The organism is Niastella sp. OAS944 (assembly GCA_024809215.1).
Classification (GTDB): Bacteria; Bacteroidota; Bacteroidia; order Chitinophagales; family Chitinophagaceae; genus Niastella.
Genome location: JANUBW010000007.1, coordinates 230,686 through 346,028, shown reverse-complemented (window position 1 = coordinate 346,028; position 115,343 = coordinate 230,686). Strand labels below are relative to the sequence as shown.

Sequence of the window (115,343 nt, the reverse complement as noted above, 5' to 3'; positions counted from 1 at the left end):
GCTTGTGTTTTTGATTGCCAATACGATCATGCTTTACCCTGTTCACCAGCACCTGTTATCAAAAATTCCGGAGTATTCTTTAACTGGCAGTCAGTTGTTTCTGGTGCATACGGTTATGGTAGCCATCAATTGCATACTGGCTTTGTTCCTGCCTAAACAAACAGCCATTGATTACCTGGGGCAGGTAAATATGCTCACCTTAGTAACCAATTTATTACTGCTGCCTTTGTTAATTACAGGTGCTTATTTAAATCTGCACAATTGGGTAAACTACCTGTACCTGGGGCTACTCACCATTGTGATCTTTAATGAGTATTTCAGGCGTATGGATTATGCCGGCATCCTTAACCGGCATAAAATGATCATGGCCATTAACCTGGTTTGCGTAATTGGTTTGTTCGTTTGCCTGTTTGTTCGTTTTCAATAAAACCTAATTTATATGAAACACAAAAAAATTGTCATTGCAGGCGGTACAGGTTTTATAGCCCAGGCAATGGCCCGGTATTTCGGAAAAGATAATCATGTGATCTTACTTACCCGTAAAGCCGTAAGCACTCAAAATAATAATTACAATCACAAGCTTATAAAAGCAGCGGATGGTTATAACATCACCTATTGGCGTTGGGATTGCGAGCATGTAGAAAAGCACTGGTTACAGGAGGTAGATGGAGCCGATATTGTAATAAACCTGGCCGGCAAAACGGTGAACTGCCGTTATACCGAAAAGAACAAACGGGAGATCATTAACAGCCGTACCCAGGCTACCAAAACCATTGGCGAGGCCATCAGGCAATGTGTTGTTCCGCCCAAACTATGGATCAACGCTTCGTCGGCTACCATTTATAAACATACTACCAATAAACCCAACGATGAATTTACCGGGTTAATAAGCGATGCTAAAAATGATAATATGCCCTACTCTCTTCTCGACCGTTTGCGTTACCGTTACAAGAAAGCCGTAATACAATTACGTGAAGGAAAGAACAATTATAAATATAATGACCTCGATACCGATTTTTCGGTAAAGGTTTGCAAAAGCTGGGAGCATGCCTTGTTTGAACAGCGCACACCCTTTACCCGTAAAATTGCGTTGCGTACTGCCATTACATTAGGGCATGGCGGTGTTATGGTACCTTATTATAACCTGCTAAAAATGGGTTTAGGCGGTTGCCAGGGCGATGGCCGTCAAATGTATAGCTGGATACACATTGAGGACCTTTGCCGGATTGTTGAATGGAGTTTTGAGCACAACGATATGGAAGGCATATATAACTGCAGCGCACCTAATGCGGTTACGAACGAAGTTTTTATGAAAACCCTTCGCCTTGCAACAGGCCATGTGCTGGGTTTGCGGGCGCCAGCCTGGTTGCTTGAATGTGGTGCAAAACTGTTGGGCACCGAAACTGAACTGATTCTGAAAAGCCGTTGGGTATATCCGGCCAAACTTCTGCAATCGGGTTTTGTATTCAGGTATAACGTATTGGAACACGCGCTTACCAATATCATACGCAATACACCCGTACAGAAGTACCACCTGTTTCAAAAGCAGTTGGTCCATTGTTAGCGAAATGTTATAGTTTTGAGATACAACCATTTGAGTAAGCGGCTTGTTATATAACTATGGAAAAAGATAATAAAAAAACACTGGTATTGGGTGCATCGGAAAACCCTTCGCGTTATAGTTTTTTGGCTATTAACAGCTTACGTAAGCATCAGCATGCAGTGGCAGCCATTGGCCGAAAGAACGGCCGGGTACTAGATGTTGATATAACCACTGAGAAAAAACCACTTGAAACGGTTGATACAGTTACCCTGTACCTAAACCCAACCCACCAGAAAGAATACTACGATTATATACTATCGCTGCGTCCCAAACGCATTATATTTAATCCCGGTACAGAAAACGCTGAGCTGTACGACCTTGCTAAAAGTAATGGCATACAACCATTGGAAGCCTGCACTTTAGTGATGCTAAGCACGGGGCAGTACTAGTAGACCTTAGTAAATCCACTTAGTAATTACTTTAACTTTCACTATATATTTCGATTATTCATTCCCAGTAAAATATCCGCATAGCATTTTCGTTCTACATTCGTATTGGAATTAAGCGACAGACGATCCAATACACCCTAAGGCCCATACCAACGTAATCCGAGATCCGAACACTAAAACCCGTACATTATGAAAAACCTAAATGCTGCTGGGCTCTTAGTGGCATGCATCTTTGCATTCCAATCGCTATCTGCCCAACAGGAAACCGTTAACCCTAAGCTAACCCTATTGAAGGCAAAAACACTTGCACAGTTACCTTCAAAGCTGGAATGCAATACGCCAGCATTACAAAGTCTTTCACAGCTTAGAAAATCTGATAAAGTAGCTCTCAACCTTGGCAATTTCGAATTTGCCGGTGAGTTGGTAGAAAGCATACGTCCATCGGCAGGTGTGCAAAGTATGAACATACGTTCAACCAGTATGCCTGGCGCCATGTGCACCGTATCGGTAATTACCCAGAACGATAATACACAGAAACTGGTTGGCAGGATCATTAATCCGCAATCGGATGAAGTGATGGTACTAACGGAAGAAAACAACCGATACTATTGGGTAAAGAAACCGAAAGCGCATTTCTTAGTTAATTAACCTTGATCCATTAATTAACCTTACCTATGATCCGCTACCTCTGAAACCGCAGGAACACTATTTAACTTAACATCCAAATCATCCTTTGATCCATGAAAACCATCTTTTCCGTACTGTTTGCACTATGTATTGCAGCAGGGGCAAATGCTCAGGTGCCTTTGTTAAACAGTTACCCAACGGCCAGGGCCACTATTTTCCTGGACTTTGACGGACAATATGTAACCGGAACCGCCTGGAACTGGAATGGTGCCATCAATGCACAGCCTTCGGGTTTTAATACCGATGGCATGATAGAAATATTCAACCGGGTTTCAGAAGACTATCGCATTTTCAATATCAACATCACTACCGATTCAACCGTATATGCAGCGGCCCCCATTAAACAACGTACGCGGGTTATTATTACCCCTACTTATCAATGGTATGGCGGCGGCGTAGGCGGTGTAGCCTTTGTAGGCTCATTTAGCTGGGGCGATAATCACCCTTGCTTTGTATTCAGCAACCTGCTGGGCACCAATCCTAAATACGTAGCTGAAGCCGCTTCACACGAAGCAGGCCATACGTTAGGATTACAACACCAAAGCGCCTATACTACGGCCTGTATGAAAACCGAATACAACCCCGGCGATGGCAACGGAGAAACAAGCTGGGCGCCTATTATGGGTGTAGGTTATTACAGAAACCTCACTACCTGGCATTACGGCCCCAATACATATGCCTGTGATTATTATCAGGATGACCTGGCCATTATTTCGGGCGCTACCAATGGTTTTGGATACCGCACCGACGATATTGGTAATACACTCATTTCAGCTACTTCAGTAGGCTTTGCCTCTACTGGCTTTAGCACTACCGGCTTAATTAATTCGGGGACAGATAAAGATGTTTTCAAATTCACATTACCTGCCGCAACCTATGTTCACTTAAATGCCATACCCCAAAGCGTAGGTACAAAAGGCTTTACAAATGCAGGTGCCAACCTCGATATAAAACTCAGCCTTCTCAATAATAAAGGCGATACCATAGGACAATACAATCCAATAGGCGCAGTGAATGCCGGTCTTGATAGCAATTTGAACAGTGGTACTTACTATGTGGTGGTGGAAGGAACAGCAAACGATCACCTGGCTAAAAATGAAAGCCTTGGCTATTATGCTATAGAAGCTTCGCCTTTGACCATATTACCAGTACACCGGTTAACATTGAATGGTAAAGCCAATGAAGGTACACATGAGCTAAGCTGGACGTACGAAGCCGATGAAGCCGTTCAACACATTGAGATCCAGAATTCGAAAGACGGTGTGCAATTTGAAACCTTGGCCCAGGTAAGCGCAGGGACCAAAACATTCACCTGGAAACCGTTAGCTGATAATACGCCTTTCTATCGCGTACGTGTGATCACATCGGCCGATGAAAAATCATTCTATTCAAATATCATCAACTTACGTGAGAAGGCCGCCAACAATGCCTCGGTAAGAATAATGAGCACTGTGGTTGTTAATTCAATTTCAGTAACCAGCGACAAAGACGCCAACTACCAGGTTCTGGATGGTACAGGCCGGCTTTTACAACGCGGCAAACTGGTTACCGGAACAAATAACATCGATATAACAAATGCACAAAAAGGCCTGATCCTCCTTCGTATACAAGGCGAAAACGCCACAAATACCTGGAAGTTAATAAAACAATAATAGTCATCTGATTTGGTGAACAACGGGTTTTTCGGTAAATTACGAAAACCCGTTTCACTATGATGTTATGGAGAAAATTTAATGGCGACCCGATTGACCTGCCAATCATCGATGCCGTTGAAAATGCTATCAAACGCGAAACCGAAAAGGGATATAACCTTAAGGTTTGCATTGGCACCGATAGTCAGGTAAAGGGGGCAGAAACAGAATTTGCTACAGTGATTGTTTTCCTGCGCGAAGGCCATGGTGGCTTTATGTTCATTCACAACGAAAAAACCAGGAAGCAATACAGTATCAAAGAACGGATGCTGGTTGAAGTGGCCAAAAGCATTGAAATTGCTTACGACCTTTGCCACCTGTTCACCTCGTATAATGTAGACATGGAAGTGCACGCGGATATAAACACTAATCCGCATTTCAAAAGTAACGATGCACTGAAAGAAGCCATGGGCTACATACTGGGGATGGGGTTTGCATTTAAAGCCAAACCCGAAGCTTTTGCCAGTAGCAGCTGCGCCAACAAAGTAGTTAACTGATAAACCCTCACGCTGTAAACGGAGGGTTTTTTAATGTTTAGTTGTGAAGCATTCACAACTCAGGGGCATTGTCGCCCTAAAAAGTTCCCAGCTCCCCAGGACATGGTAGTGATACAATACTTTAATCGTTGTTCTCTGATTGTGCCACTTCCTTGTTACAGTCTTCAATAAACTGAAGCATTTTATCGCGGCCCATTTTCTTTTCGGCGCTGGTCACAAAATTACGGGGCAAAAACTGCCAGGTCTCTCGCATAGCATCCAAAAAGTCTTTTACATTTTTAGCTACCACACGCTGGGTTTCTTTATCGGCTTTGGTAAATGCCAGGCAAAAAGGAACTTCCCATTTGCCTAACTGATTTACAAAGTCAAGATCTAACTTTTGAGGACTATGGCGGCTGTCAATCAGCACAAATACATTCACCAGGTTTTCGCGCTTGCGCAGGTAATTTTCTATCATTTGCTCCCAATTTCTGCGTTGGCTTTGCGATACTTTGGCAAATCCGTAACCGGGCAAATCAACCAGGTACCAGGCATCTGGTTTACCTGCAGTAGTAGTACCACTGAAGCTTTTAATATCAAAATGATTTATTAGCTGGGTTTTACCGGGTGAGCCCGATGTTTTTGCCAGCTTATGGTTATCGCACAGCATGTTTATCAACGACGACTTGCCCACGTTACTTCTTCCAATAAAGGCATACTCGGGCCGGTCGGCCTTTGGGCATTTTGTATACTCCGGACTACTTATTAAGTAGGTGGCTGATTGAATGATCATGCTGCAAGATAATCAAAAGGCAATGGGCAATTTACAATTGGCAAATGTTGCCCATTCCCGGGCTGCCGAAAATTCGCGAATTTTCGATTTGCCAATTGCTTATTGCTTATTGTCTATTGTTAACCGCTTTGTGAAATCCTTATTGACCTGAAAACTGCAAACTGTTTATATTTGCCGCCCATGGCAAAGTATTCACACGATAAAATAGTGCCGTTCAGCGACTCTGAGCAAACGAAAAAAGAGCAGGTAGCGGCCATGTTCGATAAAATAGCCTTTCGTTACGATTTTTTGAACCGGTTCCTTTCAGGTGGTATCGATGTTTGGTGGCGTAAACGCGCAATTGCCGAGTTAAAAGAAATAAAACCCCGCCTGGTGCTCGATGTGGCTACCGGAACGGCCGACTTAGCCATTATGACCAGTAAGTATTTGCAACCTGAAAAAATAACTGGCATAGATATTTCGGAAGGAATGCTCAATTTGGGGCGCCAGAAGATTGATAAATTATTGTTATCTAAGCAAATAGAATTGTTAAAGGGCGATAGCGAGGCAATAAACTTCCCCGATGCAACGTTTGATGCCATTACCGTTGCCTTTGGTGTGCGGAACTTCGAAAACCTTGCAAAAGGGCTTTCCGAAATGTTCAGGGTACTAAAGCCTGGCGGTAAAGTAGTTATACTTGAATTTTCGAAACCCCGTAAAACGGGATTCAAGAGTTTATACAATTTGTACATGAACGTTATTGCGCCGCGCGCGGGGCAATGGCTGGGCAAGAACAAAGACGCGTATCAATATTTAAATCAATCAATTAAAGCATTTCCCGAAGGCGAAACATTTTTACATATTTTACAACAAGTTGGGTTTACAAATACAACACTAAAACGGCTGAGTTTAGGAATATGTACTATTTATTGCGGCAGAAAAGCCAGTTAAAAAGATGGGCAGCAGGGATATTGCTATTGATCGGTTGTCAACAGGTAAACGCTCAATTACGCGATGCGTTAAATCTCCCCGATCACGATGATAAAAAGTATTATCTGGGTATTGGCCTTATTTACAATAATGCCAGGTTCCAGGTAAGCCAGCACCCCCAGTTTTTATCGAATGACAGCGTTATGGTGGTTGAACCGGAAAACGTAGGCGGTTTTGGTTTGGCGGGTATACATACCCTTCGCCTATCGCCACGGTTTGAGGTACGCGCTATTTTTCCTCAGTTGTTATTCGCTTATAAGAATCTCACCTACCACATAAAATATCCCGACGCCAGTAAGAACGAATCGGCTATAATGACCAAAAAGGTTGAAAGTATTTTGTTAGGCGTACCGGTGCATATTAAATTCCGCAGCGACCGCATTAACAACTTTAGGGTATACATGTTTGGGGGTGGTAAGTTCGAATATGACCTGGCCTCCAATAGTACAGCCCGCAAGGCAGAAGACCTGGTAAAGCTGAAAAAATATGATTTTGGGGTAGAAGCAGGTATCGGGTTCAACTTTTACTTCCCGGTATTTATTCTGTCGCCTGAGATCAAGGTAAGCAACGGCATCTCAAACATTCACTCACGTGACGTAAATCTTAAGTATTCGAGCTCTATTGACAAGCTGAACTCACGCATGATCGTGTTTTCGCTTATTTTTGAAGGTTAAAGCGAACGCACAACCTTCACATATAAAAAAGCCTCTGCTTGTTATCAGCTTGCTGGTAGCAATTATATATGCCTGTAACCATGGCGACAGAACAATACACAAACTGCTCAGCCCAGGCGCCCTAAAAGCCTAACGGCTCACATTTTACGTACTTCTACTAAAATATACTAACGCTTTTCTACTACATTTGCCCTAAACCCTTTCTGCCTGATTAGAAACCAATCATACCTGACTTTTGTTGGCCTGCTCTTGTATTGTAGTATAACAACTGCCTATGGGCAAAACCGGCAGATAAAGCAGGATAGCCTAAGAAAACGGCTGGCAGCCCAACCCAATGATACGATAAGGGTGAAGCTGCTCAATAGCCTTGCCTCCACATATTTTCAAACCAGTGCCGACTCCCTCAATCATTATTCTTTACAGGCCCTTCAACTGGCGAAAAAAATAGCTTACCGCCGCGGTGAGGCCGACGCGGAGGCAAACCAGGCATCCTGGTACAGGCTAAAAGGCGATTATACAACTGCCATAAATAAATTACAACACGCAATAAAAATATACGAGGAACAACACAATCTCATATCAGCAGGTGACAATTACCTCGAAATTGCCCAGGTATATAAAGACATGGGGGGCGACTCAAAAACGCTGGAGTACATTAACAAAGGCATTTACTATAGCAAACATGCCTACAACCTGTTCAAGGACATTCACGATACCATAGGTTTGGTTGAAAGCCTGAACGAGTGTGGCATTTTGTACCGGGATATTGCCAAATCAAACGGCCGTAAAGATTATTACGATTCTGCGTTTACTGTATATACACAGGCAGTTGACCTTATCCAGCGATCGGGTAAAGCCAGAAAAAGCATCAGCAAACTGTACAATAACATAAGCCAGGTTTACAACGAGTACTACAAAGATTATAAAAAGGCGCTTGACTATTTATTCAGGGCCGAAGCAGAGAATAAGGCAAACAACAACCTCAACAGCCTTTCTTTTAACTACGGCAATATTTCACTTGCCTATACCAAATTGAACCAGCCCGGCAAATCGCTTTTATACGCTCGTAAAATGCTCGAAACCTCGCGCCAGCTCAATCGGCCCGAAAGAATGCGGAATGCCTATAATTCCATGTATAATGCATTTGCAGCCGCCAATCGTTTCGATTCCGCCTTACATTACTTCAAGCTGGCCGATGCGCTCGACGACTCATTGAACAATGTTGCTAAGACAAATGAAGTAATTGGTCTGCAAACAAAATATGAGACCGGGAAAAAAGAATTAGAGATCACCCGCCTGCACACCGAAAGCCTTGCCAAAAACAAACAGATCGTAATGTTGGTGGCTACCCTGGTAATATTCGCTTTGCTTATGGCATTTATGGGCTGGCTATACCATCGCAACAGAAAACAACAACTGCAAATCACCGCACAGTCAAGGAAGCTGGAGATAATGATGAAAGAGCTTCACCACCGTGTAAAGAACAACCTGCAAATAGTAAGCAGCCTGTTAAGTTTGCAAACCTATAAAGTGCAGGATGAAGAAGCCGTACTGGTATTGAAGGAAAGCCAGCAACGCGTACAGGCCATGAGCTTTATTCATCAGCGGCTATACAAAACCGAGTCGCTTACTGAGGTGAATATGAAAGAATACCTTACCGACCTGGCAGAATCGCTGGTATCATCGTACGGTTATAACCGCAACGAGTTTGACCTGCATATTTCAGTTGAAAAAGAAATGCTCGATATTGATAAAGCACTGCCCATTGGGCTTATTATAAATGAACTGGTGACCAACTCACTAAAGTATGCATATAGCACTATTTACCGTCCTTCGCTGAACATTACACTCAAACAGGAAGAAGCGAAACTTATTTGCACCATCAAAGACAACGGCATTGGCATTGATGAACAGCAATGGAAACAAAAAAAGAATTCGTTTGGCAAACAACTCATCACCGCTTTATGCAAACAGCTCAGGGCACAGCAAACACTACTGGTAAATGAAGGAACTGAGTTTACAATAACAATACCCCAAATAGCAGCCTAACCAATTATGCCGGCCGAAAAAATAAACATACTAATTGTAGAAGATGAAAGCATTGTAGCCCTCGACCTGGCCAATGGCCTTGAACACGATGGTTATAATATAGCCGGCATTGCCGATAATGCCGAAGAAGCACAACAGTTGTTTGCCGATAATGAGGTAGACATTATTTTAATGGATGTAAATATCATTGGCGAAAAGGACGGCATAGATACTGCCGTTGAAATATTGAAACAAAAGGCCGTACCCATTATTTACCTCACTGCCTTTACCGATGCGGCCACCATCGATCGCATAAAGAAAACACACCCCGCGGCATTCTTATCAAAACCCTATAGCCTTACCAATGTACGTATTGCCATTGACCTGGCCGTGAACAATTTTGCCGTTGCAAATGAACAACAATCAACCGGTAAGATCATTCCACTCGATAAAGACAGCAATCGAAACACCTCCTCTCCCGAACGGGAAATGATCCTTCGAATGAACGATCATATTTTTGTAAAGAACAATTATGCGTTTGTAAAATTAAAGCTCAACGATCTGTTGTATGTTGAGGCCGACAATAATTACATCTCCATCGTTACTTCAGAAAAAAAGTTCCTGCTGCGGCTATCGCTGAACCAATTGCTCGATAAGATCAATTATAAAGCCCTGGTACGCATTCATCGTTCTTACGCGGTAAACATCAATACCATACAGTCGTTCAACGAACAGGAAGTTGAAATAAACCAACATCATTTGCCAATAGGGAGAAATTATAAGGAAGAATTTATGAAACATTTCGATTTCAGATAACCCGCCCCACCACACCAAACATTCACATACAAATTCACGTCATTTACATACAAATGGCCGCGCCGCACCCTTTTGCACGTTAGCTTAGCAGCCATTAAACCAACACCCACAAAAAGGAAAAGGCAACATAAACAGGGTTTATAACTTATTCGTACCAGGCGTTCTGATATTTTAACAGGTGTACTTAAAAGTAGTGGTTCCAATGGTGATACCCTATAAACCCTTCTCGGTGTATCACCGATGAAAAAGAAGTCCCGCTAAAAGCGGGACTATTTTATTATAAGTATGTATGTGATTGGAGTTCTAATAATCGTACTCTCTTCTAAACATATTCATTCTAATACCTGCCGAAATAACAGCAGTCTTTCTCTCGGGCACTTCAGCAATGCTTGTCTTTAAATTCCTTATTAAAGCAGAAGCTTCGAGGAACAGGTTTTCTTTTACCTCATACGATACCAGCACCTGGGCGTTTATACCTGTTGACCGCGGACCTGTCGGCAACTTATATCCATAATCGCCTGAACGGGTTGTATACGCTTTAAAAATGTCAGTACCAAAATTACTGCCGGCGGTATCTGTACCCTGCTTCCAAACAATAAGCCGGGCCGAAGTTGTCCATTTAGGATGTGGCTGATATTTTACTATCCCAATTGCCTCTACAAAATTAGCACCCAGCGGGTGCGCCATAGGCTGATTGTAATGTGTGTAGTTTGCAAGGCTGTCGAAATGAGAATAAGTGAACGGCCGTACCATGTTTATTTCCCCCTGCAGATCGAGATTTTTAACCCCCAGGGCGTTAATGTATTTGGCGCCTGCCTGTATACCAAACTTATTAGCCCACCAGCCTTTGCCCGATTTTAATTCACCCACTTTAAGTTCATCGAGTAGTAACTGTCCGTATAGCTGAACACGTTTAGCTATATTCGCCTTTAGATCAAAACCAACAAAAGCGTTATCAGAACTTCCTTCCTGCTGCTCGGCCAAACGCAAAAAGATAACCGGATTCAGGTAACTGAATTCAAAATGATTTCTACGACCAAACACTACCCCTTCAAAAATGCCAATATTCAACCATTTGGCAACGTCCATACTTAAATGGTGCATGGATACATATTTTTTATCGAGCGTTTTATTACCTGCGTTAATGCCAATAGTTTGCGGCACCAGCTCGGTAAACAGGTTCATATAATTGAACTTCCAAATACGGGTATTGATCTTTAAGAACAAATAGCTGTTACCAAAATCGCTCAGGAACAAACTGCGATAGCCATTACCAATAAAATTCTTATCATATCCAAACTGAAAATCGAGGTACTTGGCGGCGGTGAAGTTGATAGAACCACGGGCATCAATGTAATCAGTAGCCGTTTTTTTAAATACTTTATAAAACCCGTTACCCGGCACTGCGTTGAAAGCAATTATTCTATCCTGTACAAAAAGCGGGGCTCGCTCCTGGTTATCGGTCATATAAGCAGAAAAACCGATCTTTTTAGCGATCAGGCCACGAACAGCAAGCCCTTTTGTATTTACAAATAGCTGGTCATCTGAATGCTCTTCGTTCTCAACTGAAAGCTGTTGCTGAAACACGGGGTTAACGGTAAAGAAAAAGTCCTTTACATTTACCTCCAGCAGGTTTGCCTTGGTTTTATAAAAAGTATTCCACAAACTTTTTTTGCTATAAAAATCGCTGGTATCGGTACCGGTCACCCACTCTGAATTATTCATAAGTAAGCTGCGCAAATTATATTCATCAACCTTCGACAAAAGGTTACCGTTCGCTTTTTGAATCGAATCAGCAGATTCTGCTATACGTACAGCTATTTTCCGGCTAAAGGGTTTTACAGTGTTCAGGTTCAGATCGTCATTGGTTTGAAGTAAAATTTCCAGGCGGTTTAACAGGGTTTGGTGCTTGTTGCCCTGTGGCAAATACGTTGATTGAGCAACCACCCCAAACGGAATTAATAAAAACAATAAGGGGACAATGGTTTTTATAATATATTGCATGGCCAGTATTTAAAAATATTATTTTTTCAAGATATGCAAAATTACCTGATAAAAAATATAATGGTCGTGAATGAAGGTGTTAAGGCCGTGAAGGATGTGTTGATAAAAGACGGTCGCATTGAAAAGATTGATCGTAGCATTCAACCAGATATTTTAGTTACAGAAATTAACGGCGAGGGATTGCATTTATTACCCGGCGCCATTGATGATCAGGTTCACTTTCGCGAACCCGGCCTCACGCACAAAGCTACCATTTATACTGAATCAAAAGCAGCCGTAGCCGGTGGCGTTACTTCCTTTATGGAAATGCCTAATACCATGCCTCCGGTATTTACACAGGAGTTGCTCGAAAACAAGTATACTATTGCCTCAAACAGCGCACTCGCCAATTACTCGTTCTATATGGGTACCTCAAATGAGAATGCTGAGGAAGCCCTGAAAACAAATAAGCGTAAAAATGAAATTGCCGGCATCAAAATCTTTATGGGTTCGTCAACCGGCGGCTTACTTGTTGATAATTATCTAACGCTCGATAAGATCTTTCAGGAAAGCGAAGTGCTTATTGCCACCCACTGTGAGGATGAGAAGATCATCAAAACCAACTTTGAAAGATTAAAGAAAGAAAAAGAGGTGCTGGAACCATCTGACCATCCTGTAATACGTGATGAGAACGGTTGTTTTGAAAGCTCGCTGGCAGCTATACAATTTGCCCAGAAATACAATACCCGGCTCCATATCTTACACATCAGTACCGAAAAAGAACTTGCGCTGTTCTCGAACATGAAGCCCCTGGGTCAAAAGAATATTACAGCCGAAGTATGCGTTCATCACCTGCATTTTACCAGTAACGATTATAGCCGATTGGGCAACCTGGTAAAATGTAACCCGGCTATTAAAGCGCCTAATAACCGTGAGGCCCTTTGGCAGGCCCTGCTCGACGACCGGTTAGATGTTATAGCAACCGACCATGCACCCCATACCCTTGAAGAAAAAGGTGTAACACGCAATGAAGCAGGACAACTTGTGATTCCACCCAACACACCCGGTTCGTACGAGAAATCGCATGCCGGATTACCGCTGGTGCAACATAGCCTTTTGCTGATGCTGCATTATGTAAAAGAAGGACGTATTACGCTGGAAAAAGTAGTTGAAAAAATGAGCCATGCCGTGGCCACCTGTTACCAAATTGCCGACCGTGGGTATATAAGAGAAGGCTATAAAGCCGACCTGGTGATTGTAGATATGAACGCAACTACCACAGCCACAAAAGAAAACATATTGTATAAATGCGGCTGGAGCCCCCTGGAGCAGTTTACCTTCCCCGCGGCCATTACACACACTTTTGTCAATGGTAATTTAGTTTATGGAAACGGACAGTGGAATGAATCTAATAAGGGAGAACGATTATTATTTAATCGGTAACTTACGAAAACAATAGCAGCAATATCCATGGAACTTGACAATACCACGTATAACGACCTGTCTGTATTTCAACATGAGGAAGAATTTTCAATTTTTCACCGGCTTTGCTTTGCCCGTACCTCGCAGGGCCGCGATTGGCTGTTAAAATATTTCAGTAACCCGTTCAGCGACCTTCGGCCTATTCTCGATACCCAGCAGGTACTTAAGTCAATAATTTCTGTTATTGACCAATGGCCCAACGAGATCAGCAACGGGACCCTGATGGTTATTGAAAAGTTTTATGATAGTAATGTAGACGCCATTCCCAATGCCAACGGTGTAAATGCGCTTACCTATAAATTATTCAACCCGGCCGACTTTGCATTGGTTCGCTATTCCATTTCACACTTTAGCGACATTTTAAAAGGCATGCATCAGCTGGTTCAGCTACTCGATACAGATGATGCGCCATTGATGATACGTACTTTTCTTCGCCGGGCAGCCGACCTCATAAATAAACCCACGCTGATAGAACTTAGGCAACATGAGCGGGGCAAACAATTCACCTGGACAGAAACAATATACTTTGGCCGCTATATAAGGAACGAGTTCAGGCAACAGGCCTTTGAACTTATTGCTATTTATGGCCGTATAGACGCCTGGTATTCCATGGCGGTAGCCATGGAAAAAATGAAGCTCGTTTTCCCCGAGTTTATCGATCAACCACAACCATATATAGACGCAAGCAAACTATTTCATATCCTGTTGCCAACACCTACCCCATACGATGTAAAGTTGAGCCATGATAATAATTTCCTGTTCCTTACAGGCGCCAACATGGCCGGCAAAAGCACATTTATAAAAGCGGTGGGCAGCACGGTTTTCCTGGCTCATTTGGGTATGGGGGTACCGGCAGCATCAATGCGGTTAACCCGGTTCGATGGTCTTTTAAGCAACATAAACGTAGTAGATAACATCATAAAAGGAGAAAGCTATTTCTTCAATGAAGTGCAGCGGATAAAAAATACCATTACAAAGATCAATGATGGCCGTAAATGGCTGGTGCTTATTGACGAGCTGTTCAAGGGCACCAATGTACAGGATGCCATGAAATGCTCTTCGGCAGTAATAAAAGGTTTGATAAAAATAAAAAGCTCGCTGTTTATTTTATCAACGCATCTGTATGAAATAGGCGAAGAACTAAAACAATACCCCAATATTACGTTCCGCTTTTTTGAAACAACCGTAAAAGACGATCAGTTAGAATTTAGTTATCAGTTACGGGAAGGTATTAGCAACGACCGGTTAGGATATTTGATATTGAAAAGGGAAAAGGTTGTAGACCTGCTGGAGAAACTGTAAGATATAATATGAAAAAGATACTGCCGCTTTTTATTGCCACCTGTATTGTTTCAACCGTAAATGCCCAGCAACCCGGCGCCAGCATAGATGTTCAACACTATGGGTTTTCAATAGCACTTACCGATACAAGCGACCTGATAAAAGGCAAGGCGGCAATTGATGTGCTGTGTATAAAAGATACTAAAACCATTTCCCTTGATCTTATTTCAAAAAACAATAGCCGTAAGGGAATGACCGTATTACAGGTAGCTGAGAACGGAAAGACTCTTACCTATACCCATATCAACAACCTGCTCAACATACAATTTGAAACGCCTGTTACAGCTGGTGAGCATAAAAACATAGAGATCACTTATGAGGGCGTTCCCGATAACGGACTTATCATCACCAAAAACAAATATGGCCACCGCGTTTTCTTTGCCGACAACTGGCCTAACCGTGCCCGGCACTGGTTACCCTGTGTTGACCACCCAGCCGATAAAGCTGCGCTTGATTTTACGGTTACGGCTCCTGATCATTACCAGGTAATATCAAATGGTATTAAAACCAGCGATACTGTCATAAGCAATCAACTGCGTCGCACACACTATACCGAAACCACGCCCCTTTCAACTAAAATAATGGTAATAGGCGTAGCCAATTTTGCCATTCAGGAGTCGGGCACCGTAAATAACATTCCTGTTTCAAGCTGGGTATACCCCGAAGAAAAAGACAAAGGGTTTTACGATTACGCCCTGGCCGTTGACATACTTCCTTATTTCATAAACAATGTGGGCCCCTATGCCTTTAAAAAACTGGCCAATGTAGAATCAACTACCATGTTTGGGGGTATGGAAAATGCCAGCGCTATCTTTTATTCCGATGAAGCGTCCATTACCGGCGAACGCAAAAGTGAATCACTACTCGCGCATGAAATAGCCCATCAATGGTTTGGCGATATGGCCACCGAAGCCGATTGGAGCCACTTGTGGTTAAGCGAAGGCTTTGCCACTTATATGACCATCCTGTATTTTGAGCATAAATATGGTTATGATACGGCCAGACACATGTTAACAAAGAACCGGCAGCAGGTAGTTGATTTCGCCCGAAAAAAAACACGGCCTGTAGTTGATTCATCGGTTACCAATTATATGGAGTTATTGAATGCGAACTCCTATCAAAAAGGCGGCTGGGTACTACATATGTTACGCCGCCAATTGGGCGATGCCATTTTTTGGAAAGGCATACAAACCTATTACAACCACTATGCAGGTAAAAATGCTGTAACCGGCGATCTCTGTAAGGTAATGGAAGAAGTATCGGGCAAAAACCTGAAAGCATTTTTTACTCAATGGTTGTTTACCACAGGCCACCCCCGGCTTGAAGTAACATGGAAATACAATACAGTTAAAAAAGCAGTAGATATCACTGTTATACAGCAGCAGGATGTATTGTTTCAATTCCCGCTTGAAATACAGGTTGAAAGTTCCTTGTTAAAGAACACATACATCACCAACCGCGAAACACGATTTTCTATTCCCTTTGCAAAGAAACCAGCAACGGTTGTTTTAGACCCACAGGTTAATTTGTTGTTCGAGGGCCACATAGCACCCTAACTACACAATACTTACCGCACATCAAATAATAATTATTCATTATCTTTCCATCCCGCATATGCGCGGAATAACCATAAACTTTATTCATGCTTGTCAAAACGTATGGAAGCGCCGTATATGGAGTGGAAGCCATTACCATAACGGTAGAGGTAAATGTAATGCCGGGCAATATTCATTATTATATTGTAGGCTTGCCCGATAATGCAGTAAAAGAAAGTTTACAACGTGTAGAAAGTGCCATAAAGACCATCGGCTACCAGATGCCCCGCACCAAACTGGTTATTAATTTAGCCCCCGCCGATATTAAGAAAAGCGGCTCCTCTTTCGACCTCGCCATTGCCATTGGCATTCTTGCAGCCAATAATCAATTGACCGATCCGGAGAAATTAAAAAACTATATGATAATGGGTGAGCTTAACCTCGATGGAACTGTTCATCCCATACGAGGGGCATTGCCCATTGCCATTACTGCCCGTAAGGAAGGCTTTAAAGGATTGATAGTTCCCAAACAAAATTGTCGCGAAGCTGGCATGGTAAACTCGCTACCCGTATACGGCGTTGGGAACCTCACTGATCTTATTAACTTTATGAATGATGAGACAAGTATACAACCAATAGTGGTAAATACCCGTGATGAGTTCTTTCAGTCTCAGGAAGAGTTTGAGTTTGATTTCAGCGAAGTAAAAGGGCAGGAAAATATAAAACGGGCACTGGAAATTGCTGCTGCCGGTGGCCACAACGCCATACTCATTGGGCCACCAGGCGCCGGTAAAACCATGCTCGCGAAACGACTGCCAACCATTTTACCCCCGCTCACATTAAAAGAAGCGCTTGAAACAACCAAGATACATTCTGTAGCAGGCAGGCTGCCAGCCAATGCTACCTTAATTTCCCGAAGGCCATTCCGTTCGCCACATCATACAACCAGCGATGTGGCGCTTGTTGGCGGCGGTGGCATACCACAGCCAGGTGAAATTTCGCTGGCCCATAATGGTGTGCTTTTTCTCGATGAATTACCAGAGTTTAAACGTAGCGTGTTGGAGGTTATGCGCCAACCTATGGAAGAACGGCGGGTAACTATAAGCCGGGCCAAAGTAGCCATCGACTTCCCCGCCAGTTTTATGCTGATCTCTTCTATGAATCCCTGCCCCTGCGGCTTCTATAATCATCCTGAAAAAGAATGTACCTGCGCACCGGGCGCTGTTCATAAATACCTCAACAAAATTTCCGGGCCATTGTTAGACCGTATTGACCTGCATGTTGAGGTAACACCAGTACCATTCAACGAATTGAGTTTGCAAAAGAATGCTGAACCATCTGAAGCTATCCGTACAAGGGTTATTAATGCACGTGATATACAAACGCAGCGCTTTAAAGACCATACAGGCATTTATTGCAATGCACAAATGAACAGTAAATTACTAAAGGAAGTATGTGTATTAAATACAGCGGCACAAACCTTATTAAAAACAGCTATGAGCAAACTCAATTTATCGGCAAGGGCTTATGACCGTATTATAAAAGTAAGTCGCACGATAGCCGATCTGGCTACAAATGACACTATTTTGCCGGAGCATGTGGCGGAAGCTATAACCTATAGGAATCTTGATAGAGAAGGTTGGGGAGCGTAAAGGCAAGAACTGTGAGAAGTGGTAAAGAAAAATGGCAAGCAATCGTATGTGAACTATTCGATTAGTTCTGTATCGTTTTATAAGAAGGTGTGTTCCACCCGTCTGCAGGCGTATTCGTTTCGCTTTTCCCTTTAAAGATCCTGGCGAAAACTTCTCCAATGATCTGGGCACCGGTTTTACGCACAATGCGTACATCCAACCAGAAGTTAGCGTTGCGAACATAAAAAGCATCGAACTGGTAACGGTGGAAAATGCTTTCAAAATCTTTGGTAGGACCACGGTAACCTTTGATTTGAGCCAAACCGGTGATACCAGGTTTTACCAGATTTCTGAACTTATAACCATTAACTGCATTGGCGAATTTGTTACAGTCGGCATACATATGTGGGCGTGGGCCTACAATACTCATTTGTCCCATCAACACATTGAAGAACTGAGGAAACTCATCCAAACCGGTAACCCGTAAAAATCTTCCTATACGGGTAATTCGGGGGTCGTTATCGGTTGCCTGGCGTACATCAGCATCTCTATTCATATACATAGTACGGAGCTTATAACACCAAAATACACGACCCAGAAAACCAACGCGCTTTTGCTTAAAAAACACGGGGCCTTTTGAATCAAGTTTGATCAAAACCATTAAAATGGGAAGCAGCCAGGATAATAAGGTTACAATAACTATTAATGACGTCATTATGTCAAAAACCCGTTTTGCAACGAAATATCCTCTCTTACGCTCTAAATAAAGTCTGAGCGACGGTGGGTGCTCAGTAAAAAACTTTATCCTTTTGTATACTAAATTTTCTTGTTGCTCTACCATAGCACAGGTATTTTGGTTCTTCCAGGATTTTGTTAACGAAATTAATGCCTTATTAGTGCCTCTTCTTAGCTTTAACTACACATTTAACATCTAAAACACCTAATTCACCTAAACCCCTAACAATTAAATGTTAAAACAAAAGATTCTAAACTATAAAACCCAAGCATTGACAACGCAAAGCTAAGAAAGGTTGCACCAAAAAAGGTTTAAAATAATTTTGTCTTTTTATTGAAACTGAGCCTTTTCACGATTTTTGGCTAAATCAACACACTTATGCGCTAAAACAGCACAGTTATTGCCCATTTAACACACTTTACTCATACTTATGTCTTTTTTGAAGCAACGATTTAAGGCATTTTAGCAGTCCATTAGTACATAAATGTTTAAAAATGCTTTTACATTTGCGTTATTTATTAAAAAATCACAGTCGTTTGAAGGTTAGATTTCGCATAACCATTAATTAGAGATGAAATCTTATCCCACAAAAATTGATTTTTACCTGTTAATACCCTTTTACAATAACCTACCAGGACTGCTTCAGTCGCTCCAAAGCGTACAATATGATGCAGATAAGTATACAGTAGTAATTGTTGATGATGGTAGCAGAACGCCTATTACCCTTACTGATATTTACAAAGAAATTTCAAACAAGGTTTCCATTGAAATAGTACAATTACCTTGTAATAAAGGAATTACAATAGCCTTAAACGCTGGTTTGCAATGGATAAAAAAGCAAAATGATGCCCGGTTCATTGCCCGTCTCGATTGTGGCGATACCTGTTCGGCCGACCGGTTTTATAAACAGGTTGAATTTTTAGATAAAAATCCCAAGATCAATTTGGTGGGCAGTTGGTGCATATTTAAAGACCACGTTTCTAATATAGCCTACCGATATATTACCCCCACAGCACATAAAAAGATAAAAAGGGGTATGCATTTTCGAAATATTTTCATCCATCCCACTGTAATGTGGAGGTGCGATGCGATGACTAATAATGAGCTGTATCCCGATAATTATCCTGATGCCGAAGACTATGGCTTTTTTTACAGGTTTCTGCAACAGGGTGAAACTGCCATAATTCCAGAATTTCTGGTTACCTGCGAAATAAATCACAAAGGCATTTCGCTGAGTTCCAGAAAAAAGCAGCTAAATAGCCGTATAAAGGTGGTGAATGAATACGGAAGAAATAGGGTTTTACGTTATTTAGGAGTTTTTAAATTAAGATTGTTACTAATCATACCATACAAAATAATTTTTTCGATTAAAAAGTCATTGTACGGTGTATAGCTGTTAAGTAATTAGTGCCATATGACCAATATTAGGGATTTATAACAGATAAGTTCCATAAAGTATTGCAAATTTGCGGTTTACCATTAAATCCATTTTATTATGAAAATTGTACATGTGGCGGAGGCGTTTGCGGGAGGGATTGTAGTTTTGGTAAAATCCTTGGTTGAGAATCTACCTGATGATGAGCACATTATTGTACATGGAGAAAGAGCACATGTAACAAAATTTTCTGATATAAGAAAACAGTTCGCCAGAACCAATGCTCGTTTTGTACGCTGGCATTCAGCCCAACGAAGCATTTCTCTCGGTAAAGACTGGGCTGCATTTTGGGAACTTTACCGTGTTTTAAAAAGGCTGAAAAGGCAACACCAGATAGATGCGGTTCACCTGCATTCATCAAAAAGTGGCTTTATAGGCCGCTTTGTTTGCAAATTACTGAAAATCAATAATGTAATTTATACTCCTAATGGTGCTCCATTCTTAGTGGGCACTAGCAGGTTCTCTAATTTTTTGTATAAACAACTCGAACGCCTTGGCTATGGTTTTGGGGGTCAGGTAGTTACCTGCTCACCTTCAGAACAGGTAGAATATGAAAAAATAGGCATTAGGTCAATAACCATCAATAATGGCATCCCTTTCGACCGCACTAGTGGTTACGATTTGGAACCTGATAACAAAAAGTTTTGCATTGTTACCAGCGGACGCATTATTAACCAAAAGAATCCTGCCCTCTTCAACAGCATTGCGCAATATTTTGAAGAGCTTAAACAATTCCAGTTTGTTTGGATAGGCGACGGCCCGGAAAAAGCTTTATTAACTTCTTCCAATATAAAAGTTACCGGTTGGTTACCTGGCGAGGAAGTAGCCCGCTTGATTTCCTCAGCTAACGTATATTTGTCTACAGCCAACTTTGAGGGCTTACCCTATGCGGTTCTGGAAGCCCTGGCGTTAAAAAAGCCGGTACTTCTCACAGACAGCGTAGGGAACCGTGATCTGGTAAAATCATGTTTGAACGGAGACTTGTTTAAACATCACGCTGAGGCAATAGTTAAATTGTTGCAATACTTTAACAATGCCAGCATGCTCAACATTATGGGAGAATATTCTGCCCTCCACGGTAAAGAATCATTTAATGTAAATCATACCTTTACCCGGTATAAGGATTTATACAAGGGCAATCATATTGAAAATGATAAATATTTGAAGCCAGCCCTGGTAAATGCTTAATTTTAATAGTATACACCATGGAGAAGCAATTGAATGGGATTGTAAGTCCTGATATTATCAAGCAGAACTTGGAATATATCAGAAGCTTTATTGAAGTAGAACTGGCCGAGAAAAAAGAAACCATTAAAGAGCAGGCGGCAGAAATTGAGGCGTTAAAACAACTATTGCAAAAGAAAGATATTGCCATTAGTATGTTTGAGGCAAATACCCGCGAATTTCAGGAAACAGCTGAAGGTAACAGGCAACTGATAAATAAACTATTAGGTGATATTAGCCGGTTGCAGAATGATATTGACTGGTATAAACGGACTTACGAAAAACGGAGCTTCCTGGGCCTTCTTAGAGAAAAGTTTTTTCAAAGAAAGAGGTAATCATACATATCAACTATTTTATATATCAAATAATAGCACTGCTAAAAAACTAAAACTGTTAACCACAAAAGAACCTAATTAAATGGAAAAACTGCTGCCATTCATTCCTGCCCTGGCACATAAAATTCAATAAGCTCGCAATACTAAAAAGCAACTATTGCATTTGGGCATAATACCCATATGCAATAGTTGTAACTTGCTGCCTATTTTAACCGTTACCAAGTTAAACCCAGATATGAGCGTAGGGGCCATTTAAACCTCGATTTTTTAATGAAAACAGATAGAGTAAATAATAATTTAGTCGACTATAATTCATTTTTTTGGACGCCGGAATATGTAGAACCATCTGCTTGGATAGAGCATATACCATTTGCTTTTTGGCTTATTGAAGCATTACAACCAAAATCTTTTGTAGAACTTGGAGTGCATACCGGCACTTCTTATTTTGCTTTTTGCCAGGCCATAAAAACAATGAACATCAATACCGTTTGTTATGGCGTTGACACATGGAAAGGTGATGAGCATGCAGGCTATTATAACGAAGAGATGTTCGAAAAAGTGGACACGTATAATGCCCAGTATTATGCAGGTTTTTCAACGTTGATCAGGTCAACCTTTGACGAGGCTAGAGAATACTTTACAGACGGATATATTGATCTGCTACACATAGACGGGCTACACTTTTATGAAGCAGTAAAACACGATTTTGAAGCATGGCTACCCAGACTTTCCAAAAATGCTATTGTAATTTTTCACGATATCAATGTACGGGAAAGAAAATTTGGCGTATTTAAGTTATGGGAGGAATTAAAACAACAATACAGGAGTTTCCAGTTTGAATTTGGTTATGGGCTGGGCGTTCTTGCTATTGGAGAAGTGGCCCAGGATGAATTAAATAACCTATTTAATAGCAATAACACCGGATCATATTATACATTTTTTAAGAACCTGCTTTTTGAAAGGGCGAGTACGATCAAAGACAAATTAATTAACTCATCATTAATAGCCGGGGAAAAAAACGAATTAGAGGCACTGAATGCAAAGTATTCGCAGGTAACAGAAAATTATAATGCACTTGTAGCAAGTAACAACAAACTGAAAGAAAACTATAAAACCCTTGAATTAAAAAATAAGGAGTTAAGCGAAAAATGCAAGTATCTTTCTATAAAAAATGAAGCTGTTGAATCAAAATACAAGGCTAATCTGGATAAACTTCAAGTCACACTTAAAGAACTAAATAGCCAACAGCAGATTATTCAGTGGTATAAATCCACTTATGAAGATAGAAGCATTTTAGGTACACTAAAAGAAAAGCTTCGGTCTGCATTTAAAAAGAAATCTTCAAACCCGAGTAGGTTAGACATAAGGCAACCAATTGTTTTGCCTAATAATACTTTAAACAACAAAACTAAAAAGAACAGGTATCATCTAATACCAGGAAATGAACTTGTATTCTACTCTGATACCTGGGAGTTTTTGACAGAAGGCGCTGACCCCTTCTTTATTGTTCACTTGAAAAACAAAGGATTAAAAGCAGGTTGGTACTGGCTTTCTATTGAAATCATAGAAATAAAAAATAATATATCATCACCAAAGCTATATTACAATTGTGGACGTGGATTCAATGAGGAGGATGTATGGAGTTTGCCTGAGATTAAGAATAGTAAAATAGAAAGCCTGGTATATTTTCCATCTGATGTTACCGACCTACGATTCGACCCAACCACAACCAGATGTACTTTTTCAATTAGAGAGTTTCACTTAAGGCGATTAGGCAAAACCAAAGCACTCCTGATTGCAGTTTCGGATTATAAAAAAAATCGCTTTCCGCACAGCAGCTATTTATCGTTTTTCGGCAAGGTGATGGCGGATTCTTTGCAATCAAAAAAATTTGATTTTCGCCAAAAACTTAGCGACTATATTTATAACAAAGACAACTCAATTGATCCAGATGCCTACAAAAAGTGGTGTGCCTTATACGATACTATTTCGGAGAACGATGTTGAAATTATAAAAGCACTGGCAAACGATCTTGGTTACAAACCGCTTATTTCGATTATAATGCCCGTTTACAATGCCCCGATACCTTTTTTAAAAAAAGCCATAGAATCAGTAAAAAACCAGGCTTATCAAAACTGGGAACTATGTATTGCTGATGACAAATCAACCGACCCGGCGGTAAAACGCTTACTAAGCAAATACCAGGCAAAAGATCAACGGATAAAAGTGATTTACAGAGAAACGAATGGGCATATCAGTAATGCATCGAACAGTGCATTGGAATTGGCTACCGGAGAGTATATCGCTTTGCTTGACCAGGATGATGAATTACGACCTCATAGCTTATATATGGTTGCCAGGGCCATCAATGAAAACAAAAATCTAAAACTGATTTATAGTGATGAGGATAAAATAGATGAAAACGGCAACAGGCATGATCCGTACTTCAAACCCGACTGGAACATAGATTATGAGTATTCCTTCCATTACACAAACCACCTCTCAGTATACCGAAAAACGGTATTAGATGAAATTGGAGGATTCCAAAAGAAATATGATGGCAGCCAGGACTATGATCTTGCTTTGCGGGTAACTGAAAAGATCAATGAAAAAGATATTCATCACATCCCGCATGTTTTATATCATTGGCGGGCAATACCGGGATCTATGGCAATGGATGCAGGATCTAAAAATTTTGCATTCACAGCAGGCCTCAATGCGTTGAATGATCACCTGAAGCGTACAAATCAACATGCGGTTGCCATGAGGAATGTATTAACAACGCATCGCGTGTTTAGAATGATTGAAGGTGATTTACCAAAGGTTGCTATTATAATTCCTACAAAAGACAAATTAGATATCCTTACAGTCTGTATCACCTCAATAATTACAAAGACCAAGTATAGTAATTATGAAATTATAGTGGTTGATAACAATAGTGAGGAACGACGAACAAAAGAATTTTTTGAAGAAAACAAAGATGTGTTTACCGTATTACGATACGAGAAAGAATTTAACTTTTCGGCTATTAATAATTATGCAGTTGAGCAGGTTGATGCAGAATATATTTGCTTCCTTAACAATGATACAGAGGTACTAAACAGCGACTGGCTGTATGAAATGGTAGCCCATGCGCAACGAAAGGATGTTGGCGCAGTTGGAGCCAAGCTTTATTACCCTAATGATTTAATACAGCATGCCGGCGTTACCCTGCACGACCAAATACCTGGGCGCCATGTATTTGGACTGCAGCATAAAGCCACCACCGGTTATAATTTCAGGCTGGTAGCTACCCAAAGTTACCTGGCGGTAACCGGGGCCTGCCTGGTGGTAAAAAAAGAAAAGTTCCTCGAAGCCGGAAAATTCGATGAAGTATATCTGAAAGTAGCCTATAACGACGTTGATCTGTGTTTGAAGTTATATGAACTTGGATATAAAAATATCTGGACACCTTTTGCCGAATTAAGACATTACGAATCACTTTCAAGAGGAAGTGATCAGGAAGGTGAGAACTTCAAAAGATATACGAAAGAAAAGGACCATATGATCAAAAAGTGGCCAAAATATCTGCTTCATGATCCTTACTTCAATCATAACCTATCACACCATACCGTGCATATAAGTTATAATGGAGAAGTGGCAAACAGTCTTCCCTGGAAAAAATTAAACCCCGCTAAAAATGCATAGAATTTTATTTATTAGTCATAACGCGACCCTTACCGGCGCACCAATGGTATTATTGAATTTGCTTAAATGGCTAAAGCAAAATACCGATACTGAAACTATTCTATTAGTAAATGAGGCGGGGTATGACGGCGGAGCGCTTTTGGGTAAATTTTCCGAGGTAGCAGAAACGTACGTTGTTGAAAGAATGACGGACCATGAATTATATAATTTTATAGCCAATAAGAAAATTGACCTGATATTTTCCAATACTATAGTAAATATTCATTTACTAAATAAGCTATTTAACGTATTGCAGGTCCCACATGTATGTTTTGTACACGAATTGGAAACTGTGATAAAAGAATGTAAAGGTCTAAAAGAAAACATGGAGTGGATCGATGAAAATACCGACATGTTCTTGGCCTGCTCTAAAGCTGTTAAAGAAAATCTGGTTGTCAATAACGGAATTGAGGCTGAAAAAATTAATGTTATCCAGGAGTTCATAGAAATAAAAAAACATGATCCGCAAGTTATCAATTCCCAAACCGCACAAATAAGAAGTAAACTCAACATTCCCAATGATACATTAGTGCTGGGTGTGGTTGGTGCAACACAATACCGCAAAGGATTCGATCTTCTTGTACCCATTGCCAACTCATTAAAAAGTAAAAACCTTTCCTTTAAGATCCTTGTAGTTGGTGCAGATGCTACAACTGATGCTGTTATGTATGACAGAGTAAGCACCGATATTAAAAAAGCAGGCCTGAAGGAACATGTTTATTTAATACCTCCGGACCTGGATATTGATAAATATTATAATCTTTTCGACATATTTCTAATGCTTTCACGGGAAGATCCTTTCCCTCTGGTAAATCTGCATGCTGCGTCTTTTGGAAGCCCCATCATTTGTTTCAATAAATCGGGAGGGTCTCCTGATTTTGTTGAAAATGATTGTGGCTTTGTTGTAGATTATCTGAACATTGAACAATTGGCTGAGAAGGTTTGCCTGCTGGCATCGGACCCGCAATTAAGAAAACAACTTGGGCAAACAGCAAAAACAAAAGTAGAAAGCAGGAATGATATGCAAGTACTGAGCCCTGTTGTTAATAAGTTACTTATTGAAACAATTCAAAAAAGTATCGCTATTGACTTCAACGAAAGAAAGCTGGAATTCAAGAATGAGATCGCCGATAAAGGTGGAAAATCACTAAAAAACTATCTGAAGAAAATAATTAAATCCATTTAAGGTTTTATATAATAACTCAAACGAAGAAAAACATAGCAATCCGTTGAAATCGTTAACGTGAATTACGATAAAACTAAAAAAAACATATATCATCTTAAACCAGGTGTTGATCCTTTCTTTATTGTTCAACTGGAAAACAAAGGATTAAAAGCAGGCTGGTATTGGCTTTCTATTGAAATAACAGAAACAAAAGATAATATCTTCGCACCAAAGCTGTTTTTTAATGGTGGCCGTGGATTTAATGAGCAGGATGTTTGGAATTTACCAAAGATCAGTAACAATAAAATAGAGGGGTTGCTATTCTTTTCATCTGATGTTACAGAGCTACGGTTTGACCCAGGTACAACCAGATGCTCTTTTACAATTAATGAGTTTCGTTTAAGGCCACTAAGCAAAGCAAAAGCATTCGCAATTGCAGTTTCGGATTATAAAAAAAGATACTTTCCCAATAGCAGCTATTTATCGTTTTTCGGCAAGTTGATGGCCGGTTCTTTGCAATCAAAAAAATTTGATTTCCGCCAAAAACTCAGCGACTTTATTTACAACAAAGAAAGCTCAACAGAACCGAATGCCTATAAAAAGTGGTGTACTTTATATGATACCATTTCGCAGCACGATGTTGAAATTATAAAATCACTGGCAAACGATTTGGGCTACAAACCGCTTTTTTCGATCATAATGCCCGTTTATAATGCCCCGATTCCTTTTTTGAAAAAAGCCATAGATTCTGTCATAAACCAAGCTTATCCAAACTGGGAGCTATGTATTGCTGATGATAAATCAACCAACCCGGCGGTAAAACACTTACTGGAAAAGTACCAGACAAAGGATCAACGGATAAAAGTTATTTACAGAGAAACGAATGGGCACATCAGCCATGCATCGAACAGTGCATTGGAACTGGCTACCGGAGAATATATCGCTTTGCTAGATCAGGATGATGAATTACGCCCCCATAGCTTATATATGGTTGCCAGGGCCATCAATGAAAACAAAGATCTAAAACTGATTTATAGTGATGAGGATAAAATAGATGAAAGCGGAAACAGGTTTGATCCCTATTTTAAGACTGATTGGAATAAAGACCTTTTTTATGGGCAAAACATGGTGAACCATCTTGCTGTTTATAACCTTTCGCTGGTAAATAAAATTGGAGGCTTCAGGCCAGGATACGAAGGCAGCCAGGATTACGACCTTGCTTTAAGGTGTGTGGAACAAATACAAGCCGGGCAAATTCATCATATTCCACATGTACTTTACCACTGGCGGGCCACAGAAGGATCTACGGCGAGAATAACATCAAATAAGAACTACGCATACGAAGCGGCACTAAATGCCTTAAATGATCATTTAAAAAGAACAAAGCAAAACGCCACAGCCATATCAAATATAAATAGCTCCTATAGGGTTAAATGGGCTCAGCCTGAGCCAAAGCCAAAGGTTTCTATCATAATTCCAACAAAAGACAATTTAGTTGTATTGTCTACCTGCCTGGAAAGCATACTTCAAAAAACAAATTATGATAATTACGAAGTGCTGATCATCGACAATGATAGCATAGAACAACCTACATACGAGTATTTAAAAATAATTCAAAACAATAATAAAAGGGTTAATGTACTTACTTATAAAAATGAGTTTAACTTTTCTGCCATAGTTAATTATGGTGTGCAGCAATCGAACGGGCAAATTGTTGTTCTTCTTAATAACGACACAGAAGTAATAAATGATGATTGGCTAAGTGAACTAGTGAGCCAATGTGTAAGGCAGGAAATCGGAGCAGTGGGGGCAAAATTATTCTATCCAAACGGACAGATACAGCATGCCGGAATTTTCTTATGTGAAGATCCAGGCAACCATATATATATGAAAAGAGATAAAAATGATCCGGGATATTATAATAAACTAAACCTCGTACAAAATTATAGTGCAGTAACCGCAGCATGCCTTGCCGTAAGAAAAGAATTGTTTATTAAAGTGGGAGGGTTTGATGAAAAGAACTTAAAGATTGCTTACAATGATGTTGATTTTTGTTTAAAGGTAAGGGAACTGGGTTATAGAAACCTTTTTACGCCATTTGCGCAATTGATTCATCATGAATCTTTGACAAGAGGAAGCGACTTAAGCGAAGTAAATTTTCAGCGATGGAGGGAAGAATATAGGTTTATGGCCACCAAATGGAAAAGCATTATATCGAATGATCCTTTTTACAATCCCAATTTAAGTGTTACAACCCTTACAACCCAATTTGCGTTTCCTCCCAAAATAAAATATGACTGGCAATAATTAATACAAATTAAAACTGATGACTAAACAAGTACCTGAGAAAATAGAGCTTGAAAGGCAGAATGACACTGACGTTTCTTACGGACATCAATCTCAACTTGAATTGATTCGATTCGATAAGAAAGCAAAAATGTATATAGGCATATGCTCTTTTTTTTTCTTATTGTTTGTTGTTTTTAAATTACATAATTCATCCATTGCGTTGTGGAATTCAGTTATACCTGATGGGGGAGATGAGTACAGGGGAGTAATAATGGGAACTCCCTTGGGAATCAGGTCTGATGAGTGGGTAGTTACTACGCCATTCATTGTATCGCAGAAAAAAAAAGGATTTCCTGTTTCAAATATAGCCCTTGGATATGGAAAAACTCCGTTGACAATGGGGCTACCTACCAACCATATTATAAGTAAACTTAAACCAGCCTTTTGGGGATTTTATTTTCTCGATATAGAAAGGGGCTATTCCTGGTTTTGGAATATCAAAATTTTTCCCTTTTTAATTGTAGCCTTTTTATTCCTCATGCTTTTTACAAAGAATAACTTTATAATTAGTTTGTTTGGAAGTATTTGGCTTTTTTTATCTTCTCCAATCCAATGGTGGTCCATTAACACTGAAATCTTTACCTACGGGCTACTTGCGCTTATTTCATTAATATACATACTATATTCAAATAAAACCCGGCTAATTGTAATAAACGGCTTCATATTTATACTGGCAGCCCACTCTTATGCGATGATCCTGTATCCTGCATACCAGGTTCCGCTGGCCTACTTTTTACTGGCCTTACTGCTGGCATTTATAATAAGCAGAAAGAATTATAAATTGTTGTGGGAAAACAAGTGGGTTAAACTTTCAGTATTAGCTGGCAGCGTTATTTCTTTGCTATCCCTTATTATTTTATTCTATACCGAAACCAAAGAAACCATACAGGTTATTACAAATACAATTTATCCGGGCAAAAGAAATGAACCAGGTGGTAACTTACAGTTTTTACAATTGTTTAGAGATAACTTTTCCTGGTTTGTTAAAGAACACACGTTCCCGTCCCAATGGTTAAATAATAGTGAGGTATCTGCCTTCCTGATGTTATCCCCCATTGCCAGCATTCTTATTGTTTACTCCTGGGTAAAAACAAAGAAAATCAATGTGCTTTTTATTCCATTGCTCATTTTTCAGGTATTAATATATAATTGGTTCTTTTTGGGGCTCCCTGAGTTTTTAGCCAAACTCACCATGTTTAACGTATGTCCTACCTGGAGAACATTCTATATTTTTGGATTTTCAAACGTTGTTTTTACGCTATTATATTTAGGCCAATTCAGGAAAACGGCAGAGCAAACGACATTAAGACCCAAGATGGCCATTATTTTTTCAATTATTTTCGTAATTGCATTGGCGATTACTTATTCACTAAACAAACAAACCGATAGATTTTTCACAAAAGCACAGGTGATTAATGGAACGATTTTATTTGCCGTTCTGAACTGGCTTATAATATACTTTTCCCAAAGCAAAATATTTCAATACCTGTTTTATGCAAGCTGTACGTTGTATGTTGCAGCGAATATATTCGTTAACCCTTTATGCGTAGGGCTATCGCCTTTCTTTGAAAATAAGGTATACAAAACTGTATCGGAAATAAGAGATAAAGATCCCGATGCCCAGTGGATAACATTTGGGAACTCTATATTTGCTGGCGATTTTCTAAAAGCTGCAGGAGCTAATTGTTTAACTGGGGTTCAATTTGCGCCGCCGCTTGACAAACTGCATATATTGGACCCTTCTTTGAAGAATGAAGATATTTATAACAGATATGCTCATATTGTTGTTACCCCGCTTACTGATGCAAAAGACTCGGTAGAGTTTATTTCCCAGCAGGTTGATCTTTACACCATCAAAATGGACCCCAGCTCCCCCCGCTTGAAGCAAATGGGTATTAAATATGCTTTTTTCACTTATAAACCGTCTGAAGCTGAAGTCAGAGAACTGGTGCCGGTGAAGGACATTTCTGGATTTTATATTTATAAACGTAAAGACTTATGATTATTTCGGTAATAATACCATGTTATAATGTTGCCCGGCATATTGAAGATGTGATCAATAATTTACCTGACCAGGTAGATTATATTATTACTGTGAACGACAGATCACCCGACAATACCGAATCGATAATTCTTCAACTTCAGCAAAAGAATAAAAAAATAATTTACCTGAAGCACGAAGTAAACCAGGGTGTGGGTGGCGCTATGCTCTCCGGTTTTAAAAAATCACTGGAACTGAACTGTGACATAACTTTAAAAATGGATGGCGACAATCAAATGGACCCATCCTATATTCCGGTTTTAATTGAACCATTAATTAACAACAAAGCAGATTTTACAAAAGGCAACCGGTTCAGGGATTTTACTGCGCTCAAAAAAATGCCTATCGGCAGAAGGATTGGCAATCTGGGCCTCAGTTTTTTGATCAAAGCAGCTTCTGGGTATTGGAATATATTTGATCCTACCAATGGGTATTTCGCAATTAAAAATGAGACCTTACAATCAATGAATTTTAAAAAAATCCATAATAGATACTTCTTTGAATCATCTATGCTTATAGAGTTGTACCATGTTAATGGCGTAATTCAGGATGTACCCATGAAAGCCAGGTATGGAGATGAAATTTCAGGCCTGTCAAAAACAAAAACTTTGTTCGAATTTCCACCAAAACTTTTTGCAGCCTTTTTAAGGCGAATTGCCTTAAAGTATTTTTTATACGAATTTAACGTTGCTTCTTTATTTGTACTTTTCGGGTTACCGCTTTTTATTTTTGGAAGTGTTTATGGCATAGTAAACTTTATAAAATATGCAAGTGAAAAAATTCCGGCTCCAACCGGCACAGTAGTTATTCCTACGCTATTGATAACACTCGGCTTTCAGTTATTGTTAGCTGCCGCTAACTATGACATTAATAATTATCCTAAAAGAGATTAGTATACTATTATACTTCCTTTTTATGCAGAAAGTATAACAGTATAAATTAACGCTTATAATTTACGGTGCGTGTATGTCAGAAACAAATGAAGAACATATTGAAGAGGTAAATAAGCCATCCACGCCAAAAGTGGCTGTCCTATATCACATTTTTTATGAAGATTCGGTTACTCATATCGTAGACGAGCTAAAAGGACTTGGTTGTTTCCAAACGTCTTTTTTCTTCAATATATGCTCAGATACACCAAATCAACATAAAATAAGGGAAGCTCTATTGATGTATTTTCCAGGGGCATTCATTTGTACCAGTAGTAATAAAGGAAAAGATATAGGAGGAAAATTATTACTAATTAAGGTTTGTTTGCAATTGCAATATAAACCTGATTGGATAATATTTCTGCACGACAAAAAAAGCCTGCAGGCTTTGAATGCAAAAACATGGAAAAATGATCTGCTTAAAATTATACAGGAAGATCAGCTCCAAAAAATCAATGAGATAATTTCAAATAATTCCAAATTGGGAATTATTGCGGCGAAAAACTATGTTCGGAAAGAAACAAAGGAGGACGGGAAATTTACAGGCAACAATGGCCCCATACTTGATGAATTAATACAGAAATACAACATTACCAGTAAAAATCATGAGTATGTGGCAGGAACCATGTTTTGGGCAAAAGCATCCGTTTTAATAGATTTTTTTAAAAAATTTGACCCCCTAAAAATCCGCCAAACGTTAGAAGAAGGCAACGTTATTGACAACTTTAACGGAACCAATACTCACGCATGGGAAAGAATATTATCCTGGATAATAACTAATGGGGGATTAAATTTTAAAACTATATAGCATTGAATTGTCCGGTAGTATTTATCTCAATTCCTTATTCAGCTATAAAAAACGAAATTATAACTGAATATGACATGGAAACAGGAATTAATATCCTCGTTGATTCCAACGATATCGACATGCCCTTCATTTTAGATTTTGTAAGAAGGTTAAACTTTCATTTCATCTTTAGTTTGCCAGATAAAATATTAAATAATGAAATAAACAGCCTGCTTCCCTCTCTATATACGTTATACACCTTATCAAGTTGTTTTGCTAAATGCAACAATTCCATTCCTGTTTTTTTAAGCGAACCCAATAATCAGGTATACCTGCAAAATATAAAAGACTACTTCATGCTGCACGGTGAAAAAAATATAGAATTCACCATATTTGATTCAGCTGATCTTCAAATAAAAAACACTACGCTGCTTATTACCACCATTCAGCTAAAAGCATTAGACGAAATTCAATTACAGCAGTATACAAGCCTGAAAATAAACCAAATTATTTTATCATTTGGCAACCATATCCAACTGAACAAAGAACTGGCATTAATAAAAATCTTCAAAAAGGAAAACAAATACGTTGATATCTTTCTGGAGACAACTACTATAAATAATATTGCCAGTTGGAGTTTGTATGAATCTGAATTATGGCAAAACAGGGCAAAATTGTATCTGTCGTTTATTGCGCTGGGAAAGGAAGTAGGACAAAAGGAATATTACGACATACAACAATGGTATCACCAGGAGTATGAAATACTTCCTCTTTGGTTTAAACGGTTAGGACATGTTGTAAAGGTTTTAATGGGAAAAAGGACTTTTAGATCGCTGTTTAGCGACAATGCGAAAAAAACGAAATAGCTGCCGAATGATTATATAGACAAGTGCGCAAGGTTGAAAATTATCGTGGATGGGATGTTAGACAAAGTTGTAAAATGAGACCGACCCTGCCAATAAAAAGATCATTTTAAACTAGCTAAAAAGTAATCCATTCTAAGTTGCAGTAATCCAAAAAATATCATGGCAAATCCCATGTACTGTAGTATGGGAACTGCTCCATCGAAGTCTTTACCATAAAGACTTTGAATCAGGAATTGAGGAATAAAGAAAAATGCAATAGCCATACCCGACGTAGCGATCAAAACCAAAAAGGTTGATTTGTAAAAGATCTTCTTTTTAAGGATGGCATTCTTTTCTTTTGAAATTTGGGGAAACATCACAAGCGAAATACCTGTTACTAGAAACAAGGATAATCGTGCTAAATTAAGAGCAGCCACCCAGTTACCTGTTATTTCGCTTGAATAGAAATGCTTAATTAACAAAGAGGGAATATTCAGAACGGATTGCAATATCATATTTGCTGTCAAAACCTGGAAAATAAACTTATAAATTGGCTTGATGTCTATTTTCCTGGTTGCAGTAGTTACATCCTTAGTCTCTTTGATATATGGAAAGATCCAAAGGAAGGCAATAAAATAAGCAAGTCCGTATGCCAGAATTGCTCCATTTACACCCATCCCTAAAAATAAAAATGAGACTAAAAGAATTAGCCTTATAAATGCTTCAATAACGGTATTCCAGCTATAATGTAAGAATTTCTGCAAGCCTTGCAGAATACCCCTGTTAACCGGCAAAAGCAAAGAAAATGCCAGGGTAATGCCAATAATTATAACAGGGGTATTGGAGTGTATTTTAAGAAAGCTGGCAATAAAATTTGCAAACACTACGATTAATAAAAGAATAATACCTGAAAACACGAGAACATCATTCTGAATTTTCTTTCTTAACACCCCTATCATTCCAAGCTCACTCTCAAAATTAAATCTGGCTGTAAATTTGGTGATGGCAAAACTTAGTGCTCCGGCGGGTAATGCTACCAGTAAAAATAGTGACATTAACGCACCGAAAACCCCATAATCCTGCGGGCCTAACAGTCTTCCGGCAACAAAATGAAATCCATAAGCCAGCAAATTAGAAACGAAAACCCCGGCCACTACAATGGTGCTGTTTTTTAATAAACTCATCTACTATTGATAATTGTCTGAATGGTTGTTTTTTTATTTTTGGAATATAAAAGTTACCCTGTTCTTCACCAAAAAAGGGTGAAAATTAAATAATCTACCATAAATGCCGCAAATAAAACCTGGCTTTTGAATTTCAAATAAGATAAATAATATATAAGGTGCATTATAATGTAAAATCTGGCAGGTCAAAACGTTATAACCAAACGTGGCTGGCTGAACTAAAGCAGCCAGCAGATAACCTTTTTTCGGCCTCTTCGAAGATATTATGTACGATATATTTTCCTGCATCAAAAGCAACGAACAACAATTAAAATCAATCCTATCTTAATAAATTTAATACCATTGAGTGTTGTACTTATTAACGGTTCAGCCGGTTTAATAGGCATCGAAGCTGTAGCATTTTTTTCATGCCTTTTGAACAGATTTGTAAACAACCTTATAAGCTGGAGCCTTGGCCTTAGGTACAATGATCTTACCAACGCTTTCAAACTATATAAAAAAGAAACAATAAACGGGCTAAAGCCCTCTTTGTCGCCACATTTTAACTTAACCCTGGAGCTACCATTAAAATCGATTGTCAGGTATTTCAGTTATGTTTCGATCCCCAACTCGTGGCGGAACAGGAAAACAGGAGAATCAAAACTGAAGATCAGGGAAATGGGAAGCCGGCACTTTTTCATTTACCTGTACTGCCTGATCGAAAAATTCTTTGAAAGAGGTGATTTTAAAAAATGGAAAGCCGCCGAATGCGATAAACACGCAAATAACAATTCATTTAAAGATTATTATAGAACTTGCGTCCCGGATTCGGATTGCCTGGCACTTCGGATGAACCCGTACTATATTACATATTTCATTACATTGCGCCTAATCAAAAAATAAGCGTGAACTACTGGCTTTTAACGACAGAATATCCTCCCTTTCACGGTGGCGGCATCAGCACCTACTGTTACCACACAGCATGTATGCTGGTTGCAGAAAATATTACCATTACCACTTTTGTACCCGACGACAGTATTTCAGATTATTATATATCAAATACACCCGAAGGCAACCGTATAATTCGTTTTAATACCAACCGTAGCAACAGCGCGGCCTGGTTGGGGTATGCTGCCCGGCTTAGTTACGAATTTGCAGCACTTGTACAACATATTATAAAAATTGAAGGTAAGCCCGATATAATTGAAGCACAGGATTATATGGGAATTGGCTGGTACCTGCTGCAATACAAACACCTGTTGTATGAAGAGGTAAGGGATATTCCGGTAATAATCACCCTTCACTCTCCGGCCTTCCTGTACCTGGAATATAACCGGGTGCCCACCTACAGGTTTCCAGATTTCCATACCTGCGAAATGGAAAAAGAGGCCATTATAATGGCAGATTACCTGATGGCGCCAACACAATTTATTTTGGATGCCATTCAACCCTACGTTGATATCACAACCAAAAACAAGATAGTGGTCCGCAATCCATACGTTGCTCCACAACACAAGGCGGTTAACACCATAGAAAGGAATAAGATCGTTTATTATGGTAAGCTTTCTCCACAAAAAGGCAGCTTTGAACTACTTTCCTATTTCAAAAAAATGTGGGATTCCGGATTTACTTATCCGCTGCACATCATTGGCGGTACCGATATAGTATTTCATCCGGAGCAATTAACGATGGGCCAGCTTGTTAGCAAAAAATATGAAAAATACCTGAATAACGGGAAGTTGCTGTTGCACGGCAAAATAAAGCCCGAGTCAATAGAAAAGGAATTGCACAGCGCACATGTTATCATTGTGCCAAGTATAGTTGATAACCTCCCTTATGTAGTAATTGAATCAATGGCCTTAGGCAAGGTTGTTCTGGCGTCAGTACAGGGCGGGCAACGTGAAATGATAGAACATGGCATAAGCGGCTTTTTATTCGATCACACCGTTGAAGGCGATTTTGAAGAGAAGCTACAACTGGTTATTTCATTGAGCGATGATAAAATAGCGGCGATTGGCAAGGCCGCCAAAGAAAAGGTAGCCGAAATGTATGATCCCGCCGTTGTCAAAAAGCAGAAAATGCCACTGCTTAACGAAATCATACAAAATAAAAAGATATCCACAACCTACCCTTTCCTGTACCAAGGCCAGTTTACGCCTGTTAAAGTCGATGGGAACCTGCTCAGTGTGGTGATCCCCTATTATAATATGGGCAAATACATACAGGAATGCGTGCAATCAATACAGGCTTCTACTTACCCCGATATAGAAATTCTTATTATCAATGACGGAAGTACCGAGGAAGATAGCCTTGCCACGTTAAAACAAATGGAGCAAATGAGGGGTGTAAAGGTATTTCACAAGCCCAACGAAGGGCTTGCCCATACCCGTAATTACGGAGCAGGAAAGGCAAACGGCAGCTGGCTTGCTTTTTTAGATGCCGATGACAAGGTATCGCCTAACTATTATGAAAAAGCATTACGGGTATTGAAGCATTACCAAAATGTATTTTTTGTGGGAAGTTTTGTACAATATTTTGAAGATACCAACCGCAAATGGGCAACCTTCACCCCTCAGCCACCTTACCTGCTGGTACATAACCCGGTTAACAGCAGCGGTTTGGTGTATAAAAAAGCTGCCTTCCTTGCAAGCGGCCAAAACGACAGGACAGTAGATTACGGCCTTGAAGATTACGAAAGTGTAGTACATTTAGTATCAAAAGGATATAACGGAATTGTACTGCCCGAGTTCCTGTTTCAATACCGGGTGCGCGGCGATTCAATGATTAGGAAAATTACGAGGGAGAAGCTCCTGTACTCCTATAAATACATAGCCGAAAAACATAGCTCATATTATAGTACATTTGCAACCCAAATAAACAATTTATTAAATGCGAATGGACCTGGTTTTCTTTTTGATAACCCAACTTTTGCAGTTACAGTAACAACCAACGCCGAAAGTAACGGCTGGTTATATAGAAAAGCAAAAGACTTTATTAAGAAGAATAAGACTTTAAAAAAAATAGCACTGCGCTTAAAAAATAAATAGTTAATGATCGTATCAATAGTAACAGACTGGTTCAAGCGATCGAATAAGTCGGAACGGCTTTGGTTGTTGGCCAAGATCGAGTTTAAATTAAGGTATTATGAAAATAAACTCGGTTTGCTATGGGCGCTTATAAAGCCCCTAATGGACATTGCTATTTATTATGTAGTATTTCAAATAATCATGAAGCAAGACACACCACAGTTTGCTTCATACCTGTTCATCGGTCTTATTTGCTGGAACTTTTTTCTTGAATCAACTACCGGTACCGTACAGATCCTCAACACCAAAAAATACCTGTACGAATACAGTAATATGAATAAGCTGGAAATTTATGTTTCCACCCTGTTAAGTAATTCCATTGGGTTCTTCTTCAACTTTGTTATGTTCCTGCTGTTTTTCAATTTCGTAGAAAGAGGACCAGATCACAGCAACCTGCAAACACTTTGGTTACTGCCGCTTTTCGTAAACCTTTATATATTATCGTTAGCCACCTCGCTAATCATCTCAAATATATACGTAATTGCTAAAGATGTTACCCAAATCTGGCAGGTATTCACACAGGTGCTGTTTTTCTTATCTCCAATACTTTACCCTCTCAATAAATTTAAAGACGCCTTGCCAAACTTCGATTACCTCAATCCTTTAGGGGGTATTATCATTAACGCCCGTCAAACATCAATGTATGGTGTAAGCCCCGACTTTAAACTATTCTTTTTTGATTTTGGGTACGCCATTTTATTATTGATATTCGGAATGTTCCTTTTAAACAAATTAGGATCAAAAGCTGCTGAAAAATTATAACCATGAAAAAGGCGTTGGCAATACAGGCTAAGGGAATAAGTAAAACTTTTCATATCTCTGAAGATAGTCACAATACCGTTAAACACCGGTTGTTCAACCTGTTCAACCCTCCCCGCACAAAAAAAGTTCAGGCAATAAAAACAATGGACTTTGATATTTATAAGGGAGAATGTGTTGGCATACTGGGGCGGAATGGCTGTGGAAAATCAACCCTCATCAGGTTGCTGGCCGGCGTATTCCCCGTTGATACAGGAGAAATAAACATCTATGGTTCTACCCTGCTCATGAACCTGGGCGTAGGTATGAGCCATCAGCTTACAGCCAGGGAGAATATTTACATTTCAGCATCGGTATTGGGATTAAAGATCAAAGAAATTGATGCCATTTTCGACCAGATCGTCGACTTCGCCGAACTGAAAGATTTTATTGACACGAAGATAAAATACTTCTCTTCGGGCATGGTAGCCAGGCTGGGCTTTTCTATTGCCGTAAATGCAGGCGCCGACATTATGTTTCTCGACGAAATATTTGCCGTAGGCGACATGAAGTTCCAGGAAAAAGCTATTAAAGTATTTGAATCAAGCTGGATAGAAGGCAAAACAGTGATACTGGTAAGCCATAGCATGGATGTGGTTAAGAAATATTGCAACCGTACTGCGTTTATGAAGAACGGCAGCCTGATGTATTTTGGCGACACCGACAAAGCCATTCAAATGTATATCGACGACAATCACTAACTGTTTTTAGGTTCAGGCTTCCTGTAGCTTACAATAAGCGCTATAAAAAAGCCGAACATAAAACTCCCTATACTACGGTCAAAATAGGTTTCGCTGATGAATGCCAACATAAAGCTGGCAATTATCAGCAAACCGAGTATATCCCCGGTCTTTATGCTTTGCCTTATGGGTTCAAACAAAAAACCATACAGGAATATCAAAAACCCAACCGTACCAAAAGCGGCCCAAATATCAAGGTAGTTGTTGTGCATATTACGCCGGCTTTTGTAAGCAAACTCAAAATGTTTATCCTTATACACTTTCATTTGCTCTGTCACTTTATCGCCTAACTGTGCCCCAAACACCGGGTACTTCTTTACTACATCCCACCCGCAACTCCACACCGCCAGCCTTATATTAGCGCCATTCCACTGATAATCGGAAGTACTCATATTAAAATGAGCCTCTACGCCCATATCGGTATACTTATAACGGGTATACTTTAACTCTTTGAAACGATTAATGGTTTTTGGAAAGAAATTAACCAGCACCACAAGACCTGCCGCCATGGCCGCCACAACGAATATCAGTTGTTTTGTCTTCCCTTTTTTAATAGCACCCGCAATGGCAACAAGAATAATACAGGAATATAATGAAATGATTGAAACACGACTGGCCAGTAAAAAGTTGGCCACCAATAAAATGAAAATGCAGGCGTACACCCAGCCTTTTTTACCTACAAATGAAGATTTAACCCTGAGAAGATAACCAAAACAAAAAACAGCCACATTAACCATTAGGGCAATATAAACCGACTGCTTATCCATAAAAAAATCGGTAATATTGTCGTTATACAGCAAGGTAACATCGTGCAATTTGATGCTTTGTATAGCCGACCACACCATGCATATCAACAACATGATCGTTGTGATCACACTATACGCATACAATATTCTTTCTTTAAGCTCCTGTTTTATAAACACCAGGCCCATTGAAACAGGGAATACAAACAAAGGCAAGCGTATTAAAACCCACGAAAATCCTTCAGTCACGTCGTTCGATACCAGAGCGCTTATGATATGCAGTAAATAAAAAGCTGCCATTACCAGCACTTCCCTGCGCTGACGCAGTAGATAAAGTTTTTCGCGAAAAGAGTTGTATATAAAAAAACAATAGGTAGATAAAAGGATCAGTACCACATTATTCACCACAATCATGTGATCGGGGTAAAAAGTGACAAGAAATATGCCCACCAGTGCATATAAGATTTTGTCCTTAACGGTCAGTAAGCCAGCCTGGTCATCCATCAAAAACAATGATCGCATATTAGGTTTATCTTATTTACGGGCAAAAATACACTGACCCGGTTAGTTACAGGAATAATAACCGCTATTTAACGAATTCATTATTCCGATGTTGCTCGCATTACAGGCAAAATAAAAATCGCAGCAGGCAACTCCAATACCGTTTGCTACGAATAATATGTTAAGAAAGGCATCATGAAAGTCGCGCTTATTACCAGGTCAACGTTATATTCTGTAAAAGGGGGCGACACCTTTCAGATCGTCAATACTGCCAGAGAATTAAAACACATGGGAATTGAGGCAGACATTACATTAACCAATCAACCTGTTCAATACCAGCGATACGATCTGCTGCACTTTTTCAATATAGTGCGGCCGGCAGATATAGTGTGTCATATAAACCGGTCGAAAAAGCCATTTGTTGTGTCGCCTAACCTGGTGAACTATCACGAATACGATCAGCTTTACCGTAAAGGCATTGCCGGTTCCCTTTTCCGCTTTTTGCCAAAGAATGGCATTGAATATATAAAGACCATTGCCCGGTGGGCACAGGGCAACGATGTATTAATGACCAATTCCTATTTATGGAAAGGACATAAACAAAGCGTACAAAAAATACTACGACAGGCAGCTCAGATCCTGCCTAACTCAAAACTGGAGTATAACCATCTTGCTGAATATGATAAACAACTGCCCGACTATACGCTTGTACCCAATGGCATTGATCCGGCATTGTTCAACTTTAAACATGAGCAGCCCAAAGACCCAAACCTTGTTTTATGTGTTGCAAGAATTGAAGGGTTAAAAAATCAATTGAACCTTATAAAAGCGCTCAATAATACCCGGTACCGCCTGGTGATCATTGGCAACCCGGCACCTAATCAACTACCCTATTATAACGAATGCCGTAAACAGGCAGCATCCAATATTTCCTTCATAAACCATTTGAGCCAGGAAGCGCTGAGTGACTGGTATCAACTGGCCAGTATTCATATTTTACCCAGTTGGTTCGAAACCTGCGGGCTCTCGACCCTTGAAGCAGCTGTTATGGGCTGCAAGGTGGTGATAACCGATAAAGGTTATACCCGCGAATATTTTGGCGAGGAAGCTGCGTATTGCGACCCCGCATCGCCCCAAAGCATGTTGGCCGCAATTGACAAAGCAGCTTCAACACCAGCAACAGATACACTTAGGAACAAAATCCTTACCCAATACACCTGGCAACAGGCGGCATTACATACGGCAACTGCATATAAACAAGTATTACAATGACACTACGGATAGGCATCTTAGGTACCAGAGGTATTCCAAACCATTACGGTGGCTTTGAACAGTTTGCCGAATACCTGTCAACAGGTTTGGTAGCAAAAGGCCATGAAGTATTTGTATACAACTCCCACAACCACCCATACAATAGCGATACCTGGAACAATGTTCAGCTTATTCATTGTTACGATCCCGAAAATCAGCTGGGCAGCTTTGGGCAATTCATTTACGACCTCAATTGCATTCTCGATGCCCGCCGCCGCAACTTCGATGTAATACTGATGCTTGGTTTTACCAGTAGCTCAGCCTGGGGTTGGTTTTACCCCCAACAAAGCACCCTGATATTTAATATGGACGGGCTTGAATGGAAACGGACCAAATATTCAAAACCAGTACAGAAGTTCTTATTACTGGCCGAAAAACTGGCTGTTCGGTTCAGCCATTACCATATTGCCGATTCGGTAGTAATTCAATCATACCTGAAGAAAAAATATGCCATTGCCAGTGAACATATTCCCTATGGCGCCGAAATATACTTCAACGAAGATGAAAGCCTGCTTATGGAATTTGGGGTTGAAAAACATGAGTACTACATTCTGATGGCCCGCATGGCTGCCGAAAACAATATTGAAATGATATTGGATGGCTTTCACGCCAGCAAAAGCAATAAGAAGTTTTTGGTAGTGGGCTCGGTTAATAATCAGCTGGGCAAACACCTGGTGAATAAATTCAGGAACGATAAACGGATTGTTTTCACCGGTGGCATTTACAATCACCCGCAAAAGATACATTCCCTTAAATATTATTCCTGCTTATATTTTCATGGGCATAGCGTTGGCGGCACCAACCCATCACTACTCGAAGCTATGGCCAGCCGGGCAGTAGTAGCGGCGCACGAAAATGACTTTAACCGTGCCGTGTTACAGGAAGATGCTTTTTATTTCTCATCCTGGTGCGAAGTAAAGGGCATTATAGAAACTACTACCCGCAATGAACAGCAATTGGTAATGATCAATAACAATCTTAAAAAAATAAGCGAGCAGTATAATTGGGATACGGTGATTAGCAAGTATGAGGATTTTTTACAACGGTGTGTGGTGGAGAAAGAGAGTAAATCGTTGAAAGGGGTTAATAAGTTGACGAGTTAACAAGTTGACGAGGTTAACAAGAAGTTGAAAAGGTGATAGAGATAATAGAGTTGATAAAGGAATACAACTTGATACTTCATCAGGCTAACGAAATCTAGCTTAGCAAAGAGCCCTCGCCCTTCCGGGGAGGGGTTTGGGGAGGGGGCCCGATTGCCGGTCCACGATTCACGACATCATATTCGCGAAACACCGGAGTAAAAACAATAATCCACACAACGTACTCCGCCACATTAGTAATAAAACTACCGGTAAACTGGTAAATAAAAATAAAGGCAAACAACAGCAGCCGGTAGTAATTGCGCCACACTTTGGTATATACAAACAACAAACATTCGGCAAGTATTCGCACCACAAACCCCACCCAGCCAAACAACGCCAGCGTTTCAGCCGCGGCATTGGGAATAGCCACCCGCACAGTATCAAAACTATAACCATAAAAATCGCGTATCATTTCAAAACCCAGTATTTTGATCTGACCTGCGCCTATTCCCCACCAATAACTTTTTTTCGCCAGCAACTGATCGGCCAGCCAAAAGGCTTCAAAAGTCCTGCCCTTACCCGAAGAATCTTTACCGGTAATTACATTGGCAACACGTACAAAAAGAATATTATCAGGAAAGAAAATTACCCCAATGGCCAATGCGGCAATACAACTTATAACGGCAACACCCGCCAGGTTCACAAAACGTTTATTATGAATGTACGTTTTAAAATGAACAATACCACTTATCACCAACGCCATGGCAATAGCACTAATAACCCCTAAAGAAAACGACAATACCATTGGCAACAACAGCATTAGCAATAGCAACCAGCCATTGATGCGGTTCCGGTAAAAGATGAGCTGTAACAGGAAATAGCAAAACAAGGGCGTAAACAATAAGGCATAATAAGAAGGTTCGTATGTAAACAGACTCAAGCGCCTTACCTTTTCGGCACCAGTGGTAATGAATTGTTCCGTCCAGAGCAGATCGCTATAGGGTGTAAAGAACAGCGGAATGGCTATAATACAGCAAATAAAATTTATGACCAGGAGTTGATGAAAGATGTCCTGCGGATGTTCACACTTAATAAAGAATGTATAGGCAGCCTGGCAGAAGATATACACCAGTGTAATATTCAACAGGGAAATAAAATAGCTTTTTGTATCAACCCCCAAACTGAGTTGTATTAATACAACAGGCGCTAATGCCAGCAGAAAAGGCCACAATACTTCGCGCCTCCGACTCAACACTACCCACACATACAATAACGGGGCTAGCAATGCCGTATAGGTTAACCCAAACGGCAAACCGAGTGAATTAATAAAGAAGTAAATAAAAACAACCGGAAAATATTTACTCATCCACATGCTCTTCCTTGTATTTATTAAAGCGTACCGGCGCGCAGATAACCAGCCAGTTTATTTTTATACAACTGATGATTAAAACCAACCGTTATAAACAATTCGGTCAGCAAAACGGCAATGGTAGTTCCTATTGGCCCCCATACCTGCACCAGCAACAGGTTACTAATGATATTTAAAATAGTACCCCCGGTCAATACACGCAGGTACCTCTTTTTATGATTGGCCGCCATTAACAACTGGCTGGCCGGAATATGCAAACTAACTATAACCGGTCCCAGGCAAAACAACCGCAGCAGCAAAACGGCATTACCACTATTTGCGCCTAAGAACACGGAGATAATAAATGGCGCAAAGCTGAACAGCAATGCCCCGGCCAATAGCATCAGTAATAAAAAAGGCAGATATACCGATCTGAAAAAACCTTGTGTTGCTGTTTTTCCCTTTTGCATCAACTGGCAAAGCGGCGGATAAATAGCCTGTGAAAACATAACCGGCAATTGCCTGGTGGCAAGAAATATCTTTTCAGCAACACTATAATAGCCAGCTACCAGGTCATTGGTGAATAACCGTAATATAAATACATTGATGCTGAGAAAAGAATTTATCGAAATATTGGAAAGCATTACCGGCCAGCCTTCTTTCAGTTCATATTTAATATCGCGCCAGGTAGGCTGAACAATTGGTAAATCGCAAAGCCTGATGGCTTTTACTATACTTAGTATACCTGCAACCAGGCTTCCTACCCCCATAAACAAAATAAAGAACCGGTAATCGGTGCGTTCCCTGATAAATGCAAACACCAGGGCAACAAACAGCAACCGGGCCAGCAGGGTGTAAATAGTTATATATTTCATTTTTTCTACCCCCTGAAAGAACCAGCTTACCAGCAACGACTGCCCCAACACCCAGGTAAAACCAAACAGGTATAATTGAAAATGAGGTCTGAAAAAAGGGATAAATGTGATCAGCATCAGTAACAACACAAAGCATACAAAACAAATGATCATTTTGGCAGCCAGTACGGTAAAGAACAACCTGGCATTTTTAACCGCATCGTTTCGGTGCAGCGCCAACTCGCGGGTAGCGGAAAAGTTAAACCCGTAATCACATACCGTACAAAATATAAGCATTACCACCTGGGCAACAGCAACAATGCCATACCCATCGGCCCCTATTTTTTTAATAACAAAAGGCATTACCAGTACAGGCAGCAAAAAATTTGTTCCCTGCAAAATACCCAGGGCCATGAAATTCGAAAAAACCCGGTTGCGTCTACTGGTACTTTCCATAGTAAAATGTGAGGCGATAGTAAATGTCAAATTATAACAATTAACGCAACCCCCGCCTATAATTTTCCGTAATCAATTATTGATGAAACAGGTAAAACTAGTACAACACCCCGCCGATGAACTGGATGTAGTGGCACTTTTAAAAAATGCCCTTTCATTCATCAGCCAATACGGAAAACTATTGCTTATAGTTGCTTTTACCGGAATGTTGGCCGGCACCATTCGTTTTTACACCACCCCAAAGCTATATTCTTCGTCCCTTGTACTAAAACCCGCCATGCTTAGCGACCCCGAGCAGCTGGAACTCATAAATAGCTGGGCAGCGATGTTAAAGAAAAGAGAGCTGCCGGTGCTGGCGCATGAATTTCACGTTGAAGAAAGCCTGTTGAAAAAGGTTAAATCCATTACCACCGAAGAATTACAAAAAAGTGTTTCACTTAATAACTTCACCGCCTTTACACTTACGGTGCTGGTTACCGATACGGCCATTTTGCAACCTTTACAAAAAGGCCTTTTGTATGCGCTTGACCATAGTGAGTTTGTAAAAGAAAAACTGGAGTCCCGAAAGAACATATTGCAAAGCATGATACAAACCGTGCAGCAGGAAATGGCCCGCCTTAAAAGTACACAAACAGCTGTTGAAACCAGTTTACAACAAAACAATACCGGTGGCTCACGTTTTATGGTAAGTGTATCTGACATCAGCAACCAGATTACCACGCTGCAGGAAAAGAAACTCAATTATGAAGAAAACCTGTCATTTACCTCAGCTGTTTATGTTCTGCAAAACTTTTATGTACCCAGTAAACCGGCGCATCCGCAATTAATAAAACTGCTCATCATTGGGTTTGGCGGCGGACTGTTCCTCGGCCTTGCGATTGCCTGCTTTATATATCTTAAAAGGAAGCTGGCCCAACATGATCAATAACCTGTTATACTTTTTTTACCTGGCATTTATGGTAAGCATGGTGGGTGGCTTCAGGGCTATCAGCAGCATTACCATTGGGCTGATCCTTGTAGCAGGGTTTATAAAAAACAAACTCCACACAGGTTCATGGTTCAATGGCAGCTTACGCAACAGGCACCTGTTTTTCTGCAGCCTGTTCTTTTTATTGCAATTGATCTATCTTCCATTTGCCAGTGACTTTACTGTCGGCTGGAAACACGTACAGGTAAAAAGCGCTACTCTGTTTATTCCGCTTTGTTTTTACTGTTGTTCGTTTATAAACAAAAGCAACTTCCGGTCACTGATGTATGCGTATGTATACACCGTGGCCATTGTACTAACCTGGTGTTTGGGGTTTGCGTTTAAACAAAACTTTTTCCACCATGCACCCATAACCGTATTTTTTTATCACCAGCTGGTGCGCGATCTCGGCCATCATGCAATACAGTTTTCCATACTTGTTTTTGCCGCCCTCATTTATTTATTACACTCGGCCCGGCAAGGCAGCTATTTGTTGAACCGGCGCATTCATTATTTGCTGACGGCTTATTTCATGACCGGTACTTTTTTATTATCGTCGAAACTGGTGATCATCTTTTTGCTGGGCTACCTTGCCCTATACGGGTTCAACAGGTTACAACAAAAGTTCAACACCCGTTGGGCCGTTGCCATTGTGGTTATGACTGTGGCGCTTTGCAGCAGTAGTTTATTGTTTACACAGAACCCGATAAGCGGGCGATTCAATGATGTTATACATGGCGATGTTAGGGTTATAACCCAAACCTCGTTTACACCTAATGATTATTTTAATGGCATTCAGTTCAGGTTGCTGCAATGGCGGTTTGTAAAAGAAATTCTGCAGGAGAACAGGGCCTGGCTGCTTGGGGTTTCACCTGCAAAAGCGCAGCAGTTATTAGATCAGAAGTACATTAGCACCCATATGTATACCGGCACCGGCAGGCCCGGTGACAATACCCATGGTTATTTAGGGTATAATACCCACAATGAGTTCTTGGAATCATTGTTACAAACCGGCCTTATTGGATTGCTTTGTTTTATAGGCATTTGTGCAGAAATGATTGGTATGGCCATACGCCAAAAAAACAAAATGCTTACCTCCCTGGTAGCTCTATTACTGGCTTACACATTTGGCGATGCAGTATTTGAAACACAGTACGGACTGATACTGTTTCTTTTCCTACCATTATTCTTCTTTTTCGGTCAGAAAGATAAAGAGTTGAAAATCAGCTAAAGCATTTACAGAAAATTCACCAAACAACACCTGTTTATTGCCGTTTTCCTCACGATCGAACCAGGGCGTAAGGATTATCGCGAGAACTGTGTTGATTATCGCGATAATCGTTTAGGAAATCCGCGAAAACCGTGATGATTATCGCGAAGATTATGTTGGAAATCGCGAAAACTGAGGCGGTTACTGCGAAGTCATGATATATATCGCGAAAACTGTCACGATTTTCGCGAAACCGTGAGAGAAATTGCGAAAACCGTAATGGTTATCGAGAAGATCATGATGGAAATCGCGAAAACTGAGCGGTTATCGCAAAAATTATGGAAGAAATCGCGATAATTGATATAATTATCGCGAAAAGGAATACAGTTACTGCCATTTCTGTAAAAGGTATTGCTATTTCAGTGAGTATTAATGGTATCACCATTACGGTTATAACAATTTTGCTGAGGGTTAAAGCCATTTCCCCAACCGTTTTGGAAACCTGTGAACTAAGAACTGTGAACTGGGAACCGGCAACTTCTGCATTGCACTTTTCCCGGATTTCCCTGCACTCTTCCCCAGGTATCGGGCTATTTTGGCAGTTTTCTCTAAATTGTATTGCAATTCCCTGGCCTGCTAAACATTCAGGTTGGTAAACTGTTAAATGCAATTATGAAGATTTTATTACAGTATCTTAAACCATACAAATGGTTGGTAGTGTTAACGCTGTTCCTGGCAGCCATTAATACGGCATTTTCCTTATTTGATCCTATTATCTTAGGTAAACTGGTACGGCTTGCCGGCGATTATAATAAAACACCGCATGCCCAACGAACTGTTGAGAGCTTCTTTGGCTCCTCTTTTTTTTATGGTGTTATTTGGCTGTTACTGGCCTCTATTGGGGTGGCCATGGTAAGCCGTATTGCCAAAAACTTTCAGGACTATTTTCTGAATGTAATAGTTCAAAAATTTGGCGCCAAGGTATTTACCGATGGGTTGAAACACGCTATGCGTTTACCTTATCAGGAGTTTGAAGACCAACGCAGTGGTGAAACCCTGAGCGTGCTTACCAAGGTTCGGGCCGATACAGAGAAGTTCATGAACTACTTCATCAACATTATGTTCGGTGTGCTGGTAAGCGTAACCTTCGTTATGGTATATGCAAGTATCTGGATCAGCTGGTACATAGCAGTTGCTTATGTAGTAGGCATCTTCTTACTTACTACCATCACTAACCTGTTAAGTAAGAAAATAAAAAGTATTCAAAAGAACATAGTAGGACAAACTACTGCCCTTGCCGGCGCCACTACCGAATCATTACGCAATATTGAGCTGGTAAAAAGCCTTGGCCTTACCAACCAGGAAGTAGGCAGGTTGAATAAAAACACGTACAAAATACTGGGTCTTGAATTAACCAAAGTAAAACGCGTGCGCAGTATTGCATTTGTACAGGGCACATTTGTGAACACATTACGCCAGGTGATATTGTTTATTTTGATGTACCTGATCTTCCACGATAAAATGGATTTCGGTCAACTGGTTACCATGCAGATCTTCTCATTCTTTGTATTCGGTCCATTACAGGAGATCAGCAATATCATCATCTCTTATCGCGAGGCAGAAGCATCGTTGAACAACTTTCATAACCTGATGACGAAGGCGCCTGAGCGTATGCCCGAACATCCAAAACACCTCGGTAATATTCAAACGCTCGACTTTCAGTCGGTAGCATTCAAACACCAAACCGCCCAGCAACGCGCTATTGATGATATCAGCTTTTCAGTAAAGACCGGCGAAACCATCGCCTTTGTTGGTCCTTCAGGCTCTGGTAAATCAACCCTTATGAAACTGCTGGTAGGCTTGTACCGCCCTCAACAAGGGAAGATAATGTATAACAGCATCGACGAAACTGATATCAACTTCGAAGACCTGCGTAACCAGATTGGTTTTGTAACGCAAGACACCCAGTTGTTCTCTGGCACTATTAAAGAGAACCTGATGTTTGTTAATACCACGGCTACCGATGACGACCTTATGGACGCTCTTAAAAAGGCAAGCTGCATCAATTTGTTGGCCCGTGCCGAAAAGGGTGTGGATACCATGATTGGCGAAGGCGGTCTTAAATTATCAGGGGGCGAAAAACAACGGCTGTCTATTGCCCGCGCCCTTATACGCAAACCGCGGTTACTGATCTTCGACGAGGCCACCTCTTCGCTCGATTCACTGACCGAAGAAGAAATTACCAATACGATAAAAGATATTTCATCGCAACGTAATCAGATCACCATCCTTATTGCCCACCGCCTATCGACCATTATGCATGCCGATCGCATTTATGTGCTCGAAAAAGGTGATATAGTAGAAACAGGCAGCCACGAAAGCCTGCTCGAAGAAAAAGGTTTGTACTATGCCATGTGGCGGCAGCAGATTGGTGAAAGAAAGAAGGTTGCGGCTACCGCTTCTTAATTTTAAGTTTTTTGTTCTGAGTTTTTTGTTCAAGAGTCCCGACAGTACCGTCGGGACTTTTTTTATAGGTTTTAGCTCGCAGCTATTTTTGTACCTTTGCGGCTCATCAATAGAGTTCATAATGTCCGCATCAAAACCCAATTTCCTTTGGAGCATGTTAACCTGTAAATGTCCCCGCTGCCGTAGAGGACATATGTTCAATAATAGTAATCCCTGGAACCTGAAAAAGGTGTTTGACATGCCTGAGTATTGCCCCGAATGCGGTCAGAAGTTTGAGCTGGAAGTGGGTTTTTGGTATGGAACGGGTTATGTGAGCTATGCGTTATCAGTAGCATTATCGGTAGCATCGTTTGTAGCCTGGTATGTGCTCATTGGTATGAGCACCAAGGACAATCGCTTTTTCTGGTGGCTGGGCATTAATATTGGCTTACTTATTTTTCTACAACCCTGGCTTATGCGCCTTAGCCGCGTTATATATCTTTACTTTTTTGTTTCGTATGAACCAAATTACAAAACCAAGGCGCCTGTGAAAAACTCGCTTACTTAGCGCCAGCTACTCATCCACCTGAAAAATAAACCCAACCCCATACACACTATTAATGGCAATCTTTTTCGATGAACTCAAATGCTTTCTCAGGCGTGAAATAAAAACATCGAGGCTGCGACCCAGGAAATAATCATTTTCACCCCACAGGTCTTCCAGTATCTCTTCCCGCTTCAATATTTTATTCTTATGCAGGAACAGGTATTCAAGCAGCTCAAACTCACGCTGGGTTAGCGTAACGTACTTGTTATTGGCAATGCTTATCCTAAACTGCTCCTTGTTCATCACCATATCCCCACAGGTAGCAGCAGGTATTGTCTGCCGGTTTTTTTCCGTTACATTATGGCGGCGAATGATATTCCTTATTCGCAGTACCAGTTCATCAATGTCAAATGGTTTGCTAATGTAATCGTCGGCACCCAGTTTAAGACCATGCAGGCGGTCCTTTTTCTCATTACGGGCAGTTAAAAAAAGAAACGGGATATTGCTATCGAGGCGGTTTATACGTTCAGCCAGTTCAAAACCATCCATACCTGGTAATTGAATATCAATTACAAGCAGGCTGAACTCATGGGCTTTTTCCTTAAAAACGTTCAGTGCATGTGTGCCATTCGTGCACCATTCAATCTCGAAATCCATTACCTCAAGGTATTGTTTTACCACATTACCTAGGTCTGGTTCATCTTCTACAAACAGGACCTTATGTTTCATCGCTTGCGATGATTGATTTCTTGTTTTATTGCTGTTGACAGGGAATAAAGATAATAAACTCGCTGCCTTCTTCGGGTTTACTTTTTACATCCAGCTTCCAGCTATGTGCTTCAACACACTGCCGGGCATAATGCAAACCCAATCCCAGGCCCTGTATAGGTTCATTCTTCCAATTGGGCGCCCGGTAAAATTTATCAAATATCCGCCTGGTAATGGCATCGTTCATTCCAATACCATTGTCTTTAATGCTTAGTAAAACATATTCATCGGTATTGGTAGTTGAAACGGTTATCATTTTGGGTGAACTATTGTTATACTTTATTCCGTTATCAATAATGTTCTGCAGCATGGTGGTAAAATAAAATACATCCACAGCCACCATATCATGCACCGTATGCTTTTCGATATTCAGCTGCACACTACTGTCTGAGATATTCAGCCTGTAATCCAATAAAACATCTTCCAGCAAATCGTTGAGCGGTAAAGTTGTTTTATTCAGCTTCACCATTCGGCCCACACTTATATCAATTACCTGCCCTATCAGCTTTTTAAGCCGGTCGGCCTGCCGGCTAATGACGCCGGTAAGCGATACCACATTTTCTTTCTTCCCGGTTATCTTTTCATTTTGCAAACTTTTATTGGCAACCATTATGGCCGATAGCGGAGTATGAAACTCGTGGGTGATGTTATTGATAAAATCGGTTTGCATATCGGCCAGCTTCTTTTGCTTAAGCCAGTTGCGGAAGGTGATATAGAATATTACCAATACCGATAAAATAGAGAACAAAGAAAGCAGGAACACCGGCATCATCTTTTTTATTACCCCCCACACCCGGTCGTAGGTATCAATATGCAATGCAAAATCCATCTTATAGCTGTGACTGGCGGGGCTGCTTACGGTTAAACCGCTCACACTGTTCGTTGAGTTAATATTTTTCAATTTGCCCGAAATTCGAATACCACCGGAGTCCTGGATGGCCTTGTTAATGAGTGGGTACTTTTGACCATGGGTATAAATGGGAATGTATTTCCGGGCCTCAAAAGCAAAGTCAATATTCCTTATCTGCAGGCAATATTGCAAACTGTCGGTAATGCCAAGCTGTTTTTTCATGGCCTGTATCAGGCTGTCGCCGCAGCTTTTGGCCCTAAGCTCGGCAAACATACTGTCGCACATTACCTGCCGCAAGGTGTCAAATGCACCTTTGCGGTTTTGTTTATACAGCGCCTCCAGCGTGTCAATATATTTATATACATGTTTATCAATTATCTGCACTGCGCCGGGATATAACTTATCGTTATTGATGGCAGGTTCATACAAGTCGTGCATACCAGCTTTTTCAATAGCATAATAATGTTCGTCTTCCATTCTGTACATATTGAATAACAGGAAGAACTGTACAGATGCAAGTATAATAAAGGCAATACCCGCCACTACCTTATATATTGTTATAGGATGCTTGATCATAATCCAGGTGCTGCCAAGGAAGATAAACAGGTTTCCTGAATTTATACTACTCCGCACAGGCCGTTTAATTTCTGTTAACAATTAGTTTGGTTTCTATTGACAACAACATTCTTTAATTGAAATTATTTTGTTGTCTATTTTCAACCTAATAAAAACAATGAAGCGCGTAATTTTCACTTTTGTAGCTTGTAGCTGTTTCGGCATAGCCTTTTCTCAAAACACCATATCACAAAAAACAATCAAACCTTATGACTGGAACGACCGGAACAACAATCCCATTTACCGTAGCGACTCCATTACAAAAAAAGAGTTCACCCTTATTTTCCTTGTACAGGATTCAACCTTTAGCACCGAAACCCAAAAGAAATTAACCAACGCCTTTTTTAAAGTATACCCACAGGAAGTAAAACGCTTTAATAAAGAGGCCACAAAGAAAGTAGTATTCATTATCGACCCTTCGTATGAAGGAGTGGCGGCAGCCAGCAATAATATCATCCGCTGCAATCCTGAATGGATGAAAAAACACCCCGAAGACATTGATGTAATTACACATGAGGCCATGCACCTGGTTCAGGCTTACTACAAAGGCCATACCCCCGGCTGGTTAACAGAAGGCATAGCCGATTATGTTCGCCATAAATATGGCGTAAACAATGAAAAAGGCGGCTGGCAGTTAACACCTTTTAAACCTGAACACCATTATACAAATGCCTACCGAATTACCGCCCGCTTTTTGGTATGGATTGAAGCGAATGTTGACAAAAAGATCGTTGATAAAATGAATGCTGCGGCCTACAAAGGCGAATACAAAGACACATTATGGGTAGAATATACAGGTAAAACAGTTGACCAGCTGTGGGCCGATTATGCAAAAGCCCAGGCCCCTAAAAACTAGCTCAACCCCAGCGCTACAACTATTTAGCAGTAGATTTGTAGGCTCGTCTTATTACAAAAAAGAAATATATTGAAATGAACAAATGGTCACTGTTGTTATGGGCGTTTCCCTTATCCGTATGTGCTCAACAAAAAAACGTTGCTCAGTATGTTAATCCACTAATAGGTACGCAGCGTATGGGGCATACCTTTCCTGGCGCTACCGTTCCCTTTGGTATGGTACAGTTAAGCCCCGATACCGATACCCTTCCCTATGAAATGAATGGTAAATACAATGGCGATGTATATAAGTATTGCGCCGGCTACCAGTACGACGATAAATCTATTGTAGGTTTCAGCCATACCCATTTTAGTGGTACCGGTCATAGCGACTTAGGCGATTTTTTAGTTATGCCAACTGTGGGCGCCCTGCAATTAAACCCCGGGGTTGCAACCGATACCAAAACCGGTTTCCGTTCGGCATTTTCACATGCTAATGAAAAGGCCGAAGCCGGTTATTATAAAGTGCAGCTCGACGATGATAATATCACTGCAGAGCTTACCGCCAGCACCCGTACCGGTTTTCATCAGTATACGTTTCCCAAAAGCAATGACGCCCATATCATCTTCGACCTAATGCATGGCATTTACAATTATGATGATAAAAACGTATGGACCTTCATTCGGGTTGAGAACGATACCCTGGTTACCGGTTATCGCCAAACCAATGGCTGGGCGCGTACGCGTACCGTTTATTTTGCCATGACCTTTTCGAAGCCATTTAAAGAATATGGTTGTAAAGACTACAGCAAAAAACAGGTGTACCGCGGTTTCTGGCGTAAGTTCGATCAGTCGAAGAATTTCCCCGACCTGGCGGGCAAACAACTGCGCATGTTCTTCAACTTTGATACCGAAGCCGGTGAAAAGATAAAAATGAAACTGGCCTTATCTTCTGTAAGTACCGAAGGCGCTTTGCTGAACCTGCGTACCGAAATTCCGCACTGGGATTTTGAAAGAACAAAAGCCGAAGCACAAGCTGCCTGGAATACCGAACTAACCAAAATTTCGGTTGAAGCCCCCGAATCGGAAAAGCAGAATTTTTATACGGCCATGTACCATGCGTTTTTAGGCCCCACCGTGTATATGGATGTTGACCGTAAATACAAAGGGCTCGATCAAAACGTTCATACGGCCGCTAATTTCACCAACTACACCACCTTTTCATTGTGGGATACATATAGGGCATTGCACCCATTCTTTAACCTGGTGCAGCCTGCGCGCAATAGCGATATGGTAAACAGTATGCTGGCGCATTACGATCAAAGTGTGTTGAAGATGCTGCCTGTTTGGAGCCATTACAACAACGACAACTGGTGTATGAGTGGCTACCACAGCGTATCGGTTATTGCCGATGCCATCATTAAAGGCAATACAGGTATTGATGTAGCCCATGCGCTTGAGGCCTGTGTAACTACAGCCAGTCATAAGAACTATGAAGGCATTGGCCCCTATGTTGAAAAAGGATTTATTCCCGATGAAAAACTAGGCACCTCTGCTTCAACAACTTTAGAATATGCCTATGACGACTGGAGTATTGCACAGCTGGCGCAGAAGCTGGGCCGCAACGATATTTATGACGCATTCATGAAACGCTCAACCAGTTACAAGAACCTGTACGATGCATCGGTTGGTTTTATGCGCGCCCGTAAAGAAGACGGCACCTTTAAATCAGCGTTTGATCCGCTGAGCACCCACGGCCAGGGCTATATTGAAGGCAATAGCTGGAACTATAGCTTTTTTGTTCCTCATAATCCCAACGACCTGGTTAACCTAATGGGTGGCAAAAAGAAGTTCGGTGCAAGGCTCGATACCCTGTTCACCATGTACCTGCCCGATAAATATTTTGCCGAAACGGAAGATATTACCCGCGATGGTATCATTGGTAACTATGTGCATGGTAACGAACCGGCGCATCATGTGGCCTACCTGTACAACTTTGCCGGTCAACCTTATAAAACGCAACAACGAGTACGCATGATCCTCAAAAATCAATACAAACCTGCGCCTGATGGTTTGGGTGGTAATGATGATTGCGGACAAATGAGCGCCTGGTATTTGTTTTCAACCTTAGGTTTTTACCCCGTAGCACCTGGTGCTGCTGAATACCAGTTGGGAAGTCCGGCCATCAATAAAGCGGTTATCAAACTTGAAAATGGTAATACGTTCACAATTGAAGCCAATAACCAAAGCGATAAAAATGTGTATGTACAAAAGGTATTGCTCAATGGCAAACAACTGGACCAACCGGTTATTAGTCATGAAGACATAATGAAGGGCGGATCGCTGGTATTCTTTATGAGCGACAAGCCAAAGAAATAATGTACCGGTAACATCATTAATAACAAAAGTCTCGCCCGTAGGCGAGACTTTGTTTTATATTTCTGGGTTAGTAAGTAACTTTATTAAACGTTAATTTACAACAATTATTGTAAATAAGAAATAACTGCTTATTTACGTGCTGGTCTTGAAACGTGAAAGGGTCGCTCAATTTTGAAGCTCGCTGTTTCCAATTAGTCGGAAACTGAATAACTGAACAACTGAATAACCTGAACTAAGAACTGTGAACTCTGAAATGAGAACTACTTCTTCAGCACAACCGTAAATACCGACCCCTTCCCTACCTCACTTTCACAAGTTATACGTCCATTTATTTCTTCCACTAATCTTTTTACAATAGATAGTCCCAGGCCGTTAGAACCTTCGCCATCTGTGGGTCGCGATGATATTTTACTGTACTTCGAAAACAGGTAAGGTAGTTCTTCTTTATCTATGCCTACGCCTTCATCACGCACCTTTAAGCTGATGGTATCTACATCTTCGTTAAGTTGCAGCCATACATTGCGGCCCTGGGGCGTATACTTGATGGCATTCGACAACAGGTTCTCACAAATACGGCTTACCAGGTAGCGATCGCTTAATATAAAGAGTTTCTTTCCTATTTCGGTATGTAAAACAATACGCTTTCGGTTGGCCATTGGTTTAAAGTTTTCGACCATTTCTTCGGAGAAGGCACGCAGATCAAACTTTTCCAATTGCATTTTATGATTACCAATATCGGCGCGTTCTACATCAAGTATTTGGCGTATCAATCTTTCGCCATAAGCGCCTGCTTGTAAAATACGGTTCATGGCTTTTTGCTGTTCCTCTGTTAACCGGTCGAAATCGTTTTGCAATACCTGCCCCCAAATTTGAATGGTGGCAAAAGGTGTGTTCAGGTCGTGCGACACTATGCTTATAAGTGAGTTCTTTTCATAATTCAATTCCGACAGCCGGGCATTTTGTTGTACAATTAAATCGTTGGTAGCCTTCAATCGCCGGTGAGCTTCCCGTTTTAATATAAAGCCAATGGCTATTAGTACCCCAATAATGCCGAGTGCGGCTGCAACCAGTGTAACCTCTCTTGTTCTAATGGTTTCTTTTTCTATTTTATCCTGTAGCAAAATATTTTCTGCTTCGCGCTCTTTTGCATGAAATCGTTCCTGCAGGGAAGCAATGGTTTTGTAAGTATCACTATGCAGAATAGCCGTATCGAGCGAATACCAATCTTTTACGTACTGATAAGCTTTTTTGTAATTACCACTGTACTCAGCCAGTTTTGCCAGTATGGAATAACTATCGGCTTCCTTGCTTTTCGATTCAAGCCGTTGTGCTATCTCCATCGCCCCTTCTGCATAAATAGTTGCCGAATCAAACTGACGCTTTTCAATAAATACATCGGCCAGGTTTAGTTTGGCTACCCATAGCGAGCTCAGATCATTATTATTGCTATGCCGTACCAGGTTTTGATGAAAATAAGGCAGCGCGGCATCATACATCTTTTCTTTAAAATATAAATTGCCCAGGTTGTTATAGGTGCTCGATAAACTGATCAATCCCCGCCGCTCCAGTGGCCGGCCCAGTTGAACAGCTTTCTCCAATAATATGCGTGAGCTGTCGTATTGTTTTAGTTGCGTATAAATAACCGCCAGGTTATTGTAAGTATTTATGAGCGATGGAATTTTTCCATCGCCTTCCGTCATGCGAGCGCATTGCAGGTAAAACTCTTTTGCTTTTTCAGGTTCCCTTATGGCAAAATAAGCAATGGCCAAATCGCTCAAAGCTGCCAACTCGTATTCCGGTGCTTTAATCAAACGCGCTGCCTGTAAAGATTGCAGGTAATATTCAATAGCCTTTTCGTAGTTATTGCTCAGGTCTTCGCAAATACCTTTCAAACGAAGTGATAATACATTACCACGATTGTATTTAAGTAAGTCGGCTTCTTTGGAAATGTAGTCGGCGTAATACTGAATGGAATCTATTTTGTCTTCAGAGAAATCGAGACAGCGATCATATAGAATTTTCAACTGGTTTGTATCAACCTGTTGAGCAAATGAGTGTACGCAAGTTATCAGGATCCCTAAAAGCAGATAGTATTTCAACGGTATAGCCGAATTGTACTACCAAATTAAGAGTTTTTACTTATTAATCAAGTAAGTGGGTAATTTTGTGACTTATATACCGGCGTTTTTATAAATTAATATCTGAAAAGCAGCTATCTTATTATTCTATTAGTTTATTCTTTAATGCGAACTTCACCAATCCAACAGTATTATTAACCCCCAGTTTGGCAATCAGGTTCTTCCGATGGGTTTCAACAGTGCTTACGCTCAGGAAAAGTTTCTTCGCAATTTCCGAATTACTGTATTCTTTGCAAATAAGGGTGAGTACTTCAATTTCGCGCTTAGATAAGATCTCATCTACCTTCTTATCTTCAATGGTAACAGTATTCCTGAAATCCTGGTTGGTATCAAGAATATTGATCTCCTTACTAAAGTATTTATTACCATCAGCTACTGCGCTCAGGGCCTGAGTAAGTTCGGCAATATTTGTATTCTTTAACAGGTAGCCCTGTATATCGTACTTCAATAGTTTATGAATATAACGGGTGCCCCGCATGATGGTGAGATAAAGGATCTTCAGCGTGGGTTGTATTTCGCGGATCTTTAACAGCAGTTCTTCTTCACCTATATCTGGCAGGTGCACATCGAGCAGCAGGATATCAATGTTATTGTTTGGCAACTGGCTTAACAGGCTTTGGCCGGTAAATGCAGAACCTATAACCTCAATACCGGTTTGCTTATTCAACAATAAAACCAGGCCTTCAAGGTATAACTCATGGTCATCTGTGATAAAAACCTTCAGCATAATCTAAATAGTGGATCGGCTAGTTTTTCAAGGTTTATGGTTATAATACCGATCTACAGCAAATTAAAACTATTTAAACCATGCTAACAAAAAACGTAGCCATTCCATTATTTAATTTTCTAATTGCGCAAAGGGTACTGGTTACATTCATTACAGTTTACTTACAGTTGTTCGCTTTAGCAGGCTTTAGCGTTACAATTGGCAATAAGCAATGGGCAATAGACAAGACTTAAATCCTAAAGCCGAAGGCAAATACAGAAACCAGCTAACGAACTGTATTTACTTCTACATTTTTCATTCGACATTCTTCATTCAACATTCACGCCCGCCGCGGCGGGGCGGGCAAAATAAAAGCTCCCCGGCAAAAGTCAGGGAGCTTTTTTTATACGGATTAAATTTTCTACGTCATCGTGTTTTCAGCATAGCCCTTACCTGTTGGGTAGCGCCGTTTTGGAAACGCGCATAATAAACACCCAACGGAAGACCATACCCATCGAAGGTTACAGTATAGGTACCGGATGTATATACTTTATCGGTAAGTGTTTTAATTGCCCGTCCCATTGTATCTATTATCTGTACCAATGTGTGGCCGCCCTTTGTATTGAACGTAATAGATGTTCTTTCAACAAACGGGTTGGGATAATTAATGATCAGCTGCTCGCCATCGTTCCTTACATCATCTATACCCGTAACACCGCAAGCAGTATTTACACACAATGGAAGGTTCTGAAAATTCTTGAGCATAATGGTCTGCAGGTCTACATCATTAACACAGAACCATTGTTTAAGAATGGAAGCATAAATACTTCTGAAGTCATATTGAAAAGGCACGTTATCGTTTCCACCCGCTCCTGTTGGAATTTCGGGATTGGTACCAAAAATGCCGGGCCTTACATTCTTACCAAATACAAATACCGGTGCGGCTGCGCCGTGATCGGTACCCAAACTTGAGTTCGATTTTATACGACGACCAAACTCAGAGAAGGTCATGCCTATCACCCGGTCTTCAACACCAAGACCTTTAAGATCGTCCATAAAACATTTAATGGCGTCAGATACCCGTGCCATCAGCTTGGCGTGGCCGCCAATGGATGTATCAGCCGCTTCAACCTGGCTCGAATGGGTATCGAAGCCACCGGTGCTTACCATGTATACGCGGGTCTTTAAACCACCTTTTACCAACCTTGCTACAATACGGAGCTGTTGGGCCAGGTCGTTATTGCCGGGGTATGAACCTTGTGTTTTAACTTTTGCAGCAGCAGCCCTTATTACGTTTCCGTATAGTTCAGTTTGATCCATTATCATACGAATGTAGGCCAGCTCCTTTGCCCAGGGCGTAGGCGGCAACGGATCCGTTAAGTGATCGATGAAGTTATAGAAGTCTTCCGGATTACTGATGGTCATACCCATAGGGAATGAAGGGCCCTGCAAAGCCAGTGAAGCTACTGAACCGATCTGTATTGCCAGGGGATCGGGCATTTGCGCTGTTGGATAGCCGTTGGGAAAGTTCGGGAACTCTGAATTGAGGTACCGGCCTACCCAGCCGCTGTTTACTATCTTATCCGAATCGGATGCAGTCATCCAGATATCTGTAGCCCTAAAGTGCGAGAAGTTGGGTGAAGGATAACCAACCGCCTGTATTATGGCTAATTTATCTTCATTGAACAGGGTTTGTAAACCACTCATACTGGGGTGTAAACCTGTTTTTGCGGTGCCTTTAAGGGGAAGTATTTTGTTTTGCTTGATGGCAATATTTTTACGGGCGCCATAATAATCAGCATATGTGTCAATGGGTATTACCATGTTCAATCCATCGTTACCACCGTTGAGCTGTATCAGCACCAACACCTTATCGGTATCGGTGGCCGTACCCATAAGGGCCTGTACCAATGGAGACGCCTCTGTAAAAGCCTTTACTGAAAAACCGTTCAGTAATGCAGGCAACGTTACAGATGCTGGCAATGTTTTTTTAAAAAAGTCTCTGCGCTTCATAAGATCGGTTTTTTTGTTAAGCTAATTGGTACTCGGCCAGGTTCATTAAATATTTGTACAACGGCTGCAAACGGTTGTACACGACATTATAGCTAGTCGTGTCAATGTTACGGGCGTTCCAATAATTGGTCCAGTATGATTCATCTGACTGGCCCAAAAGCAATATCTGCGTTTTAATGGATGCTTTTCGCGAAGCAGAAAGCGGTACCCGGTACAAAATATCAAGCACACCCTCAATCAAAGCATCCGGAAGGTGTGCATCGGTAATCTTTTCGGTAAATGCCACCGGATCGATCTTCAACGTTATGTTATTGCGCATATAGCCGGTACCTATCAACTGATCAATAAACCGTCCCCGCTTGGGCATGGTATCGTGGTTGATCCACATTTCATAGTACTGCGGTAACTGGTGGTATGCAGGCCAGCCCGACACGCTTGGTGGATCGGCAATATTCTGTTGCATCAGCTCTGCCTGGTTACGCAGATAGTCCCACATGCCATATTGATTTACATAATCCGACGCATCGGGTATCACTACCTCAAATTCACGCACCAGTCCTACTATCATTTCAATCGGGCTTTTTATCAAACATCCCTGACTAAGCGGATCGAAGAAATGTTCGCTTTTCAACAGTTCCGATAGTATTGGTTTTATTTCCCAGTTCTGGGCAAACTTCTGGGCCAGTGGCTTAATAACATTATTAAGCGTATCGGGTTCTATAGTGTAATAAACAAACCAGGTGTATAGCTTTTTTACAATGAATTCAGAAACCTCAATCTGTTTGGCGAAGATCATGTTTATGAGCTCATCTATTTCAGCTTCGGCGCCGGCAGCATCGCTACGGCCCGCAATTGCAGCGCCACCAAAGAATGAAGAAAAGGTCTTGGTAGTTTTATCGTGCGCTTCGGGTTTAAAGAAAACCGATTCGTCTTCAGGTTTAATTCGCCAGCCGGTCAATACTTTGGCAGCGGCTTTTACATCCTCTTCGGTATAGTTAGGATTGTTTTCTTTACCCAGTGTAAATAGCTCCTGTAATTCACGGGCATAGTTTTCATCAGGTGCTGTATTGGTATTCAGGTAACCGTTGAGGTAACGCAGCATGGCCACGTTCAACGTCATATCCTTTACCAGTTTTTTAAAATTGCCAAGAGCGCTTTGGGTCAACAGCGAATTATAACGGTAGCCATAAGTGGCAGTTTCGTACATGCTGAATTCTGTTGACCAGTGGTTATGCCAGAACAGCACCATTTTTTCACGAATCGTTCTATCCTGGTTTATCATATTACCAACCCACCACGACTTTAGTGAATTGCCTCTTTTGCCATTGGCAGTACCATCGGTTGAAATGGCGTTAACCCAGGTAGTTCCGGGCGCTACAGCAATATCAGCATCTGCACCGTCAATGTCGGTATTGTCGTAATTCTTCAATGGTGGCGCTGGTAGTGCAGTAGATACATTCAGTAATGCATCAACTGCGCCTGAAGGCCCTAATGAAAGAAAATAATCGATGTCTGCTTTTTTGGCCCCGAACATAGTACGCTTCAACAAGTGTGATACTTCTTTGGCTGTCCAGGTACCGGCGTAAGGTGTTAATCCGGAGTAAATTTGACGCAAGCCTCCATAGGGCATTGGAGAAGTAGCTTTGGCTCTTCTTCCCAGCGTGAAGAATTCTCTTCTATCCATAAGGTTGATTTTGGAAGATTGCTTCATGAAGTCGGCCTTTTGACTACAAGATGACAATCCATTTGGCGGAGTTTGAACAAAAATGTTGCCACTTGATGAAATGGGGATAATTGACGTACATTTTCATATACGTTGCGTAACTATACGAACATAAAAAAAGCTGCCTCTTAATGAGAAGCAGCTTTCTATATAATAGTGATTTCTACTAATTAATATTTTCTATAATTCCTGCTATTCCCTGCCCTCCGCCAACACAAGCCGTAACAATACCATACTTCTTGTTAAGGCGCTTCATATCATGAGTAATTTGAATAGTTAGCTTACAACCAGTACAACCCAATGGATGTCCTAATGCAATAGCACCGCCGTTTATATTAACAATATCAGGATTCATTCCTAAGGTACGTATAACCGCTAATGCCTGTGAAGCAAATGCTTCATTCAATTCAACCAGGTCTATTTGGCCTAAGCTCATAGATGCCTGCTTTAATACTTTAGGCACTGCTTCAACGGGGCCAATACCCATAATACGTGGATGCACACCTGCAGAAGCACATGCAACCAAACGGGCAATTGGCTTTAAACCCAGTTCGTTTACCATTCTCTCACTCATTACAATAACAAAGGCAGCACCATCGCTTGTTTGTGACGAGTTACCCGCCGTAACACTGCCATTGGCGGCAAATACGGGTTTCAGTTTATTCAATACATCTATACTGGTATCCTTGCGCGGACCTTCATCAGTATCTACCACATAGCTGCGGGTTTTCTTTTTATTCTTTTCATCGAGGTAAACCTCTTCTACCGTAATAGGCAGAATACCATTTTTAAAATAGCCATTCGTTATTGCGTTGATGGCCTTTTGATGGCTTTGATAGGAGAAGATGTCCTGATCTTCGCGGCTTACATTATATTCTTTAGCCACTGCTTCGGCAGTTAAGCCCATGCTTAAATAATAATCAGGTTCATCCTTGGCAATGGAGTAAGCAGGTACTGTTTTCCAACCGGCAGTTGGCACCAGGCTCATGCTTTCGGTACCACCGGCAATAATACATTCGGCCATACCGCTGCGAATTTTGGCAGTAGCAATGGCAATGGTCTCAAGCCCCGATGCACAATACCGGTTTACAGTGGCGCCGGGCACATCGAACCCAATGGCGCGGGCGGCAATGATCCTGCCCACCTGCAGCCCTTGCTCAGCTTCGGGAACGGCGTTCCCTACAAGCACATCGTCGACCCGTTTCGGGTCAAGCTGCGGAACAGAAGCCATTAATCCTTTTATCACATCAACGGCCAGATCATCGGGCCGGTAGAACCTGAAGCCGCCTCTTTTGGCTTTTCCTACCGCTGTGCGGTAACCAGCTACTATATACGCTTCCATATATAAAGTTTAGTGTTTTAATCCCACATGGTTGTTTATGCAACTTTCTATACCAAAATTAAGGATTGGGAAGGTGAATACCAAAACTTGCAATTGCGCGGTAATTTGACAAATTTTGCCTGAAATAACCATTTACTTAATTCCATTCTGTTCAATTCATTACAATGCTTACACGGAATATTCCCGGCACTTTTCTGTTACTGCAACTGCTGCTGTCTTTTTCGATCTGCTATTCGAACGACGGCGCTTTTCGAACATCGGGCAACCAATTAATTCCTATGTATGAAACAGACATCTCTGTTAAAAAAGAGATCCTGACCATTAACAGAACAGGTTCCCTAAAGGCGGCAATAACTGTTTATTATGAATTCTTCAATCCAACATCAAATAAAGAACTTGAAGTAGGCTTTGAAGCGGTTTCGCCTTCTGGTGATGTTAACATGCGGCCAGTGAACGGTCAACATCCATACATTACCAAGTTCACTGTTAATATGAATGATGCAGCAATTCCATTTAAGGTGGCCATTGTTAGCGACAGCCTGTATTACCGTAACGGAAAATATAAATCAAAAACAATTGCGCAGGCGCTAAAGGAAGTCGACGAGTATGACCTGGTTGATTTTTTTTACGTGTATCATTTTAAGGCGTTATTTAAACCCGGATTAAATATCATAAAACATACGTATACCGTTGATCTTTCCAACTCCATAGCTGAGAATTATGCCCTGCAATATATACTTACAGCTGCGGGGCGATGGGCAAACCGGCAAATTGATGATTTTACCCTGCAAATAAACATGGGTGAATTACAGGACGTTTGGATCAGGAATACCTTCTTCTCCAACGTTTCTGAATGGCAACTGCCAGAAACAGCAAAAGCTATTCAGTTAAAAAAGAGCAACACCGATAACGATATAACTGATACAGCTGAATTTTTCGTACGCAAAGGAATGTTGACGTTTCAGAAACAGAACTTCAAACCTATAGGCGAGTTATATATAGAATCATATAAAAACTGGTTTTATTACAGATCACAGGATGAAAATATGAATGATGATTATTTCAATTGCAAACGCGATCGGTTGCCATTTTCTATCGAGGATCAGGATGGCATAAATAAGCCGGCCGATGAGCTTTCAAAAAGGATACTAAAAAACCTGCCCTTTGCAAGAAGGGGTTATATTTTCAAATCGCCCGAATTACAATCCTATTTTGAAAAGCAACGCTGGTATAAAAAACAGGAAACCTATAAACCCATACTTGCTGAGTTAACACAAAAGGAGCAGGCCTGGTTAAACAGGTTGTAACGGGAACTATGAACTGGGAACAATGAACTATCTTCGCACCGAATTATGTACAACTTACTTCGCCGCCTGTTATTTTGTTTTCCGACCGAATCAGTCCATTATTTCTCCATGAATATGATGAAAATGGGCTGTTCTCTTGGGGTCGTTCGTAAATCCATTTCCGGCCAATTCACCCCTAACAAGGGTGGCCTGGCAAAAGAATTATTTGGCCTTAGGTTTAAAAACCCCGTTGGCCTGGCCGCCGGATTCGATAAGAACGCCCTGTACCTTACCGAGCTGGAAGCGCTGGGTTTTGGTTTTGTTGAAATTGGTACGGTTACCCCAAAACCGCAGGCTGGTAACGACAAACCCCGCTTGTTCCGCCTGCCTAAAGACAAAGCCCTCATCAACCGCATGGGTTTTAACAATGACGGGGTGCAGGTAGTGGCGCAACGCCTTAAAGAATGGCGGGAGAAGCAAGCCGCAAGCTACAAGCTTCAGGCTACAAGCAACTCACCAGTCACCACTCATCATTCACCACTGATCATCGGAGGTAATATTGGTAAAAACAAAGTCACTCCTAACGAAGAGGCCTGGAAGGATTATGAGATCTGCTTCCGCGCCCTGTTCGATTGTGTTGATTACTTTGTGGTAAATGTTAGCTCGCCCAATACCCCCGGTTTGCGCGAACTGCAGGAAAAAGATTCGTTACGTAAGATCCTGTCGCACCTGCAAACTATTAACCAGCAGCTGAGTGGCGCCGATACCGACAAAAAGCCCAAACCCATATTATTAAAGATAGCGCCAGACCTCACTCCACAGCAAATTGACGATGTAATTGACCTGGCTATGGAAATAAAATTAGACGGACTGGTTGCCTCCAACACCACCGTCAGCCGCGAACAATTGAACACTACCGGCCAGGAGCTGGAAGCTATTGGCGCCGGTGGATTAAGCGGCGCTCCCGTTCGCCAGCGTTCTACCGATATTGTAAAATACATTTCTCAAAAAACAAAGGGCCAGTTACCCGTTATTGCCTCTGGTGGTATTTTTACCAGCGCAGATGCCAAAGAGAAACTGGCTGCCGGCGCTGCCCTGGTTCAGGTTTGGACAGGCTTTGTTTACGAAGGCCCGGGTATTGTGAAGAATATTTGTAATGGGTTGTAGCATTTGCAAAATAGAACTGTTGCCTGTTACCGGTTTCGGGGCCTAAAATTCACAACGTTAAACAATTATTCGGGTTTTCCCGGTAACCGGCACCTGGTAACCGGTAACCAAAACATTATTTAAACCCATAACCTGACACTTACCCAAATTATATTCTTTTTACCTGAAACATTCCTGCATCATGCCCTACTAATGATGCACTTGGAGCAATAATTGGTGTTTACGTGGCTCACCCAGGTGTTAACATACCGGTAGCCGTTGGCCCGCCTGTTGCATATTACCAATAAGTTAATTGACTTTTTCTTATTGTACCGGTCGAACAGTTGGTTCGGGCGGAAATTGCCAATTGGCCCGGCCACCTTATTTTTGCCCTTCATTTTTATTACCGACCAACCATGACAGAATTATTTACTATTGATGCACTCATCAGCTTACTAACCCTTACCGTACTGGAAATTGTACTGGGTATTGATAACGTCATTTTCGTGTCCATACTTATGGGCCGGTTAGACAAAACGCAACAACTGAAGGCCCGCCGCATCTGGATGTTTGCGGGTATAGCTGTTCGTATCTGTTTGTTGATGGCCATTGGCTGGTTAGTAAAGAATGGTAATAGCGAGCTGTTTGGTTTTAGTTTCAGGAACGATCACTATGCCTTTACCCTGCGTAACCTTATTATGCTGGCCGGTGGTTTGTTCCTTTTGTATAAAACAGTTAAAGAAATACACCATAAGCTCGAAGGGGAAGATGAAAAGTATGAAAGCAATCCCCGCAAAGCCGCATTTGGTGCAGTAATAGCTCAGATCATTATCATTGATATGGTTTTCTCGTTCGACAGCATTATCACAGCTGTTGGATTGGCGCAGCAGGTAAAAGTTATGATCATTGCGGTTATTATAGCTATGATCATTATGTTCTTTTTCAGTGATAAAATTGCCGATTTCATACACAAGCACCCTACCCTTAAAATGCTGGCCCTCGCCTTCTTATTAATGGTTGGTTTCAGCCTGTTCTTTGAAGGTGTTGAGCCTTTACACCATAGCCATATTCAAAAAGGCTATATATATTTTGCTATGGCCTTCTCTTTTGGTGTAGAAATGTTGAACATGTATATGCGCAAAAAAGCAAGGGGCAAAAAGGTTGAGCTACACGAACCGATTGTTAAGAAGGAAGAACATAATTCTATATAACCAATTGGCACAAACAAAAACCCTCCCGAAACATCGAGAGGGTTTTTGCTTTTTGAATAAGTTTTTAGAACTCTTGCCTATTGTCAATTGCCTATTGCGTATTGGTTAAAAGCACCGCTGAGACCATACCCGCCGTTTCTGTTCGCAAACGGGTTTCTCCTAAGGATACAGGTATAAAATAATGCTCGGTTGCAAAGCTTATTTCTTCATTGGTAAAATCGCCTTCGGGGCCAATTAATACTATTTGTGAGGGAAGCGAGGTATTTACCAACGCCGCCAGGTTTTGTTTATTACCGGGCGCGCAATGGGCTATGAACTTTTGTGTATTATCAATTACATCCTCCTGCTTCAATAACTGGCCAAAACCAACCGGCTGATGCAATACGGGCAGCCACGCCTGTTGCGATTGCAACATAGCACTCACTAATATGTTATGCATACGGTCGAACCGGAAGTTTTGCTTTTCAGTGCGGTCGCATATCAGTGGTATAATTTCAGTAATGCCTAATTCAGTGGCCTTTTCAAGGAACCATTCCAGCCGGCTGTTGTTCTTTAGCAACGAAATGGCAATGCTGGTTTTCCGGCCCGTTCTTTCAATAAACTGCTCTTTTTGTACCGTTACCCGGCATCGTTTTTTATGATCGTCTATGATCGATGTGAGTAGTAATGTTCCCTTGCCATTGGTCAAATGCAACTGCTCGCCCTTTTTCATGCGTAGCACATTGATCACATGTTTGGAGGTATCTTCATCCAATTCAATCTCCGGCATACCGGCAGCAACATCCGAAATATAAAAAAGCGGCAGGTTCATTTCTTTATTCTTTCGTACAAAATAAAACAAAAAAGTCCTGACAGTATCGTCAGGACTTTCAGGATTAATTTTACAATCTCGTCTGGAATTAGAAGAATATTGTTTTAAAACGGGGCTTCGTCATCATCACCGAACGGCATATCGTTCATCTTACTACCAGCCTGTATGTACAGCTTGGCTCCGTCATCGCCACCAGCTCCGGCTGCGCCGCCACCGCCTCCACCATCTACTGGTTTCCAGCTGCCGCCACCGCCGCCCATACCCAAACCACTGAAATCATCACCTTCAAATTCAACAAACTTTTGAATATGAAGTTGGGCTTTCAGCCTAATTGTTTCCAACGAACCGTTACGGTGCTTGGCTATACGTACGTGGGTTTCCCCTTTATTGCTTTCTCCCATTTCATTGGAAGTAATATCATAATATTCGGGACGGTAAATAAACATTACCATGTCGGCATCCTGCTCAATGGCACCCGATTCGCGAAGGTCACTCAGCTGCGGCATCTTGTTACCATCTTTACGCGTTTCAACCGCACGGCTTAACTGCGACAGGGCAATAATGGGTACGTGTAACTCCTTCGCCAGCATTTTTAAGTTACGCGAAATGGTACTGATCTCCTGCTCACGGTTGGTGTTCTTACCATTACCGGCGCCACTCATCAGCTGCAGGTAGTCGATGATAATAAGGCCGATGTTGTGTTTTGTTTTCAACCGGCGACATTTGGCACGAAGCTCAAATACGTTCAGCGCCGCCGTATCGTCAATAAAGATAGGCGCCTGCGCCAGCCGTTGAATACCTTTGGCATACAACTGCTTCATTTCATAATCTTCCATCTTACCACGCGAGATCTTTTCGAGCCAAACTTCACTCTCGGCACTAAGGATACGTGTTACCAGCTGTGCCGAGCTCATCTCAAGGCTGAAGAATACAATGGGCGTTGGGCGGGTACTGCTCAATGCAGCATTGCGCGCCAGGTTAAGGGCAAACGCCGTTTTACCTACCGCCGGACGGGCAGCCAGAATGATCAGATCTGATCCCTGCCATCCGTAAGTCACTTTATCGAGTGAAGGGAAACCACTTGGCACCCCGGTAATATCTTCGGTTTTGTGACGCATGTCTTCAATACGTTGTACGGTTTGCACCAGTACGGTATCGATGCTGTCATAGTTCTTCTTCATGTGGTTATTGGTGATCTCGAAGAGTTTCGCCTCAGCTTCATCGAGCAGGTCGAACACATCGGCGCTGTCTTCATATGCGTCACCAATAATTTCACCACTGATACGGATAAGTTCGCGTTGAATGAATTTCTGTAAAATGATCTTTGCGTGCGCTTCTATATTGGCTGAAGAAACAACTGAATTCGTTAAACGGGTTACGTAATAAGGGCCACCCACCATTTCAAGTTCCTCTTTGCTGCGCAGTTCTTCTACCACCGTCAAAATATCTATCGGCTGGCTTTTCTGCTGCAGGCTTTGCATGGCACGGTAAATACGCTGATGCGCGTCAACATAAAAGCACTCGGCTTTCAAAATTTCCACGGCTACGTCGAAGGCAGTTTTTTCGAGCATAATGGCGCCCAGTACCGCTTCCTCCAGGTCTTTCGCCTGAGGGGGCACTTTTCCGTACACCATGCTGCTCAGGTCTATTGAACCTCCGCGGCGACGTTGTTGTTTTCGGTCTTTGTTGTTCAGATTTGTTAAATCCATCGTTAACGGTCTACAAAAATTTAACCATTGGTTTGATAAAGTTTTTTCAGAAACAGGATCTCTTAAGGTGCTGAAGTGCTATGATGCGCGGTGCAACTTCTGGTTTAATACTGCCAACCAATGACGTTCAGGGTTAGTATTAATTTAGGAAAAGGTCTGTTATGTGAATATTACTGCACTGTTAACGCAATGTTACCGCATTAGGTCAGGAGGGCGAATATAGACCCCTCCTCAGCCCGGAAAACAAATTGGCTATTCTTAATTTAGTAACAACAATCCACAAATTAACCCACAAATTTAGCACACTTATCCACAGTATCAAGCATATATATTCACAATTAGCAAAAGTTTGCCACTCTTGTTCAATAGAAATCCACATTACATGTTGGTAAGAATAAAGCTCCGAATATTTGGATACAACAGCTGGAAAATAAGATGCAAGCTGGATGGGAATTTCCGCAATTTGATTAGTGAAAATCCTTACCTGTACAGCATTTTGCTTATGCCTTCGGGCTGTAATGGCCTGTTATCGGTTGTTTCAGCAGCACCATTTTTGCCAATGGCCTTTCCATCCACTTTCCAGCAGGTGACCCAGCCAGTGGCATAAATTTGGCGTATATAGTACAGGTATCCGGAAATAAAATCGTCAAACTCTATGTATCTAAACAAAAAACTGTTAATCGAATTTTAAATTTAGCCGGAGAACCGTAAATTAGATTCTTTAATTTTAATTCCGACCATGCGCGTATACCAGTTGCGGCATTATGAAGTAATGATGCCTGAAGAAAATAGTAAAGAAGCACAGCACCTGCTGTACTATGAAAGGCTTTGTTACGACCTCCTTACTGCGCATGCTATTAGCTTTTCGCACGCTGTGGAAGTGGTTAAGCTAAAAAATGGCCGCATAGAACAACGCCCGGGCCGTATTCATCGAATTTTAAGCGCCGCCGAAATTCCTCCGTTCTGTTTTATAGTTTGTAAAAACTAATACGCTCCCAAACGCTAATTTCCAGGTCCCACACTCTTTTTTTCGGGGGATCGGAGTATTTATAGTTGGCATTTTAACTAAGCCTTCCCCCGATGAAGTCGGGGTTGACGAGTTAACAAGGAAAAGATAAGCCCTGGCTTATTATCAGCTTTTGCACTTCAACAATAATCATTGAGCGCTCAATATTTCGCTATTCTCGTCTTTTTCTTACCCTTTTCCATTTCTAAGGCTTTATTTCCAACCTGCGCTCTCCCTAAAACCAGCAGACCAGAAAACCATTTCTGATGCTCCCCTTTTCGTATTACAGAACAATTTCAACAGCTCACAAACTGAATAAAACCCACTGCTAAAGCTTTAGCATTCCACCTAAAAGCTATCTCTCTACCACCTTTCATCCTGGGGTCATCCTGGGGTCATCTTAGGGTTATCCTGGGGTCATCTTAGGGTTTAAACCCCAAGATAAGCCTAAGAACACCTTAGCAATACCCTAGGAAGACCCTAAGATGAGAGGTAGCACAGACATAGGAATTTGAACCTCCAGGCACCTGCGCAGGGCTGGCTCATTTTTTCTGAGCCCGAATAAAACAACTGAGAACTAAAAACTGAGAACCAGGAACCGGTAACCTGGCGCCTGCCGCCTCTTACCGGGGCCCGCCAATTCTTTTTAGTTCCGAATAATTGAACTGAGAACAATGAGCTGTGAACTATGAACTGAGAACTATGAGCTAAGAACTTGAAACCTGTTATCTTTGCAGCCATCATTGAATTATTAAAATCACACACTGATCCATGACTATTTCCTATAACTGGCTTCACGATTATTTGCCGGTAACTATTGATCCCGAGCGGCTTAGTAAATTATTGACCTCTGTTGGTTTGGAGGTGGAAAGCCTGGAGAAATATGAGAGTTTGAAAGGCGGGTTACAAGGTCTGGTGATCGGTGAAGTGCTTTCGACCGAAAAACACCCCAATGCCGATAAATTAACCGTTACCAAAGTAAACGTGGGAGCGGGCGAACCGTTGCAAATTGTTTGCGGCGCGCCGAATGTGGCTGCCGGTCAAAAAGTAGTAGTAGCAACTGTGGGCGCCACCATTTACCCTAAAAAGGGCGATCCCCTTACCATGAAATTGGCAAAAATTCGTGGGGTTGAAAGCTATGGAATGATCTGTGCCGAAGATGAAATTGGCCTTAGTGAAGATCATGCCGGTATTATGGTTTTACCGGCCGATGTAAAAGTAGGCATCCCTGCCGCCGACTATTTCAAAATATACACCGACCACATATACGAAATAGGCCTTACGCCCAACCGTATGGATGCCATGAGCCACCGCGGTGTGGCCCGCGACGTTTGTGCGTTTTTGTCGTACCACGATCATAAAGACCTGAAAGTGGTAGCCCAGCCCATCGGCGATTTTAAGGTTGACAATAACAGCCTGCCCATTTCGGTTACCATCGAAAATACCAATGCCTGCCAGCGCTATGCCGGCGTAAGCATCAGCAACGTTACCGTAAAAGAAAGCCCCCAATGGCTGCAGGATAAACTGCGTGCTATTGGTCAGCGCCCTATTAATAATATAGTAGACATTACCAACTTCATACTGCACGAAACCGGGCAACCCCTGCATGCTTTTGATGCCGATAAGATCACCGGTAAAAAAGTGCTGGTGAAGAACCTGGCCGAAGGCAGCACCTTTGTAACCCTCGACGAAAAAGAAAGAAAGCTCAGCGCCGAAGACCTTATGATCTGTAATGGCAATAGCGAAGGCATGTGTATTGCCGGCGTGTATGGCGGCGCCACCAGTGGTGTAAGCAATGCTACGAAGAATATTTTCCTGGAAAGCGCCTGGTTCAACCCCGTTGATATTCGCAAAACCTCTTTCCGTCATGGTCTGCGTACCGATGCAGCTACCCGTTTCGAAAAGAATGTTGATATTAGTAATACCGTAAACGTATTAAAGCGTGCGGCCTTACTTATTAAAGAACTGGCTGGTGGAGAGATTGCTTCTGAAGTAGTGGATGTTTACCCCAACCCCAAACAGCAACCGCAGGTACAGTTGAAATACCAGTTCCTTAAAAAACTGAGTGGTAAAAGCTACCCGGCCGATGCGGTTAAAAAGATCCTCATTGCCCTGGGTTTTGAAATAGTAAAAGAAAGTGCAGAAGATATAGTGGTTACCGCCCCCTTCAGCAAACCCGACATTCATTTACCGGCCGATATTGTTGAAGAGATCATGCGTATTGACGGGTTAGATAATGTTGAAATACCCAATGCCATTACCATTTCGCCATCGGTAGAAACAAACCGCACCAAGCACATCTATCGCGAAAAAATGGCCAATTACCTGGTGGGCCTCGGTTTCAATGAGATCTTCACCAACTCTATTACCAATGCAGCTTACTTCGACGAGCAGGAACTGAACACAGCCGTTAAGCTGTTGAACAACCTGAGCGCCGATCATAATATTATGCGCCCCTCTATGCTGCAAACCGGCCTTGAGGCTATAGCGCATAACCTTAACCGCAAAAACAGCGACCTTCGCTTTTTCGAATTCGGTAAAACCTACAGCACGCAGGGCCCCGGCAAGTACAGCGAGCATGAACGTGTTTGCCTGTATGTAACCGGCCAGGTTACTGAAGATGCCTGGAAGGGGAAAGGCACGGCCGCCGATATCTTTTACCTGAAAGGCGTTGTGGCAAGAATATTGCAACTGACTGGCATCTCTAAAGCGGCCTTTGCCCCCATTACCGGTGCAGGCAACCTGGTGAACGCCCTGCAGGTAACTATAAATAAAGATGTTGTAGTAACACTGGGTGTGGTACCACCACAGGAACTGAAGCGGTTCGATATTAAACAACCGGTATTTTATGCCGATGTTGACTTTGAAATATTGCTGAAGCACATTTCCGCCACCTCTATAAAAGCAAAAGAATTACCTCGCCAACTGCCCGTACGGCGCGACCTGGCGATGGTAGTACCTAAATCCCTTCCCTTTGCTGACGTTGAGAACGCAGTAAAAAAAGTAAAACTCGACAAGCTACAGTCGATACAGCTGTTCGATATTTTTGAAAGTGAAAAGCTTGGGGCCGATAAAAAGTCCCTGGCGGTTAGCTTTACTTTCCTCGACGAGGAAAAAACGCCCACCGATAAAGATATTGACGGTATGATGAATAAAATTATGAATGCCCTGGAAACAACATTGCAGGCTGAGATCAGAAAATGATAAGGCCTGCGCCAGGCAAAAATTTGTTCAATGGAGGGATTACAGGACCAATTAAAACGGGTCACCGAAAAATTGCAGCAGGTGGTACAACGGTATCATTTGCTGCAAAAAGAGCACGAGCAATTGAGCAGGGAAGTGACTGCGTTGCGCGATAAAGAAAAAGCCCGTATTATACGTATAGATGAGCTGGAAATGAAAATGACGGCACTACAATCTGTTACCGTTCAGTTATCTGAACCGGAAAAGAAAGAAGTGGAAAAAAGAATTAACCGTTACATCCGGGAAATTGACCGGTGTATTGCCTTATTGAGCGAATAAGACCGTTCAAACCCGTTTTATGAGGCGCATTTTCATTTCATCTTCACCCTGGCTAAGCTCAAGGGTATATACACCATAGGGAAGATCGTTCAAACCTTTCCAGGTAACAGTTTTATCGCCTTGGGGTATGTTTGTTTCGAGCCGGCTACATTCGTAACCCCGCTCATCGCGAAGAATGGCTTTCAGACTGGATTGAATGGGCGCGATCAACTCCAGTGTCAGCGCGTCTATAAAGACGTTCGACCTAAGTTTAGCGAACATGTTAATCGTTTGGTTTTGGTGAGTAATCATAGAATACGCACAATTTGAATTTAAACCATCCAAAACGATCCTTTTGTAAAGTCCAGAAGTAGTCCCTGTGAAACGTGTGTGGATAAATATAGAACAAGCATTTCAAAATTGCAAGCGATGGCAGAATTAATTCCCATAAATGTATTGATAGGCGACAGAACCTACCGCATCAAGATAGAACCCAGCGATGAAGAAGTAGTACGGAAGACACTTAAGCTTATCAACGATAAGATCATTGAGTTCAAAACCACCTTCGCCGGAAAAGATATGCAGGACTATGTGGCCATGGTGGTACTGTGGTATGCCACCCAGCAAAAAGCAGCAGACAGCCAACCCCTGGTTGATAGCCAAACCGGCGAACAGCTACAAGCCATAGAAAAGCTGCTTGATAGAATGTTGGCTGAGTAAAGAACAGCCGTTACAGGTTCCATGTTTCGGGTTACAGGGAAATACAAGGGGTTCCCGGTTTCCAGACGCCTGTACGACAGGCCGATTACCAGTTGACAGTTTGAACGTTCAAGGCCCGGCAATCGGTAACCTGCAACATGAAACCTGAAACTTGCAACCTGCATTCCTTGAAACCTGGAACCAGCAACAGTTTTTTCCCTCGAAACCATTATCTTGTAACCGATAGCAGCAAACCCAGCCCGGTCCCTGGCAACCAGTAACTGGTAACCTGCAACATGTAACCTGAAACACAAACATAGAACCCAGATTAAACACCTTTGTACAATCAACATTATCAAATAACCAAATTCCCCATCTACAAATAACTGACTTCAAAATGCTTGCAGTAACGCAGCCTCTTTTTTTGTATTTTCGCACATTCACGTCTCACTATGGTAAAATTGCGAAGCATAGAGAGGATTGGAAACGTAGAATTCTTTAAACATGTAAAACTTAATGGAACAGAGTATGTTAACCGCTATAATAGGATTAGTGGGGCTACTAGCAGGTATAGTAGCAGGCAAATTCATATTTGCCCCAAACACTAAGAAGAAAATCGATGAGGCCGAAAGTCAGGCCCGCAAAATTGTTGCCGATGCACAAACGAATGCTGAAACCATCAAACAACAAAAACAGCTCGAGGCAAAAGAAAAATTCCTGGCCCTGCGCGCTGAATACGATAAAGAGGTGCTCGAGCGCAACCGTAAATTAGGCGAATCGGAAAACCGCGCCCGCCAGAAAGAACAGTCCATTAACTCAAAAAGCGACCAGCTCGACAAACAGATCAAAGAGAACGAAGCGATCAAAGATAATCTGAACCGGCAGATAGAAGTAGTGAACCTGAAACGTACCGAGTTGGAGAAACACCAGGAAGAACACATTCGCCGCCTTGAAAAAATTGCAGGTTTAACGGCAGATGAAGCTAAGAAACAATTAGTTGAAAGTTTAAAACAGGAAGCCCACACCCAGGCCCTGGCCCTTCAGCAGGAAATTGTAGACGATGCCCGTCAAAAAGCCAATAAGGAAGCCCGTAAGATCATTATTCAAACCATACAGCGTACCGCCGCTGAACAGGCTATCGAAAACTCCATCACTGTATTCAACCTCGAAAGCGATGAAATAAAAGGCCAGATCATTGGTCGCGAAGGCCGTAACATCAGGGCTATTGAAGCCGCTACCGGTGTTGACCTTATTGTTGACGATACTCCTGAGGCCATCATCCTTTCTTCTTTCGATCCCCTGCGTCGTGAAATTGCCCGTTTAAGCTTGCAACGCCTGGTTGCCGACGGCCGTATTCACCCCGCCCGTATTGAGGAAGTGGTTGAAAAAACCCGCCGCCAAATTGAAGAGCAGGTTATTGAAATTGGCGAACGTACTGTAATTGAATTAGGTATACATGGTTTACATAAAGAGCTGGTGCGTATAGTAGGTAAAATGCGCTTCCGTTCTTCTTATGGTCAAAACCTGTTAATGCACAGCCGCGAAGTAGCTAACCTGTGTGGTATTATGGCTGCAGAACTGGGCCTTAACCCCAAACTGGCAAAACGCGCCGGTTTACTGCACGATATTGGTAAAGTGCCCGATGAGGAATCAGAACTGAGCCACGCCCTGTTGGGCGCCAAACTGGCCGAAAAATATGGTGAGAACCCGGCGGTAGTAAACGCCATCGGCGCCCACCACGATGAAATGGAAATGCAATATGTGATCTCTCCTATTGTTCAGGCTTGTGACGCCATCAGCGGCGCCCGTCCTGGTGCACGTCGTGAGATCATGCAACAATATTTACAACGTATTAAGGAGCTGGAAAACCTGGCCATGGCGTATCAGGGCGTTGAAAAAGCCTACGCTATTCAGGCGGGCCGTGAGCTGCGGGTAATTGTAGAAGCTGAAAAGGTAAGTGACAATGACTCAGACAAGCTTTCTTTCGATATTGCCCAGAAAATTCAGACCGAAATGACCTATCCCGGACAGATTAAAGTTACCGTGATAAGGGAGAAGAGAGCCGTAAATGTGGCCAAATAATAAAAAAATGCAGTAAAATAGGGGTTTTTGGGAAAATAATAATTCAAAATTCGAAATATTAGTTACCTTTGCCCTCCCCAAAATTTGAATGTCATGAATGCAGCAGTTCAATTTGTACATGAGCAGTTGACAGGAAAAAAAGAGTTCCCGAAGTTTAAAGCGGGTGACAATATAACTGTGAACTATAAAATTATCGAAGGTGGTAAAGAGCGTATCCAGAGCTTTCGTGGCGATGTGATCAAACGCCAGGGGCAAGGTGGTACAGCTACCTTTACCGTACGCAAGATCTCCGATAGTATAGGTGTTGAAAGAACATTCCCTGTTTATTCGCCCAATATTGACTCTATTGAGCTGAATAAAACTGGTCGCGTTCGTCGTGCGAAACTTTTCTACCTGCGTGAGCGTAGTGGTAAAAGCGCACGTATTAAAGAAAAGCGCATGAATACTACAGCATCTGCGGTGGCTCGTTAACCACTTGTACATAAAACGACTTAAAGCGCCCCGAAGCATCGGGGCGCTTTTTATTTCCTTTTGTTAACCGTTAGCAAAAAGACGGGTTTCCCCTTAGCTCTACGTAATTTGTACCACATTTATACGTTGTACTATTCTAAAACACCGTAATTTTGTTTCTCTAACTATAAAAAAAGGTAAATCATGTTACTCAGTCTTAATAACTTGTTGTTCTTCTCAATGCCTGGTGGTAGTGAGTGGTTTTTGATCGTGCTGGCAGTATTGGTATTGTTTGGTGGACGTAAGATCCCTGAATTCATGCGCGGAATTGGCCGTGGTATTCGTGAGTTCAACGACGCCAAGAATAACGTAAAGAAAGAGATTGAAGACGGAATTAACGAGAAAGACGCTAAACAAACACAGGCGTCATCTACTACCCGCTAATTCACCCTTTCACATATATTTTTTTCTGCAACCGATTTGTGTTTCAAACCCGGTAACAACCATTGTTTAAGTATTCCTCAATAACGCAATATCACCAGGACCTGCTTTCTGGTACTACTACCTGTGTTCAGGCTGTTCAACACTACCTGCAACAAATAGATGCCCGCAAGCACCTGAACGCGTACGTAAATACTTATGCAGAAGAAGCACTGCAACGGGCCACCGAGCTCGATGCCAGTCGCCAGGCAGGAAAACCTACAGGCAAACTTCATGGTGTTGTAATAGCGCTGAAAGATGTTATTGCCTATAAGGACCACCCGCTTTCGGCCGCATCGCACATACTCGAGGGGTTTAAACCTGTTTTCAATGCAACTGCCGTAGAAAGATTACTGGCCGAAGAAGCCATAATTATAGGACATACCAACTGTGATGAGTTTGCCATGGGTTCAACCAATGAAAACTCATCATATGGCAAAGTGCTGAACGCCATCGACGAAACCCGGGTTCCCGGTGGTTCATCGGGCGGTTCAGCTGTAGCCGTTCAGGCCGACCTGTGTATGGTAAGCCTTGGTAGCGATACCGGAGGTTCCGTTCGCCAGCCGGCCGACTTCTGTGGCGTGGTGGGGCTTAAACCCACCTACGGTCGCATTAGCCGCCACGGTCTTATTGCCTATGCCTCTTCTTTTGACCAGATAGGTATTTTCGCCAACAATGTGCCCGATGTTGCCCTGGTGCTGGAAATTATTGCCGGTCCCGATGACTTCGACAGCACCGGCGCCCAGCAAAAGGTTGACGCCTACAGCGAACTTACTCCCCTGCCCGCCAAGCCGCTCAGGATCGCTTATTTTAAAGAGGCCTTGGAAAGCCCGGCGCTCGATAAAGAGATCAGGGATTCTATTCTGGAGTTCTCTAAAAAACTACAGGCCGATGGGCATACCGTAGAGCCTGTTGACTTCGAATTCCTCGACTTCATTGTTCCTGCCTACTACATTTTAACTACCGCGGAAGCCTCCAGTAACCTCTCCAGATACGATGGGGTAAAGTATGGACACCGCAATGTGAATAAAAATATTTCTTTAACAGATTTTTATTGTGCCACCCGGTCAGAAGGTTTTGGCTGGGAAGTTAAAAGACGCATCATGCTGGGAACCTTCGTTTTAAGCGCGGGATACTATGATGCGTATTTTACGAAGGCGCAACAGGTACGTAAACTGCTGGTTGATAAGATCAACCTGATCTTCAGCCAGTTCGATGCTATCCTTCTCCCCACAGCCCCCTCTACCGCCTTTAAGATTGGTGAAAAGACAGAGGACCCCATCAGCATGTACCTGGCTGACATTTTTACAGTATTTTCGAACCTCACTGGTATTCCCACCATCTCAATTCCGCTCTTTTGGCACAGTAATGGCATGCCTTATGGGTTGCAGATTATGACGAACCAATTTTCCGAGTTATATTTGCTCAGCCTGTCCGAACAATGGATGGCAAAGTTCAGAACCGCCGGCTAAATGAAAAGCCTAAACCCCTTCGACCCCCGGTCTTAGCTCTGAACATAATCTCCAACAATCCTTAAGAAGACTTCATCCGTTTCATCCTGTGTAGAACATCGTTCTATAATCCATACCCCCGGGTCGATCATCTTCATTTTTTAATCAACGATGATGAAACGAAAACTTTTTATGTCGGGTATTTTAGGCCTGGGTGTATTATGCATGGCATACAGTACTAACCACGGAATAGCGCAGAACACCGCACCTGGTGGAAAAAAGCTCAACAAGATTGTTCTTTCGCAGCAATTCGAGTTCCCTGGAAAAGTAGAAAATGACTCCGCAGATCCCCAGGAAGAAGACCTAAACACAGCATTTACGCTGGGTTACAATTCCGCTAATGGCATCCGTTTAAATCCCCGCGCAATTAAATTCGTGCAGGACTATATGGAGCAAAACGGCGAAGACCTTCGCAAAATGAAGGGCTGGGCCAAGCCGTATTTTAATATGATGGATGGTGTATTGAAGAAATATGGCCTTCCATCCGAATTAAAATACCTGGCCGTTATTGAATCTGAATTAAAATCTACCGCCACCTCATGGGCAGGCGCTGTGGGTCCCTGGCAGTTAATGCCACAAACCGCACGCGACCTTGGCCTAAAGGTGAACCGCAACATTGACGAACGCCGTAACTATACCAAAAGCACCCATGCAGCCGCCAAATATTTGCGCGACTTGTACAGGGAGTTCAACGACTGGTTACTGGTAATTGCGGCTTACAACGGCGGACCAGCTAACGTATACAGCGCCATCAAAAAATGCCAGGGTAGCCGTAACTTCTGGAACCTGCAGTATTACCTGCCGGCCGAAACCAGAATGCACGTGAAGAAATTCATTGGCACCCATTATATCTTTGAAGGCCAGGGCAGCGTAACCACCCTTACCAAGGCCGAGGTTACCGAACAACTGGGTGTAACAGCAACCTACCTCATCAATCGCCGCTTAAGCACCGATGAGTTGGCCAATGTAAAAAGCATGGAAGTATCGGGCAAATATTACTCAGCAGCCATTGTAAAGAACATTATGATGGATGTAAACGAGTTTAACCGCTACAATCCAAACTTCGATGCTATCATGAGCAGCAACGACAACGCCTATGAACTAAAGCTGCCAAACGATAAAATGGAGCTGTTCATAGCGAATAAATATATTATTCTCAATGAGAGTGTGCAGATGTTGTTGAGTGGCGCTACAGTAGTTAAATAAAGAATTCAGATCTCGTTATTTATTATGCCCCGATGTTTCGGGGCATTCTTATTTTAAGCCCCTAACACCTTCTTTATTGCTGCCGCCTTTAACAAACACTCCTCATATTCTTTTTCGGGATCGCTGTAAAACGTAATGGCCGAACCGGCCTGAAAGGAAAGATATTTACTGGCAGCATTATACATAATGCTTCTGATAACTACATTGAAGTCGAAATCGCCTTCGGGTGTAATGTACCCTACGGCACCGGAGAAAATGCCACGGCGGGTTTGCTCGTATTGCTCTATTAATTCCATCACCCGCTTTTTGGGTGCACCAGTCATAGAGCCCATGGGAAAGGTCGCCTTTATGGCTTCAATAAAATGAATATCGCTACGCAGCCGCCCACTAACGGTGGAGATCATTTGATGCACCTGCGGAAAACTGTATATACCAAATAACTCTTCCACCTTTACCGATCCTTCTTCACAGATCTTCGACAGGTCATTACGAACCAGGTCAACGATCATCACATTTTCCGAACGGTCCTTGGCACTATTATACAAATGCGCTGCGCTTGCTGCATCTTCGCCAATATCGTTCAGGTTTCGCTGTGAGGTTCCCTTTATGGGTTGTGAAAATATACGATCACCTTCCTTCTTTATATATCGCTCGGGACTGGCGCATAACAAATACCGCTGCCCGGTTTTATAATAGGCAGCAAAGGGATTGGGCGAGGTATTACTTAATGCACAATACACCTGCAGTGGATCTATATCAACATTTTCAGCAAAGAATTCCTGGCAAAAATTGATCTCATAACAATCGCCACGCAAAATATGCTGTTGCAATTGCTTAACAGTTCGAATGTATTCTTCGCTGCTAATGCGGTTATTGATGGGTGTGGCAAGGTTGTGGGCCGGCAATACCGGCGCTTGCATATTACATATTTCATGAAATATGCGTTCATGACGGGCATCAAAAGCGCCTATCAGCAACTCCTGCCCGTTTAATTGCAAAACAACTTCGGGAACAAAAAAACAAAGGTCGGGGAAGCCAATACCATCGGTATTTGCACTGGTAAGGCCATCGGTCTCGTTTTTAAGATCATAACTTAAATGACCGAATAACCAGTCGCCATATTGTTTGTACAACGCCTGCAATTGATCAAATGCAGTACCAGCCGCAATGGCAAGGGTTTGTACAGCCCCTGCCGCAGCCATGCATTCAATACTATGGTGCGGTAAATTGTATTGCTGGTTATCGAGAAAACAACAAATGTTGAACTGGTTAACCCAGCTCAACATTTGTAATTTGGTTCGCTGAAGATCAGCGACGGGAAATGATATGAATTGTCTGCGCACTGTGGAAACAGGGTGAGCAGTAATAGAAGTAACCACTAAAAGTCCTCCTCATCATCGTCGAAGCCGCGATCATTGAAGAGATCAAGGTCTTTGAACTCATCGTCGACGCCGAGATCATCGTCGTCGCCTTTGCCTTTTTTACCTCCACCTCCAGCTGATCCGCTACTAGCTTTCTTTCCCTTTGATTTGGGCAGATCGAATTCTTCGAAATCAGGATCCCAATCTTCATCTTCTTCGGGTTTATCCCAATCATCCACTTCATCATCAAGATCCTCATCATCGTCGTCATCGTCATCACCCTCTTCATCAGATTTCTTAGAAGAAGTTTTACCGCCTTTCTTAGCGGCCTTCGGCGTTTCTAACTCTTCATCTTCCAAGTCTTCATCATCCTCATCTTCTTCTTTCTTAGGTTTAGATGAGGCCTTTTTCGGAGTTTCCTTAGAAGACTTTGGTGCAGAGTCTCCGCCGGTCTTTTTTTCCTTGTCAGATTTTGCTGCCATTGTCTGGTAAGATTATGTGTGTAAAATTTCGGCGAAGTTTTTAATTCGCCAAATATTTTCAAAACAATTTTTCAATCAACAATTCGAAATGAAAACTACTGAATTTCTATCAATTGTTCACGTCCCGGACCATTGGAAATATAATTTATATTCACACCTAAATATGAATTAATAAATGCTACATATTCCTTCATGGTTGCGGGCAATTCACTAGCCGCTCTAAACTTGTCAGTAGCCGTTTTCCACCCCTTAAAGCTTTTCAACTCAGGAGTAATTGACATTCTTGTCATTTGGAAAGGAATCTGATCTGTCTTTTTATCACCTACATTGTAAGAAGTACATACCTTAAGCTCATCAAAGGCATCCAGTACATCGGCTTTGGTCATAACCAGTTTGGTAACACCATTCACCATACAGGCAAAATTTAGGGCTACCAGGTCAATCCAGCCACAACGACGGGGACGGCCTGTAGTGGCGCCAAATTCATTACCAATGCGACGGAGCTCTTCGCCCATGTCATCGTGTAATTCTGTTGGGAATGGACCGCTACCTACGCGTGTGCAATAAGCTTTGGTAACACCAATCACTTCACGGATCTTTTGTGGTGCAACGCCTAAACCGGTACAAACACCAGCAGAAATGGTATTTGATGAGGTTACAAAGGGGAATGTACCAAAGTCAACATCGAGCATGCTACCTTGTGCACCTTCAGCTAAAACTTTTTTGCCTTCTCTTATCTTCTCATTGATAAAGTATTCACCGTTCACGATCTTGAATTCTTTCATAAACTCAAGCGCTTCGAAGAACTCTTCTTCCCAGGCGGAAATATCTTCATGGAAGTTAAGACTATCGAGCAGTTTCTGATGCTTTAAACGCAAACGAATGTATTGCGTGGTAAAGCTTTTATCTAACAGATCACCTACTCTTAAACCGTTACGGCCTGTTTTATCCATGTAGGCAGGTCCAATACCTTTTAAGGTAGAACCGATCTTATCATTTCCTTTAGATAATTCAGAAGCCTTATCCAACGCGCGGTGTGTTGGCAGTATAAGATGTGTTCTTTCTGAAATAAATAAATTTTTGCGGTAATCGATGCCAAACGCTTTTACCGTTTCACATTCCCTTCTTAAAGTAACCGGGTCAAGTACAACCCCATTACCTATCAGGTTAATTGTGTTCTCATGAAAAATACCCGAGGGTATTTGATGCAGAACAACTTTTTTATCGTTTACATATAACGTATGGCCTGCATTGGGACCACCCTGAAAACGGGCAATAAGATCGTAGTTGGGTGCAAAATAGTCCACGATCTTGCCTTTGCCTTCATCGCCCCATTGAAGACCTAATAAAACATCAACCATTATTAAATATTTGAATAATTTGTAGCAAACGGGGGCAAAAATAGGACTTGCAACCCAAATCACGGAATTGAAATTCCAAGAACCAAGCTCCAAGAACCAAAAAATAAATTCCTACGCAAATACCCAATCTCAAGATCCAGGCTCCAAAGATCAAACCCTATACTTAAAATACAGGACCCAAATAAATAACAAATCCTAATGTACAAACCTAAAGAATCTTTAAACCAATAGACAATTGACAATAGGAAATTGGCAAATGCCTAACTGTTAAAGGCTTACAACAAAACCCAGCACCTTAAATAGTTTTAAGATTTTAGACTTTTTAATTTTTTGGATCTTGAAATTTGAGATTTGTAATTTCTTTGGAACTTCGGAATTTGTGATTTGTGATTTACTGCTGCTCGGTATCGTACCGGTCAACCGTTTCAATGCCAGGCAGTTTCTTCAGGCTGTTCACCAACTCGTCAAGCTCCTCCTTATCATGCACATACACCCTGATATTACCGTGGAACAATCCTTCCCTGGCTTCAATGGTCATGGCATTGATATTGATCTTCATTTCGCCCGAAATAAGGTTGGTGATCTTATGAATTACCCCCACATCATCAAGTCCAATGATCTTTAAACCGGTGAGGAACGATATTTCCTTATTCTTAGCCCATTTGGTTTTTACCACCCGGTGCCCGTATTGGCTCAACAACCTGGTGGCGTTGGGGCAATTCGTTCTGTGAATGGTTAAACCCTTACCGGTGCTTATAAAACCAAATACGTCGTCCCCGGGAATAGGTTTACAACAATTGGCCAGCGTGTACATGATCTTATCGCTGCTTTCGCCAAAGATGATCAGTTCGGCATCTTTCTTACTTGGTAAGGCATGAACAGGATCGGGCTTTACCTCGGGCTTTATTGGCTTGGGTGGCTCCAGCTTATCGCCCAGTACATGAAACTCGCTCAACTCTTTTAAGTCAATACCTTTTATAGATATCTGATAATACAGGTCGAGCGGTGATTGTAATTTATAAAATGAAGTGAGTATATCTACATTATGCTGGTTAAAGGCCGCACCCATGTTCTCTACCTTCCGCTGCAACACATATTTACCTTCATCGGCCACCTTTCTTTTTTCTTCTTTCAGCGCATCCTTGATCTTGCTTTTGGCCTTGGCGGTAACTACTATATTCAGCCAGTCTTCATTAGGCTTTTGCTTGGCGCTGGTAATGATCTCAACCTGGTCGCCACTGCGTAGTTTGTGGCTTATAGGTACCAGTTTATGGTTTATTTTGGCGCCAATACATTTTGAACCTACCGCACTGTGAATCGCAAAGGCAAAATCGAGGGCGGTACTATTTACCGGCAGCATCTTTACATCGCCCTTGGGCGTATATACATATATCTCCTCGGCCAGGAAACTGGTCTTAAAGTCGTGTAAAAAGTCGATAGAGTCGCTGTCCTGGGTATTGAGTACTTCGCGTATCTGCTGAAACCATTTGTCGAAGCGGCTTTCATCGGCCGTACCTTCTTTATATTTCCAGTGGGCAGCCAGGCCCTTTTCGGCAATCTCATTCATACGGCGGGTGCGCACCTGTACTTCCACCCATTTACCCTGTGGCCCCATCACCGTAGTGTGCAGGGCTTCGTAACCATTCGATTTGGGATTGCTTAACCAGTCGCGCAAACGTTCGGGCGAAGGCGTATACTCATCGGTGATCACTGAATATATTTTCCAACAGCCTTCTTTTTCCAGTTCAAGCGGAATATCTAAAATAACCCTGATGGCGAACAGGTCGTATACTTCCTCAAAAGCCACCCCTTTCTTCTTCATTTTGTTCCAAATGGAGTGTATGCTTTTGGGCCGGCCATATATTTCAAAAGTATACCCGGTTTTATCGAGCTTTTCTTTAATAGGCTTTATGAACTCATTTATATACCGCGAGCGCTCGCGCTTTGTTTCTGCCAACTTGCGGGCTATTTCCCTGTAAGCCTCCGGCTCCAGGTACTTCATGGCCAGGTCCTCAAGCTCGGTCTTAATGGTATATAAACCCATACGATGGCTCAACGGCGCATATACATACACTGTTTCAGAAGCGATCTTTAACTGCTTTTCGCGCTTCATACTGTCGAGCGTACGCATGTTGTGCAGGCGGTCGGCCAGCTTTATTAATATAACGCGGGGGTCATCAGTAAGAGTAAGTAAGATCTTTTTAAAATTCTCAGCCTGCGCCGATGCATTTACGTCAATAATATTAGAGATCTTGGTCAATCCATCAACAATGCGGGCTATTTCGTTGCCAAACTCCCGCTCAATATCCTCAAGGGTTACATCGGTATCTTCAACTGTATCGTGTAAAAGCGAACAAATGGTAGAACGTACACCCAGGCCTATTTCCTCAATGCATATGCGGGCTACGGCCAGGGGGTGAAGGATATAAGGTTCCCCGCTTTTGCGGCGCATGGTCTTATGCGCATCGGCGCTCATTTCAAAGGCGCGGCGGAGCAATTCTTTGTCGCCAGGTTTTAATTTGGGTTTAAGAAGCTTTAATAAAGCCCGGTACTCACGAAGTATTAGCTTTTTTTCCTGCTCTTCATTTAAATTATATTTCGGTATCACAGCAACAGAATCCATAGTTAACGAATTTACGTAAAAATGCCCTATGTTTGCACCCCCAAAAGAGATCGCAAGTTCTTAGTTTATAGTTTTAAGCCCGGGCTTCAGCGCCCAACTTAATAATTAAAAACTAAACAACTAAAAAACCGAAGAACTTAAGGGAATTAGAAAATTTGATCTTAGTTTTGCGACCCACTTAATGAGCGCATGTGGTGAAATTGGTAGACACGTCAGACTTAGGATCTGATGCCGCGAGGTGTGGGGGTTCGAGTCCCTCCATGCGCACCAAACAAAAAGCTTCCTGATGCATCGGGAGGCTTTTTTGTTTTGAGGTCATTTCTATCATCAATATAGCTGATTGTAAGGAAATTGCAAATATTTTTTTAATACGAGCACCATTTTAAGCTTACTTTATATTCCAACCTCTACCTACTTTTTTATTTTCTTTTTTATTTTACACCGCCACTATGCAGGAACATAAATTCTGGTCAACAAAAGGCGGCAAGGTATTATCAGTATTACTCCGCTATTTATGGAAGGGCATCCGTTATGCCCTGAAATAAAACCCATTAACCCTCCCTGGCCTAACAATTGTCATATTATGGCCTGATGTTTATTACGCCCCACTTCGTCAAACTTGTTAACTTTATAAAGCATTAACAATTACTTGTATGAATACCATTCTAGTGCCGGTTGATTTTTCACCCGCCTCCCGCAATGCCACTATTTATGCAGCAGAGCTGGCCAAACTGTTTAATGCCCGCCTACTGCTTTTCCATGCGTATATGTTACCTACCCCTATCAGCGAAGTACCTTACGCCATGGTAACGGTAGATAACCTGCAAAAAGAAAATGAAGACCTTATAAGGAAGGAGGCTGCCTGGCTATCCGAACAATACGGCCAGGAGGTAGAGTGGCTGGTTCGCATTGGAATTGCTTCCGATGAAATAAAGAACCTTAATAAAGAAAGGGAAGTAAGCCTTATTGTAATGGGTATGAAGGGCGCTGGCGGACTGGACAAGATGATTGGCAGCACTACCACCAACGTGGCGCGCAAAGTAAAAACGGCCGTACTGGTAATACCGCACGACACTACGTATACCCCGCTAAAACATATTACTTACGCCAGCGATTTCAGCTACAAAACAAGTGTAGAGCTCTTCAACCCGCTGATAGAACTGTGCCGCGCCTTTAGGGCCAAAATACATATACTGTATGTACGCCAGGGCCACGCAGGCGACTCGGAACAGGAGCTAACCGGTAAAAGAAGCAATGAAATTATTTTTGAAGCCTGCGACCACGAATACGCCATTATTGAAGAACCATCTGTAAATCAAGGAATTAACCGGTATTTACAACAGCAAAAAAGCGAAATGCTGGCTATGGTAGCCCATAAACACACCTTTTTGGAGCGATTATTTTCGAAAAATCACACAACCGCAATGGCTTATGAAACCCATGTGCCTTTGTTAATTTTACAGGATAAAGATTAACGAAATACTATCTCAGACTAGTTTTGACCGATTTGCCTGTTTACGTTACCTTTGCAACCCAATTTAAAAAAAAGCGCTATGGCAACAGTAACCAGAGAGAATATCGGCCTGCTGAATGATAAGATTACCATAAAAGTAGCCGGTGCAGATTATCTGCCTTCATTTGAAAAAGCACTCAAAAATTATAGCAAACAAGCCAATATACCAGGTTTCCGCAAAGGCATGGTACCTACAGGCATGATCAAAAAGATGCATGGCCAGTCGGTATTTGCCGATGAGGTTATCAGAACCGTTGAAAAAGAACTGGGTACCTATATGCAAAACGAAAAGCTGGAGATCTTCGCCCAGCCTTTGCCCGTTGCCACTGAAACAGCGCCCAAGCTCGACATGAACAACCCTGTTGAGTATGTGTTCGATTTCGAAGTTGGCCTGAAACCTGCTTTCAATGTAGCCGACCTGTCGAAAGAAAAAATGACCCGCTACAAGGTAACCGTAACCGAAGAGATGATCAATGAAGAAGTTAACCGCCTGCAGGTACGCCACGGTAAACTGGTTGATCGCGACGCCGTAAGCGAAGATGAAAATGTACTGAACGTTACTTTCACCGAAACCGATGCCAATGGCAACGAAATTGAAGGTGGTATTAAAAAAGACAACTCTTTCCTGGCAAAATACTTTGCTGCAGATTACCGTGCTAACATTACCGGTAAAAAAGCAGGCGATGTATTGAACTTTCAGTTGAACAAAGCCTTCGACGAAAAAGAAAGAGAGTGGGTACTGAGCGACCTGGGCCTCGACAAACACGACGAAGCTGCTGCCGCCAAATTCTTCAACATGGCTATTACTAAAGTTGGCCTGGTTGAAAAAGCTGAACTGAACGAAGAGTTCTTCAAAGCAGTTTATCCTAAAAAAGAAGAGATCAAAACTGAAGCTGATCTTCGCAATGAAATAAAATCAGAAATTGAAGGTTACTGGGATAAACAAACGAAAAATCATTTACAACACGAAGTTTACCACGTGTTGGTTGACCATACGAAAATAGATTTCCCCGAATCATTCCTGAAACGTTGGATGCAAACCGGTGGCGAGCAACCTAAAACACAGGAAGAAGTTGAACAGGAGTATCCTACTTTCGTTAACCAACTGAAATGGACCCTCATCATCGACAAGCTGGTTCAGGAAAACAATATCGAAGTAAAGAACGAAGACATTGAAGCCTTTGCCAAACAACAATTATTCGGCTATATGGGTATGAGCATGCAGGAAGATGAACAACCCTGGATCGCTGAGTACATTACCCGTATGATGAAAGACCGCAAGTTTGTTGAAGATGCCTACCATCGCATTCAAACTGAGAAAGTGTTTGACCTGGCTGAATCTAAAGTAAACGCTACTGAAAAACCAGTAACAGTTGAAGAGTTCAGCAAAGAAGCAGAAAAGCACCAACACCATCATCATTAATGAGAAATGAAGAACAGAGAAATGACAAATGAGAAAGTGAAAATGCAGTAACACTCTGTTATTAAATAAGAACCCGGATTTTGATACTCCATGTATTCAAAATCCGGGTTTTGCTTTATACCTGAATCACCGCTTTATCTTATAAATTTTGTTCTTACAATAGTTGGTATTACCAGTGAGTTACTATGGCGTTACCATGGAGCTGATAGGGTGTTGCATCGCTATAAGGTCGCTATAATATCGCTATAAGGTCACTATAAGAACGCTGTAACGTCAGGCTTCATTTCTCATTTCCCTCCAGCAACCCGCCCAACGCATCCAGTTTCTGGCTCCAAAAACTATGATACTGGGTAACCCAGTCAGATACTTCCTTCAATTTATTGAAATCAACCTGGCAGTACCGTTCGCGGCCCTGTTGTTTAATAACTACCAGCCCACATTGGGTAAGTATTTTTATATGCTTTGAAATAGCAGGGCGGCTTACCTGGAAGTTCTCTGCTACCCCATTAAGCGTAAGGGCCTTATTGGCCAGTAAACCAATTATTTCGCGCCTGGTTGGGTCGGCAATGGCCTGAAAAACATCACGACGTAACGTACTCATTTATGTAACTATTCGGTTGCAAAATTATATGTAACCATCCGGTTAGCAAAACAATAACCAGCGGCTAAAACAATGAGTTGTTTTACAAATAATTATGTACCACAGGATCAGGTATTCAATTACTTTGTAAACATAACATAACAAATTGATTGAAAGCTCCTTGTATAAGCGCCTGAGCAATAATAAACCTTTGTATATTCCGTTTATTATATCTATCTTTTTCTATCCATTTTCATTAACCCTGATACTCACTATCCTATATAAAAACCAGTAAATGAAATATCCTTTACTCATTGCTTTATCATTGTTCGTATCATGGAAGGGGTATGCCCAGGAAATTATTCGGCCCGTTCGATTAAAAAGCGGCACCCTTAAAAAAAACATCAACCTTCGAAACGATCTTCATTTTTCCGACTCACTGGTTAAGTATCGTTTCAAAAACAAGTTTTATACCCTTATACAATTTTCAAAACTGCCCAATGTGGCCGAGCGGCAAGCGCTGGCCAGCGAAGGCATTTTGTTGTATGATTATATCCCCGATAATACCTTTTTGGCCGAAATAAATGACCAGCTTACACCAGGCCAGCTTAAAAAAAACATTATCAGTGGCGTTTATACATTAGATGCAACAACTAAAATTGAACCCACATTAAAACAACAACTCGCTGCATCGGTACAGGACCCCGACAAACTAATTGCAGTAAGCTTTTTCGGTAACGTTGATAAAGGAACGGCCATTGCCCAATTAAAGCAGGCCGGCGCTCAAATTATTGAAACAAAAATTCAACCTGAGCATGTTGTATTCATCAGTGCCACTACAACTGTTGTTAATAAAATTGCTACACTGCCATTCGTTGCCTATGTAAGCAGCCAGCAAATGAAACCCGTATCGCTTAACCACCGTAGCCGGGCCGCCCATGGTGTAGATATTCTTAACTCTCCTACCGGCCGTAACCTGCAGGGCACCAATGTTACCCTGGGTCTTGGCGATGATGGCGACGCCAGCTTTCACATTGATATTTCGGGCCGGCTTATAAATCGTACTCCCACTGTAGCGGCCGCGCATGCCACAGCTACTATGGGCTCTATGGGTGGAAGCGGTGTAATATACCAGCGATACAGAGGTATGGCGCCCAAAGCCACCATGATTGGGCAATACTTTAGCGATATACTTGTCAATACGCCTTACTACGTTGCCGATTTTGGTATGGTGGTCACCAATAACTCATACCATTCTGCAGCAAACGGATGTATTGGCCAGGGCGATTATGATGTATTGAGTTATTACGTTGATGCGCAATTGAACAATTATCCTAACCTGCTTCACGTATTTGCTTCGGGAAACGATGGCGCCTTAACCTGCTCACCCTACCCCAATTCGTTCGGCACCGTTAAATCGGGTTTTCAAACAGGTAAAAACGTATTAACTGTTGGCGCCGTTGACAACACCAACAACTACGCACAGCCCAATTTTTCGAGCAAGGGGCCGGTTGATGACGGCCGGTTAAAACCCGAGATCGTTGCCGGTGGAAATGCCATTGCCACCACCATGAACACAAACCTTTACAACACTTTATATGGCACCAGCTTGGCCTCACCGGCGGTAGCCGGCGCATTGGGCCTGCTTTATGAACGCTACCGTCAGCTACATGGCGGCGCCAACCCAACCGGTGCTTTGATTAAAGCAGTAACCTGTAATACAGCTGATGACCTGGGTAATTTTGGTCCCGACTTTAGCTTTGGCTTTGGTAACCTGAATGCGCGCAAAGCTGTTGAGGCGCTTGAGAACAACACCTACTTCAACGGTATGGTAAATAATGGCGGTTCGCAAAACTTTACAATAACCGGCGTACCGGCAGGCACCACGCAAATAAAGATCATGCTGTATTACAGCGACATTGCAGGTACACCTTATGCAGCCACCACCCTTGTAAACAACCTTAATCTTACCGTAACGGGGTCAGATGCCATATTACACCGCCCATTGATACTCGATCCTTCGGCACCAAACGTAAACAACGTTGCCGTTGAAGGCATTGATAACCGGAATAATATTGAACAGGTTGTAATAAACAATCCGCCGGCCGGCGATTTTTCAGTTACCGTAACCGGCGCCAATGTACCAATAGGACCGCAGAATTTTATAGTAACCTACGAGGTTATAGCACCAACCTTCGAAGTATTGTATCCTATAGGCAACGAACCACTGGTTCCGGGAGAGCTTGAGGTAGTTCGCTGGACAGCCAACGATGCCAACACCACCCCTTTTACCTTAGAATACTCTATTGATAACGGCAGTAACTGGACCGTTATTGATAACAATGTACCCGCCGACTCACGAACATACGCATGGACAATGCCTAACACGCCCACCAATACTGCATTGTTTCGTGTAAGCCGTAACGGTACCAGCAACACTGATGTAAGCGACAATACATTTTCTATAATGCAAATGCCGGTGCTTACTGCTACCAATACATGCCCTGGTTACATAGACCTTAGCTGGGGTACGGTACCAGGAGCCACCAGTTACGACGTAATGATGTATAAAGGCACCGACATGAGCGTGGTAACAAACACCACCGGCAACAGCTATTTACTGGGCGGGTTAAACAAAGACAGTACATACTACGTAGGTGTACGCGCCAATATGGGTAGTGTACAGGGCCGGCGTTGCCGCTCCCAGATAATTGTTCCTTCGGGCGGCGCCTGCGCATCACCTACTTTTGATAACGACCTTACAACCAGCGCACAGGTGGCACCTGTTACCGGCCGCATGTATGCAACATCACAATTGGGAACAGTAGCGCCGCAAATAACAGTTAAGAATGCAGGTAGCACGGCTGTTTCAGGCACCTTCAACGTTACTTACCAGGTAAACAACGGCACGCCCGTTACGGAGCCTACAACACAAAATATTGCCGCAAACGGCACCTATACCCATACGTTTGCGACCACATACAACTTCTCTGCCATAGGAACATACACTATAAAAAGCTGGGTAACTTATACCAGCGATCCATTTCATACCAACGACACTCTGGTTACAGTAGTAAAACAATTGCAAAACGACCCAATTGTTTTAAGTCCAAACTTTACCGAAGGCTTTGAAAGCGCTACAGCCAATGCATATACCAACGGCACACGTGGCTTCGATGGCCTCGACCGCTGCGATTTCTTTGCCAGCAGCACCAATGGCCGGGCCCGCACTTTTGTAAATACAGGAATAGCCCGAACCGGCAATCGGGCGGCAACACTCGACCAAATAAGCAACCTGGGTATTATTCAATCAGACAGCCTTATTACAACATTCAACCTGAGCAGCTACACCTCCACTGATCAAATCTGGTTATCGTTCTACTTCAAAAACCAGGGTATTGATTTCTCTGCCGCTAACAACAGAATATATATCAGGGGTAATGAAAACAGTGCATGGCTACCCGTGTATACCCTTCCTTATAACTCTGCCGACTTTGGCGTTTACCGGGCAGCTACACCGGTTAACATAACCGAAACGTTAGCGAATGCCGTACCCGCACAAACCATAAGCAGCACCTTCCAAATAAAGTTCTGCGAAATGGGATACCGTTCTACCAACTCGGTTGTAATTGATGGTAACCTCGACGATGGTTATACGTTTGATGATATTACCTTAACGCTTACTACCAATGATGTAAGTCTTATGCAACTACTGAACCCTGCCGGCAATATATGTGCACTCAGCGGAACCGAACCCATAACAGTGCAGATTAAGAACTATAGTACCGGCACACTTACCAACGTACCTGTTTCGTACCAGATTGATAACGGCACTACGATTACAGAAACCATCCCTACAATAAATGCCGGCCAAACGGTGAATTATACCTTTACGCAAAGAGCCGATCTTTCGGCTTACAAGGTGTACGACTTTAAAGCCTGGGTGGCTTTAGGTACAGATACCTATCATGTTAATGACACCATCACAACCAACTTCCGTACCTCACCTCAAATTACCAGCTTCCCCTACCTCGAAAGTTTCGAGAGCAGCGATGGCAACTGGTATACCGGAGGCTTTAACAGCAGCTGGCAATGGGGCACACCAGCCAAAACCATCATTAACAAAGCAGCAAATGGAACAAAAGCATGGGTAACCAGTTTAACCGGCCTTTACAACAACAACGAGTATTCATACCTGTACTCACCTTGCTTTAACCTGAGCGGCTTAACACAACCGGTATTATCGTTTAGCCACATCTTCAGAACAGAGGATAATTGTAATTGCGATATTCACTGGCTTGAATACAGTACCGATGGTGTGAACTGGATTAAATTAGGCACCACCAGCGGTGGCACCAACTGGTACGACGCCCCAAGTTACCAGTATTGGCAAATGTCAGATACGCGCTGGCATGTAAGCAGCTTTGATGTGCCTGTTAAAACAAGCGCAGTACGCTTTAGAATTGTTATGTATGGCGACCCCGGTGTAACCTATGAAGGTGTAGGCATCGACGATATACATGTATTTGATAAAGCAGCCATTTACAGCGGCGCCAACATCACCAGCGGATTATCGCAGGCCGTAAGCGGTAGTAACTGGATCCATTTTAACTCAGGCGGCAACCGCGTGGTTTCAATAAACCCCAACGGGCAAAATCTGGGCATTACCGATGTAAGGGTTTACTTCAACCCAAGTGGTACGGTACGTAACGATACCAAACAATACTACCTCGACAGGAATATAGTTATTCAACCAACAAATGCACCATCGGCTCCTGTAACCGTTCGTTATTATTTTCTGAACACAGAAACAAATAACCTGATAAATGCTACAGGTTGCGGAACCTGCAGTACCATCACCGACGCCTACGCTGCGGGAGTTACCAAATACAGCAATGCCCCATCGGAAGAAAATGGTACGCTGGCCGATAACACCAATGGATCATACACCTTCATTACACCATCGAACGTTGATATAATTCCATACGACAATGGTTATTATGCCGAATACCAGGTAAGCAGTTTTTCAGAGTTCTGGATCAATAGCGGTGGCCCCGGTCAAAACCAGCCATTACCAATGGTAATGGGCATGTTCACTGTTACAAAGAGCAACAACACAGCCCTGCTACAATGGACCACATTGGAAGAAACCAATACGGCCGAATTTGTTATTGAAAAAAGCACCGATGGCATAAACTATGAAGCAATAAGCAGCATAACAGCAGGCGGCAACACCACCACAGAAAGCAAGTACCAGTTTACCGATAAACAACTGGCAGCTGGCATCAACTACTATCGCATTAAAACAGTTGATAAAGATGCGAAGTACAACTTATCGCCTGTACGCTCAATAAGCAATTCAGACAATGATTTCACCGTCAGCCTGCAGCCCAACCCGGTTACAAAAGGTGTAGCATATATTAACACCTCTGTAAATTGTAACCGTATTGAGTTACGCGATGCTACCGGGCGCATGATAAAAACAGTGAACGTAAAAGGCACCCACAACTCAATATCAGTTGATGGGCTTACCAAAGGAGTATATTTTCTAAATTTGTTTACCGATAGCGGCTCAAAAATTGAGAAGCTGTTTGTTGAATAGCATAATATAAAATCTCAATACACCAGGCGGATACAAAGCACATTGTATCCGCCTTTTCTTTTGCGTTCGGCGATTTCATTAATTTTGCTTTTCAAAAATCAACGCATTGAAGCAGCAAGGGATTCCCGCGAACAGTAAGAAAACAGCAGGATGGTTATGGTTCTTAACAGGCGTAGGCTTTTCTATACTTTGGCCTTCCGCAGCAGTAGCAACCAAATTCGGTTTACAGGTTGCACAACCATTTGTAATTTGTATAGTACGTTTCTTTATTGCAGGTTTGTTAATGGTCATCATTTCACACGGCATCTTACGCAAGCGTCTTCCGCAAAAACACGAATGGAAACAGCTGGCCATTTATGGCTTGCTCAACATCTCGTTATACCTGGGACTGTATGTGCTGGCCATGCGAAATGTATCGGCCGGTTTGGGATCACTGGCCATTGCCACCAACCCGGTACTGTTCAGCCTTATGAATGCACTCATTTTTGGTAAACGCTTACGAACCATTACCGTTGTAAGCCTTATACTATGTATGGGCGGGGTATTACTGGCCGCCTGGCCTTTGTTCAAAAACAGTTATGCAACCCCCGGAGGTATTGCACTGCTCATGCTCTGCATGGTCATATACTCAGCTGGCATCATTTATTTTTCGAAGCAGAGTTGGGAGAACATGCATATACTAACCATCAATGGCTGGCAAACATTACTGGGTGGCGTGTTCTTATTGCCATTTGCCATTGCCACATACCACCCGGCTAAGAATATATGGGGTTTACAAATGCTTGCGCCCATTCTATGGCTGGCAATACCCGTATCTATCATCGGCGTTCAACTTTGGCTATACCTGTTGAAAGACAATGCAGTAAAAGCTTCCTTCTGGCTTTTCTTATGCCCCGTATTCGGTTTTATAATAGCCAGCGTAATGGTACAGGAGCCCATTGGCATATTTACAGTAGTTGGCATGCTATTGACTTTAGCAGGCCTGTACCTGGTACAGAAATATAAATCTGAGTAGTGTTTCCTTAATTCGTAAGCTCAATTTCCCGAATCCGTAAGCCCTTTTGGCGGCGGAAAGGGAACTTTGCGCAAGGATTTGCGCAAAAGTCAAAAAATGGGACTTATTTGTTGCAGAAGCGCCATAAACACAACTATTTAAGCGCTTAAGGTTTTGCCAGGTCCTTGAAAGCTCTTTTTATGAGTGTACACAGTTAGGGCCATCTAAGGGTTTTATTTATCCCCGGCAAACAGTATGCGTATTTTTTTGCTGTTTAAAGGTTTTAGTGGAACTTTTTATGGTCATATCACAATAATAGCCTTTACCTGGTTGTGTTCATTGAATTTCAACCACAATACAGCCAGGTGTTAAGGCTCTGATTAGTGGGTCCCGTCATTGGCGGGACTCTTTTTATTTTACAATAGCTGGCTATGACGTTGAAACAAATTTTTGGCAAACTGCACCTGTGGCTGGGAATAGCATCGGGACTGGTAGTATTGATAGTTGCAGGCACTGGCATTCTGTTGGTTTTTGAAGATGAGCTGGACGAATGGGCCAATCATGATTTTTATTTTGTAACCGTACCACCCAAAGCGCAACGGGTAACGATTGACAGCATGATGCATTCAGCTGCGGCATTTAATCCTTCGTTAAAGATCACGCGTATATATGCTGAAACACAGGCGCCCGAACGCTCTGTAGTGTTTTATGCCAAAAAGAATAAAACGCAAACCTGGCATATTGCCGTGAACCCTTATACCGGCAAGGTGATTGAAGGCGTGAATTATAATAAAACCTTTTACGGTGTTGTATTGAACCTGCACCGTACGCTGTGCATGAATGAAACGGGGAAAGCCATTACCGGCGCCTCGTGCTTTATATTCGTATTCATGGTTATTTCGGGTATTGTTCTATGGTGGCCCAAACGCTGGCATATTTTAAAACAACGTACCCGTATTGCCTGGAAATCGAAATGGAAACGCCTTAACTGGGACCTGCATGCCGTGGGTGGTTTTTATGTTCATATTGTATTGTTCTTTATTGCCGTTACCGGACTTACCTGGTCGTACCAATGGATGAACAATGCAATTTACCTGGTGTTCGATGGCAAACCCATGAAAAAAACAGAAGCGCCTGTAAATACGGTTAAACAACCCATACAGGCCGGGTTTTATGAATCATTGTACCAGCAAACCAATAACAGGCTTCCCTATAAAGGACGCGTTAGCATGTTATTGCCCGAAAAAGACAATCTTTCCATTACCGTTAACAAAATGAACCGCGAAGCTGCGGTGAATAATATTGCAGATGCACTGTACTTTGAAAAAGGCACTGGCCGCATCTTAAAGGAAACCATGTTTAAAAACTCAAGCATGGGAAACAAAGTGCGCCGGATGGTGTACCCAATTCACACCGGAAGGTTGTATGGATGGCCCACCCAGATAATTGCGCTAATAGCTGCTATTGTTGCCTTTAGCTTGCCTATTACCGGATTGCTGATTTACCTGGGGCGCAGAAAAAAGAAGAAAACAATGGTCGTTAAAAAGCCTGTACATACAGTTGTAAAGCAGGAAGAGCCTGTAGTGGTGTAGCAAATGTGTCGTATATTCACCGTTTGCGTTCTTTAAACCACCACCACTTAATGACAGATAGCGAACAGAACGAACCTGACCTTCTTGAGATATGCGTTGAATTCCTGAACGAAATTGGTATTGAAACTTCCTATAGGAGAATCAGCAATAAAAGTTTTCTTCCCGGACTGTTGATCAACAACGGCATGATCATTATTGACAAAGAAGCACTGGAACACCCCGGCGATATTTTACACGAAGCCGGTCATATTGCAGTAGTGCCGGCTAACGACCGGCCACGATTATCGGAGCGAAATATTCCTACCAGAAAAGACCGCGAAACAGAGGAGATCATGGCTATTGCCTGGTCGTATGCAGCCTGTATGCATTTACTAATAGATCCATATTTCGTTTTCCATGAAAAAGGTTACCGGGGTGGTCGGGATTATATTACAGAAGGCTGTCGCCTGAAAAGTTATGTTGGCCTGGCTATGCTCGAAAGAATAGGATTGACCGTAAATGAAAAAAAGGCCCACCAGTTAAACATTCCATCTTACCCTCATATGACAAGATGGTTGCGCGCCTAAACGCAGCCGGTTATTGATTTGGGAAACGCCCGCCCTTCTTCAACGGATCGAGCAAAAAGGTAAGCCCGTTCGATTTTATCTCAAATATGGTCTCAAGCAATACGCCCAGTTTACCTTTGGGAAATCCCTGTTTTTTAAACCAGGCCAGGTAAAAATCGGGCAGGTTGCATAACAAGGTTCCCTTATACTTTCCAAAGGGCATTTTCATTGATACCAATTGTAACAAGATCTCAGGATCGGGGCCTTCGCCGGTTGTCATATAACTCTCCGTTTTATAATAAATACTTTGCGGCAGGCAAATTATTAAAATATTGGTTGAAGAACAGCTAAGCACTAACAGGTTTTCTTCCCAATAATTTAATAAAGCGAAAATGTGATCTTACAGCAAGATTAAAAGACGAGATACAATTATAGGGAACATTGAACTCTTCGCATTTCAATTTTACTATTTTACTTATAGCCGGATAATGAATATGGCTGATGCGGGGAAACAGATGGTGTTCTACCTGGTAGTTCAAACCACCGGCAAACCAGGAAACCAGTTTATTATCAGGGGAGAAATTTGATGTAGTCTTTAATTGGTGAATGGCCCACTCGTTTTCGATAACTGTTGTTTCGCTAAGCGGAGCAAATGTAAATTCAGTTTCTTCTACCACATGCGCCAGCTGAAAAACAATAGCCAGGGTAAAACCTAAACCTACATGCAGGCTTAAAAAGAAAACCAGCCACTGTTGCCAGCCGGTAAGAAGAATGGGCAGCGCTATATAAAAGAAAACATATAACACTTTACTGATCCAGAAAATAACATGATCCTTTGTTTTCATTTTCTGCAACTCGGTATTATGCACTTTCTGTTTAAAGTATTTTTCAAAGTCCTGGAACAGGATCCAGACCATAGAACTGATAGCATACAACAAGGGTGTATATAAATGCTGTATCCGGTGCATAGGTACCCATGGTTGTGAACTGCACATTCTTATAAACGGCGACTTTGCTATATCATCATCTATACCATCAACATTAGGATAGGTATGGTGAATGATATTATGTTTATGCCGCCAAATAAAACTGTTTCCGCCCAGCGCATTCAATGTTAAACCCAAAGTATCGTTCACCCAGCTTTTTGATGAATAGCTACCATGGTTGGCATCGTGCATTACATTAAATCCTATGCAGGCCGATAAAAACCCCAAAACACTACCAATTAAAATGGTTGTTACAACAGGTAATGAAAAGCTAATGGCAATGAGGTATAATGCAATAGAAGCTGCTATTAAAATGATGGTTTTGGAGTACAGTGCCCAATTACCAGTTTTCTTTAAGTTCTTTTCTTTAAAATAGCTGTCTATAGCCCCTTTAAGTGATTGAAAGAATACAGCATTTTTGTTATTGAAGACGACTTTAGACATTCAGTAATTTTAAACGGTTTAACGGTTAAATATACCTTTTATTCCGGTGCGGCATCAATATTAAATAGTTAAACCCGTAATGCCCTCAAATTACAGCGTTCAGTAAGTATTACTACTTACTGAACTCAGAGATCAATAAAGAATTATAAAGCTTGTTCTTACTGGTATGCTCATTAAAGAGGGCACAATACAACATTAGTACCTCACCTTTTTTCGCTTCTTCTTTTATTGCTTTTAATATATTTTGTTGAACCGGCATCCATATTTTCTGATCCCCTACTTTAATTAAGGTTTCTGATTTTATCAGGTTATCTATTTGCGCCGGATCGCCGCCAAACCATTTATGAACCCGTTTTACAGAGCTTAACACTGCTGTATCTATTTTTCTTGTTTCGTCCATATACTCTGCCTCAAAGCGATACTTGCCTGTACGAACATAATAAGGTGGTATTTTAGGGTCCTTTTCAATACTGTCGGCATATTTCTTTTCGGAAGCCAGCATATCGAGAATATTAACCTGGGGATAATTCTTATTCCAGGTAGCCCAGTATTCGTCTTCGGTTTGGGCCTGGGCGGTGAGCTTAAAAAGGAACAACAGAAAAACAAGAGTAAGTGGCCTCAGCATTTTTTTCGTTTGGTGCAAATTTAAACATGATTACCGGTATGCAACAACGTTCATGCCTGTGCCTTGAATTGCAACAACCTACAAATGCCATGAATTTCGCCAGCTTGTGATAAGGCTTTCAATATATTTTCGACTCTTTAAATTTTTGATGGCTTTTTCTCTCTTTATTGCTTCGCCCCTACTAGTAAATATTTCAAAATATACTAATCTTAAAGGCCGTTTTGAAGCAGAATATTTACTAAAGCCATCAAAATGTTTTGACATTCGCCTATCTAAGTCATCACATTGCCCTATATAAAAAGAAAAGTCCTTCAAACTTTGAAGGACGTAAACATAAAATTTTTCAAGTTGCATAGCATAGCTTTTTAATAATTGCTACTATGCCCTAAACCAATACCGAATCTTAATTTTTGCAGAGAGGAAGGGATTCGAACCCTCGATACGGTTTCCCGTATACACACTTTCCAGGCGTGCTCCTTCAACCACTCGGACACCTCTCTGTATATAAAACATATTGTAACCAATATTCTCACGTTCTCCCGTATACACACTTTCTCCCGATGAAATTGTCCCGACAAGTCGGGATTCAACCACCCGGACACCTCTCTGTATATAAACCATACTATAACCCAATATACTCACTTTCCCCCGTATACACACTTTCTCCCGATGAAATCGGGACTCCTTCAACCACTCGGACAAGTCTCCTTTTTAAGGGGCAGCAAATGTACACCATCCGTTCTTAGGCCCCGAATATTTTTTTTGCGTTCGCCGTAGTAATGTTTGCCGCCTCTTCTACCCTTATTTCTTTTACCTCGGCTATCTTTTCTACCACATATTTTAAATAGCTGCTCTCATTTCTTTTACCCCTAAAAGGCACCGGTGTAAGGTACGGGGCATCGGTTTCAAGCACAATATGGTCGAGGGAAAGGGCTTTTATCACTTCGCGTAAATGGGTATTTTTATAAGTTACCACACCTCCTATTCCTAAATAAAAGCCAAGATCAATGATTTGCTGCGCCTCTTCCAGGCTGCCGGTAAAGCAATGAAAAATACCCCGCAAATTGCCTTTCTGGTGCTCTTTCACAATTTCTATACTATCAGTCATCGACTCCCGGCTATGTATAACAATGGGAAGCTGGTACTCCAATGCCCACTCAATTTGCTGGTGAAACGCTTCCTTTTGGGCATCTATAAATGTTTTATCATGATAGTAATCGAGCCCTATTTCCCCAACCGCTTTAAATGGCCGTTTTGCCAGCCATTCACCTACCAAGGCCAGCTCCTTTTTATAATCTGCCTGTACCGAACAGGGGTGCAGCCCCATCATGGCAAAGCATTTACCCGGGTAATCCTGCTCCAGTTTCAGCATAGCATCTATCACTTCACTGTCGATCCCCGGCAGGTAAAATCGCTGAACGCCTTCATTTTCAGCCCGCTCAATTACAGCTTTAATATCCTTTTCAAAATCACGCCCATATAAATGGCAGTGAGTATCAATTAATTGAAGATTCATATCGGCGGCAAAATTCCCAAAAAAATTATGAATCTTTTAAACTATTTAGTACCCATTTCGTCATATCAGGGTAATTTAGTTTATCATAATTGGTTTTAATTTGTTTTATGAAAACTACGTCGCCACTAACTGGCTTGCTGGTAGCAGTAATAACTACCGGATCTCTTTTTTCATCGTGTAAAAAAAACGATGATGCCTCCGGTACGGCCGGCAAAACTGAATTTGCCACCATGAGCGCTCAATCTGATGCTGCTGCCGAAATGGTATTTGAAGATGTTTTTGATAATACCATGGGAGTAAGCGCTGAAGTAGGCATTGGCGGAACCGGCGTTTTTGGCCGGGTTGCTGTTACACCAGGCAGTACCAACCGCATGGAAGGTGTTGATTCAACCGCTTGCTACTCAGTGGTTACCAAGCAACTAAGCACGCTTCGTTTTCCATTACAAATAACAATAGATTTTGGAGGCGGTTGTACCGCCCGCGATGGCAGAACACGTAAGGGCAAGATCATAATTGTTTACACCGGCCACCTCGCTATTCCTGGCAATTCGGCTACCGCTACGTTCGACGGCTATTCGATCGATAATGTTAAAGTTGAAGGAACACACAAACTCACTAATACAGGTACAACTGATAAAAAAAGCTATACTACACAGGTTATCAACGCCAAACTAAGCCAGGCAAACGGTAATTATGTGTTATGGAACAGTGAAAAAACGATAGCCCAGGTTGAAGGTGGCGCTACACCACTCATTGGGCTCGATGATGTGTATAGCATTACCGGCCAGTCGGGTGGCTCGGTACAGATTGATAGCAAGTACTTTCAGTGGTCAACCGCCATTATTACCCCGCTCACCAAAAAGTTTTCTTGCAGGTGGATCTCCCGGGGAACCCTTAGCTTAAAGAAGGGAAATGACGCAGTGGCAGTGCTCGATTATGGCTCCGGAGCCTGCGACAACAAGGCAAGTTTTACAGTAAATGGCCAGGTTCAGGAAATTACTTTGCATTAATCAAAAAAGTTTATACCTTTAATTCAGTTTTCATAGGGTACGGATTAAAAACGGGCCAGGGTGTCTACCCAGGCCCAACTTTTTTTAAGGACATACTGTCGCAAAGACACACATATATCTACCCAAACCGCCCTTCTTTTTACCGGCTTATGGCTTCAAAACGATAGCCTTTTTCACTAAAATATTTAAGCGTTTTTGGCAGTGCTTCCTGCAAACGGGGGAATGCTTTTTCGCTATCATGAAAAACAACTATTGATCCCGGTTGGGCATTTCTGATCACATTTTGTGAACAGGTTTCTGCTGATAGCTTAACATCAAAGTCGCCACTTAGTACATCCCACATGATTATACTAAAGTTGCTGTGCATGGGAGAATTTCGGATACCCGTCAACAGCTTTACCTGAAAGCGGGTGATCTTTCCGTATGGAGGTCGAAAAAGATTGGAGTCGATGTATTTTCCTGCAGCCAGAATACTTTGCAGGTATTGCTCATCGGTAACCTTCCATCCATTCAAATGATGATTGGTATGGTTGCCTACCCGATGGCCTTCATCAAGTATGTTCCTGTAAATATCAGGATGCGCAGCAACGTTTTTACCAATGCAAAAGAAAGTTGCTTTTGCATTGTACTGTTTTAATTGCTCAAGCACAAATGGAGTAACTACCGGGTGCGGACCATCGTCAAACGTGAGATACAATATTTTTTCTTTGACGGGTATGTCCCAAACACAACGCGGATAAAGCTTCTTCAGCCACCAGGGAGTTTTTACAAAATATAGCATGCTATCATCCTCTGCAACAAAAATAATTGAAATTACTGTGCGTAACCGGTAATGTGTACTACTTTCTCCTTGTATTTATACATCTTACCGTTTTTTTTAAGGTGTGCTTCCTGCGATGCCTCACTTGTAAGTATAGGGTTCAGGTACTCTTTTACTTTTTCATCTTTTATCACTGGCGCACTGCCCCCAGATATTGCTTCTTCAATATAACCATGCAGTAATGGTTGCAGTTCGCCATAAAATAAATTATTACCGGCATAAATATCACAGCCTATTACTTTATCACCGCTCATGCAAACAAAACCGGTTACAGTGCTATCGGCATTCTTAAATTTTTCATTGAAGTAATGCAGGTATTCATTTTGGGCCGGTGTATATTTTTTATCGTTACGATGCGCCAGGTAAGCCAGCGTTGGTGCGTTGGTGCCGTTATTATTTATTTGCGAAAATATTTCTTTCCATACAAGCACCTGGTTATTCGATTGGCCAAGCACTTTTCGTAAAGCGGGACCAGCATAATTGTTGTATTGAAATTTTTTCTCCTTATCGCTCCACCTTCCTTCTTCAACACACATTACCGGAATATACTGATCTTTGGGCGATGGGGGCAGAATGGTATCTTTAGACACCATCCTGTCTTGCCGGCCGCCTAACATAATTTCGCCAGCACCTATATACACACTTTGCTTTCCATTATTATTGATCCGCAACCAGTGAACATTTTCTGTTGCGGCAGTACCACGTTCGCTTACCACCACCGAGCCATTGGCAATACCCTGGCTCAACGATACCACACCAGGCATTACTTTGGCGGCGCCACCATAACCCTTAGGACGAATGGGAATAATTTTTAAGTTCTTATACGTCCAGGCACTGTCATAATCAACGTACAGGTTTTGATACGTTAACTGGGCACCGGCTATTTTATATATAAGCAGCAAACTGAGGAAGATCAGCCTTTTTTGCATAGGTTAAAGATACAAAAGCAGAATTAGCTAATGTGATAATTCGATAATGTGCTAATGAAATACAGCCTCCGGCGGCCAGTACCTAAGCCTATCGCCCTCATTAACCTGTCAACCCGTTAACCTGTCAACTATTAACTTATCTTTGCGAGCTATGGCAAAAAAAGTAAGGGTACGATTTGCACCCAGTCCAACAGGCGGCCTGCATTTAGGCGGTGTAAGAACGGTTCTATACAATTATTTGTTTGCCCGCCAGCAAGGCGGCGACTTTGTGTTGCGTATTGAAGATACCGACCAAAGCCGTTACGTGCCGGGCGCAGAAGAATACATTTATGAATGTTTAAAATGGTGCGGGCTGGCGCCAGACGAAAGCCCCCTGGCCGGCGGTCCCTTTGCACCTTACCGCCAAAGCGAACGCAAAGAATTGTACCGGCAGTATGCCGAGTTCTTAGTGCAGGAAGGAAAAGCGTATTACGCATTCGACCGCACCGAAGAACTGGAGTCGTTCCGCGAACGGTTTAAAACAGCCGAAAATCCATCACCACAATACGATCATAAAGTGCGCCAGCAAATGCGCAACTCATGTGCTCTTACATTTGAAGAAACAGAGCGCATGCTGGCCGATGGCGTGCCGCACGTTATTCGCATTCGCATGCCGGAAAATGAAACAGTGACCTTCACCGATATGATACGTGGTGAAGTTAGTTTCAATACCGGCCTTGTGGATGATAAAGTATTATTGAAAGCCGATGGCATGCCTACCTATCACCTCGCTGTGGTGGTAGACGATTACTTAATGAAAATAACCCATGCCTTTCGTGGTGAAGAATGGCTGCCCAGTGCCCCCGTTCATGTTTTATTATGGAAATATTTAGGCTGGGAAGCAGATATGCCGCAATGGGCGCATTTGCCGCTGATTCTAAAACCCGATGGTAATGGCAAACTCAGTAAGCGCGATGGCGATCGCCTCGGTTTTCCGGTATTTGCTATGAACTGGACGGTACCAGGCACAAATGATCTTACAAAAGGCTTTCGCGAACTGGGCTTTATGCCCGAAGCATTTGTAAATATGCTGGCCATGCTTGGTTGGAACGATGGTACCGACCAGGAGCTGTTCACCCTAGATGAACTGAAACAAAAGTTCTCGATGGACCGTGTGCACAAAGGCGGCGCTAAATTCGATTTCGAAAAAGCAAAATGGTTCAACCATGAATGGATAAAGAAAAGTGATGTAGCCCGGCTGAAGACCGATGTAAAACAGATCTTTGGTCAGCATGGAATAACTGCAACTGATGAAAAGCTTGATAAAGTAATAGCACTGGTAAAAGAGCGCTGCACTTTATTAACCGATTTTGTTGAGCAGGCAAAGTTCTTTTTTCAAACCCCACAACAGTGGGACCTGGATGCTATAAAACCCAAATGGAACGATGCCAAGCAGGCATTCTTTGGTGATGTAATCAGCTATTTTCAAAATGCAACCAACTGGAATGTGCCCACCGATCTTGAAAACGGGTTTAAAGAACTGGCGGCAGCTAAACAAATAAAACCCGGTGAAGTATTATTGCCATTGCGTATAATGCTTGTAGGTGGCAAGTTTGGCCCGGGGGTGTTTGATATTGCGGCTGTTATTGGGAAAGAAGAAACGGTGCTTAGAATTAAGGCTGTGTTGGAGAAATTATAGTTTCTGGTGTATTGCTTGCAGCTGCAAGCCACAAGCTTCAAGCTGCAAGCAAATACATTTACTAATCATTAACCCTTGCTGCCATGAGAAATTTTAAGGATTTGAAGATTTGGCAAAATGGTATTGAAATAGCTATTAAAACTTATCGAGTAACAGCAACGTTCCCTCAGGAAGATAAATATGCTATTGTTCAGCAAATGAATAAAGCCGGAGTTTCAATTCCCTCCAATATAGCAGAAGGCAGCAGCAGAAAAAGTGAAAAAGATTATTCAAGATTTATTGAAATCGCTCTGGGTTCTGCTTTTGAACTGGAAACCCAAATTGTAATAGCCGAGCAATTGAAAAAAGGGAACCAACAATTATTACAGGAACTAAAAACTGCCTTACTCGAAGAACAGAAAATGCTCACAGGATTTCAAAATGCTCTTAATACAAAAAATTTCCAATAGTTCTGTATTTTGCTTGTGGCTTGCAGCTTGGAGCTTGCGGCTTTTCCTTCAGCTTTAGCCTTTATCCTTGCTTCTTAAACACTAAAAACCTCTATGGGTAGCTACCCACTCCCCTATATACTGCGCAATCTCAGTAGTAGGCGTTCCCGGTGCAAATAACTTTCCAACGCCTATATCATTCAATTGCTGCATATCTTCTTCGGGAATAATACCGCCGCCGGTGAGCAATACATCATCCATCCCCTTTTCTTTCATTAAAGCCACCACTTTAGGAAAAACGGTCATGTGTGCGCCCGACAATATACTAATGCCAATAGCGTCCACGTCTTCCTGTAAGGCAGCATTCACCACCATCTCAGGCGTTTGCCGCAGTCCGGTATATATTACCTCCATACCGGCATCACGCAAAGCAGTAGCTATAACTTTGGCCCCCCGGTCGTGCCCATCGAGCCCTACTTTGGCAACCAATACCCGCAACGGTCTGTTTACTTTCTGATTCATGCAAGCAACTTTTAAGTATTCAAAAATACACCAAAACGCTTCATTATCCCATAAATGCATTTCAGCACCCCTTTTACACATTACAACCGGACATGCTTTTGCCAGCCCAAAATTGTTTGCATTTTTGACCCATCAAAATAACAAACACGATACAACTTACTTAAACATATTATCAGGACAGGTTCTCTTATCAGATGTGGCAGCCTTTTTCTAAAGGCTGCATTTTTTTGTGGTAACTTACGTACCAATATAAAATCTGTAACATGTATTCTGCAATAACTACATCTAATGAAAATGGCATTCTGCTCATTACCATTAACCGGCCCGATAAATTAAATGCACTGAACAAGACCGTTCTCGATGAACTGAACACGATCATTGATGAAGTATACAGTAACAACAGTATCAAGTCGGCCATCATTACCGGGGCGGGCGCAAAGGCATTTGTTGCCGGCGCAGATATCAGCGAATTCCAGGGTTTAAAACATAGCGAGGGTATGCACCTGGCACAAAAGGGCCAGAATATTTTCAGGAAAATTGAAGACAGCCCCAAACCCATTATTGCAGCAGTTAACGGATTTGCGCTGGGTGGTGGTTGTGAGCTGGCCATGGCCTGTCACTTTAGAATTGCTTCGGATAATGCTAAATTCGGTCAGCCCGAAGTAAACCTGGGTCTTATACCTGGTTATGGTGGCACACAACGCTTAACGCAGTTGATAGGTAAAGGAAGAGCTATTGAATTACTTATTACCGGCAATATGCTCAATGCAGCTACCGCCCTGCAATACGGTCTGGTAAATTATGTAGTTCCGCAGGAAGAACTGCTTACAAAAGCCCGCACCATATTGGAAGTTGTAAATACCAAAGCGCCACTGGCAGTTGGCCGTTGTATAAAAGCTGCCAATGCCGTTTTCGATCAGTCCCAGGATGGCTTTATTGAAGAAGTAAAACTATTTGGCGAATGCTTTGCTACGCAGGATATGGTTGAGGGAACTACGGCTTTCCTTGAGAAAAGAATGCCTGTTTTTAAAGGGAAATGATTATCACGATATGTAAGCTAGTGGTAAATGGTAAGTGGCGAGTGGGAATACAGCTGTCGCGGAAGGTAGCGAATCGCGAAAATAAACCCCACTAGCCATTCACTACTAGCCACTAGCTATTTTCCGCAAACGTTTGTCGTTATTATCTTCAGCTACTTTACTTAACTTGGGTTCAATACATGGAAAAGAAACTCCCTACCATAAAGGAAATAGCCCGCCGTTTGAACATTTCCGCCTCTACGGTATCTCGTGCATTACACGATCATCCCAGCATTGGGTTACGTACTAAAATGGCGGTAAAAAAACTGGCTGCCGAACTTAATTACGAACCCAACCAAACAGCCATTTTCTTTAAACAGCGTAAAACTTTTACCATTGGGCTGGTGCTGCCCAATTTGCGGGAGGAGTTCTTTTCAGCCGCCATCAACGGCATTGAAGATGTAGCGCTCGATCACAATTACATTGTACTTATTGGCCAAAGCCACGACGACCTGGCCCGCGAGCAAAAACTGGTAGAGAGTATGAAGAACCACCGCGTTGATGGCATTATTGCTTCTATCAGTAGCAGCACCACACACATTGAGCACTTTGAACAAATGAAGAACTATGAAATTCCCGTAGTGTTCTTCGACCGCGTACCCGATGCCAAAGACATTCATTCGGTAAGTTGTAATTTGTACGACAGCTCGGTTGAAGCAGTGGAATGGCTAATAAAAAACGGCCATAAACGTGTTGCCTTTTTGCAGGGCCCATCTACCCTCAACATGAAAAATGAACGGCTCGATGGGTATATGGAAGCCCACAAAAAACACAAATTACCGGTTGATGAGTCGCTGATCGTTAGCACCGATCTTTCGCTGGAAGGCACCCAAAAAGCTATCGATTCCTTACTGCAACTCAAAAAACGACCTACCGCCGTTCTTAGCTTCAATGATTATGTAACACTCGACGCCATTCAGTACGCAAGGCAAAAAAAGCTCACCATCAATAAAGACATTTGCTTTGTAAGCTATGCCAACGTGCCGGTAACCCAGTATGTTGAATATCCCCCGCTGGCCTCAGTTGAGCAATTCCCATACGACCAGGGCGTAAGCGCCACTGAATTGCTGTTTAGGCTTATAGAAAAGAAAACGAGCAGGTTAGAGGCGCCTTATGAGAATATTGTATTGAAAAGCGAGTTGATTATCCGGTAGATGCAGGTACCGGTTACCTGTCACCAGTTGCCGGGGTCTGAACCCCAAAACTCAAAATAAGACTCCGCAAGTCTGCCTTTTGGCGAGAGTTTCGAAATTAGGGAACCGGAAACCGGGAACCCACTCACTTTCGAATAAAGGAAAAACTGCTTTCCACAGCAAATCTTAATGCGCAGGAACCCCTTCCCCCATCCATCCTTCAACTTTCACCCGTATTTTTGCGCAAATTTTATAATATGGAATTCCGGATAGAAAAAGATACCATGGGAGAAGTGCAGGTGCCTGCCGATGCCCTGTATGGCGCACAAACTCAGCGCAGTATTGACAACTTCAGAATTGCACAGGATATCAATAAAATGCCGAAAGAGATCATCCGGGCATTTGCTTACCTGAAAAAAGCGGCGGCCATCACCAACTTCGAAGCGGGTGTTCTGCCTAAAGAAAAATGCGATGTAATAGGTGCGGCGTGTGATGAGATCCTGGAAGGAAAACTCGATGCGTATTTTCCCCTGGTAGTTTGGCAAACCGGTTCCGGTACCCAAAGTAACATGAACGTAAATGAAGTGGTTGCCTACCGTGGCCATGTTATGAAAGGTGGAAAATTGACCGACAAGGAAAAATTCCTTCACCCCAACGACGATGTAAATAAATCACAATCGTCGAACGATACCTTCCCTACCGCAATGCACATTGCGGCTTATAAAATATTGATCGAAACCACTATCCCCGGTATTGAAAAATTACGCAATACCCTGGCGGAAAAAAGCAAACAGTTCATGCATGTGGTGAAAATAGGCCGTACGCACTTTATGGATGCTACGCCGCTCACCGTAGGGCAGGAGTTCAGTGGTTATGTATCACAACTCGATCATGGTTTAAAAGCCATTAAGAACACCCTTGCGCACCTGAGCGAACTGGCCCTTGGTGGTACTGCTGTTGGAACCGGCATTAATACCCCGGCTAACTATTCAGAGAATGTAGCCAAACACATTGCCAAACTCACCGGCTTACCTTTTGTTACTGCTGAAAATAAATTTGAAGCACTGGCTGCACACGATGCTATTGTTGAAGCGCATGGTGCGTTGAAAACAGTTGCTGTAAGCCTTATGAAAATAGCCAACGATATTCGTATGCTGTCTTCGGGCCCACGCAGCGGTATCGGCGAATTGTTCATTCCCGATAACGAGCCCGGTTCTTCTATCATGCCTGGTAAAGTAAACCCAACTCAGTGCGAAGCATTGACCATGATCGCTGCACAGGTAATGGGTAATGACGTTGCCATTAGCATTGGCGGCGCCAACGGCCATTTTGAACTGAACGTGTTCAAACCCGTTATGATCTATAACTTCCTGCACAGCGCCCGTCTTATTGGCGATGGTTGTGTAAGCTTTAATGATAAATGTGCCGTAGGTATTGAGCCTATTGAAGCCAACATTAAAAAGCACGTTGATAACTCACTGATGCTGGTAACTTCACTCAATACCAAGATCGGTTACTATAAAGCAGCCGAAATTGCACAAAAAGCCCATAAAGAAGGTACTACCCTTAAAGAAATGGCAGTGAAACTGGGTTACGTTACCCCTGCTGAATTCGACGAATGGGTTATTCCAAAAGATATGGTTGGAAAGATCTGATTAGATTGAAACTAAATACTTCAAAAAGGCCATCGTGAATAACGGTGGCTTTTTTAGCTTAAAGCCAAAAGGCTAAAGCCTAAAGCAAATACACATTGTATTTCGCTTTCGGCTTTGGGCTTTCAGCTTTAGGCTCATTACTATAAACAAAAAATGCCGAAGCATATACTTCGGCATCTTATATAGTAAGCTCTTTATTTCTATTGATCGCTATAAACTTTCACGGTGTCTTTCATTTCATCCTTTGGTAAAGTAACAGGCGACTCTTCGAGGAAACCTTTTTTGAAGAATCGTTTTTGAAACACCAGTATTGAAATAACACCTACTGATATGGATGCATCGGCGATATTGAAGATGGGTGAGAAAAAAGTAAAACGTTCACCACCCCAGAAAGGGATCCACGAGGGTAATATTTTGTTCTCAATGATTGGTGCATAGATCATGTCAACCACTTTACCATGTAAAAAGCTGGCATAACCGCCGCCATGTGGGAACATGGTTGCCAAAGGCTGCCCATCGCCACTACCAGAGAAGATCATTCCGTAGAACATACTATCTATAAGGTTACCAAGCGCACCGGCAAAGATCATAGCCACGCAAAGTATAAAACCACGATGGTACTTCTTTTGGATAATACTGCGGATGTAGTACACACCAAAGATCACTGCAATGAGCCTGAAAATAGTGAGGGCCAGCTTGCCGCCGTCGCCACCAAACTTCCAACCCCAGGCCATACCTTCATTTTCTATAAAATACAGTCGTAACGACCTGCCCAGCAAAAAGATCTGTTCACCATAGCTCATGCTGGTTTTCACCCATATCTTTAAAGCCTGATCGGCGATTATTATTCCTAGTATTACCAGGGCAACTGTTCTAATCTTCACTACGCGTAAATTTAGTTTCCAAAGATAAGGTTTTATTAGTTCCATACCGGCCGGCCCCCACTTCTAATGATGAGCGGTTTTTTCACTTTTTCAAGACCTGTAAGGTGCGCTTTAGAATTTTGCCAAAACGGTCAAATGACGCGCTCCTGACAGGTCGACCTGCCAGGTCCAATATAGCATTTTAATTGTGCAGAACTCAGTGATGGACCTTACAGGTCTCCACTATATTACTCTTCAAAATATATTCTTTTCACCCTTTGTGAAATACCGGCAAGCAGTTCATAAGGAATGGTTTGCGCCCAATGCGCCACCTGTTTTACCGGTAATGCGCCCCCAAAAACAATCACTTCATCGCCTTCCTCAACATGTGAAATATTTGTTATATCGATCATGGTCATATCCATACACACCGTTCCTATAACCGGCGCCAGGTGACCGTTTACCAGCATTTTGCCAGCCCCATTACCCAACCGGCGGGGATACCCATCGGCGTAGCCTATACGCACAGTAGCAATGCGTGTATCCTTTGTTACAACACCTCTGCGCCCATAGCTTACCGTTTCGCCTTCCTTCAGATCTTTTATTTGCGCAATGGTCGACTTTAGGGTACTAACTTCCCTAAGGTCTAAGCCGCCCTCACCACTGCTATCGCCGCCGTACAAACCAATTCCCAACCGCACCATATCGAGGTGCCATTTAGGATGGCGAACGATACCAGCGGTATTCACCACATGGCGTATGAATGGGTAAGAAAGAACAGCCTGCAGTTGTTCGGCCATTTTTAAATACAACTCACCTTGCTCATTAGTATAGGCATCGTGTTGCGGATCTTCGCTCGATGCCAGATGCGTAAATACGCTTTGCACTTTAAAGAACGGTGAACGAAGTGAATCTGTCAGCACAGGCAATTCAGCCATTGAAAATCCCAACCGGTTCATTCCTGTTTCCAGTTCAATATGTACCGGGTATTGCTGTATGCCCTGTTTTTTAACGTATTCTTCAAATAAGTGTAGAATGCCGGGCGAATACAGATCGGGCTCCAGGTTATATTGCACCAGCACATCAAAGGTCGACTCCTCGGGGTTCATTACCATTACAGGTAAGTTAATACCTGCCTTACGCAATTCAACCCCTTCATCGGCATAGGCCACAGCCAGATAATCAATACGATGAAACTGCAACGCATTGGCAATTTCATAACTACCGCTGCCATACGAAAAGGCTTTTACCATACCCATCATTTTTGTGGCCGGCTTCAACAATTGCTGAAACTGTTTCAAATTATGGGCAACGGCTGTAAGATCTATTTCCAGTACCGTTTGATGTACTTTTTGCTGCAACAGCCTGTCTATTTGTTCCAGCTCAAATACCCGGGCGCCCTTTAAAAGTATGGTCTCATCTTTAAAGGGGGTATGCATCAGCTCTTTTATAAAAGCGTCTACCGACGAATAAAACGCCAATTCCGGAATACCGGCTCCCTGAAAAATATTCTGGTTATGCGATATGCGCTCCCCAATACCTATCAACCGCCTTACCTGGCGTTGTTGCAGCAATCGCGCAACCTCGGCATACAGGTCTTTTTCTGAGCGGCCGCTTTGTAAAATATCGGAGAGAATTACTGTTTTCTTTTCGTGCTGCTGTTGCTGACTTAAAAAATCGAGTGCAATGGTAAACGAACTAAGATCGGCGCTGTAACTATCATTGATGATAGAACAGTTGTTAATACCTTTTTTCAGTTCTAATCGCATAGCCACGGGGCCCAGCTGCTGCATTTGCTCAACGATAACCTCCTGCGGCACTTTTAAATGCAGCATCACACACCAGCAATGAATGGCATTTTCAACCGAAGCATTATCGGTAAAGGGTATTTCAATGCTTATCTCCTGTTGGTGATAACTGGCGGTAATGGTGGTTTTGACCCCCTCTTTATACACCGTGCGTATTTGCAGGGTGGCTTCGCTTACCATGCTCCAGCTAAATATTTCAAAGCGTTTATTGCTGGGCAGCTGTTGCCATACGGCGGCAACGCCACTGTTTATTTCATGATCGTCCTGACAGTAAATAAGCGTTTCAACATGCCTGAACAATTGCAGTTTTTCATTCACCTTTTGCCGCACATTTACAAATCCCTCACTGTGCGCCTCGCCTACATTGGTAAAAATACCAATAGT

At 42.2% G+C, this 115,343-nt stretch carries 93 protein-coding genes and 2 tRNA genes (2 of these 95 only partly in view); 61 read left to right on the top strand and 34 right to left on the bottom strand.

Annotated features, from left to right (window positions below; all coding sequences use genetic code 11):
- The 6 genes from GGD38_RS25845 to GGD38_RS25820 all read left to right on the top strand — a co-directional run.
- Positions 1–427 carry the 3' portion of a hypothetical protein gene (locus tag GGD38_RS25845; RefSeq protein ID WP_375296707.1) on the top strand. The gene continues 413 nt to the left of window position 1, outside the view, so the window shows 427 of its 840 coding nt (coding positions 414–840); its start codon lies beyond the left edge, outside the window; the stop codon is at positions 425–427.
- A gap of 12 nt (positions 428–439) precedes the next feature.
- Positions 440–1,564, top strand: a complete 1,125-nt coding sequence (locus GGD38_RS25840; RefSeq protein WP_375296708.1) for an epimerase — start codon at positions 440–442, stop codon at positions 1,562–1,564.
- 56 nt (positions 1,565–1,620) lie between these two features.
- Positions 1,621–1,992: a CoA-binding protein gene (locus GGD38_RS25835; RefSeq protein WP_375296709.1), complete on the top strand. Its 372-nt coding sequence runs from the start codon at positions 1,621–1,623 to the stop codon at positions 1,990–1,992.
- Between the two features lie 189 nt (positions 1,993–2,181).
- Complete coding sequence (locus GGD38_RS25830) at positions 2,182–2,640, top strand: hypothetical protein (protein ID WP_375296710.1); 459 nt, start codon at positions 2,182–2,184, stop codon at positions 2,638–2,640.
- A gap of 92 nt (positions 2,641–2,732) precedes the next feature.
- Entirely contained in the window at positions 2,733–4,331 is a 1,599-nt protein-coding gene (locus tag GGD38_RS25825; RefSeq protein ID WP_375296711.1) for a T9SS type A sorting domain-containing protein, read from the top strand.
- Between the two features lie 62 nt (positions 4,332–4,393).
- Positions 4,394–4,867 (top strand): ribonuclease H-like YkuK family protein, encoded by a 474-nt coding sequence (locus tag GGD38_RS25820; RefSeq protein ID WP_375303697.1) that lies wholly within the window; start codon positions 4,394–4,396, stop codon positions 4,865–4,867.
- 121 nt (positions 4,868–4,988) lie between these two features.
- On the opposite strand, the gene yihA is transcribed toward GGD38_RS25820, so the two are convergent.
- Positions 4,989–5,639, bottom strand: coding sequence for a ribosome biogenesis GTP-binding protein YihA/YsxC (gene yihA, locus GGD38_RS25815; RefSeq protein ID WP_375296712.1), 651 nt, complete (start codon positions 5,637–5,639; stop codon positions 4,989–4,991).
- A gap of 180 nt (positions 5,640–5,819) precedes the next feature.
- Here yihA and ubiE point away from each other — a divergent pair, with 180 nt between their 5' ends.
- The 4 genes from ubiE to GGD38_RS25795 all read left to right on the top strand — a co-directional run bounded on the left by ubiE (position 5,820) and on the right by GGD38_RS25795 (position 10,126).
- Complete coding sequence (gene ubiE / locus GGD38_RS25810) at positions 5,820–6,569, top strand: bifunctional demethylmenaquinone methyltransferase/2-methoxy-6-polyprenyl-1,4-benzoquinol methylase UbiE (RefSeq protein WP_375296713.1); 750 nt, start codon at positions 5,820–5,822, stop codon at positions 6,567–6,569.
- Positions 6,536–7,282 carry an outer membrane beta-barrel protein gene (locus tag GGD38_RS25805; RefSeq protein ID WP_375296714.1) on the top strand — a complete coding sequence of 249 codons (747 nt, stop codon included), beginning with the start codon at positions 6,536–6,538 and terminating at the stop codon, positions 7,280–7,282. Before ubiE ends, GGD38_RS25805 begins: the two co-directional genes overlap by 34 nt.
- Before the next feature lie 249 nt (positions 7,283–7,531).
- Positions 7,532–9,331 (top strand): sensor histidine kinase, encoded by a 1,800-nt coding sequence (locus tag GGD38_RS25800; protein WP_375296715.1) that lies wholly within the window; start codon positions 7,532–7,534, stop codon positions 9,329–9,331.
- A gap of 6 nt (positions 9,332–9,337) precedes the next feature.
- Entirely contained in the window at positions 9,338–10,126 is a 789-nt protein-coding gene (locus tag GGD38_RS25795; protein ID WP_375296716.1) for a LytTR family transcriptional regulator DNA-binding domain-containing protein, read from the top strand.
- Positions 10,127–10,429: 303 nt separating this feature from the next.
- Here GGD38_RS25795 and GGD38_RS25790 read toward each other — a convergent pair whose 3' ends face one another.
- Positions 10,430–12,130, bottom strand: a complete 1,701-nt coding sequence (locus GGD38_RS25790) for a hypothetical protein (RefSeq protein WP_375296717.1) — start codon at positions 12,128–12,130, stop codon at positions 10,430–10,432.
- 33 nt (positions 12,131–12,163) lie between these two features.
- On the opposite strand from GGD38_RS25790, the gene GGD38_RS25785 reads away from it, so the two are divergent.
- From GGD38_RS25785 to GGD38_RS25770, 4 genes are all read left to right on the top strand, one after another.
- Entirely contained in the window at positions 12,164–13,552 is a 1,389-nt protein-coding gene (locus GGD38_RS25785; RefSeq protein ID WP_375296718.1) for a dihydroorotase, read from the top strand.
- A gap of 27 nt (positions 13,553–13,579) precedes the next feature.
- On the top strand, positions 13,580–14,893 hold the full coding sequence (locus GGD38_RS25780; RefSeq protein ID WP_375296719.1) for a DNA mismatch repair protein MutS: 1,314 nt from the start codon (positions 13,580–13,582) through the stop codon (positions 14,891–14,893).
- Positions 14,894–14,901: 8 nt separating this feature from the next.
- Complete coding sequence (locus GGD38_RS25775) at positions 14,902–16,488, top strand: M1 family metallopeptidase (protein WP_375296720.1); 1,587 nt, start codon at positions 14,902–14,904, stop codon at positions 16,486–16,488.
- An 86-nt stretch (positions 16,489–16,574) separates the two neighbouring features.
- Positions 16,575–18,119, top strand: coding sequence for a YifB family Mg chelatase-like AAA ATPase (locus GGD38_RS25770; protein WP_375296721.1), 1,545 nt, complete (start codon positions 16,575–16,577; stop codon positions 18,117–18,119).
- A 61-nt stretch (positions 18,120–18,180) separates the two neighbouring features.
- Here GGD38_RS25770 and GGD38_RS25765 read toward each other — a convergent pair whose 3' ends face one another.
- Positions 18,181–18,939, bottom strand: coding sequence for a sugar transferase (locus tag GGD38_RS25765; RefSeq protein WP_375296722.1), 759 nt, complete (start codon positions 18,937–18,939; stop codon positions 18,181–18,183).
- Between the two features lie 466 nt (positions 18,940–19,405).
- Between GGD38_RS25765 and GGD38_RS25760 the strand changes: the two genes are divergently transcribed.
- The 10 genes from GGD38_RS25760 (at position 19,406) to GGD38_RS25715 (ending at position 33,691) form a co-directional block, all read left to right on the top strand.
- Positions 19,406–20,227 carry a glycosyltransferase gene (locus GGD38_RS25760; RefSeq protein ID WP_375296723.1) on the top strand — a complete coding sequence of 274 codons (822 nt, stop codon included), beginning with the start codon at positions 19,406–19,408 and terminating at the stop codon, positions 20,225–20,227.
- A gap of 102 nt (positions 20,228–20,329) precedes the next feature.
- On the top strand, positions 20,330–21,457 hold the full coding sequence (locus tag GGD38_RS25755; protein WP_375296724.1) for a glycosyltransferase: 1,128 nt from the start codon (positions 20,330–20,332) through the stop codon (positions 21,455–21,457).
- 17 nt (positions 21,458–21,474) lie between these two features.
- The gene (locus tag GGD38_RS25750; RefSeq protein ID WP_375296725.1) at positions 21,475–21,828 is read left to right on the top strand and encodes a hypothetical protein; all 354 of its coding nucleotides are present in this window, start codon (positions 21,475–21,477) and stop codon (positions 21,826–21,828) included.
- Positions 21,829–22,098: 270 nt separating this feature from the next.
- Positions 22,099–25,515, top strand: a complete 3,417-nt coding sequence (locus GGD38_RS25745; protein ID WP_375296726.1) for a glycosyltransferase — start codon at positions 22,099–22,101, stop codon at positions 25,513–25,515.
- The gene (locus GGD38_RS25740; protein WP_375296727.1) at positions 25,508–26,740 is read left to right on the top strand and encodes a glycosyltransferase family 4 protein; all 1,233 of its coding nucleotides are present in this window, start codon (positions 25,508–25,510) and stop codon (positions 26,738–26,740) included. Before GGD38_RS25745 ends, GGD38_RS25740 begins: the two co-directional genes overlap by 8 nt.
- Positions 26,741–26,797: 57 nt before the next feature.
- Positions 26,798–29,026 carry a glycosyltransferase gene (locus tag GGD38_RS25735; RefSeq protein ID WP_375296728.1) on the top strand — a complete coding sequence of 743 codons (2,229 nt, stop codon included), beginning with the start codon at positions 26,798–26,800 and terminating at the stop codon, positions 29,024–29,026.
- Positions 29,027–29,759: 733 nt separating this feature from the next.
- On the top strand, positions 29,760–31,070 hold the full coding sequence (locus GGD38_RS25730) for a hypothetical protein (RefSeq protein WP_375296729.1): 1,311 nt from the start codon (positions 29,760–29,762) through the stop codon (positions 31,068–31,070).
- Complete coding sequence (locus GGD38_RS25725; RefSeq protein ID WP_375296730.1) at positions 31,067–32,002, top strand: glycosyltransferase family 2 protein; 936 nt, start codon at positions 31,067–31,069, stop codon at positions 32,000–32,002. The genes GGD38_RS25730 and GGD38_RS25725 overlap by 4 nt, the downstream gene beginning before the upstream one ends.
- A 73-nt stretch (positions 32,003–32,075) precedes the next feature.
- Positions 32,076–32,846, top strand: coding sequence for a rhamnan synthesis F family protein (locus GGD38_RS25720; RefSeq protein ID WP_375296731.1), 771 nt, complete (start codon positions 32,076–32,078; stop codon positions 32,844–32,846).
- Positions 32,847–32,920: 74 nt separating this feature from the next.
- Positions 32,921–33,691, top strand: a complete 771-nt coding sequence (locus GGD38_RS25715) for a hypothetical protein (protein WP_375296732.1) — start codon at positions 32,921–32,923, stop codon at positions 33,689–33,691.
- Positions 33,692–33,792: 101 nt separating this feature from the next.
- On the opposite strand, the gene GGD38_RS25710 is transcribed toward GGD38_RS25715, so the two are convergent.
- Positions 33,793–34,854 (bottom strand): oligosaccharide flippase family protein, encoded by a 1,062-nt coding sequence (locus tag GGD38_RS25710; protein ID WP_375296733.1) that lies wholly within the window; start codon positions 34,852–34,854, stop codon positions 33,793–33,795.
- Positions 34,855–35,738: 884 nt separating this feature from the next.
- On the opposite strand from GGD38_RS25710, the gene GGD38_RS25705 reads away from it, so the two are divergent.
- The 3 genes from GGD38_RS25705 to GGD38_RS25695 are packed head-to-tail and all read left to right on the top strand — an operon-like array spanning position 35,739 to position 39,418.
- Positions 35,739–37,880 carry a glycosyltransferase gene (locus GGD38_RS25705; RefSeq protein ID WP_375296734.1) on the top strand — a complete coding sequence of 714 codons (2,142 nt, stop codon included), beginning with the start codon at positions 35,739–35,741 and terminating at the stop codon, positions 37,878–37,880.
- 3 nt (positions 37,881–37,883) lie between these two features.
- Entirely contained in the window at positions 37,884–38,681 is a 798-nt protein-coding gene (locus GGD38_RS25700) for an ABC transporter permease (protein WP_375296735.1), read from the top strand.
- A gap of 2 nt (positions 38,682–38,683) precedes the next feature.
- A complete protein-coding gene (locus tag GGD38_RS25695; RefSeq protein ID WP_375296736.1) occupies positions 38,684–39,418 on the top strand; it encodes an ABC transporter ATP-binding protein in 735 nt (244 codons plus the stop codon).
- On the opposite strand, the gene GGD38_RS25690 is transcribed toward GGD38_RS25695, so the two are convergent.
- Entirely contained in the window at positions 39,415–40,722 is a 1,308-nt protein-coding gene (locus GGD38_RS25690) for an O-antigen ligase family protein (RefSeq protein ID WP_375296737.1), read from the bottom strand. The two genes, GGD38_RS25695 and GGD38_RS25690, sit on opposite strands and share 4 nt — an antisense overlap.
- A 174-nt stretch (positions 40,723–40,896) precedes the next feature.
- On the opposite strand from GGD38_RS25690, the gene GGD38_RS25685 reads away from it, so the two are divergent.
- Together GGD38_RS25685 and GGD38_RS25680 are read left to right on the top strand one after the other, a co-directional pair.
- Positions 40,897–41,973, top strand: coding sequence for a glycosyltransferase family 4 protein (locus GGD38_RS25685; RefSeq protein ID WP_375296738.1), 1,077 nt, complete (start codon positions 40,897–40,899; stop codon positions 41,971–41,973).
- A complete protein-coding gene (locus tag GGD38_RS25680; protein ID WP_375296739.1) occupies positions 41,970–43,115 on the top strand; it encodes a DUF1972 domain-containing protein in 1,146 nt (381 codons plus the stop codon). Before GGD38_RS25685 ends, GGD38_RS25680 begins: the two co-directional genes overlap by 4 nt.
- 94 nt (positions 43,116–43,209) lie before the next feature.
- On the opposite strand, the gene GGD38_RS25675 is transcribed toward GGD38_RS25680, so the two are convergent.
- Complete coding sequence (locus GGD38_RS25675; protein WP_375296740.1) at positions 43,210–44,466, bottom strand: hypothetical protein; 1,257 nt, start codon at positions 44,464–44,466, stop codon at positions 43,210–43,212.
- A gap of 17 nt (positions 44,467–44,483) precedes the next feature.
- Positions 44,484–45,752: a flippase gene (locus GGD38_RS25670; RefSeq protein WP_375296741.1), complete on the bottom strand. Its 1,269-nt coding sequence runs from the start codon at positions 45,750–45,752 to the stop codon at positions 44,484–44,486.
- Between the two features lie 82 nt (positions 45,753–45,834).
- On the opposite strand from GGD38_RS25670, the gene GGD38_RS25665 reads away from it, so the two are divergent.
- From GGD38_RS25665 to GGD38_RS25645, 5 genes are all read left to right on the top strand, one after another.
- Positions 45,835–46,680 carry a hypothetical protein gene (locus GGD38_RS25665; protein ID WP_375296742.1) on the top strand — a complete coding sequence of 282 codons (846 nt, stop codon included), beginning with the start codon at positions 45,835–45,837 and terminating at the stop codon, positions 46,678–46,680.
- A complete protein-coding gene (locus GGD38_RS25660) occupies positions 46,670–47,950 on the top strand; it encodes an O-antigen ligase family protein (protein ID WP_375296743.1) in 1,281 nt (426 codons plus the stop codon). The genes GGD38_RS25665 and GGD38_RS25660 overlap by 11 nt, the downstream gene beginning before the upstream one ends.
- A gap of 317 nt (positions 47,951–48,267) precedes the next feature.
- A complete protein-coding gene (locus GGD38_RS25655) occupies positions 48,268–48,585 on the top strand; it encodes a hypothetical protein (protein ID WP_375296744.1) in 318 nt (105 codons plus the stop codon).
- 16 nt (positions 48,586–48,601) lie between these two features.
- On the top strand, positions 48,602–50,395 hold the full coding sequence (locus GGD38_RS25650; RefSeq protein ID WP_375296745.1) for an ABC transporter ATP-binding protein: 1,794 nt from the start codon (positions 48,602–48,604) through the stop codon (positions 50,393–50,395).
- 121 nt (positions 50,396–50,516) lie between these two features.
- Entirely contained in the window at positions 50,517–50,942 is a 426-nt protein-coding gene (locus GGD38_RS25645) for a DUF983 domain-containing protein (protein ID WP_375296746.1), read from the top strand.
- Positions 50,943–50,948: 6 nt separating this feature from the next.
- Here the strand turns inward: GGD38_RS25645 and GGD38_RS25640 are convergent, their stop codons facing one another.
- Together GGD38_RS25640 and GGD38_RS25635 are read right to left on the bottom strand one after the other, a co-directional pair.
- Positions 50,949–51,650, bottom strand: coding sequence for a response regulator transcription factor (locus GGD38_RS25640; RefSeq protein ID WP_375296747.1), 702 nt, complete (start codon positions 51,648–51,650; stop codon positions 50,949–50,951).
- Positions 51,651–51,675: 25 nt separating this feature from the next.
- Positions 51,676–53,115 carry a sensor histidine kinase gene (locus tag GGD38_RS25635; RefSeq protein WP_375296748.1) on the bottom strand — a complete coding sequence of 480 codons (1,440 nt, stop codon included), beginning with the start codon at positions 53,113–53,115 and terminating at the stop codon, positions 51,676–51,678.
- Positions 53,116–53,272: 157 nt separating this feature from the next.
- On the opposite strand from GGD38_RS25635, the gene GGD38_RS25630 reads away from it, so the two are divergent.
- Positions 53,273–54,010 carry a basic secretory protein-like protein gene (locus GGD38_RS25630; protein WP_375296749.1) on the top strand — a complete coding sequence of 246 codons (738 nt, stop codon included), beginning with the start codon at positions 53,273–53,275 and terminating at the stop codon, positions 54,008–54,010.
- Positions 54,011–54,084: 74 nt separating this feature from the next.
- On the top strand, positions 54,085–56,367 hold the full coding sequence (locus tag GGD38_RS25625) for a GH92 family glycosyl hydrolase (RefSeq protein WP_375296750.1): 2,283 nt from the start codon (positions 54,085–54,087) through the stop codon (positions 56,365–56,367).
- 260 nt (positions 56,368–56,627) lie between these two features.
- Here GGD38_RS25625 and GGD38_RS25620 read toward each other — a convergent pair whose 3' ends face one another.
- The 5 genes from GGD38_RS25620 to GGD38_RS25600 all read right to left on the bottom strand — a co-directional run bounded on the left by GGD38_RS25620 (position 56,628) and on the right by GGD38_RS25600 (position 64,289).
- Positions 56,628–58,391, bottom strand: coding sequence for an ATP-binding protein (locus tag GGD38_RS25620; protein ID WP_375296751.1), 1,764 nt, complete (start codon positions 58,389–58,391; stop codon positions 56,628–56,630).
- Between the two features lie 196 nt (positions 58,392–58,587).
- Positions 58,588–59,232 (bottom strand): response regulator, encoded by a 645-nt coding sequence (locus GGD38_RS25615; protein WP_375296752.1) that lies wholly within the window; start codon positions 59,230–59,232, stop codon positions 58,588–58,590.
- A 405-nt stretch (positions 59,233–59,637) separates the two neighbouring features.
- Positions 59,638–61,224: a DUF1501 domain-containing protein gene (locus tag GGD38_RS25610; RefSeq protein ID WP_375296753.1), complete on the bottom strand. Its 1,587-nt coding sequence runs from the start codon at positions 61,222–61,224 to the stop codon at positions 59,638–59,640.
- Between the two features lie 16 nt (positions 61,225–61,240).
- Positions 61,241–62,908, bottom strand: coding sequence for a DUF1800 family protein (locus GGD38_RS25605; RefSeq protein ID WP_375296754.1), 1,668 nt, complete (start codon positions 62,906–62,908; stop codon positions 61,241–61,243).
- A 205-nt stretch (positions 62,909–63,113) separates the two neighbouring features.
- A complete protein-coding gene (locus tag GGD38_RS25600) occupies positions 63,114–64,289 on the bottom strand; it encodes an acetyl-CoA C-acyltransferase (protein ID WP_375296755.1) in 1,176 nt (391 codons plus the stop codon).
- A 164-nt stretch (positions 64,290–64,453) separates the two neighbouring features.
- Here GGD38_RS25600 and GGD38_RS25595 point away from each other — a divergent pair, with 164 nt between their 5' ends.
- The 3 genes from GGD38_RS25595 to GGD38_RS25585 all read left to right on the top strand — a co-directional run bounded on the left by GGD38_RS25595 (position 64,454) and on the right by GGD38_RS25585 (position 67,932).
- On the top strand, positions 64,454–65,596 hold the full coding sequence (locus GGD38_RS25595) for a YARHG domain-containing protein (protein WP_375296756.1): 1,143 nt from the start codon (positions 64,454–64,456) through the stop codon (positions 65,594–65,596).
- Positions 65,597–65,641: 45 nt separating this feature from the next.
- Entirely contained in the window at positions 65,642–66,742 is a 1,101-nt protein-coding gene (locus tag GGD38_RS25590; RefSeq protein WP_375296757.1) for a quinone-dependent dihydroorotate dehydrogenase, read from the top strand.
- Positions 66,743–67,137: 395 nt separating this feature from the next.
- Positions 67,138–67,932: a TerC family protein gene (locus GGD38_RS25585; RefSeq protein WP_375296758.1), complete on the top strand. Its 795-nt coding sequence runs from the start codon at positions 67,138–67,140 to the stop codon at positions 67,930–67,932.
- Between the two features lie 91 nt (positions 67,933–68,023).
- Here GGD38_RS25585 and GGD38_RS25580 read toward each other — a convergent pair whose 3' ends face one another.
- The 3 genes from GGD38_RS25580 to GGD38_RS25570 form a co-directional block, all read right to left on the bottom strand.
- Positions 68,024–68,743: an RsmE family RNA methyltransferase gene (locus tag GGD38_RS25580; RefSeq protein ID WP_375296759.1), complete on the bottom strand. Its 720-nt coding sequence runs from the start codon at positions 68,741–68,743 to the stop codon at positions 68,024–68,026.
- A 104-nt stretch (positions 68,744–68,847) separates the two neighbouring features.
- Positions 68,848–70,452, bottom strand: a complete 1,605-nt coding sequence (dnaB, locus tag GGD38_RS25575) for a replicative DNA helicase (RefSeq protein ID WP_375296760.1) — start codon at positions 70,450–70,452, stop codon at positions 68,848–68,850.
- A gap of 480 nt (positions 70,453–70,932) precedes the next feature.
- The gene (locus GGD38_RS25570; protein WP_375296761.1) at positions 70,933–71,121 is read right to left on the bottom strand and encodes a hypothetical protein; all 189 of its coding nucleotides are present in this window, start codon (positions 71,119–71,121) and stop codon (positions 70,933–70,935) included.
- A 70-nt stretch (positions 71,122–71,191) separates the two neighbouring features.
- On the opposite strand from GGD38_RS25570, the gene GGD38_RS25565 reads away from it, so the two are divergent.
- The 3 genes from GGD38_RS25565 to GGD38_RS25555 all read left to right on the top strand — a co-directional run bounded on the left by GGD38_RS25565 (position 71,192) and on the right by GGD38_RS25555 (position 74,980).
- Positions 71,192–71,440 carry a hypothetical protein gene (locus tag GGD38_RS25565; RefSeq protein WP_375296762.1) on the top strand — a complete coding sequence of 83 codons (249 nt, stop codon included), beginning with the start codon at positions 71,192–71,194 and terminating at the stop codon, positions 71,438–71,440.
- 789 nt (positions 71,441–72,229) lie between these two features.
- On the top strand, positions 72,230–74,662 hold the full coding sequence (pheT, locus tag GGD38_RS25560) for a phenylalanine--tRNA ligase subunit beta (protein ID WP_375296763.1): 2,433 nt from the start codon (positions 72,230–72,232) through the stop codon (positions 74,660–74,662).
- A 30-nt stretch (positions 74,663–74,692) separates the two neighbouring features.
- Entirely contained in the window at positions 74,693–74,980 is a 288-nt protein-coding gene (locus GGD38_RS25555) for a hypothetical protein (RefSeq protein WP_375296764.1), read from the top strand.
- Between the two features lie 6 nt (positions 74,981–74,986).
- Here the strand turns inward: GGD38_RS25555 and GGD38_RS25550 are convergent, their stop codons facing one another.
- Positions 74,987–75,241: a hypothetical protein gene (locus tag GGD38_RS25550; RefSeq protein WP_375296765.1), complete on the bottom strand. Its 255-nt coding sequence runs from the start codon at positions 75,239–75,241 to the stop codon at positions 74,987–74,989.
- A 147-nt stretch (positions 75,242–75,388) separates the two neighbouring features.
- Here GGD38_RS25550 and GGD38_RS25545 point away from each other — a divergent pair, with 147 nt between their 5' ends.
- From GGD38_RS25545 to GGD38_RS25520, 6 genes are all read left to right on the top strand, one after another.
- Positions 75,389–75,679, top strand: coding sequence for a cell division protein ZapA (locus GGD38_RS25545; protein ID WP_375296766.1), 291 nt, complete (start codon positions 75,389–75,391; stop codon positions 75,677–75,679).
- A 507-nt stretch (positions 75,680–76,186) separates the two neighbouring features.
- Positions 76,187–77,740 carry a ribonuclease Y gene (rny, locus tag GGD38_RS25540; protein WP_375296767.1) on the top strand — a complete coding sequence of 518 codons (1,554 nt, stop codon included), beginning with the start codon at positions 76,187–76,189 and terminating at the stop codon, positions 77,738–77,740.
- Between the two features lie 93 nt (positions 77,741–77,833).
- Positions 77,834–78,211, top strand: a complete 378-nt coding sequence (gene rplS, locus GGD38_RS25535; protein WP_375296768.1) for a 50S ribosomal protein L19 — start codon at positions 77,834–77,836, stop codon at positions 78,209–78,211.
- 183 nt (positions 78,212–78,394) lie between these two features.
- Positions 78,395–78,634, top strand: a complete 240-nt coding sequence (locus tag GGD38_RS25530; RefSeq protein WP_375296769.1) for a twin-arginine translocase TatA/TatE family subunit — start codon at positions 78,395–78,397, stop codon at positions 78,632–78,634.
- Between the two features lie 62 nt (positions 78,635–78,696).
- Positions 78,697–80,142 (top strand): Asp-tRNA(Asn)/Glu-tRNA(Gln) amidotransferase subunit GatA, encoded by a 1,446-nt coding sequence (gene gatA / locus GGD38_RS25525; protein ID WP_375296770.1) that lies wholly within the window; start codon positions 78,697–78,699, stop codon positions 80,140–80,142.
- A 153-nt stretch (positions 80,143–80,295) separates the two neighbouring features.
- Positions 80,296–81,387, top strand: coding sequence for a lytic transglycosylase domain-containing protein (locus GGD38_RS25520; protein WP_375296771.1), 1,092 nt, complete (start codon positions 80,296–80,298; stop codon positions 81,385–81,387).
- A 53-nt stretch (positions 81,388–81,440) separates the two neighbouring features.
- On the opposite strand, the gene GGD38_RS25515 is transcribed toward GGD38_RS25520, so the two are convergent.
- The 4 genes from GGD38_RS25515 to GGD38_RS25500 all read right to left on the bottom strand — a co-directional run bounded on the left by GGD38_RS25515 (position 81,441) and on the right by GGD38_RS25500 (position 87,214).
- Positions 81,441–82,673, bottom strand: coding sequence for an anthranilate synthase component I family protein (locus GGD38_RS25515; RefSeq protein WP_375296772.1), 1,233 nt, complete (start codon positions 82,671–82,673; stop codon positions 81,441–81,443).
- 92 nt (positions 82,674–82,765) lie between these two features.
- A complete protein-coding gene (locus GGD38_RS25510) occupies positions 82,766–83,230 on the bottom strand; it encodes a hypothetical protein (protein ID WP_375296773.1) in 465 nt (154 codons plus the stop codon).
- 95 nt (positions 83,231–83,325) lie between these two features.
- Positions 83,326–84,591, bottom strand: a complete 1,266-nt coding sequence (locus GGD38_RS25505; RefSeq protein WP_375303904.1) for an adenylosuccinate synthase — start codon at positions 84,589–84,591, stop codon at positions 83,326–83,328.
- Positions 84,592–84,982: 391 nt separating this feature from the next.
- Complete coding sequence (locus GGD38_RS25500; protein ID WP_375296776.1) at positions 84,983–87,214, bottom strand: RelA/SpoT family protein; 2,232 nt, start codon at positions 87,212–87,214, stop codon at positions 84,983–84,985.
- Positions 87,215–87,399: 185 nt separating this feature from the next.
- Between GGD38_RS25500 and GGD38_RS25495 the strand changes: the two genes are divergently transcribed.
- From GGD38_RS25495 to tig, 3 genes are all read left to right on the top strand, one after another.
- Positions 87,400–87,484: transfer RNA gene (locus GGD38_RS25495), tRNA-Leu, on the top strand.
- A 383-nt stretch (positions 87,485–87,867) separates the two neighbouring features.
- Complete coding sequence (locus GGD38_RS25490; RefSeq protein WP_375296777.1) at positions 87,868–88,689, top strand: universal stress protein; 822 nt, start codon at positions 87,868–87,870, stop codon at positions 88,687–88,689.
- Between the two features lie 78 nt (positions 88,690–88,767).
- The gene (tig, locus tag GGD38_RS25485) at positions 88,768–90,150 is read left to right on the top strand and encodes a trigger factor (RefSeq protein ID WP_375296778.1); all 1,383 of its coding nucleotides are present in this window, start codon (positions 88,768–88,770) and stop codon (positions 90,148–90,150) included.
- 280 nt (positions 90,151–90,430) lie between these two features.
- Here the strand turns inward: tig and GGD38_RS25480 are convergent, their stop codons facing one another.
- Positions 90,431–90,751 carry an ArsR/SmtB family transcription factor gene (locus tag GGD38_RS25480; RefSeq protein WP_375296779.1) on the bottom strand — a complete coding sequence of 107 codons (321 nt, stop codon included), beginning with the start codon at positions 90,749–90,751 and terminating at the stop codon, positions 90,431–90,433.
- A 274-nt stretch (positions 90,752–91,025) separates the two neighbouring features.
- Between GGD38_RS25480 and GGD38_RS25475 the strand changes: the two genes are divergently transcribed.
- From GGD38_RS25475 to GGD38_RS25460, 4 genes are all read left to right on the top strand, one after another.
- Positions 91,026–96,332 carry a S8 family serine peptidase gene (locus GGD38_RS25475; RefSeq protein WP_375296780.1) on the top strand — a complete coding sequence of 1,769 codons (5,307 nt, stop codon included), beginning with the start codon at positions 91,026–91,028 and terminating at the stop codon, positions 96,330–96,332.
- Between the two features lie 106 nt (positions 96,333–96,438).
- Entirely contained in the window at positions 96,439–97,347 is a 909-nt protein-coding gene (locus GGD38_RS25470) for a DMT family transporter (RefSeq protein ID WP_375296781.1), read from the top strand.
- Between the two features lie 410 nt (positions 97,348–97,757).
- The gene (locus tag GGD38_RS25465) at positions 97,758–98,918 is read left to right on the top strand and encodes a PepSY-associated TM helix domain-containing protein (protein ID WP_375296782.1); all 1,161 of its coding nucleotides are present in this window, start codon (positions 97,758–97,760) and stop codon (positions 98,916–98,918) included.
- A 50-nt stretch (positions 98,919–98,968) separates the two neighbouring features.
- Positions 98,969–99,484, top strand: a complete 516-nt coding sequence (locus GGD38_RS25460) for a hypothetical protein (RefSeq protein ID WP_375296783.1) — start codon at positions 98,969–98,971, stop codon at positions 99,482–99,484.
- A 10-nt stretch (positions 99,485–99,494) separates the two neighbouring features.
- Here the strand turns inward: GGD38_RS25460 and GGD38_RS25455 are convergent, their stop codons facing one another.
- The 6 genes from GGD38_RS25455 to GGD38_RS25430 all read right to left on the bottom strand — a co-directional run bounded on the left by GGD38_RS25455 (position 99,495) and on the right by GGD38_RS25430 (position 103,034).
- Positions 99,495–99,743 carry a DUF3820 family protein gene (locus GGD38_RS25455; RefSeq protein ID WP_375296784.1) on the bottom strand — a complete coding sequence of 83 codons (249 nt, stop codon included), beginning with the start codon at positions 99,741–99,743 and terminating at the stop codon, positions 99,495–99,497.
- A gap of 67 nt (positions 99,744–99,810) precedes the next feature.
- On the bottom strand, positions 99,811–100,893 hold the full coding sequence (locus tag GGD38_RS25450; protein WP_375296785.1) for a fatty acid desaturase family protein: 1,083 nt from the start codon (positions 100,891–100,893) through the stop codon (positions 99,811–99,813).
- Positions 100,894–101,005: 112 nt separating this feature from the next.
- Positions 101,006–101,518, bottom strand: a complete 513-nt coding sequence (locus GGD38_RS25445; RefSeq protein WP_375296786.1) for a hypothetical protein — start codon at positions 101,516–101,518, stop codon at positions 101,006–101,008.
- Between the two features lie 78 nt (positions 101,519–101,596).
- On the bottom strand, positions 101,597–101,872 hold the full coding sequence (locus GGD38_RS25440) for a GIY-YIG nuclease family protein (protein WP_375296787.1): 276 nt from the start codon (positions 101,870–101,872) through the stop codon (positions 101,597–101,599).
- Between the two features lie 59 nt (positions 101,873–101,931).
- Positions 101,932–102,018, bottom strand: a tRNA-Ser gene (locus GGD38_RS25435).
- A gap of 242 nt (positions 102,019–102,260) precedes the next feature.
- Positions 102,261–103,034, bottom strand: a complete 774-nt coding sequence (locus GGD38_RS25430) for a TatD family hydrolase (RefSeq protein ID WP_375296788.1) — start codon at positions 103,032–103,034, stop codon at positions 102,261–102,263.
- Between the two features lie 107 nt (positions 103,035–103,141).
- On the opposite strand from GGD38_RS25430, the gene GGD38_RS25425 reads away from it, so the two are divergent.
- Entirely contained in the window at positions 103,142–104,044 is a 903-nt protein-coding gene (locus GGD38_RS25425; protein ID WP_375296789.1) for a hypothetical protein, read from the top strand.
- Between the two features lie 139 nt (positions 104,045–104,183).
- Here the strand turns inward: GGD38_RS25425 and GGD38_RS25420 are convergent, their stop codons facing one another.
- Positions 104,184–104,825, bottom strand: coding sequence for a polysaccharide deacetylase family protein (locus GGD38_RS25420; RefSeq protein WP_375296790.1), 642 nt, complete (start codon positions 104,823–104,825; stop codon positions 104,184–104,186).
- Between the two features lie 32 nt (positions 104,826–104,857).
- The gene (locus GGD38_RS25415) at positions 104,858–105,793 is read right to left on the bottom strand and encodes an ARPP-1 family domain-containing protein (RefSeq protein ID WP_375296791.1); all 936 of its coding nucleotides are present in this window, start codon (positions 105,791–105,793) and stop codon (positions 104,858–104,860) included.
- A 151-nt stretch (positions 105,794–105,944) separates the two neighbouring features.
- Between GGD38_RS25415 and gltX the strand changes: the two genes are divergently transcribed.
- Together gltX and GGD38_RS25405 are read left to right on the top strand one after the other, a co-directional pair.
- Complete coding sequence (gene gltX / locus GGD38_RS25410; protein WP_375296792.1) at positions 105,945–107,471, top strand: glutamate--tRNA ligase; 1,527 nt, start codon at positions 105,945–105,947, stop codon at positions 107,469–107,471.
- Positions 107,472–107,554: 83 nt separating this feature from the next.
- Positions 107,555–107,920, top strand: a complete 366-nt coding sequence (locus GGD38_RS25405) for a four helix bundle protein (protein WP_375296793.1) — start codon at positions 107,555–107,557, stop codon at positions 107,918–107,920.
- A gap of 81 nt (positions 107,921–108,001) precedes the next feature.
- On the opposite strand, the gene GGD38_RS25400 is transcribed toward GGD38_RS25405, so the two are convergent.
- Positions 108,002–108,421 (bottom strand): cobalamin B12-binding domain-containing protein, encoded by a 420-nt coding sequence (locus GGD38_RS25400; protein ID WP_375296794.1) that lies wholly within the window; start codon positions 108,419–108,421, stop codon positions 108,002–108,004.
- A 263-nt stretch (positions 108,422–108,684) separates the two neighbouring features.
- Between GGD38_RS25400 and GGD38_RS25395 the strand changes: the two genes are divergently transcribed.
- The 3 genes from GGD38_RS25395 (at position 108,685) to fumC (ending at position 112,288) form a co-directional block, all read left to right on the top strand.
- Positions 108,685–109,461, top strand: coding sequence for an enoyl-CoA hydratase/isomerase family protein (locus GGD38_RS25395; protein WP_375296795.1), 777 nt, complete (start codon positions 108,685–108,687; stop codon positions 109,459–109,461).
- 179 nt (positions 109,462–109,640) lie between these two features.
- Positions 109,641–110,654, top strand: a complete 1,014-nt coding sequence (locus GGD38_RS25390) for a LacI family DNA-binding transcriptional regulator (protein WP_375296796.1) — start codon at positions 109,641–109,643, stop codon at positions 110,652–110,654.
- 236 nt (positions 110,655–110,890) lie between these two features.
- Positions 110,891–112,288: a class II fumarate hydratase gene (fumC, locus tag GGD38_RS25385; RefSeq protein ID WP_375296797.1), complete on the top strand. Its 1,398-nt coding sequence runs from the start codon at positions 110,891–110,893 to the stop codon at positions 112,286–112,288.
- 200 nt (positions 112,289–112,488) lie between these two features.
- Here fumC and GGD38_RS25380 read toward each other — a convergent pair whose 3' ends face one another.
- Complete coding sequence (locus GGD38_RS25380) at positions 112,489–113,172, bottom strand: lipoprotein signal peptidase (protein ID WP_375296798.1); 684 nt, start codon at positions 113,170–113,172, stop codon at positions 112,489–112,491.
- A 227-nt stretch (positions 113,173–113,399) separates the two neighbouring features.
- Positions 113,400–115,343: the 3' portion of a bifunctional UDP-N-acetylmuramoyl-tripeptide:D-alanyl-D-alanine ligase/alanine racemase gene (locus GGD38_RS25375; RefSeq protein ID WP_375296799.1), read on the bottom strand. It continues 549 nt past the right edge of the window; 1,944 of the gene's 2,493 nt are visible here — the last part of the coding sequence; its start codon lies beyond the right edge, outside the window — the gene reads right to left on this strand; the stop codon is at positions 113,400–113,402.

What these genes read in the sequence shown, in the direction of transcription:
- pheT (WP_375296763.1), top strand. Translation starts at nt 72,230, where the DNA reads ATGACTATTTCCTATAACTGGCTTCACGATTATTTGCCGGTAACTATT.
- GGD38_RS25520 (WP_375296771.1), top strand. Translation starts at nt 80,296, where the DNA reads ATGAAACGAAAACTTTTTATGTCGGGTATTTTAGGCCTGGGTGTATTA.
- GGD38_RS25480 (WP_375296779.1), bottom strand. Translation starts at nt 90,751, where the DNA reads ATGAGTACGTTACGTCGTGATGTTTTTCAGGCCATTGCCGACCCAACC.
- GGD38_RS25655 (WP_375296744.1), top strand. Translation starts at nt 48,268, where the DNA reads ATGGAAGAAATCGCGATAATTGATATAATTATCGCGAAAAGGAATACA.
- GGD38_RS25440 (WP_375296787.1), bottom strand. Translation starts at nt 101,872, where the DNA reads ATGCAACTTGAAAAATTTTATGTTTACGTCCTTCAAAGTTTGAAGGAC.
- GGD38_RS25765 (WP_375296722.1), bottom strand. Translation starts at nt 18,939, where the DNA reads ATGGTAGAGCAACAAGAAAATTTAGTATACAAAAGGATAAAGTTTTTT.
- GGD38_RS25455 (WP_375296784.1), bottom strand. Translation starts at nt 99,743, where the DNA reads ATGACAACCGGCGAAGGCCCCGATCCTGAGATCTTGTTACAATTGGTA.
- GGD38_RS25770 (WP_375296721.1), top strand. Translation starts at nt 16,575, where the DNA reads ATGCTTGTCAAAACGTATGGAAGCGCCGTATATGGAGTGGAAGCCATT.
- GGD38_RS25585 (WP_375296758.1), top strand. Translation starts at nt 67,138, where the DNA reads ATGACAGAATTATTTACTATTGATGCACTCATCAGCTTACTAACCCTT.
- GGD38_RS25635 (WP_375296748.1), bottom strand. Translation starts at nt 53,115, where the DNA reads ATGATCAAGCATCCTATAACAATATATAAGGTAGTGGCGGGTATTGCC.
- GGD38_RS25720 (WP_375296731.1), top strand. Translation starts at nt 32,076, where the DNA reads ATGTCAGAAACAAATGAAGAACATATTGAAGAGGTAAATAAGCCATCC.
- GGD38_RS25795 (WP_375296716.1), top strand. Translation starts at nt 9,338, where the DNA reads ATGCCGGCCGAAAAAATAAACATACTAATTGTAGAAGATGAAAGCATT.
- ubiE (WP_375296713.1), top strand. Translation starts at nt 5,820, where the DNA reads ATGGCAAAGTATTCACACGATAAAATAGTGCCGTTCAGCGACTCTGAG.
- GGD38_RS25590 (WP_375296757.1), top strand. Translation starts at nt 65,642, where the DNA reads ATGTACAACTTACTTCGCCGCCTGTTATTTTGTTTTCCGACCGAATCA.
- GGD38_RS25645 (WP_375296746.1), top strand. Translation starts at nt 50,517, where the DNA reads ATGTCCGCATCAAAACCCAATTTCCTTTGGAGCATGTTAACCTGTAAA.
- GGD38_RS25750 (WP_375296725.1), top strand. Translation starts at nt 21,475, where the DNA reads ATGGAGAAGCAATTGAATGGGATTGTAAGTCCTGATATTATCAAGCAG.
- GGD38_RS25780 (WP_375296719.1), top strand. Translation starts at nt 13,580, where the DNA reads ATGGAACTTGACAATACCACGTATAACGACCTGTCTGTATTTCAACAT.
- GGD38_RS25610 (WP_375296753.1), bottom strand. Translation starts at nt 61,224, where the DNA reads ATGAAGCGCAGAGACTTTTTTAAAAAAACATTGCCAGCATCTGTAACG.
- GGD38_RS25430 (WP_375296788.1), bottom strand. Translation starts at nt 103,034, where the DNA reads ATGAATCTTCAATTAATTGATACTCACTGCCATTTATATGGGCGTGAT.
- GGD38_RS25725 (WP_375296730.1), top strand. Translation starts at nt 31,067, where the DNA reads ATGATTATTTCGGTAATAATACCATGTTATAATGTTGCCCGGCATATT.
- tig (WP_375296778.1), top strand. Translation starts at nt 88,768, where the DNA reads ATGGCAACAGTAACCAGAGAGAATATCGGCCTGCTGAATGATAAGATT.
- GGD38_RS25565 (WP_375296762.1), top strand. Translation starts at nt 71,192, where the DNA reads ATGCGCGTATACCAGTTGCGGCATTATGAAGTAATGATGCCTGAAGAA.
- GGD38_RS25490 (WP_375296777.1), top strand. Translation starts at nt 87,868, where the DNA reads ATGAATACCATTCTAGTGCCGGTTGATTTTTCACCCGCCTCCCGCAAT.
- GGD38_RS25465 (WP_375296782.1), top strand. Translation starts at nt 97,758, where the DNA reads ATGACGTTGAAACAAATTTTTGGCAAACTGCACCTGTGGCTGGGAATA.
- GGD38_RS25820 (WP_375303697.1), top strand. Translation starts at nt 4,394, where the DNA reads ATGTTATGGAGAAAATTTAATGGCGACCCGATTGACCTGCCAATCATC.
- GGD38_RS25625 (WP_375296750.1), top strand. Translation starts at nt 54,085, where the DNA reads ATGAACAAATGGTCACTGTTGTTATGGGCGTTTCCCTTATCCGTATGT.
- GGD38_RS25825 (WP_375296711.1), top strand. Translation starts at nt 2,733, where the DNA reads ATGAAAACCATCTTTTCCGTACTGTTTGCACTATGTATTGCAGCAGGG.
- GGD38_RS25840 (WP_375296708.1), top strand. Translation starts at nt 440, where the DNA reads ATGAAACACAAAAAAATTGTCATTGCAGGCGGTACAGGTTTTATAGCC.
- GGD38_RS25580 (WP_375296759.1), bottom strand. Translation starts at nt 68,743, where the DNA reads ATGAACCTGCCGCTTTTTTATATTTCGGATGTTGCTGCCGGTATGCCG.
- GGD38_RS25665 (WP_375296742.1), top strand. Translation starts at nt 45,835, where the DNA reads ATGAAACAGGTAAAACTAGTACAACACCCCGCCGATGAACTGGATGTA.
- GGD38_RS25835 (WP_375296709.1), top strand. Translation starts at nt 1,621, where the DNA reads ATGGAAAAAGATAATAAAAAAACACTGGTATTGGGTGCATCGGAAAAC.
- rplS (WP_375296768.1), top strand. Translation starts at nt 77,834, where the DNA reads ATGAATGCAGCAGTTCAATTTGTACATGAGCAGTTGACAGGAAAAAAA.
- GGD38_RS25400 (WP_375296794.1), bottom strand. Translation starts at nt 108,421, where the DNA reads ATGAATCAGAAAGTAAACAGACCGTTGCGGGTATTGGTTGCCAAAGTA.
- GGD38_RS25450 (WP_375296785.1), bottom strand. Translation starts at nt 100,893, where the DNA reads ATGTCTAAAGTCGTCTTCAATAACAAAAATGCTGTATTCTTTCAATCA.
- GGD38_RS25500 (WP_375296776.1), bottom strand. Translation starts at nt 87,214, where the DNA reads ATGGATTCTGTTGCTGTGATACCGAAATATAATTTAAATGAAGAGCAG.
- GGD38_RS25640 (WP_375296747.1), bottom strand. Translation starts at nt 51,650, where the DNA reads ATGAAACATAAGGTCCTGTTTGTAGAAGATGAACCAGACCTAGGTAAT.
- GGD38_RS25415 (WP_375296791.1), bottom strand. Translation starts at nt 105,793, where the DNA reads ATGCAAAAAAGGCTGATCTTCCTCAGTTTGCTGCTTATATATAAAATA.
- GGD38_RS25630 (WP_375296749.1), top strand. Translation starts at nt 53,273, where the DNA reads ATGAAGCGCGTAATTTTCACTTTTGTAGCTTGTAGCTGTTTCGGCATA.
- GGD38_RS25805 (WP_375296714.1), top strand. Translation starts at nt 6,536, where the DNA reads ATGTACTATTTATTGCGGCAGAAAAGCCAGTTAAAAAGATGGGCAGCA.
- GGD38_RS25690 (WP_375296737.1), bottom strand. Translation starts at nt 40,722, where the DNA reads ATGCGATCATTGTTTTTGATGGATGACCAGGCTGGCTTACTGACCGTT.
- GGD38_RS25530 (WP_375296769.1), top strand. Translation starts at nt 78,395, where the DNA reads ATGTTACTCAGTCTTAATAACTTGTTGTTCTTCTCAATGCCTGGTGGT.
- GGD38_RS25505 (WP_375303904.1), bottom strand. Translation starts at nt 84,591, where the DNA reads ATGGTTGATGTTTTATTAGGTCTTCAATGGGGCGATGAAGGCAAAGGC.
- GGD38_RS25830 (WP_375296710.1), top strand. Translation starts at nt 2,182, where the DNA reads ATGAAAAACCTAAATGCTGCTGGGCTCTTAGTGGCATGCATCTTTGCA.
- gltX (WP_375296792.1), top strand. Translation starts at nt 105,945, where the DNA reads ATGGCAAAAAAAGTAAGGGTACGATTTGCACCCAGTCCAACAGGCGGC.
- GGD38_RS25390 (WP_375296796.1), top strand. Translation starts at nt 109,641, where the DNA reads ATGGAAAAGAAACTCCCTACCATAAAGGAAATAGCCCGCCGTTTGAAC.
- GGD38_RS25395 (WP_375296795.1), top strand. Translation starts at nt 108,685, where the DNA reads ATGTATTCTGCAATAACTACATCTAATGAAAATGGCATTCTGCTCATT.
- GGD38_RS25445 (WP_375296786.1), bottom strand. Translation starts at nt 101,518, where the DNA reads ATGCTGAGGCCACTTACTCTTGTTTTTCTGTTGTTCCTTTTTAAGCTC.
- GGD38_RS25775 (WP_375296720.1), top strand. Translation starts at nt 14,902, where the DNA reads ATGAAAAAGATACTGCCGCTTTTTATTGCCACCTGTATTGTTTCAACC.
- rny (WP_375296767.1), top strand. Translation starts at nt 76,187, where the DNA reads ATGTTAACCGCTATAATAGGATTAGTGGGGCTACTAGCAGGTATAGTA.
- GGD38_RS25755 (WP_375296724.1), top strand. Translation starts at nt 20,330, where the DNA reads ATGAAAATTGTACATGTGGCGGAGGCGTTTGCGGGAGGGATTGTAGTT.
- GGD38_RS25475 (WP_375296780.1), top strand. Translation starts at nt 91,026, where the DNA reads ATGAAATATCCTTTACTCATTGCTTTATCATTGTTCGTATCATGGAAG.
- GGD38_RS25675 (WP_375296740.1), bottom strand. Translation starts at nt 44,466, where the DNA reads ATGTGGATGAGTAAATATTTTCCGGTTGTTTTTATTTACTTCTTTATT.
- GGD38_RS25545 (WP_375296766.1), top strand. Translation starts at nt 75,389, where the DNA reads ATGGCAGAATTAATTCCCATAAATGTATTGATAGGCGACAGAACCTAC.
- GGD38_RS25660 (WP_375296743.1), top strand. Translation starts at nt 46,670, where the DNA reads ATGATCAATAACCTGTTATACTTTTTTTACCTGGCATTTATGGTAAGC.
- GGD38_RS25420 (WP_375296790.1), bottom strand. Translation starts at nt 104,825, where the DNA reads ATGCTATATTTTGTAAAAACTCCCTGGTGGCTGAAGAAGCTTTATCCG.
- GGD38_RS25425 (WP_375296789.1), top strand. Translation starts at nt 103,142, where the DNA reads ATGAAAACTACGTCGCCACTAACTGGCTTGCTGGTAGCAGTAATAACT.
- fumC (WP_375296797.1), top strand. Translation starts at nt 110,891, where the DNA reads ATGGAATTCCGGATAGAAAAAGATACCATGGGAGAAGTGCAGGTGCCT.
- GGD38_RS25555 (WP_375296764.1), top strand. Translation starts at nt 74,693, where the DNA reads ATGGAGGGATTACAGGACCAATTAAAACGGGTCACCGAAAAATTGCAG.
- GGD38_RS25710 (WP_375296733.1), bottom strand. Translation starts at nt 34,854, where the DNA reads ATGAGTTTATTAAAAAACAGCACCATTGTAGTGGCCGGGGTTTTCGTT.
- GGD38_RS25680 (WP_375296739.1), top strand. Translation starts at nt 41,970, where the DNA reads ATGACACTACGGATAGGCATCTTAGGTACCAGAGGTATTCCAAACCAT.
- GGD38_RS25650 (WP_375296745.1), top strand. Translation starts at nt 48,602, where the DNA reads ATGAAGATTTTATTACAGTATCTTAAACCATACAAATGGTTGGTAGTG.
- GGD38_RS25745 (WP_375296726.1), top strand. Translation starts at nt 22,099, where the DNA reads ATGAAAACAGATAGAGTAAATAATAATTTAGTCGACTATAATTCATTT.
- GGD38_RS25790 (WP_375296717.1), bottom strand. Translation starts at nt 12,130, where the DNA reads ATGCAATATATTATAAAAACCATTGTCCCCTTATTGTTTTTATTAATT.
- GGD38_RS25730 (WP_375296729.1), top strand. Translation starts at nt 29,760, where the DNA reads ATGATCCTGTATCCTGCATACCAGGTTCCGCTGGCCTACTTTTTACTG.
- GGD38_RS25615 (WP_375296752.1), bottom strand. Translation starts at nt 59,232, where the DNA reads ATGCTGAAGGTTTTTATCACAGATGACCATGAGTTATACCTTGAAGGC.
- GGD38_RS25595 (WP_375296756.1), top strand. Translation starts at nt 64,454, where the DNA reads ATGCTTACACGGAATATTCCCGGCACTTTTCTGTTACTGCAACTGCTG.
- GGD38_RS25785 (WP_375296718.1), top strand. Translation starts at nt 12,164, where the DNA reads ATGCAAAATTACCTGATAAAAAATATAATGGTCGTGAATGAAGGTGTT.
- GGD38_RS25715 (WP_375296732.1), top strand. Translation starts at nt 32,921, where the DNA reads ATGGAAACAGGAATTAATATCCTCGTTGATTCCAACGATATCGACATG.
- GGD38_RS25510 (WP_375296773.1), bottom strand. Translation starts at nt 83,230, where the DNA reads ATGGCAGCAAAATCTGACAAGGAAAAAAAGACCGGCGGAGACTCTGCA.
- GGD38_RS25600 (WP_375296755.1), bottom strand. Translation starts at nt 64,289, where the DNA reads ATGGAAGCGTATATAGTAGCTGGTTACCGCACAGCGGTAGGAAAAGCC.
- GGD38_RS25405 (WP_375296793.1), top strand. Translation starts at nt 107,555, where the DNA reads ATGAGAAATTTTAAGGATTTGAAGATTTGGCAAAATGGTATTGAAATA.
- GGD38_RS25550 (WP_375296765.1), bottom strand. Translation starts at nt 75,241, where the DNA reads ATGTTCGCTAAACTTAGGTCGAACGTCTTTATAGACGCGCTGACACTG.
- GGD38_RS25760 (WP_375296723.1), top strand. Translation starts at nt 19,406, where the DNA reads ATGAAATCTTATCCCACAAAAATTGATTTTTACCTGTTAATACCCTTT.
- GGD38_RS25695 (WP_375296736.1), top strand. Translation starts at nt 38,684, where the DNA reads ATGAAAAAGGCGTTGGCAATACAGGCTAAGGGAATAAGTAAAACTTTT.
- GGD38_RS25605 (WP_375296754.1), bottom strand. Translation starts at nt 62,908, where the DNA reads ATGGATAGAAGAGAATTCTTCACGCTGGGAAGAAGAGCCAAAGCTACT.
- yihA (WP_375296712.1), bottom strand. Translation starts at nt 5,639, where the DNA reads ATGATCATTCAATCAGCCACCTACTTAATAAGTAGTCCGGAGTATACA.
- GGD38_RS25670 (WP_375296741.1), bottom strand. Translation starts at nt 45,752, where the DNA reads ATGGAAAGTACCAGTAGACGCAACCGGGTTTTTTCGAATTTCATGGCC.
- GGD38_RS25685 (WP_375296738.1), top strand. Translation starts at nt 40,897, where the DNA reads ATGAAAGTCGCGCTTATTACCAGGTCAACGTTATATTCTGTAAAAGGG.
- GGD38_RS25740 (WP_375296727.1), top strand. Translation starts at nt 25,508, where the DNA reads ATGCATAGAATTTTATTTATTAGTCATAACGCGACCCTTACCGGCGCA.
- GGD38_RS25515 (WP_375296772.1), bottom strand. Translation starts at nt 82,673, where the DNA reads ATGTTGAGCTGGGTTAACCAGTTCAACATTTGTTGTTTTCTCGATAAC.
- GGD38_RS25700 (WP_375296735.1), top strand. Translation starts at nt 37,884, where the DNA reads ATGATCGTATCAATAGTAACAGACTGGTTCAAGCGATCGAATAAGTCG.
- dnaB (WP_375296760.1), bottom strand. Translation starts at nt 70,452, where the DNA reads ATGGATTTAACAAATCTGAACAACAAAGACCGAAAACAACAACGTCGC.
- GGD38_RS25460 (WP_375296783.1), top strand. Translation starts at nt 98,969, where the DNA reads ATGACAGATAGCGAACAGAACGAACCTGACCTTCTTGAGATATGCGTT.